Origin of the sequence: Mycobacterium sp. ACS4331 (genome assembly GCF_001667265.1) — a bacterium.
Taxonomy (GTDB): domain Bacteria; phylum Actinomycetota; class Actinomycetes; order Mycobacteriales; family Mycobacteriaceae; genus Mycobacterium.
The window spans coordinates 1-115,343 of record NZ_LZHW01000009.1; the positions used below are offsets into that span (position 1 = coordinate 1).

The 115,343-nt window shown below is 68.8% G+C and carries 94 protein-coding genes (1 of these 94 running past the window's edge); 46 read left to right on the plus strand and 48 right to left on the minus strand.

From position 1 onward, the window contains the following. The coding region (locus tag A5727_RS02005; protein WP_197507560.1) for a hypothetical protein at positions 1 to 1,080 on the minus strand (1,080 nt) is incomplete at its 3' end. A 181-nt stretch (positions 1,081 to 1,261) separates the two neighbouring features. Here A5727_RS02005 and A5727_RS02010 point away from each other — a divergent pair. Continuing rightward, positions 1,262 to 2,218 carry an L-lactate dehydrogenase gene (locus A5727_RS02010; RefSeq protein ID WP_068243632.1) on the plus strand — a complete coding sequence of 319 codons (957 nt, stop codon included), beginning with the start codon at positions 1,262 to 1,264 and terminating at the stop codon, positions 2,216 to 2,218. Between the two features lie 9 nt (positions 2,219 to 2,227). On the opposite strand, the gene A5727_RS02015 is transcribed toward A5727_RS02010, so the two are convergent. Further along, positions 2,228 to 3,205 (minus strand): sigma-70 family RNA polymerase sigma factor, encoded by a 978-nt coding sequence (locus tag A5727_RS02015; RefSeq protein ID WP_068243978.1) that lies wholly within the window; start codon positions 3,203 to 3,205, stop codon positions 2,228 to 2,230. Between the two features lie 50 nt (positions 3,206 to 3,255). Between A5727_RS02015 and A5727_RS02020 the strand changes: the two genes are divergently transcribed. The 6 genes from A5727_RS02020 to A5727_RS02045 are packed head-to-tail and all read left to right on the plus strand — an operon-like array spanning position 3,256 to position 8,030. Then, entirely contained in the window at positions 3,256 to 4,104 is an 849-nt protein-coding gene (locus tag A5727_RS02020) for an alpha/beta hydrolase (RefSeq protein WP_068243635.1), read from the plus strand. Continuing rightward, the gene (locus A5727_RS02025; protein WP_068243638.1) at positions 4,101 to 5,129 is read left to right on the plus strand and encodes an alpha/beta hydrolase family protein; all 1,029 of its coding nucleotides are present in this window, start codon (positions 4,101 to 4,103) and stop codon (positions 5,127 to 5,129) included. Before A5727_RS02020 ends, A5727_RS02025 begins: the two co-directional genes overlap by 4 nt. Before the next feature lie 54 nt (positions 5,130 to 5,183). Then, a complete protein-coding gene (locus A5727_RS02030) occupies positions 5,184 to 6,128 on the plus strand; it encodes a quinone oxidoreductase family protein (protein ID WP_068243980.1) in 945 nt (314 codons plus the stop codon). Further along, positions 6,125 to 6,874 (plus strand): DUF2786 domain-containing protein, encoded by a 750-nt coding sequence (locus tag A5727_RS02035; RefSeq protein WP_068243641.1) that lies wholly within the window; start codon positions 6,125 to 6,127, stop codon positions 6,872 to 6,874. The genes A5727_RS02030 and A5727_RS02035 overlap by 4 nt, the downstream gene beginning before the upstream one ends. Beyond that, positions 6,871 to 7,362: a TIGR04338 family metallohydrolase gene (locus A5727_RS02040; protein ID WP_068243645.1), complete on the plus strand. Its 492-nt coding sequence runs from the start codon at positions 6,871 to 6,873 to the stop codon at positions 7,360 to 7,362. Before A5727_RS02035 ends, A5727_RS02040 begins: the two co-directional genes overlap by 4 nt. A 14-nt stretch (positions 7,363 to 7,376) precedes the next feature. Then, positions 7,377 to 8,030 (plus strand): O-methyltransferase, encoded by a 654-nt coding sequence (locus A5727_RS02045; RefSeq protein WP_068243647.1) that lies wholly within the window; start codon positions 7,377 to 7,379, stop codon positions 8,028 to 8,030. Positions 8,031 to 8,124: 94 nt separating this feature from the next. Here A5727_RS02045 and A5727_RS02050 read toward each other — a convergent pair whose 3' ends face one another. The 6 genes from A5727_RS02050 to A5727_RS28320 all read right to left on the minus strand — a co-directional run bounded on the left by A5727_RS02050 (position 8,125) and on the right by A5727_RS28320 (position 16,885). Next, positions 8,125 to 8,871: a hypothetical protein gene (locus tag A5727_RS02050; RefSeq protein ID WP_068243653.1), complete on the minus strand. Its 747-nt coding sequence runs from the start codon at positions 8,869 to 8,871 to the stop codon at positions 8,125 to 8,127. Between the two features lie 33 nt (positions 8,872 to 8,904). Then, positions 8,905 to 10,131, minus strand: a complete 1,227-nt coding sequence (locus tag A5727_RS02055; RefSeq protein ID WP_068243656.1) for a DUF6777 domain-containing protein — start codon at positions 10,129 to 10,131, stop codon at positions 8,905 to 8,907. Between the two features lie 20 nt (positions 10,132 to 10,151). After that, complete coding sequence (locus tag A5727_RS02060; RefSeq protein ID WP_068243658.1) at positions 10,152 to 11,306, minus strand: WXG100 family type VII secretion target; 1,155 nt, start codon at positions 11,304 to 11,306, stop codon at positions 10,152 to 10,154. A 73-nt stretch (positions 11,307 to 11,379) separates the two neighbouring features. Then, complete coding sequence (locus A5727_RS02065; protein WP_068243661.1) at positions 11,380 to 11,649, minus strand: WXG100 family type VII secretion target; 270 nt, start codon at positions 11,647 to 11,649, stop codon at positions 11,380 to 11,382. Positions 11,650 to 11,698: 49 nt separating this feature from the next. After that, positions 11,699 to 16,141 (minus strand): type VII secretion EssC family protein, encoded by a 4,443-nt coding sequence (locus A5727_RS02070; RefSeq protein ID WP_068243663.1) that lies wholly within the window; start codon positions 16,139 to 16,141, stop codon positions 11,699 to 11,701. Next, positions 16,142 to 16,885 carry an RDD family protein gene (locus A5727_RS28320; RefSeq protein ID WP_353612239.1) on the minus strand — a complete coding sequence of 248 codons (744 nt, stop codon included), beginning with the start codon at positions 16,883 to 16,885 and terminating at the stop codon, positions 16,142 to 16,144. A gap of 225 nt (positions 16,886 to 17,110) precedes the next feature. Here A5727_RS28320 and A5727_RS02080 point away from each other — a divergent pair, with 225 nt between their 5' ends. The 6 genes from A5727_RS02080 to A5727_RS02105 all read left to right on the plus strand — a co-directional run bounded on the left by A5727_RS02080 (position 17,111) and on the right by A5727_RS02105 (position 24,598). Continuing rightward, positions 17,111 to 17,446 (plus strand): hypothetical protein, encoded by a 336-nt coding sequence (locus tag A5727_RS02080; protein WP_157521179.1) that lies wholly within the window; start codon positions 17,111 to 17,113, stop codon positions 17,444 to 17,446. Between the two features lie 190 nt (positions 17,447 to 17,636). Next, on the plus strand, positions 17,637 to 20,024 hold the full coding sequence (locus A5727_RS02085; RefSeq protein WP_068243669.1) for a DUF7159 family protein: 2,388 nt from the start codon (positions 17,637 to 17,639) through the stop codon (positions 20,022 to 20,024). Positions 20,025 to 20,070: 46 nt separating this feature from the next. Further along, entirely contained in the window at positions 20,071 to 21,624 is a 1,554-nt protein-coding gene (locus tag A5727_RS02090; protein ID WP_231991920.1) for a DUF7937 domain-containing protein, read from the plus strand. A gap of 45 nt (positions 21,625 to 21,669) precedes the next feature. Beyond that, a complete protein-coding gene (locus tag A5727_RS02095) occupies positions 21,670 to 22,371 on the plus strand; it encodes a vWA domain-containing protein (RefSeq protein ID WP_082949555.1) in 702 nt (233 codons plus the stop codon). Beyond that, complete coding sequence (locus A5727_RS02100) at positions 22,368 to 23,285, plus strand: PP2C family serine/threonine-protein phosphatase (protein ID WP_082949556.1); 918 nt, start codon at positions 22,368 to 22,370, stop codon at positions 23,283 to 23,285. The genes A5727_RS02095 and A5727_RS02100 overlap by 4 nt, the downstream gene beginning before the upstream one ends. Then, positions 23,282 to 24,598, plus strand: a complete 1,317-nt coding sequence (locus A5727_RS02105) for a hypothetical protein (RefSeq protein ID WP_068243984.1) — start codon at positions 23,282 to 23,284, stop codon at positions 24,596 to 24,598. Before A5727_RS02100 ends, A5727_RS02105 begins: the two co-directional genes overlap by 4 nt. A gap of 43 nt (positions 24,599 to 24,641) precedes the next feature. Here the strand turns inward: A5727_RS02105 and A5727_RS02110 are convergent, their stop codons facing one another. The 3 genes from A5727_RS02110 to A5727_RS02120 all read right to left on the minus strand — a co-directional run bounded on the left by A5727_RS02110 (position 24,642) and on the right by A5727_RS02120 (position 26,834). Continuing rightward, complete coding sequence (locus A5727_RS02110; protein ID WP_068243673.1) at positions 24,642 to 25,256, minus strand: hypothetical protein; 615 nt, start codon at positions 25,254 to 25,256, stop codon at positions 24,642 to 24,644. A 14-nt stretch (positions 25,257 to 25,270) separates the two neighbouring features. Continuing rightward, positions 25,271 to 26,041 carry a WXG100 family type VII secretion target gene (locus A5727_RS02115; RefSeq protein ID WP_068243676.1) on the minus strand — a complete coding sequence of 257 codons (771 nt, stop codon included), beginning with the start codon at positions 26,039 to 26,041 and terminating at the stop codon, positions 25,271 to 25,273. A gap of 124 nt (positions 26,042 to 26,165) precedes the next feature. After that, positions 26,166 to 26,834 carry a response regulator gene (locus A5727_RS02120; RefSeq protein ID WP_068243682.1) on the minus strand — a complete coding sequence of 223 codons (669 nt, stop codon included), beginning with the start codon at positions 26,832 to 26,834 and terminating at the stop codon, positions 26,166 to 26,168. Positions 26,835 to 26,992: 158 nt separating this feature from the next. Here A5727_RS02120 and A5727_RS02125 point away from each other — a divergent pair, with 158 nt between their 5' ends. Beyond that, the gene (locus A5727_RS02125) at positions 26,993 to 29,260 is read left to right on the plus strand and encodes a sensor histidine kinase (RefSeq protein WP_068243686.1); all 2,268 of its coding nucleotides are present in this window, start codon (positions 26,993 to 26,995) and stop codon (positions 29,258 to 29,260) included. A gap of 59 nt (positions 29,261 to 29,319) precedes the next feature. Here the strand turns inward: A5727_RS02125 and A5727_RS02130 are convergent, their stop codons facing one another. The 4 genes from A5727_RS02130 to ilvD all read right to left on the minus strand — a co-directional run bounded on the left by A5727_RS02130 (position 29,320) and on the right by ilvD (position 33,742). Beyond that, positions 29,320 to 29,571 (minus strand): hypothetical protein, encoded by a 252-nt coding sequence (locus tag A5727_RS02130; RefSeq protein ID WP_068243689.1) that lies wholly within the window; start codon positions 29,569 to 29,571, stop codon positions 29,320 to 29,322. A 435-nt stretch (positions 29,572 to 30,006) separates the two neighbouring features. Then, complete coding sequence (locus A5727_RS02135) at positions 30,007 to 30,567, minus strand: TIGR00645 family protein (protein ID WP_068243692.1); 561 nt, start codon at positions 30,565 to 30,567, stop codon at positions 30,007 to 30,009. Between the two features lie 61 nt (positions 30,568 to 30,628). Next, positions 30,629 to 31,930 (minus strand): NtaA/DmoA family FMN-dependent monooxygenase, encoded by a 1,302-nt coding sequence (locus tag A5727_RS02140; RefSeq protein ID WP_068243695.1) that lies wholly within the window; start codon positions 31,928 to 31,930, stop codon positions 30,629 to 30,631. A 114-nt stretch (positions 31,931 to 32,044) separates the two neighbouring features. Further along, on the minus strand, positions 32,045 to 33,742 hold the full coding sequence (gene ilvD, locus A5727_RS02145; RefSeq protein WP_068243699.1) for a dihydroxy-acid dehydratase: 1,698 nt from the start codon (positions 33,740 to 33,742) through the stop codon (positions 32,045 to 32,047). A 78-nt stretch (positions 33,743 to 33,820) separates the two neighbouring features. On the opposite strand from ilvD, the gene A5727_RS02150 reads away from it, so the two are divergent. The 4 genes from A5727_RS02150 to A5727_RS02165 all read left to right on the plus strand — a co-directional run bounded on the left by A5727_RS02150 (position 33,821) and on the right by A5727_RS02165 (position 37,194). Continuing rightward, positions 33,821 to 34,444: a DUF305 domain-containing protein gene (locus A5727_RS02150; protein WP_068243701.1), complete on the plus strand. Its 624-nt coding sequence runs from the start codon at positions 33,821 to 33,823 to the stop codon at positions 34,442 to 34,444. Further along, positions 34,441 to 34,740 (plus strand): copper-sensing transcriptional repressor RicR, encoded by a 300-nt coding sequence (ricR, locus tag A5727_RS02155; RefSeq protein WP_068243704.1) that lies wholly within the window; start codon positions 34,441 to 34,443, stop codon positions 34,738 to 34,740. Before A5727_RS02150 ends, ricR begins: the two co-directional genes overlap by 4 nt. 62 nt (positions 34,741 to 34,802) lie before the next feature. Further along, positions 34,803 to 36,023 carry an MFS transporter gene (locus tag A5727_RS02160; protein WP_068243707.1) on the plus strand — a complete coding sequence of 407 codons (1,221 nt, stop codon included), beginning with the start codon at positions 34,803 to 34,805 and terminating at the stop codon, positions 36,021 to 36,023. A 151-nt stretch (positions 36,024 to 36,174) separates the two neighbouring features. Next, complete coding sequence (locus A5727_RS02165; protein WP_082949549.1) at positions 36,175 to 37,194, plus strand: L,D-transpeptidase; 1,020 nt, start codon at positions 36,175 to 36,177, stop codon at positions 37,192 to 37,194. Between the two features lie 121 nt (positions 37,195 to 37,315). Here A5727_RS02165 and A5727_RS02170 read toward each other — a convergent pair whose 3' ends face one another. Next, positions 37,316 to 39,301, minus strand: a complete 1,986-nt coding sequence (locus A5727_RS02170; RefSeq protein ID WP_068243712.1) for a M13 family metallopeptidase — start codon at positions 39,299 to 39,301, stop codon at positions 37,316 to 37,318. A gap of 41 nt (positions 39,302 to 39,342) precedes the next feature. Between A5727_RS02170 and A5727_RS02175 the strand changes: the two genes are divergently transcribed. Next, complete coding sequence (locus A5727_RS02175; RefSeq protein WP_068243714.1) at positions 39,343 to 39,957, plus strand: Rv1363c family protein; 615 nt, start codon at positions 39,343 to 39,345, stop codon at positions 39,955 to 39,957. Then, positions 39,954 to 40,649 (plus strand): hypothetical protein, encoded by a 696-nt coding sequence (locus A5727_RS02180; protein ID WP_068243718.1) that lies wholly within the window; start codon positions 39,954 to 39,956, stop codon positions 40,647 to 40,649. The genes A5727_RS02175 and A5727_RS02180 overlap by 4 nt, the downstream gene beginning before the upstream one ends. Before the next feature lie 56 nt (positions 40,650 to 40,705). Here A5727_RS02180 and A5727_RS02185 read toward each other — a convergent pair whose 3' ends face one another. From A5727_RS02185 to A5727_RS02195, 3 genes are read right to left on the minus strand one after another with little or no spacing between them, the layout of a single operon-like run. Then, positions 40,706 to 41,110, minus strand: a complete 405-nt coding sequence (locus tag A5727_RS02185) for a CoA-binding protein (protein ID WP_068243987.1) — start codon at positions 41,108 to 41,110, stop codon at positions 40,706 to 40,708. A gap of 53 nt (positions 41,111 to 41,163) precedes the next feature. Further along, positions 41,164 to 41,652, minus strand: a complete 489-nt coding sequence (locus A5727_RS02190) for an XRE family transcriptional regulator (protein WP_231991929.1) — start codon at positions 41,650 to 41,652, stop codon at positions 41,164 to 41,166. Between the two features lie 2 nt (positions 41,653 to 41,654). Continuing rightward, positions 41,655 to 44,570, minus strand: coding sequence for an MMPL family transporter (locus A5727_RS02195; protein WP_068243725.1), 2,916 nt, complete (start codon positions 44,568 to 44,570; stop codon positions 41,655 to 41,657). Between the two features lie 353 nt (positions 44,571 to 44,923). Between A5727_RS02195 and A5727_RS02200 the strand changes: the two genes are divergently transcribed. The 4 genes from A5727_RS02200 (at position 44,924) to A5727_RS02215 (ending at position 48,014) form a co-directional block, all read left to right on the plus strand. Next, positions 44,924 to 45,415, plus strand: a complete 492-nt coding sequence (locus A5727_RS02200; RefSeq protein ID WP_068243726.1) for a hemophore — start codon at positions 44,924 to 44,926, stop codon at positions 45,413 to 45,415. Positions 45,416 to 45,574: 159 nt separating this feature from the next. Beyond that, positions 45,575 to 45,949 carry a heme-binding protein gene (locus A5727_RS02205; RefSeq protein WP_068243729.1) on the plus strand — a complete coding sequence of 125 codons (375 nt, stop codon included), beginning with the start codon at positions 45,575 to 45,577 and terminating at the stop codon, positions 45,947 to 45,949. A 53-nt stretch (positions 45,950 to 46,002) separates the two neighbouring features. Further along, positions 46,003 to 46,671 (plus strand): response regulator transcription factor, encoded by a 669-nt coding sequence (locus A5727_RS02210; RefSeq protein WP_082949557.1) that lies wholly within the window; start codon positions 46,003 to 46,005, stop codon positions 46,669 to 46,671. Beyond that, positions 46,668 to 48,014, plus strand: a complete 1,347-nt coding sequence (locus A5727_RS02215) for a HAMP domain-containing sensor histidine kinase (protein ID WP_068243738.1) — start codon at positions 46,668 to 46,670, stop codon at positions 48,012 to 48,014. Before A5727_RS02210 ends, A5727_RS02215 begins: the two co-directional genes overlap by 4 nt. Here the strand turns inward: A5727_RS02215 and A5727_RS02220 are convergent. Genes A5727_RS02220 through A5727_RS02230 form a run of 3 tightly spaced genes read right to left on the minus strand, consistent with a single transcriptional unit; the run spans position 47,973 to position 50,820 of the window. Then, the gene (locus tag A5727_RS02220) at positions 47,973 to 48,350 is read right to left on the minus strand and encodes a DUF3054 domain-containing protein (protein ID WP_068243741.1); all 378 of its coding nucleotides are present in this window, start codon (positions 48,348 to 48,350) and stop codon (positions 47,973 to 47,975) included. The genes A5727_RS02215 and A5727_RS02220 overlap by 42 nt on opposite strands. Beyond that, complete coding sequence (locus tag A5727_RS02225) at positions 48,347 to 49,573, minus strand: M23 family metallopeptidase (RefSeq protein ID WP_068243744.1); 1,227 nt, start codon at positions 49,571 to 49,573, stop codon at positions 48,347 to 48,349. The genes A5727_RS02220 and A5727_RS02225 overlap by 4 nt, the downstream gene beginning before the upstream one ends. Before the next feature lie 41 nt (positions 49,574 to 49,614). Continuing rightward, positions 49,615 to 50,820, minus strand: coding sequence for a lysylphosphatidylglycerol synthase transmembrane domain-containing protein (locus A5727_RS02230; RefSeq protein WP_068243747.1), 1,206 nt, complete (start codon positions 50,818 to 50,820; stop codon positions 49,615 to 49,617). 81 nt (positions 50,821 to 50,901) lie between these two features. On the opposite strand from A5727_RS02230, the gene A5727_RS02235 reads away from it, so the two are divergent. Next, positions 50,902 to 52,053, plus strand: a complete 1,152-nt coding sequence (locus A5727_RS02235) for an AI-2E family transporter (protein ID WP_068243751.1) — start codon at positions 50,902 to 50,904, stop codon at positions 52,051 to 52,053. Between the two features lie 61 nt (positions 52,054 to 52,114). On the opposite strand, the gene mmpL3 is transcribed toward A5727_RS02235, so the two are convergent. From mmpL3 to trmB, 3 genes are all read right to left on the minus strand, one after another. Then, the gene (mmpL3, locus tag A5727_RS02240) at positions 52,115 to 55,054 is read right to left on the minus strand and encodes a trehalose monomycolate exporter MmpL3 (RefSeq protein ID WP_068243753.1); all 2,940 of its coding nucleotides are present in this window, start codon (positions 55,052 to 55,054) and stop codon (positions 52,115 to 52,117) included. 88 nt (positions 55,055 to 55,142) lie between these two features. Continuing rightward, positions 55,143 to 55,823 (minus strand): NYN domain-containing protein, encoded by a 681-nt coding sequence (locus tag A5727_RS02245; RefSeq protein ID WP_068243759.1) that lies wholly within the window; start codon positions 55,821 to 55,823, stop codon positions 55,143 to 55,145. A 2-nt stretch (positions 55,824 to 55,825) separates the two neighbouring features. Continuing rightward, positions 55,826 to 56,617 carry a tRNA (guanosine(46)-N7)-methyltransferase TrmB gene (trmB, locus tag A5727_RS02250; protein ID WP_082949550.1) on the minus strand — a complete coding sequence of 264 codons (792 nt, stop codon included), beginning with the start codon at positions 56,615 to 56,617 and terminating at the stop codon, positions 55,826 to 55,828. 189 nt (positions 56,618 to 56,806) lie between these two features. Here trmB and A5727_RS02255 point away from each other — a divergent pair, with 189 nt between their 5' ends. The 7 genes from A5727_RS02255 (at position 56,807) to A5727_RS02285 (ending at position 66,541) form a co-directional block, all read left to right on the plus strand. After that, the gene (locus tag A5727_RS02255; RefSeq protein WP_068243765.1) at positions 56,807 to 57,751 is read left to right on the plus strand and encodes a hypothetical protein; all 945 of its coding nucleotides are present in this window, start codon (positions 56,807 to 56,809) and stop codon (positions 57,749 to 57,751) included. After that, entirely contained in the window at positions 57,748 to 59,262 is a 1,515-nt protein-coding gene (locus A5727_RS02260) for a hypothetical protein (RefSeq protein ID WP_068243768.1), read from the plus strand. Before A5727_RS02255 ends, A5727_RS02260 begins: the two co-directional genes overlap by 4 nt. A gap of 384 nt (positions 59,263 to 59,646) precedes the next feature. Then, on the plus strand, positions 59,647 to 61,470 hold the full coding sequence (locus tag A5727_RS02265) for a phosphoenolpyruvate carboxykinase (GTP) (protein WP_068243771.1): 1,824 nt from the start codon (positions 59,647 to 59,649) through the stop codon (positions 61,468 to 61,470). Between the two features lie 125 nt (positions 61,471 to 61,595). Next, on the plus strand, positions 61,596 to 63,122 hold the full coding sequence (gene fadD4, locus A5727_RS02270) for a fatty-acid--CoA ligase FadD4 (RefSeq protein ID WP_068243774.1): 1,527 nt from the start codon (positions 61,596 to 61,598) through the stop codon (positions 63,120 to 63,122). Positions 63,123 to 63,135: 13 nt separating this feature from the next. After that, positions 63,136 to 64,071, plus strand: a complete 936-nt coding sequence (locus tag A5727_RS02275; RefSeq protein ID WP_068243990.1) for an enoyl-CoA hydratase/isomerase family protein — start codon at positions 63,136 to 63,138, stop codon at positions 64,069 to 64,071. 20 nt (positions 64,072 to 64,091) lie between these two features. Further along, positions 64,092 to 65,225, plus strand: coding sequence for a CoA transferase (locus A5727_RS02280; protein ID WP_068243777.1), 1,134 nt, complete (start codon positions 64,092 to 64,094; stop codon positions 65,223 to 65,225). Next, positions 65,219 to 66,541 carry an amidohydrolase family protein gene (locus A5727_RS02285; protein ID WP_068243780.1) on the plus strand — a complete coding sequence of 441 codons (1,323 nt, stop codon included), beginning with the start codon at positions 65,219 to 65,221 and terminating at the stop codon, positions 66,539 to 66,541. Before A5727_RS02280 ends, A5727_RS02285 begins: the two co-directional genes overlap by 7 nt. Here A5727_RS02285 and A5727_RS02290 read toward each other — a convergent pair whose 3' ends face one another. The 3 genes from A5727_RS02290 to A5727_RS02300 form a co-directional block, all read right to left on the minus strand. Continuing rightward, a complete protein-coding gene (locus A5727_RS02290; RefSeq protein WP_068243783.1) occupies positions 66,542 to 67,705 on the minus strand; it encodes an acyl-CoA dehydrogenase family protein in 1,164 nt (387 codons plus the stop codon). Then, positions 67,705 to 68,817 (minus strand): acyl-CoA dehydrogenase family protein, encoded by a 1,113-nt coding sequence (locus A5727_RS02295; RefSeq protein ID WP_068243786.1) that lies wholly within the window; start codon positions 68,815 to 68,817, stop codon positions 67,705 to 67,707. The genes A5727_RS02290 and A5727_RS02295 overlap by 1 nt, the downstream gene beginning before the upstream one ends. A gap of 83 nt (positions 68,818 to 68,900) precedes the next feature. Beyond that, a complete protein-coding gene (locus A5727_RS02300; RefSeq protein ID WP_068243791.1) occupies positions 68,901 to 69,803 on the minus strand; it encodes an alpha/beta hydrolase in 903 nt (300 codons plus the stop codon). Between the two features lie 161 nt (positions 69,804 to 69,964). Between A5727_RS02300 and A5727_RS02305 the strand changes: the two genes are divergently transcribed. Together A5727_RS02305 and A5727_RS02310 are read left to right on the plus strand one after the other, a co-directional pair. After that, entirely contained in the window at positions 69,965 to 71,185 is a 1,221-nt protein-coding gene (locus A5727_RS02305; protein ID WP_068243794.1) for an alpha/beta hydrolase, read from the plus strand. Positions 71,186 to 71,239: 54 nt separating this feature from the next. Further along, a complete protein-coding gene (locus tag A5727_RS02310) occupies positions 71,240 to 72,655 on the plus strand; it encodes a WS/DGAT/MGAT family O-acyltransferase (RefSeq protein WP_068243797.1) in 1,416 nt (471 codons plus the stop codon). Here the strand turns inward: A5727_RS02310 and A5727_RS02315 are convergent. Genes A5727_RS02315 through A5727_RS02325 form a run of 3 tightly spaced genes read right to left on the minus strand, consistent with a single transcriptional unit; the run spans position 72,624 to position 76,275 of the window. Beyond that, positions 72,624 to 73,922, minus strand: a complete 1,299-nt coding sequence (locus A5727_RS02315) for an alpha/beta hydrolase (RefSeq protein ID WP_231991922.1) — start codon at positions 73,920 to 73,922, stop codon at positions 72,624 to 72,626. The two genes, A5727_RS02310 and A5727_RS02315, sit on opposite strands and share 32 nt — an antisense overlap. Continuing rightward, entirely contained in the window at positions 73,891 to 75,528 is a 1,638-nt protein-coding gene (fadD12, locus tag A5727_RS02320; RefSeq protein WP_197507562.1) for an acyl-CoA ligase FadD12, read from the minus strand. The genes A5727_RS02315 and fadD12 overlap by 32 nt, the downstream gene beginning before the upstream one ends. Before the next feature lie 6 nt (positions 75,529 to 75,534). Then, complete coding sequence (locus tag A5727_RS02325; RefSeq protein ID WP_082949558.1) at positions 75,535 to 76,275, minus strand: 1-acyl-sn-glycerol-3-phosphate acyltransferase; 741 nt, start codon at positions 76,273 to 76,275, stop codon at positions 75,535 to 75,537. 209 nt (positions 76,276 to 76,484) lie between these two features. Here A5727_RS02325 and A5727_RS02330 point away from each other — a divergent pair, with 209 nt between their 5' ends. Further along, complete coding sequence (locus tag A5727_RS02330) at positions 76,485 to 77,261, plus strand: crotonase/enoyl-CoA hydratase family protein (protein WP_068243803.1); 777 nt, start codon at positions 76,485 to 76,487, stop codon at positions 77,259 to 77,261. Between the two features lie 102 nt (positions 77,262 to 77,363). Further along, on the plus strand, positions 77,364 to 78,221 hold the full coding sequence (locus A5727_RS02335) for an arylamine N-acetyltransferase family protein (protein ID WP_068243806.1): 858 nt from the start codon (positions 77,364 to 77,366) through the stop codon (positions 78,219 to 78,221). Here the strand turns inward: A5727_RS02335 and A5727_RS02340 are convergent, their stop codons facing one another. Together A5727_RS02340 and A5727_RS02345 are read right to left on the minus strand one after the other, a co-directional pair. Then, positions 78,222 to 79,295, minus strand: a complete 1,074-nt coding sequence (locus A5727_RS02340) for an acyl-CoA dehydrogenase family protein (protein WP_068243809.1) — start codon at positions 79,293 to 79,295, stop codon at positions 78,222 to 78,224. Continuing rightward, complete coding sequence (locus tag A5727_RS02345; protein WP_197507563.1) at positions 79,292 to 80,488, minus strand: acyl-CoA dehydrogenase family protein; 1,197 nt, start codon at positions 80,486 to 80,488, stop codon at positions 79,292 to 79,294. Before A5727_RS02345 ends, A5727_RS02340 begins: the two co-directional genes overlap by 4 nt. A gap of 36 nt (positions 80,489 to 80,524) precedes the next feature. Between A5727_RS02345 and A5727_RS02350 the strand changes: the two genes are divergently transcribed. The 4 genes from A5727_RS02350 (at position 80,525) to A5727_RS02365 (ending at position 84,018) form a co-directional block, all read left to right on the plus strand. After that, entirely contained in the window at positions 80,525 to 81,469 is a 945-nt protein-coding gene (locus tag A5727_RS02350; protein WP_502687646.1) for a helix-turn-helix domain-containing protein, read from the plus strand. Then, entirely contained in the window at positions 81,469 to 81,990 is a 522-nt protein-coding gene (locus A5727_RS02355) for a dihydrofolate reductase family protein (protein ID WP_068243811.1), read from the plus strand. Before A5727_RS02350 ends, A5727_RS02355 begins: the two co-directional genes overlap by 1 nt. Before the next feature lie 220 nt (positions 81,991 to 82,210). Further along, positions 82,211 to 83,707, plus strand: a complete 1,497-nt coding sequence (locus tag A5727_RS02360; protein WP_068243813.1) for a class I adenylate-forming enzyme family protein — start codon at positions 82,211 to 82,213, stop codon at positions 83,705 to 83,707. A gap of 8 nt (positions 83,708 to 83,715) precedes the next feature. After that, on the plus strand, positions 83,716 to 84,018 hold the full coding sequence (locus A5727_RS02365) for a hypothetical protein (protein ID WP_068243818.1): 303 nt from the start codon (positions 83,716 to 83,718) through the stop codon (positions 84,016 to 84,018). A 116-nt stretch (positions 84,019 to 84,134) separates the two neighbouring features. On the opposite strand, the gene A5727_RS02370 is transcribed toward A5727_RS02365, so the two are convergent. From A5727_RS02370 to A5727_RS02380, 3 genes are all read right to left on the minus strand, one after another. Next, the gene (locus A5727_RS02370) at positions 84,135 to 85,322 is read right to left on the minus strand and encodes a thiolase family protein (protein WP_068243825.1); all 1,188 of its coding nucleotides are present in this window, start codon (positions 85,320 to 85,322) and stop codon (positions 84,135 to 84,137) included. Between the two features lie 274 nt (positions 85,323 to 85,596). Further along, on the minus strand, positions 85,597 to 87,075 hold the full coding sequence (locus tag A5727_RS02375; RefSeq protein ID WP_068243827.1) for an aldehyde dehydrogenase: 1,479 nt from the start codon (positions 87,073 to 87,075) through the stop codon (positions 85,597 to 85,599). A 42-nt stretch (positions 87,076 to 87,117) separates the two neighbouring features. Beyond that, on the minus strand, positions 87,118 to 87,897 hold the full coding sequence (locus A5727_RS02380) for a class I SAM-dependent methyltransferase (RefSeq protein WP_068243829.1): 780 nt from the start codon (positions 87,895 to 87,897) through the stop codon (positions 87,118 to 87,120). A 65-nt stretch (positions 87,898 to 87,962) separates the two neighbouring features. Between A5727_RS02380 and A5727_RS02385 the strand changes: the two genes are divergently transcribed. Beyond that, positions 87,963 to 89,123 (plus strand): glycosyltransferase family 4 protein, encoded by a 1,161-nt coding sequence (locus tag A5727_RS02385; protein ID WP_068243832.1) that lies wholly within the window; start codon positions 87,963 to 87,965, stop codon positions 89,121 to 89,123. Here A5727_RS02385 and A5727_RS02390 read toward each other — a convergent pair. Together A5727_RS02390 and pgfA are read right to left on the minus strand one after the other, a co-directional pair. Further along, the gene (locus A5727_RS02390; RefSeq protein WP_231991923.1) at positions 89,090 to 90,811 is read right to left on the minus strand and encodes an MmpA family trehalose lipid delivery protein; all 1,722 of its coding nucleotides are present in this window, start codon (positions 90,809 to 90,811) and stop codon (positions 89,090 to 89,092) included. The two genes, A5727_RS02385 and A5727_RS02390, sit on opposite strands and share 34 nt — an antisense overlap. Next, complete coding sequence (pgfA, locus tag A5727_RS02395; protein ID WP_068243835.1) at positions 90,808 to 92,034, minus strand: cell envelope lipid trafficking protein PgfA; 1,227 nt, start codon at positions 92,032 to 92,034, stop codon at positions 90,808 to 90,810. The genes A5727_RS02390 and pgfA overlap by 4 nt, the downstream gene beginning before the upstream one ends. Before the next feature lie 131 nt (positions 92,035 to 92,165). Between pgfA and A5727_RS02400 the strand changes: the two genes are divergently transcribed. Continuing rightward, positions 92,166 to 93,365, plus strand: coding sequence for an acyltransferase family protein (locus A5727_RS02400; RefSeq protein ID WP_231991924.1), 1,200 nt, complete (start codon positions 92,166 to 92,168; stop codon positions 93,363 to 93,365). 4 nt (positions 93,366 to 93,369) lie between these two features. On the opposite strand, the gene A5727_RS02405 is transcribed toward A5727_RS02400, so the two are convergent. The 5 genes from A5727_RS02405 to A5727_RS02425 form a co-directional block, all read right to left on the minus strand. Further along, a complete protein-coding gene (locus A5727_RS02405; RefSeq protein ID WP_068243838.1) occupies positions 93,370 to 94,827 on the minus strand; it encodes an AMP-binding protein in 1,458 nt (485 codons plus the stop codon). Then, on the minus strand, positions 94,827 to 95,804 hold the full coding sequence (locus tag A5727_RS02410; protein ID WP_068243841.1) for a phosphotriesterase family protein: 978 nt from the start codon (positions 95,802 to 95,804) through the stop codon (positions 94,827 to 94,829). The genes A5727_RS02405 and A5727_RS02410 overlap by 1 nt, the downstream gene beginning before the upstream one ends. A 10-nt stretch (positions 95,805 to 95,814) precedes the next feature. Continuing rightward, positions 95,815 to 100,038, minus strand: a complete 4,224-nt coding sequence (locus tag A5727_RS02415) for an alpha-(1->3)-arabinofuranosyltransferase (RefSeq protein WP_068243844.1) — start codon at positions 100,036 to 100,038, stop codon at positions 95,815 to 95,817. A 58-nt stretch (positions 100,039 to 100,096) separates the two neighbouring features. Beyond that, positions 100,097 to 100,270 carry a DUF2613 domain-containing protein gene (locus tag A5727_RS02420; RefSeq protein ID WP_068243847.1) on the minus strand — a complete coding sequence of 58 codons (174 nt, stop codon included), beginning with the start codon at positions 100,268 to 100,270 and terminating at the stop codon, positions 100,097 to 100,099. Positions 100,271 to 100,333: 63 nt separating this feature from the next. Continuing rightward, the gene (locus A5727_RS02425; RefSeq protein WP_068243850.1) at positions 100,334 to 100,798 is read right to left on the minus strand and encodes a universal stress protein; all 465 of its coding nucleotides are present in this window, start codon (positions 100,796 to 100,798) and stop codon (positions 100,334 to 100,336) included. Positions 100,799 to 100,969: 171 nt separating this feature from the next. Between A5727_RS02425 and A5727_RS02430 the strand changes: the two genes are divergently transcribed. Next, the gene (locus A5727_RS02430; RefSeq protein WP_068243852.1) at positions 100,970 to 102,151 is read left to right on the plus strand and encodes a glycoside hydrolase family 3 N-terminal domain-containing protein; all 1,182 of its coding nucleotides are present in this window, start codon (positions 100,970 to 100,972) and stop codon (positions 102,149 to 102,151) included. 51 nt (positions 102,152 to 102,202) lie between these two features. Continuing rightward, entirely contained in the window at positions 102,203 to 102,862 is a 660-nt protein-coding gene (locus A5727_RS02435) for a TetR/AcrR family transcriptional regulator (RefSeq protein ID WP_068243854.1), read from the plus strand. A 66-nt stretch (positions 102,863 to 102,928) separates the two neighbouring features. Here the strand turns inward: A5727_RS02435 and A5727_RS02440 are convergent, their stop codons facing one another. Both A5727_RS02440 and A5727_RS02445 read right to left on the minus strand, forming a co-directional pair. Further along, positions 102,929 to 103,780 (minus strand): MaoC/PaaZ C-terminal domain-containing protein, encoded by an 852-nt coding sequence (locus tag A5727_RS02440; protein WP_286149950.1) that lies wholly within the window; start codon positions 103,778 to 103,780, stop codon positions 102,929 to 102,931. A 3-nt stretch (positions 103,781 to 103,783) separates the two neighbouring features. Beyond that, the gene (locus A5727_RS02445; RefSeq protein ID WP_068244017.1) at positions 103,784 to 105,169 is read right to left on the minus strand and encodes a 3-oxoacyl-ACP reductase; all 1,386 of its coding nucleotides are present in this window, start codon (positions 105,167 to 105,169) and stop codon (positions 103,784 to 103,786) included. 122 nt (positions 105,170 to 105,291) lie between these two features. On the opposite strand from A5727_RS02445, the gene A5727_RS02450 reads away from it, so the two are divergent. Beyond that, positions 105,292 to 106,632 carry an acetyl-CoA C-acetyltransferase gene (locus A5727_RS02450; RefSeq protein WP_068243858.1) on the plus strand — a complete coding sequence of 447 codons (1,341 nt, stop codon included), beginning with the start codon at positions 105,292 to 105,294 and terminating at the stop codon, positions 106,630 to 106,632. A gap of 153 nt (positions 106,633 to 106,785) precedes the next feature. Here A5727_RS02450 and A5727_RS02455 read toward each other — a convergent pair whose 3' ends face one another. Both A5727_RS02455 and A5727_RS02460 read right to left on the minus strand, forming a co-directional pair. Further along, a complete protein-coding gene (locus tag A5727_RS02455) occupies positions 106,786 to 107,469 on the minus strand; it encodes a DUF1361 domain-containing protein (RefSeq protein ID WP_068243861.1) in 684 nt (227 codons plus the stop codon). Positions 107,470 to 107,555: 86 nt separating this feature from the next. Continuing rightward, the gene (locus tag A5727_RS02460) at positions 107,556 to 109,391 is read right to left on the minus strand and encodes an acyl-CoA dehydrogenase (protein WP_068243864.1); all 1,836 of its coding nucleotides are present in this window, start codon (positions 109,389 to 109,391) and stop codon (positions 107,556 to 107,558) included. Between the two features lie 238 nt (positions 109,392 to 109,629). Here A5727_RS02460 and A5727_RS02465 point away from each other — a divergent pair, with 238 nt between their 5' ends. Beyond that, on the plus strand, positions 109,630 to 110,709 hold the full coding sequence (locus A5727_RS02465; protein WP_068244020.1) for an NAD(P)H-dependent amine dehydrogenase family protein: 1,080 nt from the start codon (positions 109,630 to 109,632) through the stop codon (positions 110,707 to 110,709). A gap of 10 nt (positions 110,710 to 110,719) precedes the next feature. Here the strand turns inward: A5727_RS02465 and A5727_RS02470 are convergent, their stop codons facing one another. Further along, a protein-coding gene (locus A5727_RS02470) for a type I polyketide synthase (protein ID WP_068243870.1) crosses the window boundary here: on the minus strand, positions 110,720 to 115,343 show its end. Its footprint extends 6,419 nt past the window's final position; only the last 4,624 of its 11,043 coding nucleotides appear in the window; its start codon lies beyond the right edge, outside the window; its stop codon occupies positions 110,720 to 110,722.

Here is a 115,343-nt window from a genome sequence, read left to right on the forward strand (position 1 = left end):
CGACGGGGGCGGTGGTGGTATCGGCACCGCGGGCCCCGGCCCCGAAGGCGGCAGCGTCGGCGGCGCCGGCGGAGGGGGCGGAGGAGGAGGTGGCGGCGGTGACGACGGCGGCGGCGTCGTCGTCTCGTCCGGCGGTTCGGGCGGATCGGGGAAGTCCTCCGAATCGCCGGCGAGTTCGTCCTCGACGGTCGCCTGATTGCGGGCGTCGGCCGCGGAGTCCGGGAAGTCGTCGAAGGGATTGCCGTCGACGGTCGGCACGTATCGGGTGCAGAACCCGTCGGGCACCGTGGCCCCGGAGGACCGCAGGCCTTCGACCTGCTGGTCGATCCACTGCCTGGTCTCGTCGGTCGGCTTGGCACCGAACGTCATGATGTACTTCACGCCGAACTTGCCCGCCGCGGTGAACTGCTTCAGGAACTCCTGCTGCTGGCCCCAAGACATGCTCGGCCCGGGGTTGACCCCGATGCCCACCTGCCGCCCGCGCGGTACGCCGGGATCGATGTTGGACAGGGGAAACTGCGGTCCGCGGTTCCAGCCCGCGTCGGAGGGCAGATCCCAGTACTTGCCCAGGAATTCGGCGAAGGCATCGGCGGTGTCCTTGTTGGTGATCGCCTTGATGTAGGCCTTCTGCCAATCCGCCCACGTCATCGGCGTGCCGCCGGACTGCTGCTGCTTCTGGAGGTAGCGCTTCCACCGCGCCTTCATGCCCTCCGCGCTCCCGGGATCGGTGCGCACCACGTCGTCGTTGCTGGTGGGCAGGCGGCCGAGTTCGTCGGCAGTGGGCTCGGTGGCCTGGACCAGGCCGTCATTGAGCGGTTTGAGCGGGTAGGTCTGCAATTCCTCCGCCGGTGCGACCTCGCCGACGTCGTAGGACGGCAGCGTGAAGCCGGGGGTGCACTCGCCGTACGAGCTCGAGTCAGGTGCGTCCGCGTCCGCGTGGCCCAGGCCGGCACTGTGCAGCGCCAGGGTGACTGTCACTCCGGCCACCAGTGCGGCCCGCACCCAGCTGCTGCGGCGGCGCTGTCCTCCCGGCAGCCCTCCGGTCGAATGCCCTCCTGTCGAAAGCCCTGTTGCCGACACTCAACACCACCCTCACAGACGCTACGGTTTTCTTCGCGGTTGCGAAGCGATTTGATAATAACCGTAGCGATGCTGCGCTAGTGACGCAACTCTTCACTAGTTTGTGGGATGGACCGCTACGTTTTCTCGGTTTGGTTGCCGAAGCGCCGTGAGCGGGCCCGAAAGGGTCGATGATTGAGCGATGACCGCACACCGCAACGGCAAGGTGTCGATCGTCGGGATGGGCAGCGTCGGGACGGCGATCGCGTATGCGTGCCTGATCCGCGGGTCGGCGGCCTCGTTGGCCCTCTACGACATCTTCGCCAAGAAGGTCCGTGCCGAGGTGCTCGACCTCAACCACGGCAGCCAGTTCGTCCCGCACTGCCGCATCTCCGGCGGGGATGACCTGACGGTCACGGCGGACTCGCAGATCGTGATCGTCACTGCCGGTGCCAAACAGAAACCCGGCCAGACCAGACTCGACCTCGCGGCGACCAACGTCGCCATGGCGCAGGACCTGACGCCCAAGCTCCTCGAACTGTCACCGCACGCGGTGATCGTGTTCGTGACCAACCCCGTCGACGTCATCACCTACGCCGCCGCGCAGTCGGTCGACCTGCCTCACGGCCGCATCTTCGGCTCGGGAACGGTGTTGGACTCCAGCCGTTTTCGATACCTGATCGCCGAACTTGCCGACCTGGCCGTCGCCAATGTGCACGGGTTCATCGTCGGTGAGCACGGCGACTCCGAGATCTCGCTGTGGTCTTCGGTGTCCATCGGCGGCGTGCCGGCCGCACACTTCCGCAAAGACGGCGTGGCGATCTTCGACGAGGCGACCCAGATGGCGATCTCCTCGGACGTGGTCAACGCCGCCTACGAGGTGATCGAAGGAAAGGGCGCGACCAACCTCGCGATCGGGCTGTCCACTGCACGCATCATCGAAGCCATTCGCGGACATCAGCACCGCGTGCTCCCGGTCTCGACCCTGCAGACCGGGATCTACGGAATCGACGACGTGTGTCTGTCGCTGCCGACGGTGGTGACCGCCGAAGGTGCCGTGGAAGTGCTCGAAATCCCGTTGTCGGAGTCGGAGCACGACGGCCTGCACGCCAGCGCTCAGGCACTGCACGACGCGTGGGACTCGGTCCAGGCGGGTTGAGCCTGCGCGTCACAACGCGTCGGGCAGGCCGAACTTCTCGAACATCGACGTGTCCAGGAACGCCACCACGTGCGCAACCGCACCGTCGGTGACGTCGAGGACATGCAGTTGGAACGGCAGGTGCCGACCGGTCTGCGGGTCCAGCATGTACATGGCCGCCGCGGTCTGCCCGTTGGCGGTCAACGGCAGCAGGCGCATGTCCCCCGGCTTCTCGGCCGGGCAGTTGTGGTGTATCAGCGCGCCGATCGCCGCGCCGCCCTGGTACCAGCCGACGAAAGGGGGCATCTCCCAGATGGCCTCCTCAGTGAACAGCGCCACCAGTTCCTCGATGTCGTACCGCTCGAAGGCCGAGATGTAGCGGCTCAGCAGTTCCTGGGCCTCGGGGGACTCAGGGGCGGCCAGCGTGGTCTCCTCGCTGGGGCCGACAGCCTCCAGCTGTGCGCGGGCCCGCTGGAGCAGGCTGTTGACGGCGGCTGTGGAGGTGCCCACGGCCTCGGCCACCTCGGCGGCCTTCCACTGCAGAACGTCGCGCAGCAGCAGGACCGCCCGCTGCCGCGGTGAGAGATGCTGCAGCGCCGCGATGAACGCCAGGCGCACCGACTCCCGGGATCCGACGATGACCGACGGGTCCGCCGGGCTGGCACCACCGTCCGGCAGCGGTTCGAGCCAGGTGATCTCGGTGTTCTGCACGAGTTCGCCGACCGGGTCCGAACTCGGTGCACCCAGGCCCGTCGGCAGCGGGCGCCGCTGCCTGCCCTCCAGCGCGGTCAGGCACGTGTTGGTCGCGATCCGATGCAGCCACGTGCGCACCGACGACTTGCCCTCGAACCGCTCGTACGCCTTCCAGGCGCGCAGATAGGTCTCCTGGACCAGGTCCTCGGCGTCGTGCAGTGAGCCGGTCATGCGGTAGCAGTGAGCCAGCAGCTCCCTGTGGTACTGCTGCGCATCGGTGAGGAATGTGTCGGGGTCTTCTGCGAGCACGCTCACGGTCCCGAGCTTACGCAGACCCACCGACAACCGGTCGCTACGCTGACCGGGTGGCTGAGACAGAGACGACGCGCGACGAGCGCTCGTTCGACGGAGTCGGCGGCGTCCGGATCGTGTACGACACCTGGACCCCGAACATCGAACCCACGGGCGTCGTCGTCCTGGCCCACGGTTTCGGCGAGCACGCTCGCCGCTACGACCACGTTGCCGAGCGGTTCGGCCAGGCGGGTCTGGTGACCTATGCGCTGGACCACCGAGGCCACGGCCGCTCCGGCGGCAGGCGCGTCCACGTCAGGAACGTCTCGGAGTACACCGACGACTTCGCCACGCTGGTGGGCATCGCCGACCGCGAACATCCCGGGCTGACCAAGACCGTGCTCGGGCACAGCATGGGCGGCGCCGTCGTGTTCGCCTACGCCTCGGAGCACGGCGACGACTATGACCTGGTGGTGCTGTCCGGGCCGGCCATCGCCGCCCAAGACGAGGTCAAACCCTCGCTCGCGGTGATCGGGAAGGCGGTGGGCGCGGTGCTGCCCGGCGTCCCAGTTCAGCAGTTGGACGCCAACGCCGTCTCGCGCGACCGCGAGGTCGTGGCGGCCTACAACGCCGATCCCCTGGTCTGGCACGGCAAGGTGCCCGCGGGCGTCGCCCGCGCGCTGCTGACGGTCGGGCAGTCCATGCCCGCGCGTGCGCAGGCCATCACCAAGCCTCTGTTGGTGGTGCACGGCTCCGACGACCGGTTGATTCGGGCTCGGGGCAGCGAACGCCTGGTGGAATGTGTGGCCTCCGAGGACGTCCACCTCAAGATCTATCCCGGCCTGTTCCACGAGGTGTTCAACGAGCCGGAACAGGATCTGGTGCTCGACGACGTGGTGTCCTGGATCGAGGCTCGACTGTGAGAGTTCTTGCGGCCCTGCTTCTTTCGCTGGTCGTACTGATGGGGTGCTCGTCGCCGAAAACTGACGAGGCGTGGGTCGAGGACGAGGTGACCTTCGAGGCCGACGGCCTGACGATCCACGGCACCTACCGGCACCAGCGCGATGCCGCGCCCGGCCCGGCCGCGCTGCTGATCTCTGAGAGCGGCCAGACCGACCGCAACGGCGACAACGCCGTCGTCGGCCCCGTCGGCAACATGCGCCAACTCGCCGAGCACCTGTCCGGCCTCGGGGTCGCGACGCTGCGCTACGACAAGATCGGCACCGGACGCACCGGGCTGGGACCGTATGCCAAGAAACCCGCCGAGGTCGGCAGTGCGGTGTACACCGCGGGTGCCCGGGCCGCACTGCGATTCCTGGCCGACCAGCCCGGAACCGACACGGCGCATCTCTCCGCGTACGGACTCGGTGAGGGCGCCACGCACGCGATGGCGCTGGCCGTCGACACCGCATCCGACGCGCCGAAACTGCGTTCGCTGGGCCTGCTGCAACCACTGCCGGGCCGCTACCTCGACCTCATCACGGGGCGGGTGACCGCCGACGTCGCGGCGGCGGTCAAACAGGGGACGAAGACTCAGCAGCAGGCCGACGAGGTGGTGGCCGCGTGGACGGCCGCCGTCGCGCAGGTTCGCACCGACGGCACGCTGCCGCCCGGTCAACTGCCCGACGGACTCGGCGCGATCCTCAACCCGGGCAACGTGAAGGTCGTGCGCGAGACCGACGCCGTCGACCCATTGGGGGTGGCCGCCAAGATCCCGGCGGGCACCCCGGTGCTGCTGACGTGTTCGGACTCCGACGCGCAGGCCAGCTGTGAGGGTCTGCGCCCACTGGCAGCGGCGCTCGCGCACACCGACCTGACGGTCGTGGAACTCAAGGGCGTCAACCATGTCCTGCGTGACGACCCCACCGACAATCTGGCCGACTACGCCAAACCGGGGCCGCTGTCGGGGCAGCTGACGACCGCTCTGGACGGGTTCGTCCGCGAATGAGCGGGTCCGCTGCGGCCGCCCCGAATGTCGGACCACGCCGCTAAGCTCGAGGTCATGCCCAAAGTCGTTGTCGCCGAGAGCTACGGCGGTCCGGAAGTGCTTGCCCTCCATGATGTCCCGCTCCCGAAGGTCGGCAACGGCCAGGTCGTGGTCGACGTGCACGCCGCCGGGGCCAACCCGATCGACTACAAGCTCTACAGCGGACAGATGGGAAACGACCCCGCCGCGCTGCCCATGCCCGTGGGGATGGAGGCCGCGGGAATCATCGCTTCTGCGCCGCCGTACGCCGAGGGGTACACCGGGCCGTTGAAGGTGGGTGACGAGGTGATCGTCACCGGCGTCCGTGGCGCGTACGCCGAGCGGCTGGTCGCCGACGCCGAGCAGATCGGGCACAAGCCCGCGACGCTGACGGCGGAGGAGGCCTCGGGTCTGCTGCTCGCGGGCGGCACCGCGTGGCACCTGTTGACCAGAACCGACGTGCGGGCCGGGGACATCGTGCTGGTGCACGGCGCCAGCGGCGGCGTCGGACTGATGGCGGTGCAGCTGGCCGCCGCGCGGGGCGCCCGCGTGATCGGGACGGCCAGCCCTGCGCGCCACGATCAGCTTCGGCACTACGGCGCGGAACCCGTCGAGTACGGCCCCGGTCTGGCCGACCGCGTGCGCGATCTGCTGGGTCCGGGGGAGCGGGTAACCGTCGCGCTGGACCTCGTGGGCACCGATGAGGCGCTCGACACCTCGGTGGAGCTGGTGGCCGACCGGGACCGGATCGCCACCATCGCCGGCTTCGGACGCGCTCCTGAACTCGGCATCGCGGCGCTCAGCGGGGCCGACGGCGGACAGGAGATCAGGGACGCGTCGCGCCCTGAGTTGATCAAGCTGGCCGCCGCGGGTCAGTTGCGGGTGGTGGTGGACAAGGTGTTCGGCCTTGCCGAGGCCGCCGACGCCCACCGGTACCTGCAGACCGGTCACGCACGCGGGAAGGTCGTGCTGGTCCCGTGAGCGATGACAAGATGCTCGCGCGCATCGCCGCGCTGTTGAGGCAGGCCGAGGGGACCGACAACGCCCACGAGGCCGAGGCGTTCATGACGGCCGCGCAGCGCCTGGCGACCGCGACGTCGATCGACTTGGCGGTGGCCCGCTCGCACACCGCCAAGCGGGAGGCCGCTCAGACGCCGACCCAGCGCACCATCACGATCGGCGAGGCGGGAAGCAAAGGCCTGCGGACCTACGTCCAACTGTTCGCGGTGATCGCCGCGGCCAACGACGTGCGCTGCGATGTCGCCTCGAACTCGGCGTTCGTGTACGCCTACGGATTCGCCGAGGATCTCGACACCACGCACGCGCTGTACGCCAGCCTGGTGGTGCAGATGGTCAAGGCCTGCGACGCCTACCTGTCCACCGGCGCGCATCGGCCCACCCCGACGATCACCGCGCGGCTCAACTTCCAACTGGCCTTCGGTGCGCGCATCGGTCAGCGCCTGGCGGCCGCGAGGGAGGAGGCGCGAAAGGAGGCTCAGGCGACCGAGAGTCCGTCGGCCGGGACTGCGATCGCGTTGCGCAACAAGGAACTCGAGCTTGTCGACCACTATCGGAAGACGTCCAAGGCCCGCGGCACGTGGTACGCCTCGCGGGCCAGCGCGGGGTATTCGTCGGCGGCCCGGCGGGCCGGGGACCGCGCCGGCAAGCACGCCAGGCTCGGTGCCAGCCCGGAGCTGCCCGGTGCGCGGACCCCGCTGCAGCGGTGACCCGCCGGGACAGTCAGCGCTCCAAGGTCTACGCCGCCGAGGGGTTTGTCCGCACGATGTTCGACCGTGCCGCACAACATCATTCGCGGGCCATCGACTTCTTCGGTGCCTCGCTGACGCTGCCGCCCGAGGCCCGGTTCGCCTCCCTCGATGCCGTCCAGCGTTACGTCGACGAGGTGCTGACCATGCCGGCGGTGACGCAGCGCTGGCAGGCCGGTCCGCTGGCGGTGCGGGCCCGGCGCGGGGCGAGCGCGGCGCACTACGAGGTCCATGACGGCGGGGCCGTGATCGCGGTGCCCGAGCAGTCCACCCGGTGGGCGCTGCGCGAGCTCGTGCTGCTGCATGAGATCGCACATCACCTGTGCCAGGCGGAACCCGCGCATGGCCCGGAGTTCTGCGCGACGCTGTGCGAACTCGTCGAAGTGGTGATGGGTCCCGAGGTCGGCCACGTGCTGCGCGTCGTCTACGCCAAGGAGGGGGTGCGCTGACTACGGTTGGTCAGGTGAGTGATCCCACACCGTTCGACGTCGACGACCTGCTGAACCGCATCGTGCTGCGGGAGGACCCCGCGCTCGAGGCCACGCTGGCCGCCAGCACCGCGGCCGCCCTGCCGCCCATCGAGGTCACACCCCAGTCCGCGCACCTGCTGGGCCTGCTGGTGCAGATCGCCGGGGCGCGGCGCGTGCTGGAGATCGGCACGCTGGGCGGATACAGCACGATCAGCCTGGCCCGCGCCGTGGGCCCCGAGGGCAGCGTGGTCACGCTGGAATACGAACCACGGCACGCGGAGGTGGCGGCCGCCAACCTCGCCAGGGCGGGGGTCGCCGACCGCGTGGAGATCGTCGTCGGTGCGGCCCTGGACACCCTGCCCACCCTGACCGGGACCTTCGACTTCGTGTTCATCGACGCCGACAAGGAGAACAACTCGGCCTATGTGCAGTGGGCGATCGACCTGGGCCGCCCGGGCACGGTGATCGTCGTCGACAACATCGTCCGCAACGGGCGCATCCTTTCGCCTGCGGTCGACGACACCCAGGCCACCGCGGTGCGGCAGATGCTCGAGATGATGGGCCGGCACCCGGACCTGGACACCGCGGCGATCCAGACCGTCGGCGGAAAGGGTTGGGACGGCTTCGCGTTGGCCCTGGTGAAGTAGCGTCTGCGTGCTCGCCGAGAGATGACTTGTTTCGCCGGAATCCGCCCCGTCGATGGATGGAGTGCGATGACTCCACCCTGGGTGGAGGTCAACGCTAGCCGCGCCAGATGGAGGGTGGCGGTGGCGACGACTGGGCCGCCTGAGGTTGAGGTGGCACGGGTGTTGGAGCGGGAACCGTAGGCCTGCTCCAGGCTGGTGGTGCTTCGACGACTGAGGGCGCCGGTGCGAATGCCTGGCTGACTGCTGGCGCCGGTGACGGTGTGTGGACGACAGGGGGCGTTTGACGGACGGGCGTCGCGGCGTCCCGATCCAGCACAAGCTGCTGAATCAACCTGCCGGCCTGGAGCATGGCGTCGAACTCCAGGCCGTCGACATCGACTCGGATCTCGCCGCTGCCGGAATGCCCCACCGTGAGCGCCAAACCGCGGGCCAACCACGCCAGAAGCGCGGCGAATGCCAGGAGTACGAGCGCGATCAGGAACCCGATGATCCCGAATGGCCCGCCCAGCGATGCCGTCGACATCAGAACGAACAGCGCACCGAGGGCCGAGAAGAGGGCCATGCGGACCCGCCGCCGTGACAGCAGTCGACCGGTGGTCACCTCGCAGACCTGCTGGATGGGGATGCTGGATTCGGCGTACCCGACTTTGATGATGAAGAACATGTACTGGGGGTAGCGGGCGACCACGCGATCGTGGGTGATGACCAGGCCGGTCTTGATATGCCGCAGCAGTGGCGACGCGGTGAAGTCCGCGCCCATCAGGCGGGTCTCCCCGGGCAGCAGGTGGATGTTCTCGTGTTCCCGTGCGCCGGTGTACCCGCCCCGCGGATCAGTGCTCATCGAATTCCCCTTCTGTGGATGATTGTTGGTGCATCAGGGCTCTTCTGCCCGCAGTTCACCGCGCGGCCCATGACAGTTCACGACATGCGCCATCTGCTCGGCCTCGGCCGCGCCCAGGATCCCGCAGTCCCAGTCGTCCACTGTGGCGTACTTCTGCTGGATCTGATGGAACCGTGTGATCACATTCAGGGCGTCCGGGCAGCTGATCGCGTCGACGTTGTAGTTGATCAGCACCAGGTTCGGCATGGACGGTATGGCGCCGCAGTTACGGATGGGTTCATGGGGTTCGGTCGGTGGAGCCGCAAATGGCGGCGGTGGCTCGGGTGTCGGATCACCCAAAGGCGTTGGCATCGTCGAAGTCTCCGGTAGCGGCACAACTCCGTCCGTGCCGGGCGCACGGTTCGGCGGCACATTCATAACCGCGGGGTCCGGCAGCGGCATTGTCGTGCCGCCCAACTCGATGGACGGCGCGACGCTGCGCACCACGGGCTCACCGGTGACGACGTCGATGAGCGTGAATTCCGTTGCCGAGCGGCTGGAATCGACCGAGGAGTACTGCACCACCACCACGTTCTGCGGCGTGAAGTCGGCCCATTTCTCGCCGTCGAACCGGTAGTCTCCGAGATTGGCGTACGCGGGCGGGGTGAGCGGGTCGCCGGTGGCGCAGTGAGTTCGCGGGACCCCGAGCGGATCGATCAACACGGCGTTGCCAGCCTGCAGCACAGCCTGTTTCGCGGCGGTACCGTCTGCGGAGAGGGTGTGGACGGTGACCCACGTGTCGGCGGTCAGGATCGTCGGGGTCAGGGTGTTGAGATAGTACGGAACCTGTGCCGGGGTGAGTCCGAGCGTCAGGGCCCACGCCCGTCCGGTCGCGGGATCCATATCGAGGTGGTTGGCGAGCGTCACCACGTCGCATCCAGCGGTCGTACCGGTGGTCCCGTAGAGTCCGGGTTGGAGCCCGGAGACGGGGCGTGCGCCGCGATCGGTCCGGACCGGAATCTGCTCCAGCAGAGCGGCGGTCCGCTGCCGCGCCTGGTCCGAGATCGACACGGGCATCACGAGCACCGACTGAGTGAAGGCCTGTTCCGACGGTGCGTTCGCGGCCACGAGTAGCGCGTCGTCGAGGTGTGACCGGCGAGACGATGCCGACAGCACCACGGCGATGAGGACGACGACCACAACCGCGGTCAACACCAGTCCCGCGGCGGCCAGGATGGCTGTCGCCCGGGTGTTGTTAGGGCTGGGTGGATTTGGGTCCACCCAGCGGGGGTATGGGTCGGTCACCAGGTGTCGCCGCCCCCACCGCCGCCGCTGGACTTCGCTGGAGCCTTGTCACCTTCCCACGTGTAGGTGACGCTGCCCTGGAACTTGTCCATGGTGTCCCTCTGGGCCGAGAACTTGGGATCACTGGATTTGTCGAAATCCGCACCGACGTCGGTATAGACCGAGACGTCTCCGTGGTTTCCGGTCAGGCCGGCCTCCACAACGGACATCGGGTTACTCAAGTCCACCTGTTGGGAGCCGCCGTCGCTTTCATAGAGGTTCTTCGATTCGCCCGCAAGCGGACTGAGCAGCGGTGTGCGATCGCCGGGACCGTTGATCACGTCGGCCCGCAACAGTGCGAAGCTGATCGGGTCGCGCCGTGCGGCGGCCATGGCCTCGGCCGGCAGGTTGGGCGTGTTATCGCCGTGAGCCCGCAGATGGACTGTGGCGACCCCCTCGCGGTCGGCGTGCACGAGCGGAGATCCGTAGGTCACCAGGGACGTCGCGTTGTAACGACCGGACGCCACAAGGTTCTGAGCCTCCATACCGCCTTGGCTGTATCCGACGAACATCATCTCAGGCTGCTTGGATCTGTCTGACGGGTCGTAGCCGGCTTCACGCAGTGCGCGATCGATCTTCTTGACCGTCTCATCGTCGACGTTCCCCGCAGCGAGGGACAGATTACGACCAGCGTTGCGCTTGCTGTCCTCGAAGTCTGTTCCCGCGAGATAGACGATGAGCCGCTTCTGGCCGTCTGGTCCCACGACTTCCTGGATCATGACACCGTCGTAGGAGTCGTCCATTGTGCGCAGGGTCTTGTACAACTCGGAAGCGCCGTTCGGGGCAGCGCCGTTCTTCGCGTTCGTTCCGGTGCCGTCGAGAACGCCGGTCATGGCACCCCCATCAGCACGACTTGCCGCCTCCTGCTGATCCGCGTTGCGCCGCAGGGCATCCGCTCCATTCTGGAGAGCCTTGATCGCGGCGTTCAACGACGTGAGCGACTGGGCCTTCCACTCAGCTCGGAACTGATCTGCGTCCCTGCCGCGCCAGATCGACTGATTCGACGCGATGGTGTTGAGTCCCTTGACGGCACTCTGCAGTTTCTCGACGGCCTGGGTGAACTGCTTCGACGTCGCGCGAAGTTGTTCGACGTCAGCGCCAACAGCGGTCATGACCCCTCCAGTGGAAATGAGCACAGGTGCACGCGCCCCGCAGTGCGAGAGGCGCGTGCACCTGATGCGGTGATCAGTACTTGCTGCTGGTCTGCTGCTGTTCGGCGGCGTTGCGCTTGGCGGTCTGCGACGCGTTCTTCAGCGCCTCGACGACCTTCTTGAGCTGCGGCAGGTGTTGGCTCTGCCAGTCGGACTTGAAGCGCTCTGCGTCCTGGCCCTTCCACTCGACGGAGTTCACCGCCGAGGACAACTGCGAGATGACGTTCTCGATGTCTCCCGCCTTCGAATTGAGCTGCGTCGCAAGCCGCTGAACCTGCTCGACGTCCTGCCCGATGAATGCCATTTCTGCTCCCTACTGTGATCGTTGTGGTTTCAGTCGTGATTGTGCTGGTCTAGACATCCGGTTGCGCCACCTGCAACCACACCCCCTTACCCCTCTCGACGAGAACTCCTCGGCCAGGCGGGAATTCACTGCGGCGCACCGCACCGATGGATGTGCTCAGCAGACCGTCCGCGTCCATGCCGTTGGGCCACAGCAGAAGCCCGCGCCGTGACGACTTGAACGGCTGCGCCAGCAGCCACGCCTGCCCCCAGGTGGACACCTCGGACTCGCCGACGATGAACGCAGTGTCGATGAGCGACTTGACCAGTTGGGCAAGATCGTTCTCCACATCCGTCCCACCGAAGTCCGCCACCCTCTCGATGACGATCATCAGGTTCGTTGACCGCGTGCTGTCGACCGTCGCGAGTTCCTCGACGCGGCGCATCACCGACTCCTGGCCGACGGCGGTGTCGTCCCACACGTTCAGGGCCGCGATGTTGGAACCGGAGGGCGCCAGATACACGATCCTGGTGTCCGGCCGCTGCCGTCGCACCGCCTGCGCCAGCGTGACCAACGCCGTCGAACGTCCGCTGCCGGGTGGTCCGGTCACCATGAAGACACCGGACGGATCGATTCCGATCGGCGAAAGTGATTCGTCGGCAACACCGATCACGGCCGCACCCGCTGCGGCAGTGTGTGGAAGAGACGTGAGCTGGATGTGCTCGGAAAGCCGTTCGACCGCAGCGGGCGGACGGAAACCCTGTGCGCGCATCCGGGCCGCCAGCTCGTCGATGGCGCGGGCCTGCACGGCGACGTTGGCGTCGCCGCCGAAGACTGCGACCTGGATCTCCAGTCCGTCCATGATGGCGCGGCCCTGCGGCGAGGTCGCCGACAGGATGTCTCCGGGCACACCTGCGAGCAGGTAGTCGTCGTCGGAGGCCAGTCGCATGACCAGCCGCTGCTGGATCGTCGACGCCAGCGACGACGGGATCGCCGCGGGCCGGTCCGCGGTGATGACGACGTGGATGCCCAGCATCCGGCCATCGGAGGCGAGCTGGCTGAGCATGGTGAAGAACGGCGTGTGGGAGACGTGTTCGTACTGTTCACGGAACGGGCCGATGGCATCGAGAAGCAGCAGCACGCGGGGCTCGTCGGGGTCGGCGAGCCGGCGGTACTCGCCGATCGTGGATGCGTTCACGCGGCTGAACCTGCGAATGCGGTCCTCCAGCAACGAGATCAGCCGGCGCAGCACCCGCCCGAGGCGCTCATCGTCGTCGGCGCCGATCACCGCTGCGACATGCGGCAGGGCCTCCAGCATCTTCAGGCTTCCTGAGGCGAAGTCCAGGGCGTACACGTGCACCGGGCCGTCGGTGGGGTCCAGCGCCGCGGAGATCGCCAGGGTCCGAAGCGCGGTCGACTTGCCCGCGCCGCCGGTGCCGATGATGGCCATGTTCCCCTGCTCGTCGGGGGAGAAGGTGCCGATGGGCTGCGTCTGTTCGGTCGGAACATCGGTCTTTCCGATCACCAACGCGCCCGAGCCGGACTGTCGGACAAGATCTTCGAGCGCGTACGTGCTCTCGAGCGAGGGAAGCCACGGCCGCCGGGGCGGCGGGATGCGCAACTGGACGGCGGCGGCCCTGATCGTCGACACCATCCGTGCGATGTCGGTCGGTCCCGACGGTGGTGCCACCGACTCGGCTTCGTGGGGGTTGTTCCAGGGGCGGCGCCGGCCGAACACGAACTCCCAGATGTCTATCGGCGCCTTCTGGGGTTGCTCGCTGGTGCGTCCGCCGACGTAGGCGGTCTGGAACGTCGTGAGACGGCCCGGCCCAGTCTTGGCCACCGCGCGGCCGGCGATCTCGGGCGGGAAGTGGGCGGCCAGAGGGTCCTCGATCACGTCGACGGAGTCATCGACATCGTTGAGGCGCAGTGCAATGCGGAGATTGGTGTTGGCCCGGAGATTGTCTTTGATGACGCCCGCGGGACGCTGGGTCGCCAACACCAGGTGCAGCCCCAGGGACCGGCCGCGCTGAGCGACGTCGATGACGCCGTCGACGAACTCGGGAACTTCGGAGGCCAGTGCGGCGAACTCGTCGACGATGATGACCAGGCTCGGTGGCGTGTCGGGGTCATCCCGCTGTTCCAGGGTGAGCAGGTCCTTGGCCTGCTTCTGGTTCAGCAGGGTCTCCCGCCGGCGGATTTCGGCGCCCAACGAGGTCAACGCGCGCCGGACCAGGTGCGGGGACAGGTCGGTGACCAGACCGACGGTGTGCGGCAGCCCGACGCAGTCGGCGAACGCGGTGCCGCCCTTGTAGTCCACCAACAGGAAGTTCACCCGGTCCGGGCTGTGCTCGACCGCCATGGCCATGATCCACGTCTGCAGGAATTCGCTCTTGCCCGAACCCGTGGTTCCGCCGACGAGGGCGTGCGGGCCGTGTGCCCGAAGGTCGAGATGGACCTCCCGCGCGCCTGCGGAGCCCACCAGGGCGCGCAGGTTCGCCGGTTCCGCGGTGGGGCGCGGCGGACCACTGCGGTTGAGCACCGACGCGTTCGACATCCACTGCTGGGCAATCACCGTCGGCTCCGTGGCGATGCCCTGGCCGGTGAGCGCCAGATAGGAGACGGAGCGAGGCAGATCCGTGTCGTCCTCCACGGTGGCGCCGGCGTCGACGACGGGTGCCAACAGCAGCGCGATCTGTCGGGAATCGGCGACCTCGATGCTGTCGCAGGCGACGGGGAAGCTGTGCTGACCGTGACGCACGTGGCCCACCGTCGCACCGTCGGTTGCGGACTCCACCAGCAGGAAGGTGCGGCAGGCGGCGGGCAGCCCGGCGAGCTCGTCCGCCACCCAGATCACATGGATCCCGACCGCTCCGCCCTGTTCAGCGAGCCGGGTCAGCCGAGAGCGGTCGATCGGTGCGGTGTCCTCGACCAGGACGACCACCGCGGGTGTGAACGGTGCGGCGCGGCGGTCGTCGGACGAGTCGGCCCGGATGGGCCCGAAATCGAAGTCGCCCCCGGCTTCGGCGGTCAACCTGCGATGTTTGAGCAGGTCTTCCAGTCGGGCCAGGAGGGCCTGACCGCCGCCCACACTGTCGGTGAGATGGTTGCTCGACAGTGGGCTGTGCGCGGAGCCGGTGTGCGGCAGCCACTCCAGCCATTCCCACGACGTCCGAGACTGCGGCGAACTGAACGCGGTCACGGTCAGGTCGGCGGGCGAGTGCAACCCCAGCAGCTGCATGACCACGCCCCGGGCGACGCCGTCGATCACCGCCCGCGGGCCGCAGATGCCCAGCGCCCCGCATTCGCGCAGGTCCGCAACGATCGGCACGTCGGTGACCCTGCTGAACTCCTGCCGCAGATCGTCCAGCTGCTGGACGTACCTGACTTCCGCGTCTCCGGTGTCCGACACCGTGATCCGGCATCGGGACGGAGCGTCACCGAGGCCCAGCCGCACGGTCAGGAAGCCCGCATGCTCGGGGCGGTGAGTCCACAGCAGCGGCCCCAACCGATGGATCGCTTCCACCACCTGGCTCAGGGCCGGCGCCTCGGTCAACCGCACCGCACGTTCGACGCGCTGGGTTTCGGTCAGCTTCTGCGCCAGCGCCCGCAGCGAGTCGGAGAACCGTCCCACTTCGTGCCGGTACTTCTTGCGCTCCTGCATCTTGGTGTCGACGTACATACCGATCATGAGCAGCGGGCTCAGACAGATGAACACCACCGACAGCATGCTGCGCGTCGCCGCGAACAGGACGACACCCATGGCCAGCGGAGCCAGCATCGACACGATCGGAAAGTGGGTGGGCTCGGGGAGCTGCGGTGGTTTCGGAGCGGCAAGCTCCTGATCGTCGAACCGAGCGACCACCCGGGGCGACCTGTTGAATTCGATGGCCACGCTGTCGTTCTGCGTGGTGCCGGGCCGCACGGTGAGCAGCACGGCGACCGCGGTGTCGGCCAGCTGCAGCACGTCGGTGGCGCCCACGGGAGCCCGTTGCACCGGCTGGCCACCGATTCGTACGCCCATCGGGCCGGCCAGGTTGACGATCTCGATGCCGTCGCGGATGCTGACGACGGCGTGGATGTCGGCGATTCCGTGGTCACTCAGGCAGATGTCGTTGGTGGCACCACGTCCGATCGACGAATTGCCGGACGGCAGAGGGAACTCCAGGCCCGCGTCGGGCCCCTCCAGGACCCTGAGCACCGCGACCGCGCGTCCGCGCCGACGACGCGGCGGAGCGGTGGGGGTGGGCGCGATGCTCACCGAGGAACCCGATCTCAGGCCGGAGTCGATGAGACTGCGGCTCGGGTCGAGAACCCTTGCCGCACCGGCCTTGTCGAACGACGCGTGCTCCACCTTGAGGGTCAGCCCGGTGCCGCCGGGTCGTCGGGACTGAACTGGGTCGCTGGCGGCCAATGCGGCGGCCACGTCACCGACCGACGCGGTGGCGTCCGCGGTGATCGCGACCTGAGCCCGGCTGCCGTCGGCACGGCACAGGATGATCTTGGCGTGCATCTACCCCTGCCTCGGCACCGGGACCGGAATCGGTGAGTGGACTCGAGTCAGGCCCCGATCGGGCGTGCGTCGCAGGGTGGTCTGCGGACGGGTGCCGAGCGGATTGACGCCCAAGGCCACGTCGAGCACGGTCAACCCGGAGATCCTGTCGTGCAGTCCCGTTTGTGTGCCTGACGAGAGCAGTGGCGGGAGCGCGGCCAGCCCGAACGTGCCGACGAGGACGAGGCTGCGCACCAGGGTGGCGGACAGGCCCGGTGGCTGGTGATCATCCGCTCGGACGAGGCGCAGGCCCAACATGGCCTTGCCGAAGGTGTTTCCGCTGAGCCCCTGCCAGATCTGCATCCACAACCAGACCGCGACGAAGGCGACCGGGATGACGATGTAGACCACTTCGGCCACGCCGAGCACGGCGGCGGCGGTGGTCAGCGGAAGTGCGGGACTCATCATGGCGGCGAGGTCCAGCAGGAATGACGCACCGCGGACCCCTTGACCGGCCGAGCGCAGTTCGTTCGGGGCCTGCGGCGCGCTGGCCGAATGTGCCTGCGGCGCAGTGGCCGACCGGCTGGACGCAGCCGGCCCCCGCGTGCGCCCCGGATGGAGTGGCGCGGTTGTACGGACGCTCAGGGTGTGGCCGCATACGGCGCAGAACCGACTGGTCGGGGGCAGGCCGGAACCGCAGTCGGGACATGAAATCCCCGCCGCGTCTGGCTGTCCTGGCATCGACCGTCTCCGTCCGGGCCGCATCGCGTGCAGCGTTATACGGCCGGAATACGACCGTGATGTGCGGTACCTGGACGCAGCGCCCGCACAGCGCGCGGCAGGGACCGATGGGAGAGAACCCTAATTCTTTGCCACACTTGGCGGGCGACGATCTGTGTCGCCCGATCGTACGATTGTCGGCGCCCGCGGCCGGGCAGCAGAGTGGACCGTGACTGGGCCGATCTGTGCCCGGATCGAGGAGGGAAGGCGTTGGAAGAATCGGCGCTGCCGCCCAGCAGGTACGGCGCGGGCCACCTGACCGCCGCCCCTGGTTCGGCGAATGCGACCCCTGCTGTGGTGGCACAGGTCGCGCCGCTGAACCGGCTCGCCGCGGTGTCGTTCGTGGCTGCTCTGTTCCTCGGTCTGGTGGTGGCTCCGCTGACGCTTCCCCTCTCCTGCCTGGCGAAACGTCAGATCCGGCTCTCCGGGGAGGGCGGCGCCAGCTTGGCCCTGGCCGCCACCCTCATCAGCGTCGTGTACCTGGTGATCGGCCTGGTGGTCGTCGGGTTGTACGCCCACCTGTCGGCAGCAGGCTTCCTCGGGTAGAGGCGGTTCCAGTGCCCGGGCGTCCGCCGAACGTTCGATACCCGTGCGGGTGGCGCCGATGTCAGGATTAGCCCAAGATGCTGAAGGACGTTTGCTGATTCGGTGAGAACCGGAGTTCACGGTGTGAGCACACCGCGGCGAACAGCGCTGCACAATTCGGCGGCGTGATTGGAGAGGCGGGGGTTTGTCAATGGATGTCACGCTCGGAGTGGCGGTGGACAGGGCGACGGCGCAGATCGCACTGCTTGATGCGGCACCACCACATGCGGTGATCGACCAGTCACACATCGATCTGATCGACGTGACCGCCGACTCGCTGGTGTCGACGCTGGTGTCGACGGACCACCTGCTTGCCGAAGCCGGGCATCGACTCGTGGGCACCACCGTCTGCAGTTCGGACAGTGACCGGGCCGCGGCACTTGTGGCTGCCCTGACGTCAGCGGGGCTGGCGCACGTCTCGACGGTGGCGAACTCGACTGCTGTGACCGCTGCGACGCACGCGCTGGTCGGCGAGGAGATCACGGCCGCACTGGTCAGCGATGGCGAGACCGCGGCACTGTCGATCGTCGACGCCGACGCCGACGTCACAGCGCTGATCGCAGTCGAGCAGGTTGTCGGCGGCGACCGCAACGCGGCCTTCCGGACGCTGTTGGAACGGTTCAGCGAGGAGCCCGGCGGGGCGACGAGCGTGATTCTGCTGGGCGCCCCTGGCGACGGTGCGGAGACCGATGTCCTCCGCCAGGCGTCACCGGTCCCGCTGCATGTCCCCGAGGGGCACGAATATGCCGTGGCGCGCGGCGCGGCGCTGGCCGGATTCCGCGCTCAGCACTCGATTCACGTAGAGAGTGAAGGTGATTCGCTCAGCGCGGCGGAGACGGTGATGAGCCCGCAGGCGCATCAGTTGGCGTACTCGGAGGTTGACGACGAGGAGGACCCCCACCTGGCGTCGGCGGTGCCCCTGCAGACGCCGATGCGGCTGATGAGCGTGGGCGACCCCGACGAGTTCGAGGTCGAGGAGGGCGAAGCGCCGGTGCACCGGCCACGAGTGCTGCTGCTGGGCAGCACCGTGGCAGCAGTCGTGGTGGTGGGCTTCGCCGCCCTCGCGGTCAGCGTTGCGATCGGAATTCGGCCTGCAGTCGACGCGCAGGCCGTTCGACTGACCGATGATTCGCTGGCGGGCAAGTACTTTCCAGTGGCGCCCGGTCAGGGCACCATGCCGGACCCGCCGGCCTGGACCGCGATCGAGGAGTTGCCGGCGCCCGGGGAGGTGACCGACGCTCGCACGCTGCGCCCTAAGCTGGTGAGTTCGACGCGCGCCATGGGCGATGCCGGCGCACCGATCATCAAGTACTACAACGACGGAACCATCGGACTGCAGAGCGCGCCGCTGGCCGGTGGCGGCATCCCCGGACCTGGCGTCGCGGCGCAGGCCCCGGAATACCTCACCCGGCTGATCCCGGACTTCAGTCGCTGGAGCCCCTGCCAGGTTCTGGCATTCGTCAGCAATGTTCGGATGATGGGTGAGACTGCGGCGGAAATGATGTCGCCGGGCAATCGAGCGGCGGCCAACAGCATCAGCAGAGCCGCGGACACCGCGTTCGGCGGCATCTCCGATCTGTCGGATCTGGGTGCCGTCGCGGTGGTTCAGAAGGACACAGGGCCGCTCTTCAGCGCCACGAAGAACGTCGCCGACGGTGTTCCGGACACCGACGCGATCCCGGTGCAACTGTTCGAGAAGGGCACCACGGAGCTGCCCACTGCGACGGTGGCCGACATGCTGCCCGTGGGCTCCAAGATCGTCGACACCAAGGTGCTCGAATCGTTGCCGACCACCGCAGGAGCCGAAAAGTCCAGCCCGGCATCGATTCTCACCGAGACTCTGTCGCCTGAGGTTGCGCAGTCACTGCCCGGTACCGAGGGATCAGCACCGATCGCCACACCCGATCTGAAACTGCCCCAGACCACTCCAGGCACCGACCTGACGACTGACGTTCCGGGAGGGAAGCTGCCCGGCACCGAACTGGGTGACGCGCCGCGGCCCCTCGAGATTCCCGGTGTGAACAAGCCGATTCTCGAGCCGCCGGTGCAGGCGCCGGTGGAGCCGCCGGCGAAGTTTGAGCTTCCGGGTGTGAACAAGCCGATTCTCGAGCCGCCGGTGCAGGCGCCGGTGGAGCCGCCGGCGAAGATTGAGCTTCCGGGTGTGAACAAGCCGATCCTCGAGCCACCGGTGCAGGCGCCGGTCAGCCCACCCAAGGTCATCGATCCGCCGAAGCCGGTCATCGATGTCCCGAAGCCGGTGATCGACCTGCCGAAGCCGGTGATCAACCTGCCGAAGCCGGTGATCGAGGCGCCGAAGCCGGTGATCGAAGCGCCGGTTCAGGCTCCGGCCGACATTCCGGTCCCGGCGCCGGCTCCGAAGTTCGAACTGCCGATCCCGAAGCTGCCGATTCCCGCGCCAGTCGCACCGCCCCCGCCGGTGGACGTGCCGTCGGCACCGGAAGTTCCCTCGATCCCCATTCCGACGCTGCCCGAACTGCCGAAACTGCCATTCGGTGGCAGCCTGTTCGGCAACGGGTGACAGAGGCGCGGGGACTGTGTTGACGAACCAAGCTCATCGGCCGAACGTGATCCGTGACGGCGTTGCGGCCGCGCTGCTCGTCCTGGCGGCGCTGCTGCCCTGGAACATTCGATTCGGCATCGGCATCTCGGAATCGTCCGGGTGGATGTTCGGCCTGCTGGTCGTGGTGACCCTGGTGGCGCTGACCGCGCTGGTGCGAAGCCATGCCGGACCCGCGCGCGCCGACGGCGACGCGAGCGCGCTGAACCGGTTGCGACTGATCCTGAGCGTTCCGTATATCGCACTGGTGCTGGGGTTTCTGGTCTGGGCCGTGGTGGAGTCCTTCAGCACAGGGGGCACCGCCGAGGTGCCGCCCGGCGTCGGCCCAGGGGCGTGGATCGGGCTGGCGGGTGCTCTGCTGGCTGCCCAGCCCGTGCTGTCGGTGACATCCGCGGCGAACTGCGCTGAGACCGCCACCCGGTTGTGCCGGATCATCGGTCACTCGGCACTGGCGCTGGCGGTGGTGGCGGTGCTGGCGAACATCTACTGGCGCACGCGTTTTGTGGTGCCCGACATCGGCGACGCCGACACGGGCGTACAGAATCTGGTCGTCGCGGTGACCGCGGTGCTCTACGGGGTGGTGAACCTGTTGCCGATGATCCTGACGGCTCGATGGATCACCGCGTCGAATGCCGCGGCCCGTTTGGCGACGACCCTGCTGGCCGTGGCAGCATGCGCGGCAGGCGTGTTCGTCTGGGTCCTGCCGGTGGGGCGGGAACTGGACGCGTTCCACGGTATCGCGCAGAACACGTCGACGGTGGGCGTCGGGTTCGAGGGCTACCTGGCCTGGGCCGCCACGGCCGCCATCGTCGGCGGGGGCGTCGTGTTGGCCGCCGCGTCCGCCGGGGGAGCCGATCTCTGGCGCGCCGCAGCGCGAAAATGCCTGCTGCTCATCGCCGTGTGGTGTGGCGGCACAGCCCTGCAGCGGATCGCCGACCTCATGCTGTCCGCAGTGCTGGATCTTCCCGACCCGCCCTACATCGGTGCCACCCTGATGTCGTTCGACCTCGCCGCCGCCCTGCTGGCGATGTGGCTGTACGTCAACACCTCTCGCAGAGTCGCCGCCCCGCGGCTGTTGCTGACGCTGCTCTATGGAGTCCTCTTTGCGCTCACGGTGTGCCGTGTGATTCTCGGCGTCGCGTTGGTGCCCCGGGTACCTCCGCTGAATCCCGCCGTGATCACCGATGTCTACGGCAACACCCTGAATCAACAGATCACCAGTACGTTCGACGTGGCGTTGTGTGCAGTGGGATTGGCGCTGCTGGTGATCGCCTTCGTCACCGGTGCCGTGGTCAGCGCAAAACCGGTTCGGCGGCAGCGTGCCGTGGTGCAGGCCGCGAAGGAGGATTCGGCGGACTCGGTGGCGTCCACCACGGCGATCGCGGCTCCCGCCGAGCCCGAAGGCTCCGCCACGGCGCGGATCTTCCCGTCGGAGTCGGAATCGACTCCGGGCACCCCGGACCGGGTGGCCGACGTGTTGGCCCAATCCACGCAGCGGTTCGCCGCGGGAACCACCTACGGCACCACCAACCCATCCGGCCCACGCAACACCGACCAGTGAGAAGATCTCCCCGGAATCCGACGGAGTCGGGAAGGGGCTGCGGTGGTGTCTGATTGGGAATGGTCGGTCGAACTCAATGACGCCAACCCGGATCCCCGGGTGGCCTGCGTCGTCCTGGCTGATGTGTCGGGCTCGATGCAGGGTGAGCCCATCCAAGCGCTCGAGCGCGGATTCGCGGCCTTCACCAGTTACCTGCACAACGAGACGCTGGCCAGCAAGCGCGTCGAGGTGGCCGTCGTGACGTTCGGAACCGTGGCCACCGTTCTGGTTCCCATGCAGGAGGCGCGCAGCCTGCACCCCGTGCCGTTCACGGCGTCGGGCACCACGAACATGGCCGCGGGCATCGACCTGGCCCTGGACATCATCGAAGACCGCAAGCACGCTTACAAGGTCGCCGGGCTGCAGTACTACCGGCCTTGGATCCTGGTGTTGACGGACGGAAAGCCGAATCTCGATGGTTTCGATCAGGCCGTGGCACGCCTCAACGCCGCCGAAAGCGCTCGTGGCGTCACAGTTTTCGCTGTCGGCGCCGGCCCGCGGGTGGACTATCAGCAGCTGTCGCGACTGTCGGTGCAGCGCAGTCCGGCCCCGCTGGACGGCCTGAAGTACGCCGAGTTGTTCGAGTGGCTTTCGGCATCGCTGAGCAGTGTGTCGAACTCCTCGGAGTTCGCCCGGGATGACCAGGCCCTCGGGTCGATGAATGACCGGATCGCGCTGCCATCGGTCAGCGGGTGGACGAGCGCATGACCACGGTCTGCCGGGACGGCCGGCAGGACGGCTTCGGCTGGGCGGTGTGCGGGGCTTCGGTGACCGGACAGGAGCATGAGCGCCGGGGTCTGGGCTGTGACGATGCCTACAGTTACGGCGTTGCAGGCGATTTCATCGTTGCCGCGGTGGCCGACGGAGCAGGATCGGTGACCGGGACGTCGGCGTGGGGTGCGCACGCCGCCTGCCGCAGTGTGCTCGACCGTGCCCTGCAGCCTCGATTCATCGAGGATTACCGCATCGCCACCCCCGATCGGGCGAAGCAGATGCTGCGGTGGCTGTTCGACGGCGCGCTGGAGCGCGTCACGGCCCAGGCCGGGGCGCTCGGCCTCGACGTCGTGCTGCTGTCGACCACCCTGAGCGTGGCCGTGGTTGACCGCAGGCTGGCCAGCTTCGGGCAGATCGGCGACGGGGTGATCGCAGCCGACCTCGACGGCGGGGTGGAGACGCTGTTGGTGGAGCCGAAGGACGAGTACGCCAACACCACGTCGTTCCTTCAGTCCGAACGAGCCCTCGAGAATGCGTTTCGCACCACCGTGCGCACCGGCGTCACGGCGTTCGCCCTCAGCACCGACGGCATGAGCTACAAGATCACCAACATCGCCACGGGCGAGCCCTACGAGCCGTTCTTCCGCGGCTCGTGGCAGCACGTTCGCGCCGGGACCGGCGCCGATCAGCTTGCGGCGCTGCTGCGAGGCATCACCGACGACCAGACCGGAGACGACAAGACGTTGGTGTTGGCGGCGACCGAGCCGGAATCGGCCGTCGTCTCACCCGGCCCGTTCCGCACGCAGTGGTCCGACCCGCCGTCACCGGAGGACATTATGACGAATCCTGCACCGCAGCCGGTTTCGCAGTCGTCACGGGCGAAGCGTCGCCCCCGGTGGTGGCGATGACGACCGGCCCCATCGAATCCGCAGCGCAGCGCGCGCTGCTGTCCACCGGTGTCCCGATCACGTTGTATCCGGTCCTCGCCAAGGCGGGCGAGGGCACGGTGCACGGCGTGCTGGAGCGGCCGGACCTGGCCGCCAAGGTGTTTCACCCCGAACTGAAGGAGCTGCCGGCCAAGCTCGACAAGGTCGCCGCCATGATCGCCTCACCGCCACGGGGCGCCGTGCAGCCCAACGGCTTTGTCGTGCTGACCTGGCCCTCCGACCTGATCTTCGACGGCGACCGGCCGATCGGTTTCGTCATGCCCCGCATCTCCACCGAGACCTCGGTCGAGATCCACATCATGAGCAACCCGTCCAACCGGGAGGACCCCCTGCCCGGCGCGCCGCAGTGGACGCGGCACGCCACCTGGGGACACCTGGTCAACACGGCCGCCAACCTGTGCCTCGCCGTCGAGGTCGTGCATCGAGTGGACGCGGTGATCGGGGATTTCCAGGAACGCAACATCCTGGTCTCCGACGCCACCCAGGTGACGCTGGTGGACTGCGACTCGATGCAGTTCACCGACACCGCGGGCCGACGATTCCTCTGCGGTGTCGGGCGACCCGAGTTCACCGCCCCGGAGCTGGCCGGCGCGAACCTGCGAACCCAGCCGCGCCACCAGACCTCCGACCTGTTCGCGCTCGCCGTGCACATCCACCAACTGCTCATGGCCGGTAACCACCCCTTCATGCGGGGCACCTGGGTCGGCGGTGGCGAACAGCCCGACGCGCTGACGTTGGCACGGTCGGGCAATTGGGCGGGCGGGCCGGACTCGCTGCTGCACACCCATCCGCTGGCACCACCCCTGAGCTTCCTGCCAGTGGAGGTCCAACAGCTGTTCGTGCGCGCCTTCACCGATGGGGTGCGGGATCCCGCGGCCCGGCCGACCGCGCGGGAGTGGCGGGAGCACCTGCTGGGAATCTCGTTGACCGGGTGCCCATCCGGTCGACATCGGGTGCCCAGCGCCGCGCGGCACTGTCCCTGGTGCGCGATCGACCATGAGCGCCGTACCCGTCGGCACGCACAGGGATCGCCGCGCACCACGGGTCCTCGCCCGGTCCTGGCGGCACACTCCCACACCGGGCCGCAACGGGTTCCCGGCGGCGCTGCGCGCAGACCGGTGGCCGCGCAACGTAAACCTGCCGAGGGGGGCCTGGGTGTCAGCCCGAAGGTCATCATCGCGGGACTGGTCACCGTGGTGGTGATCGTGGTCGGCCTTGCCGCGTTCATCATCTGGGCGGTGCTCAGCGGCGCATCCACTTTCGGCACCGGATAGTCCGGCGTGGAGCCGCCCGCGAAGCCTCAGCGCGGTGCGACCTTCACGCGGTCGACAGCTCGAACGCCGTGCGGATCAACTGCGCATCCCACTCGATGACGGCCGCGCCGCAGACCGTGCCGCTGATCCTCTCCCGGCCCAGCACGAGGCGGTCGTCGGCGTGCGTGCCCAGTCGGACCACGCACGCCCACTTCGCCCCCGCGGCAGTGTCTGCGAAGAAGTCTCCGCGGTAGGTCTTCTCGGCGAGCTCGATCACCGCCTCCGCGGCCTCGTCGCCGGTCGCCGCCCGCAGGGCGTGAACGCCTGCGGCGGTGGTGGAGTCGACGACCCAGCCGTCCTGCGTGCGCGCCGCGGTCACCGATGCGCCACCGAGCGCCGTATGGTTCGCCGCGGGGGCGAGATAGGCGCCGATCCGCACTGTCGCGTCGAGGAAGGCCGCCACGTCCTGGGCGATCAACTCGTGCGGACGTACACCGGGTTGGGCGGCGTCGCCGCCCGCGAGCCGGCGCACCATCAGCGAGCGCATCCCCCGCACCCCGGCCCGGGTCAGTTCATCAGAGGTGGCCGTGACGGTGGGCAGCCCGAGCGGCCACGGCCGGCCGTCGGCGACACAGAGGGCGACGATCTCGTCATCGGTGAGCAGTGCGGTCTCTTCCATGGGGGTTGACTCCTTCACCAGGGCAACAGATTTGAGAACAGCTTCGGCACGTATCCGACAACGGCGCGGCGCGCGGCCTCGAAGGCATCCCCCGGATGCTCGGCGAGATAGTCCACTGTGGTCCGTAGACCGGACTCGCTGAAGTCGGTCCGCGCAGCCGCGGTGAGCACATCGCCCCACTGCGACAACGCGACACCGGAGAGATAGCCCACCGGGGTGCCCTGAGACTTCAGCAGGCCGCCCGCAACGTCGGTCGCCGAGCCTGCCGCGTCGAGCATCTTCTCGCCATCGCTGATCCGGTCGTCCGCGACCAGGCCGAGAGCATCCAGGAGCGGCACCGCCGCCACGTCGTCGAACCGGCCGAGAAGCGCGTCCCACGTGATGGGCCACAACGCGTTTGACCTGAGGAAGTCGCGAATGTCAACCAGCGGATTGTCGTTCGAGGTGTCGATCATCGGGTAGGGCAGGATGTGGGTCAACGACGGAGGAAGCCCGGAGGCCGTGACTGCGGCGCCGCCATCGGCGCGGCTCGCCTGGACCTGATCGGTGGCGTTTCGTTCGACGGCGCTTGCGGTTTCACGCAGGGTGGCGACCGCCGAGCGCATCAGGCCCTGTGATTCGCCGTGCCACTGCGACCGATACCGGTCGGCGTCGGGGCCTGACCAACCCACCCCGGACAGCTGACTGGTGACCGAACCGGACGCGGACTCGAGTCTGTCGGCGGCCTGCCGCAGGGTGTGCGCGAGCGTCCGAAGCTGGTCGACGTCGGCGCCAACCACGCCCATCGGACCCCCTGGTGCTGTGTGTGCCGTATCCGCCTCATCACACCAACATCCGGTGCGGTTGCGCTATCGACCCTTCGGACGACAGTCATGATGACCGGTGCGGGCATTCGGCGTGTCCGGGTGCTCAGAGGTCGTTGAGGCTCAGGATCCCGTCCTCGATGGCGCGGGCGAGCAGCGCCGACTTGGTGGGTGCGGGCCGTCCGATGGACGCGTACTTCGCGCGCGCCCGCTGGAGGTGTGTCCGCACCGTGGTCGGCGCGATGTACAGACGCTGTCCCACCAAATCCTTGCTCTCGGTCTGGAACCAGGCGATCAGCACCTCCTTTTCACGCTCGGAGAGCCGAATGCGTCCCAGGGTGTTGTCATTCAACAATGCTTTTCCCATTCGCGGCCCGACGTACGGCGTGGTGGAATGTGCGGCATGGATGGCGTCGATGAGATGGCGCTTTCCCTCCGACTTGGTCAGGTACGTCACGGCCCCGAGATCGAGACAGGTCAATATGACCTCGTCGGCAGTGAGATGCGAATAGACGATGACGCGGTGTCCCGATCTGCACAATTCAGCCAATGTGTCGAAGTCCGGCCTGTTGCCTTCGATCTGCAGGTCGAGAAGCACCACATCGACCGCAGAGGCGTGCTCGTCGTGCCAGGTCAGGAATCCGCTGGGCGTGGTGAAACTGGCCAGCAGATTGATCTCCGGCTCTGCATCGGCGCACCAAGCTTCGATACCGGCGTGCACCACGTCATGATCGTCAATCACGGCAATCGTAACTGGTTGCACATTCAACGACATCACCCCTTTGGTCCACGCCCCAATTCGTCCGTCTGCTCATTCGGACGGCTTTCGAAGGACAGATCGTAATCGACAAATGGCTTCCGCGACGCGGGTGCGTTGACGGGGATGACAAAAACGGAACTCCGGCCAATGATCCACCGCCGTATGGTCTGCGCATGGGCGAACTGAACGGTGCCGGCGAGCGGGCGGGATTCGATGCCGCGCGCCGGCAGTTGGGTCGGCGTGCTGCGATGGTCGGCCTGCTGATGCGCGGGGTCGTCAACGCGGTGGTCGCCATCGTGGCACTGGCTGACCCCGATTCCGCCGCACGTGCGCCCGGCAGATGGCTGCTCGGCGTCGTCGCGGTGTGGTCGTTGTACCGCATCGCAAGCCGATCGGTGCGTGTTGGGCCCGCAGTGGTCGACTATGGCCTGGTGATCGGAGTCTGCCTTGCCATTCCGTTTCTCGTGCCGGACAACGACTTCCACCTTTCCAACAACGCGCCGCTGGCCATCGCCGGCACCGCGGTCATCGGGTTCTCGGTGGCGGTGCGGCCGCGCGTGAGCCTGCCACTGGCGCTGGGAATTGCCATCAGCTACGCCTGTGGAAGCGCGGCGGTCCTCGGCTGGGGGCAGGTGAGTTCCGTTGCCGCACTGTACTATTTCGCGCTCCAGTGGTGCACAGCCGCGCTCATTCGATACATGGTCCTGCGCATCGCCGCTGCGGTCGACCAGGCCCGAGCGGCACGCCAGTCGGCCGAGACGGATCGAGAGGTCGGTGCGGCCGTCCGGTCCTTCGAACGAGAGCAGCTGGCGCTGCTCCATGACACCGCCGCATCCACGCTGATGATGGCGGGACAGGGGGCGGCGATCCCGCCGGAGCGGTTGGCCGATCAGGCCCGTCGGGATCTCGGTCTGCTCTCGGATGGGGGATGGAACGCCCCGCCCCCGCGTGCCGAGATCGTGCGGGCTCTGCGGGAGTGTGCCACCCATCTGCAGACCCCGGTGGAGTTCGACGGAGTCGACGAGCTGTGGGTGGAGGGCCTGTCCGCAGAACCGGTGATCGCGGCGGCGCGCGAGGTGATGAACAACGTCGACCGGCACTCACGGGCGTCTCTGCTGCGGATCACCGTCACCTCCACCGCGGTCCGGCTGTCCGACGACGGGGTGGGGTTCGACCCCGATGCGCCCCGGCTCGGCCATGGCGTCACCGACTCGATCCTCGGAAGAATGCAGCGGGCCGGCGGCCGAGCCACCGTGCGGTCGGCGCCCGGCGCCGGCACCGACGTCGAGCTGTCCTGGGCGGCATGGCCCACGCAGTCCTCGGCGGGCCATGCGTCGGACCCGGACAGCCTCATCGAACGTGTCCGTGTCCGCTACGGTCTGGCGCTGATGGCGTACGCGTTGCTCAATCTGGCCTTCGCGGTGCCCTACGCCGGCGTCGATGGGACTTCCGGCTGGTTCGGCATCCTGTTGGTGATCGTCGCCGCCGTCGCGACGTTGGCGGCAGTCCCCAGGATTGTGTGCCGCAGCCGGACCCTGGGCGCGAGGTGGGCGGCGGCGGCCGCCCTGCTCGCAGTCGCGGTCCTGCAGCCCATGGTGATCGCGCCCAATCTGGTCGGTGGGCACGCACATTGGGCGCAGAATGCGATCGGGTGGTGCTTGATTCCGATGCTGCTCGACCTTCCGGTGCGACGCGGCGTGGCGATCGTCACGGGGTACTGGGTGGTGGGCGCCGTGGTCGTGCTGATCTGTCAGCCGTCGGCTGCGGCGCTGGTCAACATCGGCCTGGGCACGGCCAGCATCCTGAGCGTCCAGATTTTCGCGCTGGTGTTCAACGGACTCGTGCAGCAGGCCGCTCGGGAGGTGCAGAGCGAAACGCAGGCCAGCCGGCGGGTCATCGCGCGTCTGCGGATCCAGCAGGCGGTCCGCGCCGAGTACCAGCGGCGGTATGCCGACCTGGTCGACAACGTGCTGCCGCTGCTGCGCGAGTTGAGCACCGGGGCGCCGGTCACCAGGGACCTGCAGCGCCGGGCGCGGGCCGAGTCGCGCCGCCTGCGTGTACTTTTCGACCAGGCGACCGCCTTTGGCCATCCGCTGATGCAGCATCTCCGCACCCTCGTCGACGAGGCGGAGGCGCGGGGCGTGGAGGTCCAGGTGGACCTCGCCGGTGACCTTCCCGACCTCGCCGATGAGCAGATCGAGGAGTTCGCGGTTCCATTGCAGCGTGCGGCGGAGGCCGCGCAAACCTTCCTGCGGCTGGTCGTCAGCGGGGCGCCAGAGGCGGTGAGCGTCAGCATCGTGTGCGACCCGGGGCCGGACAGGCATGCGCTTGTGCGCCAGTTGAGTGAGTCGCCGACCGGGCCGGAGGTTGTCCAAGCGGGGCACACGCTGTGGATAGAAGTCCGCTGCGCGACTGGAACTCTGGCCGATGACCGCTGTTGAACCCCTCCTCCGAGGGTGTTGCGGCCCCCACGTTGGCGCTGCGTTGACTGTTTCCATGGTCAGGGGATGCGCGGCGCCTGGGCCGGGTCACTGACGTTGACGACATAGCAGTTCGATCCGCCGAAGCCCATGCCGTGGCCGCTGTCGCAGCGGGTGAAGTTCCCGAGTTGATCGATGGGCCCGTCACAGCGTTGTCCTCCGCCGAAGATGCTGATGAAGGCGCTCTGGCATCCTGCTGTGGCCGGACCGGCCATTGCGATGCCGCCGCTGGCGAGCACGCCCGCAATGCCGGCGATGATCACTGTCCGCATGGGTTTCTCCTTTTCGGCGGCCGAAAAAAATTGCATGAACGAATTCTTTTCGGAATGGATTGGTGGCCGAAAAGTTACGCCGTGAGCCGGTGTCGAAAAAGGTTCGGAGAGGTCTTTGATACGTTGGGATTACAGCGTGAATGTCGATTAGTACGTACGTATTACACGGCGTTGGGCCGAATGGGAACCGATATGATCCCACCATTGACTTTGGCCCCAGCTGTCCCATCAATGGTGAAGAACCTGCTGCTCAGCGCGATTCGTACGTTCGGTGGACGCGCGGCGGCACCAAGATTTCCTAGCCTGATGACGTCGACGCCGAGGGCCTGTGTGTGGGGGGTGGGCCCTCGGCGAATCGGCGCTCAGGAATGGCACGGTGGGACGCATTCACACATTCCATGAAAATGGAGGAAGTGTGCCGCAGTGCTGGGCGAGTCAGTGATTCAGAGACGCGACCCGCGCAGAGATCCAGTCAACGAAAGCCAATCCGATGGCCGAGGCGATGAAGGCCATGTGGATGATGGTCTGCCACTTCAACGTCTCGGGGGAGAGGTTCTCGGCGTTGATGAACGACTTCAGCAGATGGATCGACGAGATGCCGATGATCGACATCGCCAGCTTGACCTTGAGCACGTTGGGGTTGACGTGGCTGAGCCATTCGGGCTTGTCGGGATGGGTGTCCATCCGGATCCGGGAGACGAACGTCTCGTAACCGCCGATGATCACCATGATCAGCAGGTTGGCGATCATCACGACGTCGACCAGACCCAGGACGATCAGCATCACCGACGCCTCGTCGAGATGGTTGAAGTCCTTGGCCAGGTGGATCAGTTCCTTCCAGAACACCACCACGTAGACGGCCTGAGCGATGATCAGCCCGAGGTACAGCGGTGCCTGCAGCCAGCGGCTGACGAAGATCGCTGAGCCGATGACGCTTGTGAACGAGCGGAACGGCGGCTGGGCGGGGGCTGGGGTGCGCTGGTCGATCTCAGTCATAGCGCAGCGATCTTAACCGGCAGGTCAGACCGACAGGTCTGGCCGGAGGGTGCCCGGCGGGTCAGAATTCGCGCAGGTGGTCGCGCAGCATCGTGGTGGTGTACTCGGTGCGGGTCAGCCCGCGGCGCTGCAGCTGGGGCACCAGTCCCTCGGTGATCTCGGCGACATAGCGGCGGTTCAGGCGCATCACCGGCGTGGTGAGCAGGAAGCCGTCGCCGCCGACCGCTGCCATCACCTCACCCATCTCCTCGGCCACCTCGGCTGGGGTGCCGACGAACGGGGTGTGGCTGAAAAGCCCGCTGCCGGTGACGAGTTCCCGCAGTGTCTTGTCCTCGCCGCCGGCCATGAACGCCGCAAGGGTGCCGCGTTCGCCGTTGGTGGTCAGGTCCTCCGGCAGCGGCTGGTCGAGATCGAAGGCCGCGAAATCGATCTCGGTGATCGAGGACAGCTCGGCCAGCATGTACTCGATGTTCTCCGGGTCGTTGAACCAGCGCTCCCGCTTGGCGACCGCCTCGTCGTGGGTGTCGGCGACGACGGGGGAGGCCAGATAGAGCACCTTGCATTCAGACGGGTCGCGGCCGATCGCCCGCATCCGGGCGTGGATGTCGTCGCGGTACTCCTTCATCGCCTCCACGGTGTTGGCGGGGGAGACGATCGTGTCGGCGTACCGTGCGGCAAGCGCGCGTCCCGGCGGCGATGCCCCGGCCTGAGCGATGGTGGGCCGGTACTGCGGCGACGGCGCGGTGTTCAGCGGACCGCGGCATCGGTAGTACTTGCCCTCGAAGTCGACCGTGTGGACCTTCTTGTGGTTGGCGTACGTCCCGGTCAGATGGTCGCGTTCGACGGCGTCCGGATCCCAGGACTCCCAGAGCCGGCTGACCAGGTCGAGATACTCCGATGCCCGGGCGTACCTCTCGTCGTGCTCATACAGACGGTCCAGGCCGAAGTTCTGGGCGGACCGGTCCTCGGCCGAGGTGACCACGTTCCAGCCGAACCGGCCTCGGGCGATGTGGTCGACGGTGCTGCACAGGCGGGCCAACAGAAACGGAGGGTAGAAGCTGGTCGACATGGTGGGCACCACGCCGATCCTCGTGGTGGCAGCCGCCATCAGCACAGCCAGTGGCACCGGATCGTGTTTAGGGTTCACCCCGTGCTTGAGGTCGTACTCCATGGTGCCGCCGTAAGCCGTTGACACCATCAGCTTGTCCTCGATCAGGATGTAATCGAACTTTGCGCGCTCCAGGGACTTCGCCACCTCGACGTAGAAGTCGCCGGTGAAATCCTTCCCGCCGTCGCCCCAGGTTCCCTTCCACTCGTCGGCGACGAAGTTCAGAAACCAGCCCAGATGGAATTTGTCGGTCACGGGTCACAGGTAAGCCGGATCGGATTACCGGTCCGTGTCGTCGCGGAGACGAGCCAGTTACGGGCCCTGTGATGTGGTCCGATTCGGAATCCGCTCTGCTGGAGCGGGTCTGGGCTAAGTGCAGACCGCGCCGACGGCGGCCGAGCCGACCAGCTTGGTGTACTTCGACAGCACCCCGGTGGTGTAGCGGGGCGGCAGTGGCTCGAAACCCGCTTTGCGGGACTCGAATTCGTCCGCGTCGACGAGGATGTCGAGAAGTCCCCTCCCGACGTCCAGGCGGATCCTGTCTCCGTCGCGCACGAACGCGATGGGTCCGCCGTCGACGGCTTCGGGGGCGACGTGCCCGACGCACAGGCCCGTGGTGCCCCCAGAGAACCGCCCATCGGTCATCAGCAGCACGTCCTTGCCGAGGCCCGCGCCCTTGATGGCGCCCGTGATCGCCAGCATCTCGCGCATGCCCGGCCCGCCCTTGGGCCCCTCGTAACGGATGACCACCACGTCGCCGCCGGTGATGGTGCCGTCCTCCAGTGCGTCCAGTGCGGCCCGCTCGCGCTCGAAAACCCTTGCGGTGCCTTCGAAGACATCGGAATCGAAGCCCGCCGACTTCACCACCGCGCCGTCCGGGGCCAGCGACCCGTGCAGGATCGTGATGCCGCCGGTGGGATGGATCGGCGCCGACAACGCCCGCAACACCTTGCCGTCGGGGTCCGGCGGCGCGATGTGGGCGAGGTTCTCGGCCATGGTCTGACCCGTCACGGTCAGGCAGTCGCCGTGCAGCAGACCGGCGTCCAGCAGGGCCTTCATCACCACGGGGACGCCACCGATGCGATCGACGTCGTTCATGACATAGGCGCCGAAGGGTTTGACGTCTGCCAGGTGCGGCACCCTGTTGCCGACCCGGGTGAAGTCCTCCAGCGTGAGCTTGACGCCGGCCTCGTAGGCGATGGCCAACAGGTGCAGCACCGCGTTGGTGGACCCACCGAAGGCCATCACCACGGCGATGGCGTTCTCGAAGGCCTCCTTGGTCAGGATGTCGCGCGCGGTGATCCCGCGGCGCAGCAGTTCGACCACGGCGATGCCGCTCCTGCGGGCGAAGCCGTCGCGGCGGCGGTCCGTGGCCGGCGGGGCCGCCGACCCCGGAAGCGACATCCCCAGGGCCTCGGCGGCGCTGGCCATGGTGTTGGCGGTGTACATGCCGCCGCATGCCCCCTCGCCGGGGCAGATGGCCCGTTCGATCGCGTCGACGTCCTCACGCGACATCAGGCCGCGGGCACACGCCCCGACCGCCTCGAAGGCGTCGATGATGGTGACGTCCTTCTCGGTGCCGTCGGACAGCTTGGCCCGACCGGGCAGGATGGACCCGGCGTAGAGGAACACGCTGGCCAGGTCCAGTCGAGCCGCGGCCATCAACATCCCGGGCAGCGACTTGTCGCAGCCCGCGAGCAGCACGGAACCGTCGAGGCGCTCGGCCTGCATCACGGTTTCGACCGAATCGGCGATGATCTCTCGGCTGACCAGTGAGAAGTGCATTCCCTCGTGGCCCATCGAGATGCCGTCGGACACCGAGATGGTGCCGAACTCCATCGGGAATCCGCCCGCCTCGAACACGCCCTCCTTGACGGCCTTGGCGAGGCGGTCCAGCGACAGGTTGCACGGCGTGATCTCGTTCCAGGACGACCCGACGCCGATCTGGGATTTCGCGAAGTCCTCGTCGCCCATGCCGACGGCGCGCAGCATGCCGCGCGCGGCGGCCTTCTCGAGGCCGTCGGTGACGTCGCGACTGCGGGGTTTGATGTCCGGGGCTGGGGCCATGCGGACCAGTATGGCCCGCTGAGCAGCCGTTCCGATCAGTTTTGGATACCCTCCAGGGGTACCGGGTACGGTGGGTTCATGACTCGTAACCGTCTGCTCGCGCTCCTGGCGGCCTCTGCCGCCGTTCTCTTCGTGTCGGCATGCAACAACGCGGCGCCGGGGGAGGCCGGCGACGGGCACACCGACCACAGCCACGACGTGCCGACCGTCGAGATCACCGGCGAGCCCGCGGGCTTCGACGCCGACGACGTCGCCTTTGCCACCAACATGATCCCGCACCACGAGCAGGCCGTGGAGTTGTCCGCCCTGGTGCCGGATCGCAGCACCAACGCCGAATTGCTCGCACTCGCCAAGCAGATCTCGGCGGCGCAGGAACCCGAGATCACCACCATGAAGGCGTTCCTGGTGCAGTGGAGCGGCGGTGAGGACCATCCGTCCTCCGGCCACGACGGTCACGGGGGACACGGCGATATGGCCGGGATGGTCGACGAGGCCACGATGGCCAGGCTCAAGACGCTGCAGGGCCCCGAATTCGACACACTGTGGCTCGAGTCGATGATCGCCCACCATCAGGGTGCGGTCGAGATGGCCAAGGCCGAGCTGGCCAACGGCGTCAACACCGACGCGAAGACGTTGGCGCAGAAGATCATCGATGCGCAGCAGGCCGAGATCGCCCAGATGCAGAAGATGCTCGGATCATGACGGACGAGGTCGGCGCGCACGGCTATTCGCCCAACAAGGAGAACTACGCCAAACGCCTGCGGCGCATCGAGGGGCAGGTGCGCGGCATCGCCAAGATGATCGACGAGGACAAGTACTGCATCGACGTCCTCACTCAGATCAGCGCCGTGACCAGCGCGCTGCAGTCGGTGGCGCTCGGTCTGCTCGACGAACATCTCGGGCACTGCGTCAGCCACGCCGTGGCCGAGGGCGGGGACGAGGCGGACCGGAAGCTCGCCGAGGCGTCCGCCGCCATCGCGCGTCTCGTGCGGTCCTGAGTGGGACGCCGCGCGGCGGCGTCCCACACCGGCGTCGCCGAAGTCGATACCGTGGCCCCACGATGACTGTCGCCGTGCGACCCGACCCGACCCGCCCGTGGACGCCTCGCGTCGCGGTGCAGTTGGCGGTGCTGGCGACCGCGGCCTTCATCTACGTCACCGCCGAGTTGGCGCCCGTGGGCGCACTCCCCGCGATCGCGGCGGATCTCGATGTCAGCGAGGCCCTGGTGGGCACGCTGGTGGCCGGATACGCCCTGGTCGCCGCGGTGATGACCGTCCCGTTGGTGCGCTGGACCGCGCGGTGGTCGCGACGACGGGTCCTGCTGGTCACGTTGTGCACCCTGACCGTCGCGCAGGCCTGCTCGGCGCTTGCGCCGGACTTCGCGGTGCTCGCGTCGGCCCGGGTGGTCAGCGCGATGACGCACGGCCTGATGTGGTCGGTGATCGCGCCCATCGGCGCCCGGCTGGTCCCGCCGTCCCACACCGGGCGCGCGACGACCGCGGTGTACGTCGGTTCGGCGCTGGCGCTGGTCGTGGGCAGCCCGCTGACCGCGGCCATGAGCCAACTGTGGGGATGGCGTCCCGCGTTCGCGGTCATCGCGCTGGCGGCCGGCGTCGTCACCGTCGCGGCCCGGCTCGTGCTGCCCGAACTGAAGGTTGACGCGCAGGCCGGTTCGGGCCGTCGTGCGCGCCGTTTCGTGGGGTCGCGGCTGAACCTGCTCTGCGGGCTGACGGCCGTCGGGGTGGGCGCCCACTTCATCGCCTACACGTTCGTCGTGGTGATCATCCGCGACGTCGTGGGTGTGGACGGGCCCCGGGTGGCCTGGCTGCTCGCCGGGTACGGCGTCGCGGGCCTGACCGCCATGGCCGCGCTCGCGGGTCCCCTCGACCGACGGCCCAAGGCCTCGGTCCTGGCGGGGCTGGCCAGTCTCTCGGTGGCGCTCGCGGCGTTGGCCGCGATGGCGTTCGGCCCGGCCCACGGCATCGCCACGGTGGTGGCCGGCAGCCTGGCGATCATGCTCTGGGGTGCGATGGCGACCGCACTGCCCCCGATGCTGCAGGCAGCCGCGATGCGCGCGGCCCCCGCCGACCCGGATGCCGCATCGGGGCGGTACGTCGCGGCGTTCCAGATCGGCATCATGGCAGGTTCGCTGGCTGGCGGAATCCTCTACGAGACCTCCGGAATTGCGGTCACGATCGCGATCTCGGCGTTGCTGATGATCGGTGCCTGCGCTGCTGTTGCCGCCAGCCGCGGACTGTTCGACACCACGGCCGGGAATTGACGCTGTAACAAAGCTCGTGGTCACGACGATGAAACGCTCAAGTCGCGACCATGTGAGTCGGGTCTGGATGGGTCGTGGGCGGCCCGTGCAACCAGTAGCTGGTCTGCTGGCTGTGCGACACTGGACCGAGCCGATGACTGGAGGTTGGTACATGGCGAGCTTTATCGGAAGCCGCGCCGCGAAGTCGGTTGCCGCACTTTTGGGCACCGCCGCACTGTTGTCCTTCGCGGTGACACCCGCGGTTGCAGACCCTGAGGTGACCCCGGGCGACCCGCCACCGCCGCCGGCCGTCGACGCGCCCGTCGACCCCTTCGCGCCCCCGCCGCCGCCGGCTGATCCGCTGGCTCCCGTGGCCGCCGAAGACCCGGCCGCCCCGGCACCGCTGAACAACTACGGCGCGCCGGCCGTGATCCCGGAGGGCACACCGGCGGGCCAGAACCCGCTGCCGTTCGAGGGCACCCCGCCGTTCCGGCCGCCCACCTTCAACCCGGTGAACGGGTCGATGGTCGGTGTGGCCAAGCCGATCTACATCAACTTCGCCGTGCCGATCGCCAACCGGCAGATGGCGCAGGACGCCGTGCACATCTCGTCGGTGCCGCCGGTGCCGGGCCGGTTCTACTGGGTCAGCGACACACAGCTGCGCTGGCGCCCGCAGGACTTCTGGCCCGCCAACACCGTCGTGACCATCGACGCCGCGGGCACCAAGTCGACCTTCCGCACCGGTGACTACCTGGTCGCGACGATCGACGACAAGACCAAGCAGATGGAGGTCATGCGCAACGGGAAGCTCGAGAAGACCTTCCCGGTGTCGATGGGCAAGCCCGACGGCAAGCATGAGACCAAGAACGGCACCTACTACGTGCTGGAGAAGTTCGCCGACATCGTGATGGACTCCTCGACGTACGGCGTGCCGGTGGACTCGGCCGAGGGGTACAAGCTCAAGGTGCAGGACGCGGTCCGCATCGACAACAGCGGCATCTTCGTGCACAGTGCGCCGTGGTCGGTGGGCGACCAGGGCAAGCGCAATGTCAGCCACGGCTGCATCAACCTGAGCCCGGCCAACGCCCAGTGGTTCTTCGACAACTTCGGCAGCGGCGATCCCATCGTCATCAAGAACAGCAAGGGTCTGTACAACCAGCCCGACGGTGCGTCGGACTGGCAGATGTTCTAGCCCCCTGCTGAACGCAGAAATCGCCCGGAATCACATGGATTCCGGGCGATTTCTGTGTCCAGACGATCTGTGTTCGGCGTGTGGGCGGACCCCGGTGGGCACGCTCGCTGCCGAGGCGCCGTCAGTTCCAGATGCGCACCCGCTGCTCGGGTTCGAGGAACAGCTCGTCGTCGGGGCCGACGCCGAACGCCTCGTAGAAGGCGTCCATATTGCGGACCACGCCGTTGCAGCGGAACTCCGGCGGTGAGTGCGGGTCCACCGCGAGGCGCCGGATCGACTCGGCGTCGCGGGACTTCGTCCGCCACACCTGCGCCCAGCCGAAGAACACCCGCTGAACGCCGGTGAGGCCGTCGATCACCGGGGCCTCCGCACCGCCCAGCGACAGCTTGTAGGCCAGTAGCGCGATCGACAGACCACCGAGATCGCCGATGTTCTCGCCCACCGTGAACGCCCCGTTGACGTGGTGCTCGCCGGACAGTCCGCGGGGGACGAACTCGTCGTACTGCTCGATGAGAGCCTTTGTGCGCAGCCCGAATTCGGCGCGGTCGGCGTCGGTCCACCAATCCACCAGGTTGCCGTCGCCGTCGTACTTGGCGCCCTGATCGTCGAAGCCGTGCCCGATCTCATGGCCGATCACCGCGCCGATGCCGCCGTAGTTGGCCGCATCGTCGGCGTCTGCGTCGAAGAACGGTGGCTGCAGGATCGCCGCGGGGAACACGATCTCGTTCATGCCCGGGTTGTAGTAGGCGTTCACGGTCTGCGGGGTCATGAACCACTCGTCGCGGTCGACCGGCCCGCCGAGCTTGGCGAGTTCGCGATCGGACTCGAGCTCGTGGCCGCGCCGGCAGTTGCCGTACAGGTCGTCGCGGTCGATCACTAGCTGCGAGTAATCCCGCCACTTGGCCGGGTAGCCGATCTTGGCCGTGAACTTGTCCAGCTTGGCCAGCGCGCGCTGCCGGGTCTCCGGCGTCATCCACTCGAGGTCGTTGATGCTGACGCGGTAGGCCTCCCGCAGGTTGGCCACCAGAACATCCATGCGCGCCTTGTGCTCAGGCGGGAAATGGCGTTCGACGTAGAGTTTGCCCAGCGCGTCGCCCATCAGGCCCTCCACCAGGCTCACCCCGCGCTTCCAGCGGTCGCGGATGGCCTCGGTGCCACTGAGGGTCCGACCGTAGAACTCGAAGTCCTCGGCGACGATGGCGTCGGTCAGCATGCCGGCGCGCGACCGGATCAGGCGCCACCGCGCCCAGTCCTTCCACTCGTCGAGCGAGGCGCCCGACCAGAGCGCGGCGAACGCCGTCAGGTAGTCGGGCTGGCGGACGACGAGTTCGGCCGCCTTCTCGGGGCTGCTGCCCAGCGCGGTGACCCAGCCCGTCCAGTCGAACCCGGGGGCCTCGTCGGCGAGGTCGGTGAAGGCGCGCAGGTTGTAGGTCAGGTCGGCGTCACGGCGCTTCACGACATCCCAGTGCGCGGACGCGAGCTTCTTCTCCAGCGCGACGATGCGCTCGGCGGTCTCCGCGTGATCCTGCTCGGTGCCGCCGAAGACCAGCGCGAACATCCGCGCGATATGGCCCGGGTACGCCGACAGGATGTCGGCGTGCTGTGGGTCGCGGTAATAGGACTCGTCGGGCAGGCCCAGCCCGGACTGGCTGACGTGCAGCAGATACCGCGTCGAGTTCTTGGAGTCGGTGTCCACGTAGACCCCGGCGCCACCCCCCACCCCGGCGCGCTGCAGCGCACCGATGACGACGGCCAGTGCATCGGCGTCGGTGGCCCCGTCGATCTGGGCCATCTCGTCGAGAAGCGGGGCGACGCCGCGTCTCTCGACGGCCGCCTCGTCGAGGAAGCTGGCATACAGATCGCCGATGCGCTGCTGGTCGGTGCCCGCCGGGGCACCGCTCGCGGCGGCCTCGGTGATCAGGTCGCGGACCTGTTCCTCGGCGCGGTCGAACAGCGACCGGAACGCGCCGTCGGTGGCGCGGTCGGCGGGAATCTCGTAGTCGGCCAGCCAGCGGCCGTTGACGTGACCGAACAGGTCGTCCTGTGGGCGGGCGTGGTCGTCGACGTGGCTCAGATCCAGGCCGCAGCGTTTGGCTTCTACCGTCACGGTTTCATCCTTACCAGAAGTCGCCGGGTACCCTCACGGCCATGCCTGACGCCGAGGTCACCGAGCCCGCCAGCAGCGCTGACGCCGCCGAGGTGCCGCCCCCCGGGCCGGTCTTCTCGCCCTACGGGATCGCCTCGGCGGTGCTCGCGGTCGTCGCGGTCGCCGGGCTGGTGCTGGCCGGGCTGATCTACTCGGGGCATCGCGACCAGGTCGACGAACTCGACCACCGCACCCGGGTCATGCAGGCCGCGGCTGACTGGACCGGTGTCCTGATCAACATGACCGCCGCGACCGTCGAGGCCAGCCTGCAGAAACTGCACGACGGCACGGTCGGCCAACTCAACGCCGACTTCGAGGCCGCCGTCACCCCTTACACCGACGTGGTCAAGACCCTGCAGTCGCAGACCCGCGGGCAGATCGAGGCGATCGCCTACGAGTCGGTGCACCGCGACCTCGACACCGAGCCGGGGGCGCCGCCGCCACCGCCCGCACTGCCGCAGGATGTCGCGTCCCGCACCGACACCGTGCTGATCATCGCGTCGTCGGTGAGTCAGAACGTCGGCGGCAAGCCCCAGACCGTGCGCTGGAATCTGCGTCTCGGGGTCTCCGAGGTCGATGGGCGACTGCTGATCTCGAGTCTGGAGTCCATGCGATGAGGAACACCTGGCGCGTGCTGGCCTTCGACATCGCCGCACCACTGCTGGCGGTCATCGCGCTCCTGGCGATCGGATCCTTCCTCGCCTGGCCGCTCTGGTGGGTGTCGGTCGCCTCGATCCTGTGCCTGCTGATCGTTGAGGCGATGGTCGTCAACGCGGTGCTGTGGCGTCGGGATCGGGTGACCGCCGGCACCGACGATGACGGCCCCGGTCTGCGGCTGGCGGTCGTCGCCGTCACGACCGCGCTGGTGGCGGCCTCGGTGGTGGTCGGCTACACGCGGCTGACGCTGCCGGACCGTCAGATGAACGCCGACGCGCAGGAGGTGGTGCGCCTGGCGACCGCGGTGTCGGAGGCGACGGCGACGTTCTCGCCGCAGGACCCGATGGCCTCCATCGAGCGGGCCGCGGCCCTGATGGCGCCCGCGCAGGCCGAGGCGTTCAAGGCCAACTTCGGCAAGTCGACCGAAGACCTCGCCCGCAAGAGGATCTCGGCGCAGGCGCAGACCATCTCAGCGGGGGTGGAGGCGCTGGGCACCGATGGCGCCAACGTGGTGGTCGTCATGCGAGGTACGCAGAGCGCACCCGGTGCGGCTCCGACGCGCGCGGTGCTCGCGCTGCGGGTCACGCTCGGCAAACCCGAGGGGCGGTGGGCGGTGCTCGACGTGGCGCCCATCAACACGCCCAATCCCTGAGGTCAGCACAGGAGCGGTTGTTCCGCCGTTCAGCGCAGGTGCGCGTGTTCCGCCGTTCAGCGCAGGCGCGCGTGTTCCACCTTGGTGCAGCGGTCCATCACGACCTCAATGCCCGCGGCCTCGGCGGCTCGGGCGACCTCCGCATCGATCAGACCCAACTGCAGCCAGAGGGTCTTCGGCCGCTGAGGGAGCGCCAGGATCTCGGCGAGCACCCCGGGCAGCTCCTCGGCGCGCCGGAACACGTCGACCATGTCGGGTACCACGGGCAGGTCGGCGAGGCTCGCGAATGCCGGGTCGCCGTCGAGGTCGGTGATGGTCGGATTCACCGGATAGACCGTGTACTGGCCTGTGGCGCGCAGGTAGTGGTACACGTCGTTGCTCGGCCGCGCGGGGTTGGCCGACGCGCCCACCACGGCGATGGTGCGGGTGGTCCGCAGGATTCGTTCGAGATCGTCAGACACGACGTCGAGCATGTCAGGTGTGGTGTGCCGGTGGTCGAGCAGATCCGAGGGGACTAGCCCCGACCGCGGCGCTGTTCCTGAATCTTGGCGAAGCGATCAGAGAGTCGCCGCATGCGGATCATGAGTGAGGCCGGGGGACTGACCTTGCCGCTCAGATAGACCGCGAGGTCCTGCGGAGGAATCCCGCTGCGCGAGGCGAACTCGGGATCGGACAGGCCCGAGCGGTCCATCAGGACGCGGATGTGCCGGGCGGCCTCAGCGCGTTCATTGGCCTCAAGGTGCTGGCGGCTGCGGGCGATCACCTCTTGCATCGCCTTGGAGACGCCGACGAGGTCGGCGTTGGCCAGAACCTCCTCCACCTGTCGGGCCGTGCGGCCGAAGGGGTCACGCTTGATCGCCAGGACGATGCGCTGCCACACACTGATGTCGCCGTCCTGCAGCGCAGAACGGATCGCCGAGGTGGGCCAGACTTCGACCGGACGCTCCGCGCCGCGTCCCGGAACTGCGTTGCCGTGGCTGCGGTCGGCATCCCTTGCTGCCAAGGTCACCTCGCCTCCTCAAGCATCGCCACGGCCACGGCCAGGCAGCGCTGTCTGACCCGATCCCATTCTGCCCGCCTGCCCGGTTCGGCCCACGCGCCCTCGACGTCGTCGGGGTCGGGCTCGGCGAGTCGGCGGACCAGGCTGGTCGCGACCCACAGACCTGCGGGTGTTCGCCCACAGTAATACCTGTCCATCCCCGACAGCACCAGCGCAGCGGTCTGCGGTTCCAGGACATCGACCAGATCAGCAAACTCCGCGTAGTCGGCGCCCTCATTGCGCGACATCAGCAGATAGGCCTTGAGACGCAGCGTCTCGGCGCCCGTCGGGATCTGCAGCCGGTCGCCCGTCGGCAACTGGACGGTCGTGGTCTCCAGGGGAGCGACGCGTTCCAGCACAGCGTCCTGGTGACCCAACTCGGTCTCGGTCGCCAACGCGTCGAGCGCGACGTCGAGACGGTCCCGCCACCGCGTCACCGGATGGACCGGCCGGGCGATGCGGTCGGTGCGTTCCTTGACGGTGCCGGAGCGGGTTGATTTCGGTGGAAGGGCGTCGTCGCTGCCGCGGACCCGGCCCGCCAGGCTCTGCAGCCCGGCGCAGCCTGAGAAGGCCAGCGGGTCGGCGACGGTGATGGCGTCGGGAGCCAGGTCGCGCAGCCGGGCCGACGACTTGACCACGACCCGCAGGTCGGCACTCGGCGCCACCAGCGCCGAGATGTCCTCGGGGATGATCACCAGGTCGCCGAGGTCGAGTTTGGGCAGCGGCTTCTCGAAGTCCACCGAGGGCAGAATGCGCGCCAGCCAGCGGGGCACCCACCAGTTCCACTGGTCGAACATCGCCATCAGGGCGGGCACCAGCACCAGTCGGACGACGGTCGCGTCCACCGCGATCGCGACGGCGCAGGCCACGCCCAACTGGGCGACCAGCGGCATGCCTGCGAAGGCGAACCCGACGAACACCGCGATCATGATCAGCGCGGCGCTGGTGATGGTCCGTGCACTCGTGCTGACGCCGTAGGCCACTGCGTCGCGGGTGTCACCGGTCTGCAGGAAGCGCTCGCGGATCCGGGTGAGCAGGAAGATCTCGTAGTCCATCGACAGGCCGAACGTCAGGGCCAGGACCAACGGCGGGATCGTGCTGTCGATCGAGGAGATGCGCTCGAATCCGAGCGCCTCCAGCCACCCCCACTGGAAGATCATCACGAGGCTGCCGTAGGCCGCTGCGACCGAAAGCACCGTCATCAGGACGCCCTTGAGTGCCAGCACGACCGACTGGATCGAGATCAGCAGCATCACAAAGGCGATCAGCGCGACGAACAGGAAGACGAAGGGTTCGGCTTTGGCGACCCGGTCGTCGAAGTCCTTGATCAGCGCGGTGGGGCCGCCGACGTCGACGGAGACGTTCTCCGCACCGGCTGCGCGGGGCAGTTCGCTGCGCAGCCAGTCGATCGTGCTGCGGGCCGCCATATCCTCCGGATCCACGCTCAGCACGCCGGACAGCAGCGCGCTGTGCTTGTCGTCGGAGATCGCCGGCGCAGAGACCGACACGATGTGGATGGCCTCGTCCATCTTCCGCGCGACGTTGTCGACCACGGCGGAGTTCGCGGGCGCGGACGCGTCACCGTCTGGGAAGGTCACCAGGACTCGGACCGGACCCAGCGCGCCGGGACCCAGAGCCTCGGCCGCCGCGCCCACCCCGCCCCGGATCTCGTGCGCCGACGGGAACTGCCGGAGCATGCTGTTGCCCAGGACGAGGGAGAACACGGGAGCGGCGAGCGCCAACAGGAACACCGTCGCCGACAACGCCGACACCCACGGCCGCTTCATCACCCAGCCGACCCAACGGGTCCAGAACCGGGACTGGGTGGACTCGAGACCGCGTCCCCAGTGCAGCAGGCGGGATCGCTTGGCCACCCGGCGGCCGAATATGGCCAGCACCGCAGGCGTCAGGGTCGTCGACGTCAGCACCGCGACGGCCACCGCCAGGATCGCGCCGGTGGCCATCGAGTTCAGCACGGGCGTGTTGATCAGATAGATGCCGGTCACCGAGGCGATCACGGTGGCGCCCGAGAGCACCACGGCCAGGCCAGATGTCGCCATCGACGCGTCGGTGGCCTGGCTGACGTCACGGCCCGCCCGCAGTTCCTCCCGGAACCGCATCAGGATGAAAAGCGAGTAGTCGATCGCCAGTGCGATGCCGAACATCGACACCGTTGACGTCACGAACACCGACATCGTGATGAACGACGACAGCCAGAACACCACGCCCATCGTGACGACCACGGTGCACACACCCAGCAGCAGCGGGACGGCCGCGGCCGCCAGCGAGCCGAACACCGCGAGCAGCACGATCAGCACGATCGGCAGGTTCCACTTCTCGGCTTCGGCGACGTCGTGCTTGGTGGTCTCCGACGCCGCCGCACCCAGGGCGCCCTGGCCGATGACGTAGAGGCGGACCCGGCCGTCGTTGATCTCGCCGGGCCGATCGCCGTTGATGCCGACTTTGGCGCGCAACTGCTTGGCGACGTCGACGGCACCGGAGTTCTCGAAATCCAGCTTCAGCGACACCACGTGGGGGCGGTCCGGGCTCGGCGCCGGCTGGGCGGGGTTGGGCACGATCTCGACGCTCGGGACTTCGCGCGCGACCCGCTGCAGGAACGCGACGGCATCGGTCATGTCGGCGTACGTCGCGTCGGCGCGCGGTGCGGCGACCAGGGCCAGCGGCGAGGCGCCCTGGTCGGGGAAGTGGTCTTCGATGGCGTACTGCACGCGCAGCGACTGCGAGTCGGCGACCTCGAAGCCGCCGCCGGTGAGATTGCCGGAATTGGTCAGCGCCAGATAGATCGAGGGCACCAGGGCGAGCAGCCACGTCGCGAAGACCAGCCAGCGGAATCTGCGCAGGTTGCTGCTCAGGCGCATCATGAACTGCTGGATGGTGGACTCCCGCGTCCTCTGCCGGAATGGGTGTGGCAGAGCCTACCGCAGCAGCCTGTGTCAGCACCTGACGAGGAAACCGTGCGCAGGACCGGTCTGTAATGTTCGCCACATCGTGACCTGCGCGCGATCTCTGGCCACCCGCGGTGTCGCATCCCGCGTCGTCGGCGTATCGGCTGGTCGGCCGCCTCAGGGCGCAGCCGAAGGATCGTCGCCCGGGACGGGGGATGGCACCATGGCAGGTGGCCAGCATCGAGTCGGGGACCTCGGATGGCCTGTGCGCTGAAACATCGGGGCCGGGCGGCCCGATAGATGTTCGCGAACCGTAAGGAGTGATCCCCATGGGCAGGACCGAACAAACGACGCGCCGCAGGGTGGGCGCTGTGCTGATGGCGACCGCATTCGGCGGCGCGGGCACGCTGCTGTTGCTGGGCCCGACGGCCAGCGCGGCCCCCGACCCGTGTGCGGCCAGTCAGGTGGCCAGGACCATCGGCACGGTCGCCAACAACACGGGCCTGTATCTCGAGACGCACCCCGACACGAACCAGGTGCTGACGCGGATCTCCCAGCAGGCCGCGGGCCCCCAGTCACTTGTCGCACTCAAGACCTACTTCGACGCCAATCCCGACGCGGCCAAGGACCTGCAGACCATCCAGCAGCCGCTGTCCTCGCTGTCCACGAAGTGCAAGCTGCCGATCTCGCTGCCCCAGGTTCTGAGCCTCATCCAGACCGCGCAGCAGGGCGGGGCCGCGCAGGTGACCGGCACGGGGCCGGCGCCGGGTCCGGTCGCCGCGGTGCCCGCCGCGACCGGCACCACCAGCACTCCCGGCTGACCGGCCCGGACGGGTCGATCCACCTGCAGATCCGCGACTTTCTCCGAATCACCTGACGACTAGGCAGGAAAGTGTCAAGCGAATCTGCTTGGATGAGCGAAGTCGCCTGCACGTCGCAGGTTCGACAAGGCCTTCACACCCCGTCTAAGGAGCTCGAACATGATGTTTTCCGCTCGTCGCGCGGTGATCGGCGTTATGGGTGCCGGTGCGCTCACCACAGCGGTTCTCATGGCTGCTGCACCGTCCGCGCTCGCCGATCCGCCGCCGCCGCCGAACTGCACCGCCGCAGACCTGGCGGGAGTCGCGTCGGGCGTGTCTGCATCGACCTCCGCGTACCTGTTCACCCATCCCGACGTCAACGCGTTCTTCACCAGCCTCGAGGGTGCCGACCACGACACCATCCGGGCCGAGGTGAAGAAATACCTGGACGCCAACCCCCAGACCCGGGCCGAGCTGGAGGGCATCCGGCAGCCGCTGGTCGACATCCGGGAGCGCTGCGGGACGGCTGGCGATCCCGCGCTGTCTGACGACTAGTGCCCCCTGTGGCCCATGAGCCCGCACGCGAAGGTGTGGGCCACACGGTCTTGATGGTCGACGACGATCCCGACGTTCGGACCTCGGTGGCGCGCGGGCTGCGCCATTCGGGGTTCGACGTCCGGGTCGCGGCCAACGGCAAAGAAGCCCTGCGGCTGCTGTCCAGTGAATCGCACGACGCGCTCGTCCTCGACGTGCAGATGCCCGAACTGGACGGTGTCGCGGTCGTGACCGCACTGCGGGCCCTGGGCAACGACATCCCGATCTGTGTGCTGTCGGCCCGGGACACCGTCAACGATCGCATCGCCGGTCTCGAGGCCGGCGCGGACGACTACCTGACCAAGCCGTTCGACCTCGGAGAACTCGTTGCGCGGCTGCGGGCTCTCCTGCGGCGGGCCAGCCATGCCGAGGAGCATTCCGACGCCATGACCGTCGGGCCGTTGACCGTCGACACCGCACGGCGACTGGTGTTCGTCGGGGGTGAGCGGGCCGACCTCACCAAGCGGGAGTTCGACCTGCTCGCGGTGCTGGTGGACAACGCAGGCGTGGTGCTGTCGCGGCAGCGACTCCTCGAGTTGGTGTGGGGCTATGACTTCGACGTCGACACCAATGTGGCCGACGTCTTCGTCAGCTACCTGCGACGCAAACTCGAACGCGAAGGTGTGCCGCGCGTGATCCACACCGTCCGCGGGATCGGATACGTGCTTCGGGCCGATCCGTGACCGATCCGGCACCGCCGAAGCGATGGCTGCGTTACCGCGCGTCGCTGCGCACCCGGGTCGCGAGCGCGGCCGCGATCGCCGCCGCGGCGGTGGTCGCAGCGCTCGTGGTGCTGACCTCGTTCGCGTTGGCCAGCAATGACGCGGCGCAACTCGACCGCCGCCTGGATGCCATCGTCGACGCCAGCACCGGCGGCAGCCGATCCAACGACGCGGCGCACGCGGTGTTCTTCACGGGTCGGTCGGTGCCGACGGGCGAGGTGGTGTTCCAGCGCGGACTGCAGCTGCCTGCGCGTCCGCCGGGCACCGACACCGTCACCGTCAACGGGGTCGAGTACCGCGTCCGCACGGTGATGTTGGACCGGCAGGGCGTCCTCATGTCGATCGGTATCCGGACCGACAGCATCCTGCTCAACCGTGCCCGCATCCCGCTCTACGTCGGCATCGCGGTGGTGGCCCTGCTGATCGCGGGCGGACTGGGCTGGCTGCTCGGCGGCGTGGCCACGCGTCCGCTGCGCAGGCTCACCGAACAGACGCAGCGCCTCGGTCAGGGCGGGGTCGACCAGATCGAACCCGTGCGCGGTGTCAAAGAGGCCGAGGATCTGTCGGAGGCCCTGATCGGCATGCTGCTGCGGTTGGCTGCCGCTCAGGCGTCGACGACTCAGTCGCTGCAGGCCGCACAGGATTTCGCGGCGAACGCGGCCCATGAACTGCGCACCCCGCTGACCGCGATGCGGGCCGACCTCGACACCCTGCGCATCCACGATCTGCCGCCCCATGAGCGCGACGAGGTGGTCGCCGACCTGGCGCGCGCCCAGCGCCGCATCGAGGCGACCATCACCGCGCTGGGGCAGTTGGCGTCCGGTCAGCTGGCACAGGACGAAGACCGGGAACTGGTCGACATCGAGGAACTGCTGGACCGGGTGGCGCGGGAGAACACCCGCCCCGGCGGCACCGTCGAGATCGTCGTCGACACGCATTTCGCCGAACCGACCGACGGCGTCATCCTGGGCTGGCCGGGCGGTCTGCGCCTGGCCGTGGACAACCTGGTCCGCAATGCCATCACACATGGCAGGGCGTCGCGCATTGTGCTGACCGCACGACGCGACGCCGACGAGATGGCGATCATCGTCGACGACAATGGTTGCGGGTTGCCGGCCGACGAGCACCAGATCGTGCTCGGACGGTTCTCCCGGGGAAGCACGGCCGCGGCGGGCGGATCCGGCCTCGGCCTGGCACTGGTCGCGCAGCAGGCCGCGCTGCACGGCGGGCACATCGAACTGTCCGACGGCCCACTGGGCGGGTTACGTGCGACGCTGACGGTCGCGGCGCCGGCTCAGGGTTAGCGCGCCGCGCCAGCCCAGCAGCAGCGCCGCCGTCACCAGCGAGGCGACGATGATGAACGAGACGGCCACACCCGCCGACGTCGCCTTGCGCAGCAGCATTCCGACGACGATCGTCGACACCCAGACCACCACGCCCGTCGGGGCGACCGCGGTGGGGGCGCGCCATCCGCGGGACGCGAGCCAGCCGACAGCCGCGCCGGTGAGGAAGGGCCAGGCCGTCTCGGCGATGCCCGCCAGCGTCATGCCTTCGGCATGGCTGCGCCGTCCGAGCGCACAGAACACCACGACGGACACGATGTCCGCCAGGACCGCGAGGAGAACTCTGCGTTGACTCATTGCGCGACAGAGTAGGTCATGACGTCCCGGTCCAGGGGAAGCACCTCGACCTCGTCGCGGGCGGCGAACCCGGGTTGCCGCGGTGCCGACTGCCCGGTGAACAGCTTGTCCACACTCTCGGCCGACGCCAGTCGCTCGTCCAGTCGGAAGGACTTGATGACGAACGGGAGGCCGTCGGCGGCCAAGGGGTCCGGGTTGTCCATCACGTGGAAGTGCAGGTGCGGGGCAGTGGTGTTCCCGGAGTTCCCCAGCTCGGCGATCTGCTGTCCCGGCTTGAGATCGTCACCCGGCTTGACGGTGATGCTGCCCGGTTTGAGGTGCGCGTAGAAGGCGTAGTTGCCGTCGCCGAGATCCTGCACGACGTGGTTGCCGCCGTACTGGTCGAGCGGCAGGCCCGACGGCGACTTGGACGGCACCTGCTCGGGCAGGTTGTCGACGACGGCCACCACCTTGCCCGCACCGACCGCGTGGATCGGCGCGGCGAAGAACGCGTAGCTCTCCAGTTTGGTGGGATCGCCACTGAACAGGCGGAAGTCGTCGGTCGTCTGCACGTAGTCGATCGCGAACCGCTCCGCGGCCCACAGCGCTCCGTTGATCGGGTTGAGCGCCATCCGGTGGGAGGAGGTGTCGCAGCACCCGTTGGCGTCGACCCAGTTGGCGCCCTGCAGCGGCGGGTCGATGGCCACGGGCTTGCGCGTCGAGACCGTCACCGGGGCCACGGGTTGCGTCAGCTTGGCTGGCACCAGTCCCGGGATCGGCTTGCTGACCGTCAGATCGACGGTGTGAGTGATGTCGGACGGCGGTTCGGTCCCGTTGTCGACGACCACGTCGAGCCACACGATGGCGGTGCCGCCGGCCGGGATCACGGTCGTCGGCGTCGCGGTGTCGCCCAGCGCCCGGGTCCAGTACTTCAGGTTGTCGCCGGACAGCGTCAACAGACTGCGGTCACCGCTCTTGGCGGTCAGTGAGTTGAGCGTGGCGTTGCCCGGCAGAGAGTTCGTCAGGACCAGCTCGTAGACCAGGTGCGTGCGTCCGTCGGTGGCCGGAACCGGGACCGGGGGAGCCAGCACCGATCCGATCAGCGGGGTCGCCATGGGCGGGGCCGCGCTCGTGGTGGTGGTGGTCTCGGTGGGGGCCGGGTTCGACGAGCATGCAACCATGCCGGTCGCGGCCAGCACGGTCGCGGCACACAGGAGCAGGCGGCGGGGCAGGGGACGCGTCATGGGGCAGATCAAATCACGGTCGGCGCATTGACGGGTCCACGTCAGGAATCCTCGTCGGCGCGTCCGGCCCGCTCGGGCCCCCGATCCTCCGGCCCTGGCGGCAACGGACCCTGCAGTGCGGAGTCGCCTGCGTCCGCGGCGGGTTCGGCCTCGGCGGCCGGCGCCGGCGCGCTCCCCGGGGTCTCCGGCGGTTCCGACGAGACGTCGGGATCGACCTGACTCTCGGTGCGGAACATGAAGAAGAACACCACCCAGCCGATCGCGGCGATGAAGATCCAGCTCACCAGCCGGTAGATCAGCATGGCTGAGATCGCGGCGGGCAGCGTCATCCCGCTGGACACCAGGCCGGGCACCAGCACGGCCTCGACCACGAGCAGGCCGCCGGGCATCAGCGGAATGGACCCGACGGCACGGGCCGCGGCGTAGGCGACCGTCAGCCCGGCCAGCGAGGGATGGCCGCCGGCGGCGTATGCCGCGAACGCCAGGCAGGCCACATCGCAGACCCAGTTGAAGAACGACCATCCGAACGCCGTGCCGAGCTGGCGACGGGTCAGGCTCACCGACTCGAGCTGGCGCAGGATCTCGCGCCACTTGTCCAGCCAGGTGTCGGCAGGCTTGCCGCGGAGCTGGTTGATCCAGGCCAGCACCCGCACGCCGATGCCCTCGAGCAGTTCCGGGCGGGACGCCACCGCCTGGGCCAGCAGCAGCAGGACGATGAACCCGCCGAGGGTGAACAGCAGTGAGAACGGATTGTTCTTGGCGCCCAACAGAAACGCGCCGCCGAGCCCGAGCAGCGCCAGACCCACCACCTGCAGGGCACCGGACATCACCAGCTGCCACGACGCCACCACCGGCGAAGCGCCCCACAGGCGCTGCTGCCGGTAGATGAAGGTCGCGCTGAGCACCGGGCCGCCCGGCAGCGTGGTGCTCAGTGCGTTGCCCGCGTAGAAGGCCGCCTCCGACCGCAGCTGCCGCACCCGCACCCCGGCGGCCCGCAGCAGTTCGCGCTGGATCTGCGCGAAGCTGTGCATCGAGAGCATCGCCGCGGCCAGGCAGGCCAGCACCCACCACCAGTTGGCGCTGAGCAGGCTGCGCCAGGCCTTGGCGAGCTGATCCCAGACCAGAGTGGCCTCAATCGTCAGCACGATGGCGACGACACCGAGGATCACCCAGCGCAGCCACCAGTACCTGCCGCGGCCAGAACCCGCCTCGTCGGTGGCGTCCCTGGCCGGCGCGTCGTGGGACACGCCGTTCAGGGTAACGGCGCGGGGCGCTCCCGAGCGTTCCGGAAGCCCGGCGCGCCCGGTATCCGCGGCTACGCTGACCAGATGTCATCGCCTCTGCCGGAAGATGCATCAGTCACACCACTGGTCCGCAAGATGTCCGCATGGGCATGGCGACTCCTCGTGCTGTTCGCAGCGCTGATCGCCGTGCTGTGGGTGGTCAAGAACCTGCTGGTGCTCGTCGTTCCGGTCGCGCTCGCGACGATGCTCACGGCGCTGCTGCTGCCCGCGGTGGACTGGCTGGACCGGCGTGGTGCGCCGCGCGGGGGCGCCGTGGCACTGGTGCTGCTCAGCGGTTTCGCGATCCTGGGCGGCATCATGACGTTCGTCGTCAGCCAGTTCGTCAAGGGTCTGCCGAGCCTGACCGAGGAGGTCACCCGCAGCATCGATTCGGCCCGGACGTGGCTGATCGAAGGTCCACTGGGGCTCAGCCGCGACCAGATCGACCACGCCGGCGACGCCGCTATCGAGGCCATCCGCAACAACCAGGAGCAGCTCACCAGCGGCGCCCTCTCGACCGCGGCCACCGTCACCGAGATCGTCACCGGCGCGCTGCTGGTGCTGTTCACGCTGATCTTCTTCCTGCACGGTGGCCGCAACATCTGGGCCTTCGTGCAGAAGATCTTCCCGGTCAGTGTCCGCGAACGAGTCGGCGACGCCGGGCGCGCGGGCTTCCACTCTCTGATCGGATACATCCGCGCGACGTTCCTGGTGGCCCTCGTCGACGCCATCGGCATCGGAACGGGCCTGGCGATCATGGGCATCCCGCTGGCCCTGCCGCTGGCGTCGCTGGTGTTCCTGGGTGCGTTCATCCCCCTGGTGGGTGCGGTGATCACCGGGTTCCTGGCCGTGGTTGTGGCGCTGCTGGCGAAGGGCTTCCTGTACGCCCTGATCACGTTGGGCCTGATCATCGCTGTACAGCAGTTGGAGGCCCACATCCTGCAGCCGCTGGTGATGGGGCGCGCGGTGTCGATCCATCCACTTGCCGTCGTGCTGGGCATCGCCGGCGGCGGTGTCCTGGCGGGCATCGTCGGCGCGCTGTTGGCGGTGCCGCTCATCGCGTTCCTCAACAGTGCGGTGCGGGTCCTGGTCGCCGAGGACCCCGAAGCCGAGGAGGAGCGCCAGGAGGCGCTGCTCGACGAGGGCCGAGGCCCGGTGATCGACGCCCCGGCCGACGAGGTGCCGGAGAAGTCCTAGCTGCCGAAACACCGCGAGCGTGCCGGGGAGACCCCGACACGCTCGCGGTGAAGAGAACCGGTTAGATCCGGCGGCCTTCGCGGCGCAGAAGATCCTGCGCGCTGACGCCCCCACCCCGGCGCGAGGTCTTCTCATCGTCCCCACGGGCGTTGAGCTTCTCGGTCGCGGCGTCGGTGTCGCTCTGGCGCGGCTTGCTGACCGGGATGGCCCGAGTCGCGGGCTCCTCGTCGGCAGGGTTCTGCGCCGGAATCGCGGTGGTGGCGTCCGACGGATCGCCGGGCCCCATCGACCGGGTCGGGTCAGACGACGGCCCGGACTGCGTATAGGGCTGCGGCGCAGAGCTTCCCGGCTTACCGCGGAGTTCGCCCAACCATGATTCGATCTCGCGCTCCCCGGACGCCGGCGGGCGCGGCGGCTGATTCCGCTGCGTCACCGACCCCGCCGCCTGTGCCGCGTTGCTGACAGCGTTGCGCATGGCGTTGCGGGCGGAGCTGAAACGTGTTGTCGGGACGTCGCTTTCGGCAGGATCGGGTTCGGGGCTGGGGAGGCGACGGGTGCCTGCGCCGGACGGGGCCTCGGGCAGCGCACGGGTCGGGGCCTCGCTGCGCGGCCGCGGCGGCAGGCCCGGTGCGGGATGGGTCGGGTCGTGCGGCGGACGACGGTCCGCGACGCCGGCGCCCACACCCACACTCACGGGTGCGTCCTCATCGGGCTCGCCGGTGGGATGCTTGCGCTCGTCGGGCAGATGGATCTCGCCGAGGCCCAACCTGTTCTGCCACACCTTCATCCATCGCGGCGCCCACCAGCAGTCGTCGCCGAGCATCTTCATGATCGCGGGCACCAGGAACATGCGGACCACGGTGGCGTCGAGCAGCAGCGCGAACAGCAGGCCGAACGCGAGGTACTTCATCATCACCAGGTCGGAGAACACGAACGCGCCGGCCACCACCGCGAGAACCAGCGCGGCCGCGGTGATCAGCCGACCCGTGGTGGCCGTACCGATGCGGATCGCCTCGGTGGTCGACATCCCGCGTTCGCGGGCCTCGACCATGCGGGACACCAGGAACACCTCGTAGTCCGTGGACAGGCCGTAGATGACCGCGATGATCAGGCCGATCACGGGCGCGGTCAGCGGGGTGGGGGTGTAGTTCAACACCCCGGCGCCGTGCCCGTCGACGAACATCCAGGTCAGGATGCCCAGCGTCGACCCCAGCGTCAGCACGCTCATCACCGCGGCCTTGATGGGCAGCACCACCGAACCGAAGGCCAGGAACATCAGCAGGGTCGTCGTGGTCAACAGGATGAGCGCCATCAGGGGCAGCTTGTGGAACATCGTCGCGATGCTGTCCTGCTCAAGCGCAGGCGTACCGCCCACCCACATCGTCACGCCCTTGGGCAGGGGGATGGCGCGCAACTCCTCCATCTTCTTGGCGGCGTCGTTGCGCACCTCGAGGCCGTTCTGGATGACCGTGACGTTGTCGGCGGTCTTCTCGGCCTTGGCGCTGGGGTCGTCCGGGTTGGGGGCGACGGCGCGTTCGGTCCACTCGGGGTTGGTGAACCCGGGGATGCTGGACGCGCGGGTCGCGATCTGCTCGACCTGCTCCGGCGTGGCGTCCTGGATGACGAGCGTCAACTGCTCGGTGCGGTAACCGGGGAAGGTGCGGTCGAAGTCCTCCTGCGCCATGCGGACCGAGTTGTCCGGCGGCAGGTACTTCTCGCTGATGCCGCCGAGCGCGAGCTTCCCGAGCGGGACGATCAGCAGGATCATGAGGATGATGATCGGCACGGCGAACACCACGGGCCGCTTCATCACACGGTTGACCAGCACACCCCAGAAACCCTGCTCGACCTCTTCGCGGGTCTTGGTCTTCTGCGTCTTGTCCGCGAGCCATTCGATGATGGCCCGGGAGAAGCCCCAGTTGCGCAGGAACGGCACCCGCAGCAGGGTGCGGACGCCGAACGCGTCCACGTTGGGGCCCAGGATCGCCAGGATCGCCGGCAGCACGGTGACCGACAGGATCGCGGCCAGCATCACCGAGGACATGCCCGCGTACGTCAGTGACTTGAGGAAGCCCTGCGGGAACAGCAGGAGGCCGGCCAGCGAGGCCACGATCAGGACGGCCGAGAAGACCACCGTGCGACCGGCGGTCATGACCGTGCGGCGCACCGCCGTTTCGGTGTCGTACCCCTCGGCCAGCTCCTCTCGGAATCGGCTCACGACGAACAGTCCGTAGTCGATCGCGATACCCAGGCCGATCAGCGTCACGACGGGCTGGGCGAAATAGTGCACCTGCTGGAAGTGCGTGATGATCATCAGGATGCCCATCGAGCCGGCGATGGCCAGACCACCGACCATGGCGGGCAGGAAGGCCGCGATGACGCCGCCGAAGACGAAGAACAGCACCACCGCGACCAGCGGCAGCGCGAGCACCTCGGCGCGCAGCTGGTCCTCGGCGATGGTGCCGGTCAACTCGTTGGCCAGCGGTTGCAGGCCCGCGAGTTCGATCTTGCCGTCGTCGACCTTCTCGAGGTCCTCCTTGACGTGCAGTTTGTAGTTGTTGAGGATCTCGTCGTCGTTGTCGCCCTTGAGCGGCATGATGATGAAGGTCCGCTTGCCGTCTTTGGTGTTGAAGCCCGATCCGCTCGGGTCGGCCGACGGGTCCTTCAGGTAGCCGACCCACTGCAGGATCTGGTCCGGATGGTCCTTCTGGACCTGGTCCAGTTCGGCGGCGACCTTCTTGGCCCAGACCGGGTCGTTGACCTTCTTGCCCTCGGGGGCGTCCAGGATCGCGACGATGTGACTGAGCCGGTCACGTCCGTACACTTCGTCGGCCAGCACCGAAGCCTTGACCGACTCGCTGCCCTCGTCGTAGAAGCCGCTCTGGGTGACGTGCTTGCCGAGGCTCATTCCGTAGATGCCGCCGCCGAGACACAGTGCAACCATCACCGCGATGACGATGAATCGGTATCGATGTACCGTTCGACCCCACCAGGCGAACACGTAAGCTCCTCAAAAGTCTTGATCAGCACGCGGTGCGTGCTGTAATCACGTCAAAAGTCTGTAGTTGTCTCTCACCAGGCGAATCGCGTCAAGCCCGGGAGGCGAGCAGCGACGACAGCGGTCGGAACGGCTGAAGCCACGCCCCCTCGTCTGGAAGCGAATCTAGGCCGATTCGCGGCAGCGGCTCCCGGAAAACGCCAGGAATGTCCTCCAGGTCGACGAACTCCAAGGTATCCGACGCTAGCGCCCAACTCGCATGTTCGCGAAATCCGAGCACCTGCACGGCCACGCCGTCCTCGCGGGCGATCTGCTCGAGCGGATGCCGGAACGCCTGCCCGTCCGCCGAGGCCACGAGCAGCGCGGCCAGCCCCTCCTGGCGTCGCAGGGCGATGTGGTTGAGCATATCGGCGTCGACGTCGCTGTCCTCGTCGATCTTGGGTTTGGCGAACACCGCGAAACCCACGTTACGCAACGCCTCCACCCAGGGCCGCACATTGTCCGCGCTGCCTGGGGCGATGTTCGTGAAGACGGTGGCCTCGGGTTCGACGCTCACCCCGGGCTCGTCGATGGCTTCGATGACCTCAGCGGTCCTGGCCAGCAGCCAGCGGCCCAGGGCGTCGAAGCGCGGGCGGTGCGCGGCGGTCGGTCTGCCCCCGAGGATCGCGCCCAGCCCCATGTCGAGGTTGGGTGCGTCCCAGACCAGCAGCACGCGCCGGACCGTCTCGACGTCCGACTCGCCCTGGGGGGCCTCGGTGCCCGAATCCACCATGGTCATCGGCGCTCCCAGACGAGCTCGCTGATCGCGCTGCCGACGTGGTGCGCCTTCGACTCGTACTTGGTGGTCGGGCGCTGCACCGAGATGGGCAGTCCGGGCTGCTCTTCGACGGGGACTCGGCGCAGCAGTGGTTCGGCGTCGCCCACCTCGGCGATCTGCGCGGCGTAGCCGGCGTGGTCGGTCGCCGCATGCAGCACGCCGCCGGGCCGCAGGCGATCGGCGATCAGCGCGACCGTCGCCGGCTGCAGCAGGCGACGTTTGTGGTGCCGGGACTTGGGCCAGGGGTCCGGGAAGAACACCCGCACCCCGGTCAGCGACCCCGGCCCGAACATGTTCTCGAGGACCTCGACGCCGTCGCCGCGGACCATCCTGATGTTGGTGACGCCCTCCCGGTCGATCGCGCACAGCAGCTGGGCCAGCCCGCGCTTGTAGACCTCGGCGGCAACGACGTCGATGTCGGGTTCGGCCTGCGCCATCGCCAACGTCGAGGTCCCGGTCCCGCAGCCGATCTCCAGGACCACCGGCGCGGTGCGGCCGAACCAGGCCGTCGTGTCCAGCCGGCCGGCGGGCCCGGCCTCGGAACGGGCCTGGGTGCCCAGCTGTGGCCAGACACGGTCCCAGGTGCGCTGCTGCTTGTCGGTCAGGGTCGAGCGCCGGGTCCGGAAACTGGTCACTCGGCGGTGTTCGAGGGGTGCGGAGCTGTCGGTACGGGCGGGCTCGGAGGGTTCAGCGACAGGTTTCGCTGACTCGGCCCCACGGTGCGCACGCATCCCCCCATCGTGACCCATGAGCGTCCGGGGACCTGCATCGTGGGACAGATTGATACCCAACAGTTGCCTATCGATGGTGGCGGGGGCCACTGCGAGCAGCGTCGATGGTGGCGGGGGCCACTGCGGGCCCGTCCACGACCGGCTCTGTCCACAACGACAGGGGGAGCGGGTCGCGGACCCGGGGCAGCAGTGCCACCATGGCACGAGATGAGTGAGGCGATCACGCGCAACTTCGGCGAAGCGCTGCGCGCACCCCTGCGGATCGGGATATCCGGTCGCCGAGGCGTCGGCCGTCGCGCCGTGACCGCGGTCATCGCCGCGTCTGGGCATCCGCTGGCCGGCGAGGGGCAGCGCCCCGATGTGCGCGTCCACGTTCTGGCCGAGGTGTGCAAACCGGAGGACCGTCGGATTCTCGATCGTGGCGATGTCGATCTCGTGGTGGTCAACAAGGCCGATCTGGCGGGCCTCGGCGGCGACGGGCCGATGGCCCGGTCACACCGACTGGCCGCGCACCTGACGGCGACGACGGGGGTGTCGGCCGTGCCCCTCGCGGCACTGCCGGCGCGCGCCGCCGTGGATGAGACCGTCGTCGGCGAGCGGGTGCTGGCGGCGGTGCGCACACTGGTGGCCCACCCGGCCGACATGAGCTCCGCGGATGCGTTCGTGGATGGCGTGCACCCGATGTCTGCGGGACGCCGGGCCCGCCTGGTGTCCGAACTGGGGCTGTTCGGAGTCGCGCACGCGGTGCTGACGGTGCGCGGTGACCCGGATGCGGACGCAACCCGGCTTCGCGAAGTGTTCCGGGCCGTCAGTGGTCTCGACGGTCTCCTCGACGGTCTCGGGAAGGCCGGTGCCCCAGCGCGCTACCGCAGACTCGTCGCCGCGCACCAGGCCCTCGAAGCCCGTGCGGTGACCGACACCGACGCGGCCGAGTTCCTGCATGCCGACGACACCGTTCTCGCGCTGATGGACGCCGCGGCCGACGTGCTGCGGGCCGCCGGAGCGGCTGCCACGGCGCGACGGGCGCCACGGGCCCAGGCGATCCGCTGGCGCCGGTACGCGGCCGGGCCCGTCTCCACCCTGCATCGGCAGTGCGGGCTCGACCTCGCCCGCGGCTCGCTGCGCCTGCTGGAGTCCGAGGGCCGGGCATGACCGGCGCTGCGACTGACCCGGTCGACGAACTCGTCGCCGCGCTCGCCCCCGAGGTGCCGCCGCCGGCGATCCGCCGGCGCGCCGCGGTGCTCGTGACGGGGCCGTGGCTGGCCGGGGCCACCAGCGCGGTGGTGCAGCTGCGGGCGCGTCGTCCGGATGTCGAGTTCATCGAAGCCGACGATCTGCGGCCCGGGCAGGCGCCCACCGCCGTGGTGTTCGTGGCGTCTGCCGTCGCCCCGCTGACGGAGTCCGACTGTGCGGTACTCGACGCCGCGGCGGCACACACCGACGTCGTGGTGGCGGCCGTGACCAAGATCGACGCCCACGCGAACTGGCGAGACGTTCTCGATGAGGATCGGCACATCCTCGACGCCCACGACGAGCGCTACCGCGGCGTGCCATGGGTCGGCGTCGCGGCCGCGCCCGATCTGGGCGATCCACGCGTCGACGACCTGCTCGGCGCGCTGGACGCGGCCCTGTCAGACCCCGCGCTGCAGCGACGGAACCGGCTGCGCGCCTGGGAGTTTCGCCTCAGTGACGCCGTGCGGCGACACCGTGTGGCGGTGGAGAGTCCTGGTCGTGAGGCCCGGATCGCCGCCCTGCAGGCCGAGCGCACCGAGGCCGCACGCGCGGTGCGGGTGGGCAAATCCGAACGCGCGGTGGCACTTCGCAGTCAGATCCAGCAGGCCCGGCTGCAGTTGTCGTACTTCGCCCGCAATCGCTGTGCCTCGGTGCGCACCGAACTTCAGGAGGACGCGGCCGAGGTCACCCGGCGGGGTGTGCCGCAGTTCCTCGGCTACGTCGAACAGCGCATGTCCGCCGTGGTGGGAGAGGTGGATGCCGGGATCGTCGAGCACCTCACCGATGTCGCGGTCGAGCTTGGGGTGGCGCCGGACCGGGTCGCGCCCGCGCGGGTTTCGGTGCCGGCCGTGGCTCGTCCGCCGTTGAAGTCCCGAGGGCTCGAGACCCGGCTGATGGTTCTCGTGGGCGGTGGCTTCGGACTGGGGGTGGCCCTGTCGCTGAGTCGGCTGTTCGCCGACCTGGCGCCGGGGTGGACGGTCGCGGGCGCGGTGGGGTGCACCCTCGTCGGGATCGCCGTCGCGGCCTGGATGGTCGGCACCCGCGCGCTGTTGCACGACCGCGCGGTGCTCGATCGCTGGATCGGGGAGCGGGCCGCGTCGCTGCGGGCCTCCTTGGACGAGGCGGTGGCCACCCGGGTGCTGGCCACCGAGATGGCGATGACGTCGGTGCTCGCCCACCAGGTTGAGGTCGACAACGCCCGGTTGGCGGCAGACCTGCGCCGCATCGACGCCGAACTGCGGGAGCACGCCGCCGCGCGCTCCCAGGCGGTCGCGGCCCGCGATGCGGCGTTGCCGCCCGTGCTCGCCGCGCTGACGCGGGTGCGCCAGGAGTTGAACGCCGGGGGCCACGACGGTGCGGGCGAAGACGTTGCTGGCCGCGAGAAGGACGAGATGTCTGTGATTGCCGCGCAGCCGGACCTCAGCGGCTGACGGGCACGCCCGGCCCGCGCGACATGCGCAGCCGGCACACAGATTCATGGCGAGACGCGGCACCGTGGAACGGATCCGCCGCGGCATTCGGCGCACCCTGCGGGTGGTGTGTTGCCGCGGCGTGCCCGCATGTGGACCATTCGTTCTTTTCCCGGCATTCTGGGAGGGTGGGCAACAGTTGAAGGGTGCCGAGCCAGACCGAATACCGCACTTGACGTTTTCTGAATCGTTCCTGTGAGTATTTGGACAGGGTCTCGATTGTCCCCTCATGTGTCGCCCGCGTTAACCTCTAACCAGGGACGACCGTCGATCGCGATCCGCCCAAAGCGAGGGGGTCTGCGTCCTCGAGGGTGAAACACGAATAAACCTGAGCAGGAGAACTTCATGACGTCAGCGACCATCCCAGGCCTTGATTCGGCCCCAACGACGCACAAGGGACTGCTCGCCTGGGTTGCCGAAGTTGCCGAACTCACTCAGCCGGATCGGGTGGTGTTTGCTGACGGCTCCGAGGAGGAGTACGCGCGGCTGGCCGATCACCTCGTCGAGGCGGGCACGTTTCAGCGCCTGAACGACGAGAAGCAGCCCAACTCCTTCCTCGCGTTGTCCGACCCCTCCGACGTCGCGCGCGTCGAGTCCCGGACGTTCATCTGCTCGGAACGGGAGATCGACGCCGGGCCGACCAACAACTGGATGGACCCCGCCGAGATGCGGCCGCTGATGACCGATCTCTACCGCGGCAGCATGCGCGGCCGGACGATGTACGTCGTCCCCTTCTGCATGGGCCCGCTGGACGCCGAAGACCCCAAGCTCGGCGTCGAGATCACCGACTCGGAGTACGTCGTCGTCTCGATGCGCACCATGACCCGGATGGGTCAGGCCGCGCTGGACAAGATCGGCACCGACGGATTCTTCGTCAAGGCGCTGCACTCGCTGGGGGCCCCGCTCGAGGCCGGCCAGAAGGACGTGCCGTGGCCGTGCAACGACACCAAATACATCACCCACTTCCCGGAGACCCGCGAGATCTGGAGCTTCGGCTCGGGCTACGGCGGCAACGCGCTGCTGGGCAAGAAGTGCTACTCGCTGCGCATCGCCTCGGCAATGGCGCACGACGAGGGCTGGCTCGCCGAGCACATGCTGATCCTCAAGCTGATCTCCCCGGAGAACAAGGCGTACTTCGTCGCGGCGGCCTTCCCGTCGGCGTGCGGTAAGACCAACCTCGCGATGCTGCAGCCCACGATCGAGGGCTGGCGGGCCGAGACCGTCGGCGACGACATCGCCTGGATGCGGTTCGGCAAGGACGGTCGCCTGTACGCGACCAACCCCGAGTTCGGTTTCTTCGGTGTCGCGCCCGGCACCAACTGGTCATCGAACCCGAACGCCATGAAGACCATCGCGGCGGGCAACACCGTGTTCACCAACGTCGCCAAGACCGACGACGGCGACGTCTGGTGGGAGGGCCTCGAGGGCGACCCGCAGCACCTCATCGACTGGAAGGGCCGCGACTGGACGCCGGAGTCCGGCGAGAAGGCCGCGCACCCGAACTCGCGGTACTGCACCCCGATGTCGCAGTGCCCGACCCTGGCTCCGGAATGGAATGATCCGCAGGGCGTGCCGATCTCAGCCATCCTGTTCGGCGGCCGCCGCAAGACGACGGTGCCGTTGGTGACGCAGGCGCGCGACTGGCAGCACGGAGTCTTCATCGGCGCCACGCTGGGCAGCGAGCAGACCGCCGCGGCCGAGGGCAAGGTCGGCACGGTGCGCCGCGACCCGATGGCGATGCTGCCGTTCATGGGTTACAACGTCGGCGATTACTTCCAGCACTGGATCGACATCGGCAAGAACGCCGACGAGTCCCAGCTGCCGAAGATCTTCTTCGTCAACTGGTTCCGCCGCGGCGACGACGGCCGCTTCCTGTGGCCGGGATTCGGCGAGAACAGCCGCGTGATGAAGTGGATCATCGAGCGCATCGAGCAGAAGGCCGGCGGACAGTCCACGGCCATCGGCACCGTGCCCACCGCGGGCGACCTGGACCTGTCGGGTCTGGACGTCGACGCGGCCGACGTCGATGAGGCGTTGGCGGTCAACGTCGACGAGTGGCGGGCCGAACTGCCGCTGATCGAGGAGTGGTTCGAATTCGTCGGCGAGAAGCTGCCGACCGGCATCAAGGATGAGTTCGACGCGCTCAAGACGCGTCTGTCCGAAAGCTAGAAACCTTTTCCGCGAGCGCTCACCCACGTACGGGTTCTGGAGATCGGAACCGTACCCCGGGTGGGCGCTCGCGGCGTTCTCACACCTCTTGACACCTGTCAAAGATGTCAAAGTAGAGTGCTGTCATGCAGATCCGTGAGCACATCGGGGCAGACAAGCCGGCCATCATCATGTACCCCTCGGGCACCGTCGTGACCTTCGACGATCTCGAGGCCCGCGCCAACCGGCTGGCCCATCACTTCCGCAGGCAGGGCCTGACAGAGGGCGACTCGGTGGCGATCCTCATGGAGAACAACGAGCACATTCACGCGGTGATGTGGGCCGCGCGCCGGGCCGGCCTGTACTACGTGCCGATCAGCACGCATCTGACCGCCGCCGAGGCCGCCTACATCATCGACAACAGCGGCGCCTCGGCGATCGTGGGCTCGGCGGCCACCCGCAAGATCCTGGAGAACCTGGGCCCGGAGCTGCCCGCGGGCCTTCCCGCCACGCTGCTCATCGCCGACGACGACCTCGACGGGTGGGCCCGCTACCCCGAGGCGGTCGCCGACCTGCCCGCCACCCCGATCGACGACGAGATCGAGGGCGATCTGCTGCAGTACTCGTCGGGCACCACCGGCCGGCCCAAGGGCATCAAACGAGAGCTGCCGCATCTGCCGCCGGCCGAGGTGCCCGGAATGATGGCGCTTCTGGTCAGCTTCTGGATGTCGCCCGACTCGGTGTACATCAGCCCCGCACCGCTGTACCACACCGCACCCTCGGTGTGGTCGATGCAGGTGCAGGCCGCCGGCCACACCACGGTCGTGATGGAGAAGTTCGACGCCGAGGGCTGCCTGGACGCCATCGCGAAGCACAAGGTGACCCACGGCCAGTTCGTGCCGGTGATGTTCACCCGCATGCTCAAACTGCCGCAGGACGTCCGCGCCTCGTACGACGTGTCCAGCCTCAAGCGGGTCATGCACGCCGCCGCGCCGTGCCCGGTCGAGGTCAAGAAGCAGATGATCGACTGGTGGGGGCCGATCGTCGACGAGTACTACGCCTCCTCTGAGGCCATCGGCGCGACGCTGATCACCGCCGAGGAGTGGCTGACGCATCCCGGTTCGGTGGGCAAGGCGATGACCGGTGTGGTGCACATCCTCGACGAGGACGGCAACGAACTGCCCGCCGGGCAGGCCGGCGAGGTGTACTTCGAGGGCGGCAACGACTTCGAATACCTCAACGACACCGAGAAGACCGCCAAGTCGCGCAACACGCACGGGTGGAAGACGGTGGGCGACATCGGCTACGTCGACGAGGAGGGCTACCTCTACCTCACCGACCGCCGCCACCACATGATCATCTCCGGCGGAGTGAACATCTATCCGCAGGAGGCCGAGAACCTGCTCGTCACGCACCCCAAGGTGATGGACGCCGCGGTGTTCGGCATCCCGGACGAGGAGATGGGGCAGAGCGTCAAGGGGGTCGTGCAGACCGTCGATGCGGCCGACGCCACCGACGAGTTCGCCGACGAGCTGCTGGGCTGGCTGCGGGACCGCCTGGCACACTACAAGTGCCCGCGCAGCATCTCGTTCGAGGCCGAACTGCCGCGCACCGACACCGGAAAGCTCTACAAGCAGACCCTGATCGCCAAGTACGGCGGCGGCGCGTCATAGTGAACCGGTGATCATCGTCGACCTGTCGGAGCCCGCGCCCCTGTCTGAGGGGGCCTGTCCGGCAGGCGTCGTGATCGCGACCGGCGACCCCGCGCACCCCAACGCCGAGTTCTGGCTGCAGCGCGCGACTTTCACCCTCGTCGAGGGGCAGGCTCAGGATCCCCGCACGGTGGCCGTGCCGTCCGTCGATGAGGCGCTGGCGGACCTGACCGACCGGCTGACGCGGTGGCCGCAGGCCGCGGCGGTCTGCGACGACGTGCTCCGCGCCGTCGATGTGCACGCGCCCGCGATGCCTGGCGTGATCACCGAATCATTGGCGTATTCGACGCTGCAGTCGGGCTCGGAGTTCGCGCGCTGGCTCACCGAGCGCGGGCCGGCCCAGGTCCCGAGGAACCCCGATCCCGTCCTGGCCCACCGTGACGGCGACACGCTGCACGTGCTGTTCAACCGACCCCAGCGGCACAACGCGTTCAGCACCGACGCGCGGGCCGCGCTGCTCGAGGCGCTCGACGTCGCGCTGCTGGACCCCGGCATCGACGAGGTGGTGCTGTCGGGGGCCGGTCCGTCGTTCTGCAGCGGCGGTGATCTCGCCGAGTTCGGCACGTTCGACGATCCGGCCAGCGCGCACCTGGCCCGCACGCGCTACAGCCCCGCACTGGCACTCGATGCGCTGACCGCGCGCCTCGGCCCCGCCTGCCGGGCCCAGCTGCACGGCCGCACGCTGGGCAGCGGCCTGGAGATGGCGGCGTTCTGCGGCACCGTGCGCTGCACCCCCGGCACGGTCTTCGGTCTGCCCGAGTTGTCGCTGGGGCTGATCCCGGGCGCCGGTGGCACCGTGAGCATCACGCGACGAATCGGCCGGTGGCGCACCGCCCACCTGGTGTTGTCTGGTCAGACGATCGACGCCGACACCGCGCTGGCCTGGGGGCTGATCGACGCGATCGACTGAGGGGCAGGGACAATTCCGCCATGGGCAGCCTCGGCATCACCGATTCGGTGCTCTCGCGCGCACAGGCCGTCGCCGACGACCTGTCTGCCCACGCCGACGGCTTGAGCCGCCGTGTCGACGCCTGGGAACTGCTCTCCGGCCGGGCCGCGCTGCTCGACCTGGCCCCGCGGGGCCGGGTCTCCGCCGGAGGAGCCACCCGACTGCTGCGCACCGTCGACGGCTGGACCGCGTTGACGCTGTCGCGCGACGACGACCTCGCCGCGGTCCCCGCGCTGCTCGAGTCCGATGCGGCCGCGGACGATCCGTGGCCGGCCATCGAACTCTGGGCCGCCGCCCGGCCGACCGGTGAGGTCGTGGAACGCGGAGTGCTGCTGGGCCTTCCGGTGGCAGCCCTCGGTGAGGTCGAGGCCGCGTCCCCGCGGGTGATCGGCTGTGGCACCGCGGGTCCGACGCGGCCGCCCGCGGATCTGCTGGTGGTGGACCTGTCCTCGATGTGGGCCGGACCGCTGTGCGGGCAACTGCTGGCCCAGGCGGGTGCGGTCGTGGTCAAGGTCGAGAGCCCCGGCCGGCCCGATGGCACCCGGCTGGGACCGCGCCGGTTCTTCGACTGGATGAACGGTGGAAAGCTGTGCTATGCAGTGGATTTCGACCGAGACCGGGAAGCGCTGAGCAGGCTGCTTCAGGCCGCCGACGTGGTGCTGGAGGGGTCACGCCCCGATGCGTTGGCGCGTCGCGGCCTCGGGCCGCACGACCTTCCGCCCCTGCCGGGCCGGGTGTGGCTGCGCGTCACCGGGTACGGCACGGATGTGGCCGGCCGCGATCGCGTGGCCTTCGGTGACGACGCCGCCGTGGCCGGCGGACTCGTGGGCCGCGGCGCCGACAGTCCGGTGTTCATCGGTGACGCCATCGCCGACCCGTTGACCGGACTCACCGCCGCCCACGCGGTGCTCGACGCGGTGCGGCGCGGCGGGGGACTGCTGGTCGAGGTGGCGATGTCCGCGGTCGCGGCCACCTACGCAGCGGATCCGCGCGGTGCTGTCGTCGGTGCCCCAGCGGCCGCACCGGCCACGATCCCTTCGGCTGCAGCCGAATTGGGGGCTCAGCAGGCCGAGGTCGAATCTCTGGTGGCCCAGCGGATCGGTCCCTCGTGCTGATCCGGCGGGCGGCGCTGCTCGACGGCGCCGTGGTCGATGTGCGGGTCGCCGACACCGTCACCGAGGTCGGCCCGAACCTTACGGCGGGCAGCGGGGAGGAGGTGCTCGACGCCCGTGGCGGTCTGGTGTTGCCGGGCCTGCATGACCACCACGTGCATCTTCTGGCCACCGCCGCGGCGCTCGACTCGGTGCGGGTGGGGCCGCCGCGGTCTCGCGCCGAGTTCGCCGCGGCACTGCGGTCCGCTCCGGCCGACACCGATGGCTGGGTGCGCGCGGTCGGTTATCACGACTCGGTGGCCGGTCCGCTGGATCGCGCGGTGCTCGACGACCTGGTGCCGGACCGGCCCGTGCGTGTGCAGCACCGCAGTGGCGCGATGTGGGTGCTGAACTCGGCTGCGCTGGCCCGTGTGGGGCTGCGCGAGCACGCCGACGGCCGACTGTTCCGTACGGACGCGCTGGCGAACTGGCCGCGGCGGGTGCCCGCGCTGGGCCCGCTGAGTGCGGTGCTGACGTCCTACGGCGTGACCGGGCTGACGGAGGCCACCCCGGGGCAGAGCCGCGCCGACATCGAAAACCTCGCTGCCGCAAGGCGTTCCGGCGAACTGCGGCAGCGCCTGCACTGCATGGCGCCACCGGAGGTCGAGGGGGTCGGCGGGGTCACGTTCGGTGCCACCAAAGTCATCCTGGACGACCCGACGCTGGATCTGGACGCACTGACCGAATGGGTTCGGCGCTGCCATGACGGCGGGCGTGCGGTCGCGGTGCACTGCGTGACCGACAGCCAACTGGTGGTGGCACTTGCCGCGATGCGCGCCGCGGGCCCCCGCAGAGGGGATCGGATCGAGCACGCCGCGGTGGTACCGCCCGACCTGCTCGGGGATCTGGCCGAACTCGGCGTCACGGTCGTGACGCAGCCCAACCTCGTCGCCGAGCGGGGCGACGAGTATCTGAACGACGTTCCGGTGACGCAGCAGTCCGATCTGTGGCGCGTGGGGACTCTGCTGGAGGCCGGCGTCGCGGTGGCGCTGTCCACCGACACCCCGTTCGGCGCCGCCGACCCATGGGCCGCGATGCGTGCCGCGGTGCGCCGACAGACCCCATCGGGTGCGATTCTGGGTGGGGCCGAACGTGTTTCACCACGCACGGCGGTGACGATGTTCCTCGGCCACGCGTCGGACCCGGCCCGTCCCCGCGCCGTGGCCGCCGGACAGCCCGGTGACCTCGTGGTGCTGTCGGCCGGGCCGCGGGAGGTCCTGAACACGCTGGTCGCCGAGATGGTCTCGGCGACCATCATCGGCGGTGAGCTTGTCCGGTGATCAGTGCGGCAGATCGCGGAACGCGGTCTCGCGGTAGGGCTCCGGTTCCTTCGGCAGGCCCAGGACCCGCTCGCCGACGATGTTGCGCTGGATCTGGTCGGTGCCGCCGCCGATCGAGGTGAAGTAGGCGTTCAGCGTCCGGAACGTCACGCCGTCACCGACCGGGTTGTCCGGGCCCGTCAGCATCGACTCGGCTTCGACGATCTCGGTCTGCACTCGCGCGGTGTCGTGCAGGATCCGTGACATGGCGATCTTGCCCAGCGCCATCAAGGTCATACCCTCGATACCGCCGGAGGCCTTGGCGCGCGCGGTGTTCCATTTGTTCACCGCGACCAGCGAGTCGATCCTGGCGATCTGTTGACGGGTGTGGCTGTCCTCGAGCTTGCCGAACGTGCGGGCCAGGTCGATCAGGCTGTCCTTGGGCTTCGCGTTCTGCACGGGCGACTTGCCGCCTTCGCGGGAGGTGCGGGCCAGATCACCCATCAGGCGGCGCTCATAACCCAGCGCGGTCTGCAGCACCCCCCAGCCGCCGTTGAGCTCACCGATCAGGTTCGCGGCCGGCACCAACGCGTCGGTGATGAACACCTCGTTGAACTCCGACTCACCGGTGATCTGGTGGATCGGACGCACTTCGACGCCGTCCTGGCGCATCGGGAACATGAAGAAGCTGATGCCGCGGTGCTTGGGCACATCCCAGTCGGTGCGGGCGATCAGCAGGCCGTAGTCGGCCGTCGCCGCGAACGACGTCCACACCTTCTGGCCGTTGATGACGAAGTTCTCGCCGTCCCGGTCGGCGCGCGTGCGCAGGCCCGCGAGGTCGGACCCGGCGCCGGGTTCGCTGTAGAGCAGGCACCACCTGCTCTCACCGCGGATGGCCGGCGGGATCAGGCGGCGCTTCTGCTCCTCGGTGCCGTGGTCGTGCAGCGTGCAGGCGAACAGGTTGGATCGGTCATGACCGGTGCCTTTGGCGCCCACGGCAGCGAATTCGGCTGCCACGATCCGTGATTCGGCGTCACTGAGGCCGCGGCCATACCACTCGGGCTCCCAGCTGGGCACCGCCCAGCCGTTCTCGAAGACCAGGTCGGCCCATTCGGCACGGTCCATGCCGGGCTTGAAGTTGGCGGCCAGCCACTCTCGGACCTCGGTGCGGATGTCGGTGCTCATCAGGCCCCCTTCAAGGTCAGGTAGCGCTCGCGGTGCGAGGCGGGGCTGCCGAACAGCTGCGCGTCGCCGCGGGCTCGGCGCAGGTACAGATGTGCGGGATGCTCCCAGGTGAATCCGATACCGCCGTGCGCCTGGATCGCCGTCGCGGCGACGAACACGAAGGCATCCGAGCAGTAGGACTGGGCCAGCGCGAGGTCCGCGGCGGCGTCTTCGGCACCTGCGTCGATCGCCGCGGCGACATGGCGCGCGGCCGAAATCGCCGACTCCGCTTCGAGCAGCATGTCGGCGCACATGTGCTTGACGGCCTGGAAGCTGCCGATCGCGCGGCCGAACTGGAAGCGCGTCTTGGCGTAGTCGACGGCGATGCGCATGGCCCGGTGGGCCCCGCCGGCCTGTTCGCTGACGAGCGCGACGCCGCCGGTCTGCAGCGCCGCGGCGAACGCATCAGCGCCCGCGCCGGCCGCACCGACCAGACGCGCCGGGGTGTCGGTAAAGCGCAGGCAGCTCAGTTTGCGGGTCAGGTCGACGGTGGTCAGCGGAACGGGCTCGAAACCGGCCGCCGCGCGCTCGACGGCGAACACCGATGGTCCCTCGCTGGTCTGGGCGAGCACGTAGACGACACCGGCAGGAGCCGCGTCGAGCACGAAGTTCTTCTCACCGGTCAGCTGCCACTGCCCCCCGGACTCGGTGGCCGTGGTGCTCAGGTCCACCGGCACGGAGGCCGACCGCCCCTCGGCGAAGGCCACGGTCGCGATCAGTTCACCGGCGGCGATGCGGGGAAGCACGGCCTTCTGCTCGGCTTCGTCGCCGACGGCGCGCAGCAGTGCGGGCGTCAGCACTGCGGTCGCCAGGAACGGTCCGCACGACAGCGCGGCGCCCAACTCCTCGACCACGATGCCGAGGTCGGACAGGCTCGCACCCGCGCCGCCGAGATCCTCCGGGATCAGGAGTCCGACGAGACCCATGTCCGCGAGTTCCTGCCAGACCAGCTCGTCGAAAGCGGTGTCGGTCGCCATCAGCTCGCGCACCCGAGCCTCGGTGAAATGCCTGGTGGTCAAGGCCGCAACGGCCTCGCGCAACGCCTTCTGCTCGGCGGTCACACTCACTTTCATGCCAACAGTGTCACAGACGCCGCAAGCATGCGCGACGCCGGGTTGACACGTGTCGAGTTTTTCTGCCGACGTCCCCGCGGTGCTCAGGCCAGCGCGGCCGCCAGGCTCTCGCACTGGGCGCGGAAGAACTTCTTCGAGACATGCTTCTGCGGGGCGATCTGATCGAAGCCGTGGAACGCGCCCTCGACGATGTCGACCGTGCAGGGCACGCCGGCCGCGCGCAGTCTTTCGGCGTAGGCGAGATCCTCGTCGTGGAACAGGTCGAGGGTTCCCACACCGACCCAGGCCGGGGGCAGACCGGCCAGGTCCGTGCGGCGCGCGGGCACGACGGCATCGGGATCGGCGTCGCCCAGATAGGACTGCCAGCCGAACTGGTTGCTGCGGGCATCCCAGAGGCGGAAGCCGGGATTGTCGCCCCGGTTGTCCCTGCCGGTGCGGTCGTCGAGCATCGGATAGACCAGGTGCTGAGCCACCGGCGTGACTTCGCCTCGGTCACGGGCCAGGAACGCCAACTGTGCCGCCAGGCCGCCGCCGGCGCTGCCGCCGGCGATCACGATCCGGTCCGGATCCACCGACGGCAGCCGCGCCAGCCAGGTCAGCGCGGAGTGGCACTGCTCCAGCGCGGTGGGATGGCGGTGCTCCGGCGACAGCCCGTATTCCACGGCGGCAGTGGTGATCCCGAGTTCCTCGGTGAACCTGCGGCAGAGATGGTCGTCCTGGGCGGCCGTGCCGATGACATAGCCGCCGCCGTGCAGCCAGAGCATCGCGGGTCCCGGTGAACGCTGACCGGCCGGGCGATGCAGGCGGATCTCGACACCGTCGCTGGTGGTCAGCACCAGAAGGTTCTTGGCGGGCAGGCGCTTCTGCAGTCGCGACCCCATCCGGAACAGCGGGAGCGTGGTGGCGCGGATCGGTGAACGCGGGACGACGCGGGCCGCCTGCCGAAGGTCGGGATGCACCCAGTGCCGCGAGGTCTCGACCGCCATACCGTCGACCCTACTGTGGAGCTCGGGCCAGTCCTGCTGAAGTGCTCGCCTTCACGATCAGCGCGGCGTGTCGCGCCCCGACACGCGCCGGGTGTGACGTCGAGTAGACAGTTTGGCGAAGTTGTCGTTACCGGTGGGTAGTGCGGGGGTACTCTCGCGAAATGACGGTCAGACCCGAGACCCGGTTTCCGGGTCCGACGTTGTGGTCCCGCGCCAACTGGCTGCTGCGCGCACGCCCTTCCGACTACGTGCTGGCGGCCAGCCTCGCCTCGACGCAGCTGCCGGTCGTCGGCAGGCACTTGGAACCCCTCGGCGGGTACGCCGCGATGAGCGTGTGGGGCATGCGGCACGCCCCGGACATCGTCGCCGCATCGGCGAAGTCATGGTTCGCCCCCGGCGCGGGTGAACTCCGCAGGAGTCAGCGGGATCAGACCCACGCGGTCTCCCATGCGGCGCTGCGCGGGGTCGTCCCACCCGCTGACCTCGAGATCGAGTGGCCGGCGCCAGAGCGCACCCCGCCGGTGCTCAAGGCGCTCGAACACCGCCGGCATCTGCACCGCGGATCGGTGCGCTACGGCGACAGCCCAACCCAGCTGCTGGACGTCTGGCGTCGCAAAGACCTGCCGGCAGGCGCACCCGTGATGATCTTCGTCCCGGGTGGGGCATGGGTGCACGGAAGCCGAATCCTGCAGGGGTACGCGCTGATGTCGCACCTCGCGGAGAACGGGTGGGTGTGTCTTTCGGTCGACTACCGCGTGTCGCCCAACCACCGCTGGCCTCAGCACGTGCACGACGTCAAGGCCGCGATCGCGTGGGCGCGCGCCAACGTCGACAGGTTCGGCGGTGATCGCAACTTCGTGGCGATCGCCGGCTGTTCGGCGGGCGGGCATCTGGCGGCGCTGGCCGGTCTGACCGCCAATGACCCGGCGTTCCAAGAACATCTGGCGGACGGGTCGGACACGTCGGTCGACGCGGTCGTCGGGATCTACGGGCGCTACGACTGGGAGGACAGGTCCACCACGGAACGGGTGCGGTTCGTCGACTTCCTCGAGCGCGTCGTCGTCAAGCAGCGCATCGACGCCAACCCCGGGGTCTTCCGCGATGCGTCGCCGATCGCCAGGGTGCATCGCGATGCGCCGCCGTTCTTCGTGGTGCACGGCAGCGGGGACACCATCATCCCGGTCGAGCAGGCCCGCGCCTTCGTGCACCGGCTGCGGGACGTGTCGACATCGCCGGTCGGATACGTCGAACTCCCAGGCGCCGGGCACGCGTTCGACATGACCGACGGTGCGCGCACGGGTTCTGCCGCGACGGCAATTAAGCTGTTCCTCAATGAGATTCATCGCACTCGTCACACAATCGGGGCCAAACAGATCATCTGAACCACCCTCCGCTGTAATGTCCCGTGCTAGGGCGGGGCGAAACGGAGGGGTGCGATGAAGAGACTCACCGGGTGGGATTCGTTCCTGCTCTACAGCGAAGCGCCCAACGTGCACATGCACACCCTCAAGATCGCGATCGTCGAGATGGTGGATCTGGGGGGCCGCAGCTTCGGCATCGACGAGTTCCGCGAAGTCATCCGAAGTCGGCTGCACCTGCTGGAACCGCTGTGCTGGGAGCTGGTGGACATCCCGTTCAAATTCCACCACCCGATGTGGCGGCAGAACTGCAACGTCGACTTGGAGTACCACGTTCGGCCGTTGACGCTGCCCGCTCCCGGTGGGCGCCGCGAACTCGACGTCGCCATCGGCGAGATCGCCTCCGTGCAGCTGGACCGCAGTCGACCGCTGTGGGAGATGTACTACATCGACGGTCTCGCCGACGGCCGCATCGCTGTGGTCAACAAGATCCATCACGCGCTCGCAGACGGAGTGGCCTCGGCCAACCTGCTGGCCCGGGGCATGGACCCGGAGGCCGACCAGGACGTCGGTCCGGATTACGCACCCGACCCGCCGCCCACCCGCTCGCAGCTGGTGCGGTCTGCGTTCCGCGATCACTTCCGTCAGATCGGCAAGGCGCCCTCGACGCTGAAGTACACCGCAGAAGGCGTGCAGCGCGTGCGGCGCAGTTCCCGTAAGTTCTCCCCGGAACTGACCCGGCCGTTCACCCCGCCTCCGACCTTCATGAACCACAAGATCAGCCCGGAGCGGCGGTTCGCCACCGCCTCGTTGTCGCTGGCCGACATCAAGGACACCAAGAGTGCGCTGGGGGTGTCCATCAACGACCTGGTGCTGGGCATCTCGGCCGGCGCGCTGCGGGAACTGCTGCTGCGCTACGACGGTCACGCCGACCAACCGCTCTTGGCGTCGGTGCCGGTCAGCTTCGACTTCTCTCCGGAACGCATCTCGGGCAATCGCTTCACGGGCGTGCTGATGCCGGTGCCCGTGCACCTCGACGACCCGCTGAGCCGGGTGCAGCACACGCATGAGGCGGCCGCCACAGCCAAGGAGAGCAACTTCCTGATCGGCCCGGAGCTGGTGAGTCGCTGGTCGGACTACGTGCCGCCGGCCGGGATGGAGGCGCTGTTCCGGTGGCTGTCGGGCAAGGACGTCGCCAACAAGGTGTTCAACCTCAACATCTCCAACGTGCCCGGCCCACGTGAGTACGGGCGGGTCGGCGGTGCCCTGGTCACCGAGATCTACAGCGTCGGCCCGGTCACGGCGGCCAGCGGCCTGAACATCACGGTGTGGAGTTATGTCGACCAGCTCAACATCTCGGTGCTGGCCGACAGGGACACGCTTGACGACGCGCACGAACTGACCGCCGCGATGGTCGCGGAGTTCGTCGAAATCCGCCGTGCGGCAGGGCTTTCCGAGCCGCTCAGGGTAGTCGAGAAGGCGATGGCGCAGTAGCCTCCGACGTCACGTGCTTGCGTGCCTGGACGTAGGACAGGAACCGCTCGATGGCTTCGGCCGTGTAATGCCCACGTGGCGAGCCGAAGATGTCGAACGCGTGCTGAGCGTGCGGGATCTCCGAGTAGGCCACGGCCGAGTTCGACACCGCCCGCAGTGCTTCGACGAACTCGCGGGCCTCGGGCACCGGGATCAGTGAGTCGTCGGTGCCGTGCAGGACGAAGAACGGTGGCGCATCGGCGCGCAGGCGCTTGATGGGGGAGGCGTCGAGGTACAGCTGCCGGTTCTTGGTCAGCCCGACCTTGGTGACCACCCAGCTCAGAAGCTGCATGAACTCGCGGCGGCCCCGGCCCTCGGTGCTGAACCAGTCGTAGCGGCCGTACACCGGCACCGCGGCCACCACCGAGGTGTCGGCGTCTTCGAACCCGGGCTGGAAGTCGGGGTCGTTGGGGGTCAGGGCGGTCAGCGCGGTCAAGTGTCCGCCCGCCGATCCGCCGGTGATCGCCACGAAGTCCGGGTCGCCGCCGTAGTCGGCGATGTTCTCCTTGATCCAGGCCAGCGCGCGTTTGACGTCGACGATGTGGTCCGGCCAGGTGTTGCGCGGGCTGACCCGGTAAGCGATCGACACGCACACCCACCCGCGTTCGGCCAGATGACTCAGCAGGGGATAGGCCTGGGGGCGCCGCATGCCGATGGTCCAGGCGCCGCCGGGGACCTGCAGCAGCACGGGCGCCTTCCCGTCCTTGGGCAGATCGGCGCGCCGCCAGATGTCGGCCAGGTTGGCCCCGCCGTAGGGGCCGTAGGAGATGGTCCCGGCCTTCTCGACGTAGCGGCGACGGGAGAAGCCGGTGCCGACCACGCCCGCGTGCTTGCGGGCCTGCTGGGCCGGCTGCGATGTGGCCGCGACGTCGCGGTAGTCATCCCCGAGCGCCTCCCGCAGGCCCGCGTCGAAGAACGGTTCGGACTTGACGTTGCGTCGCGTCAACAGCGCCAGCAGGCCCCACGAGACGGCGTGCAGCAGCAGCGCCAGGCGCCCACGACCGTTGGAGAAGTCGCCGCGGATGCCGCGGCGCAGCGCGTCGGCCGCGGACGCGGCCAGGTAGAACGGCGCCAGTTCCGTGGTGGGCCAGCCGAATGCGAAGACGGGGATGGACAGGTACCCGTTGCGCGCCAGGGGTCGAACGCCGTTGGCGGAGTTGGCCAACTCAAGGGCGGCACGGGTCAGCGTCCACGTGTCATTCGGTTTTCGCCTGAGCCTCAAGTTCACGGCGCAGCACCTTTCCGGTGTTGTTGCGGGGCAGTTCGTCCAGCACGGTGATGGTTCGGGGCACCTTGTAGTTGGCCAGGTTCTCCCGGACATGTGCTTTCAGGTCGTCGGGGGACGCTGCGGCGCCGTCGGTGAGGACGACGAAGGCCACCAACCTCTGACCGTACTCCTGGTCGTCGACTCCGATCACGCTCGCTTCCGCGACGTCCGGGTGTGCGGTCAGGGTCTTCTCGACTTCGATGGGGTAGACGTTCTCGCCCCCGGAGACGATCATCTCGTCGTCGCGGCCGACCACGAAAAGCCTTCCGGCATCATCGAATCGGCCCAGATCGCCGGAGGCCATGAACCCCTCGTGGAAGCTCTTGGTGGCCCCGTTGGTGTACCCGTCGAACTGTGAGCCGTTTCGCACGAAGATCTGGCCGATCTCACCGACCGGGACCTCGCGGTGCTCGGCGTCGAGGATGCGCACCTCGGTGCCCACCGCGGGTCTGCCCGCGGTGTCGGGTGCGGCCCGCAGGTCGGCTGGCGTGGCGGTGGCGATCATGCCGGCCTCGGTGGCGTTGTAGTTGTTGTAGATGACGTCGCCGAACTCATCCATGAACCTGGTCACCACATCGGGGCGCATGCGGGATCCCGACGCCGTGGCGAACCTCAGCGAACGCCCGCTGTAGCGGGCCCGCACGTCGTCGGGCAGGTCCATGATGCGGTCGAACATCACCGGCACCACGCACAGTCCGTAGGCGCGGTGTCGGTCGACCAGCTCCAGGGTGGCCTCGGCGTCGAACTTGCGCCGGGTGACCACGGTGCACGCCATCGACGCCGCGAACACCAGTTGGGAGAATCCCCAGGCGTGGAACATCGGGGCGACCACGACGACGGTCTTGTCGGTGCGCCACGGCACCCGGTCCAGGATCGCCTTGAGTTCACCCAGTCCGCCGCCGGCGTGCTTGGCGCCCTTGGGGGTTCCCGTGGTGCCCGAGGTGAGCAGGATCAGCCGCCCCCGGGACTCGGGCGGTTCGGGCCGGCTCCCGAGGTGGTCCTCGATGAGCTTCTCGACGGTGTCGTGGCCCGGTGGCGAGTCGGTCCAGGCGACGACCCGGGTGGCCTCGGGGCGGTCGGCCAGTGCGCGATCCACGGTGGTCGTGAACTCTTCGTCGTAGATCAGGACGTCGACGTTCTCCCGGTTGACCACCTCGGCGAGTGCCGGACCGGCGAACGAGGTGTTCAGCAGCAGCACGTCGGCACCGATCCGGGTGGCCGCGATCAGGGATTCGACGAACCCGCGGTGGTTGCGGCACATGATGCCGACGCAGCGCGCACCCTGGTCCTGCAGTGCGACGGCCAGCGCGTCCGCACGCCGGTCGATCTGGGCGAAGGTCAGCTCACCGATCTCGTCGACGAGCGCCACGGAGTCGGGGCTGCGCTGCGCCGACATCGCGAAACCGCTTGCCACTGAGCGTGCTTCGCGCTGCGCCGCGGCCATCACGCGCAGGTATTTGTCGGGACGCATGGGGGCGATCACGCCCGCGCGCGCCATCGTGGTGATGAGACCGGCAGCCGAGAGCACCGGGGAGGCCAACTGGCCCAGAACCGGGATGTTGAGCATCCGGGGTCAGCCGATCACCGGGAAACGGCGCTCCCGCGCCAACTCGTCCAGGGCGCGCTGCATGACGCGGCGCACGTGCGCGTCGACCTCGTCGATGTCGGGGTCCTCCCCGAACTGCGCGACGATGTCGATCGGTTCGAGCACCTGCTGGACGATCTTGGTGGGCAGCGGCAGATTCACCGGCACCACCGCTGACAGACCGAACGGGAAACCGAACGACAGCGGAAGGATCTTGGCCCGCACCAGTTTGTCGAGGCGCAGCAGCTTGGCCAGCTCGGTGCCACGGGACAGGAAGAGCTGGCTCTCCTGGCCGCCGATACCCACCACCGGCACGATGGGCACACCGGCATTGAGTGCGGCCGTGATGTAGCCCGTACGCCCGCCGAAGTCGATCTTGTTGCGCGCCGTGGTGGGACGGTAGACGTCGTAGTCGCCACCGGGGAAGACCACGACGACGCCACCCGAGCGCAGGGCCTCGTCGGCGTTGCGGTGGTTGGCGGGGATGAACCCGGTCCTGCGGAAGAAGTCGGCCGTCGGACCTGTGAACATCAGATCGAAGCTCAGCGTGTACACCGGCCGGTCATAGCCGAAGTGGTCGTAGAAACCCGTCGCGAACACCGGGACGTCCATGGCGAAGATGCCGCCGGAGTGGTTGCCGACCGCCAGGGCGCCGCCAGCCGGGAAGTGCTCGAGGCCGCGGACCTCCGAGCGGTGCCACAGCTTGGTCAGCGGCCGGATCAGGCCCATCACGGTCTCGGTCAGACCGGGATCCCATTTGGTGATCTCGCCGGAACTGATCTCGACTTCGTCGACGTTGGTCGGGCTCACAGCGTCCCCCTGGGGCCGAATTGAAACGTGTTCTAGTTTTGATGGTACCGATCCGACGGGTGTTGTCGACAATTCCGTTGGTCGGGGGAACCCCTGAATGGGCTTACCGTACCGTTTACGATGGCGATGTGAGCGAAGAGAGCACCGAACCCGCAGTTCTTGTCGAACAGCGCGACCGCATCCTGATCGTCACCATCAACAGGCCCAAGGCCAAGAACGCCGTGAACCTGGCCGTCAGCCAGGGACTCGCCGACGCGATGGACCGCCTCGATTCAGACCCGGGTCTGTCCGTCGGCATCGTCACGGGCGCCGGGGGGTCCTTCTGTGCCGGTATGGATCTCAAGGCGTTCGCCCGCGGCGAGCGCTGCGACATCGACGGGCGGGGCCTGGGCTTCACCCAGCGCCCGCCGGACAAGCCGCTGATCGCCGCGGTCGAGGGCTACGCCCTGGCCGGCGGCACCGAGGTGGCACTGTCCACCGACCTGATCGTCGCCGCCAACGATTCGGCCTTCGGCATCCCCGAGGTCAAGCGCGGTCTGGTCGCCGGCGGCGGCGGCCTGCTGCGCCTGCCGCAGCGCATCCCGTACGCGATCGCGATGGAGCTCGCCCTGACCGGCGACAACCTGTCGGCGCAGAGGGCGCATGAACTCGGCCTGGTCAGCGTGCTGGCCGAACCGGGCAAGGCGCTGGACGCCGCGATCACGCTCGCCGAGAAGATCACGGCCAACGGGCCGCTGGCCGTGGCCGCGACCAAGAAGATCATCGTGAAGTCCCGGTACTGGGGCGACGAGGAGCAGTGGACCGAGCAGATGAAGATCCTCGCTCCGGTGTTCATGTCCAAGGACGCCCAGGAGGGGGCCGTCGCCTTCGCCGAGAAGCGCGCCCCCAACTGGACCGGCACCTGATCTGACACCCGGTTGCCGAGGGACCTGACTCCTCGGCAACCGGGAGATCGGTGTCGAAAACTCGCTTGACCTCAACCGGGGTTGAGGCGGCAGCATGGCCGCATGGTCACAGAGGCACTGCGGGTTGAGTCGACGGTCGACGTCGGCGACTACCTGGCGCGCATCGGCTGGGCCGGGCCGGTCGCGCCCACACTGGACGTGCTGCGCGCCCTGGTCAGCGCACACCTGCGCCACATCCCATTCGAGAACCTCGACCCGCTGATGGGCATTCCGGTCGGCGATCTGAGTGTCGAAGCGCTCTTCGCGAAGATGGTGCACCGGCGCCGCGGCGGCTACTGCTTCGAGCACAACGGCCTGTTCCGCCACGTGCTCGAGAGCGTGGGCTTCGCCGCCGACGCCCTGACGGCCCGCGTGGTGTGGCGCAATCCCGACGGTGTCGATGCGACACCGGGCCCGCTGACGCACCAACTCCTCGCCGTGCGCGTACCGGGTGTGACCCAACGGTATGTGGTCGACGTCGGCTTCGGCGGCCAGACGCTCACGGGGCCCATTGAATTCAGGCCGGGCGCGGTGCAGCAGACTCCGAACGAGCCGTACCGGATCGGCACGCACGCGGGCGACTTCGTGCTTGAGACGCAGATCGGCCACACCTGGCGACCGCTGTACCTCTTCGCCGACGAACCCCGACCGCTGATCGACCTTGAGGTCGGAAGCTGGTACGTCTCAACGCATCCCGAGTCGACGTTCGTCTCCGGCCTGAGCGCGTCGATGATCGTCGACGGCGCGCGGTGGAATCTGCGGGGCCGAAACCTCGCGGTGCACAGCGTCGGCGCCCCCACCGAGCACATCCGGCTGGCCAACGCGTCTGAGGTGCTCGGGGTGCTGATGAACACCTTCGGCCTCGATGTGGGTGGGATCGGCGACGTGCACGCCAGAATCACCGAGGTTCTGGACGCCTGATCAGTGCGCCCAGGTCAACGCGTCCCACAGGGTCCCGTCCGAACCCGCGGCCGCGTCGAATGCGCGCCGGCCCAGCCGGCGCGCATAGTGACCCGTGCTTCCGAACTCGGTGATCCAGCTGTGCGCGCGGTGGGTCGCGGACCACAGCTGATGCTCCATCGTCACGCCGATCGCGCCGTGCAGCTGGTGCGCCGTGGTGCTCACGGCCGGAACCACGCGGCCCAGGGTGACCTTGGCCAGCGTCACCGCGTAGTCGGCCTGCGCGCTGTCGAAGCCGTGATCGGCCACCGCCGCCACCGCGAGTGTGGCTGTGGCGCGAGCCCTTTCGATCTCCCCGGCCATGCCGGCGAGGGAGTGCTGGACGGCCTGGAAGCGGCTGAGTGGACGGCCGAACTGCACCCGCTCACGGGTGTGTGCCACGGTCATCTCGGCTGCCGCGTCGAGCACACCCATGATCTGTACGCAGCGCGCCCACGCGCCGCGCCGGATGAGTTCGTCGGCTACGGCGGGGCCGCAGGCTGCGGCATCCGCGGGCACCGTGACGCGCACCAGGTCACGGGGTTCGCCGGCCAGGTTGTGCCCGTCGGTGATGTCCAGTTCGTCGGGACGCGCGACCGCCACCCGCAGTCCGTCGTCGGTGCGGGCCGCGAGCACCACCGCGGCGCTGGCCCGGGTCCAGGGCACACCGCGCGCGGTGCCGTCGGCGTCGACGATGGCCAGGGTCAGCGGCCCGGCCTCCGGTACCGGCACCTCCGCGGTCTGCGCGAGCCAGGCGGCGAGCAGATCGGTTTCGGCAACGGGTGCGGCGACGCAGTGCCTGGCCAGGCCGCGCAGCACGATGGCGGCCTCGGTCGCGCCCGCGCCGAGATCCGCGGTCGTGGTCAGCCGACTCAGGCCGGTGTCCTCGAGTGTGGCCCAGGCCTCGGAGTCGAAGGACTCCGGCAGGCCGCGCTGCCCGATCCGGGCGTCGAACGACCTGCGGCCGATGTCGTCGACGAGGGCGCGCAGATCGCTGTGCTCGTCGGAGGATTCGTCGCCTGCGGCGAAGACCCCGCCGGCCAATGCGTCACTCATCGCAACCCCATCCCGCGTGCCACCACACCGCGCAGCACTTCGTTGGTGCCACCGCGCAGCGTGACCATCGGCGAGTGCACCCGCGCGATGTCGAGCATCGCCCGTAACCGGTCCCGATGCGGTGACTCCTCGTCGAGGTGGTCCAGCAGATCGGTGACCAGGTTGACGGAGTCCTGCTCGAACCGGGTGCCCAGATCCTTGACCAGGGCGGCCTGGTTGGCGGCCGACTCGCCGGCGGCGAGCGCGCGGGCCACCGACACCGACAACTGCCGCAGCGACACCAGCCGGGCGACCAGATCGCCGACCGCGGCCGCGCCGGCATCGGACGACTGCGGCGCCAACGCGCGGATCGCCGCCAGAATCACTGTGACCGTGGACAACACCCGTTCGGGCCCGCTGCGCTCGAAGGACAGCTCGGCCGTCACCTGATGCCAGCCGTCACCGATCTCACCGAGCACATCGGCGTCCGGGATGAACACGTCCTCGAAGATGGTCTCGTTGAAGTGGTGCTGACCGTCCATCGACACGATCGGGTCGATGGTGACCCCACGTGCATCGGTGGGCACCAGGAACTGGCTGAAGCCGGCATGGCGATGATCGGGGTCGGGCGGACTGGTGCGGGCCAGCACCACCACCTGATGGGCCAGATGTGCGCCACTGGTCCACACCTTGCGCCCGTTGAGCACCCACCCGCCGTCGGCGCGTGTCGCGCGGGTGGCCGCCGCGGCCAGGTCGGAACCCGACTGGGGTTCGCTCATGCCGATCGCCGAGTAGAACCGGCCCGCAGCGATGCGCGGCAGGATGCGGTGTCGCTGCTCCTCGTTGCCGTAGGCCAGCAGGCCGGGGGCAACCTGGCGGTCAGCGATCCAGTGCGCGGCCACCGGGGCACCTGCGACCAGCAGTTCCTCGGTCACCACATAGCGGTGCAGGTGACTGCGCCCGCGGCCGCCGTACTCGGTGGGAATCGTCAGGCCCAGGAATCCTGCGTCCCCGAGTCGCGCACTGAAACCCTCGTCCCAGGCGGACAGCCAGGTGTCCACGCCCGGTTCCCAGCCGTACTCGGCGCGGTCGGCGGACAGGAAGTCGCGGATGGAGGCACGCAGTGCCGCCAGTTCGGGTTCGTCGGCGCACAACGCGTCGAAACTGCTCACGGAGATCAATCCTTGCACGCGTGGCGCAGCATGAATCGTCATGTTCACCGCGGGCCGCGCGCGGAATACTCGGTCAACGTGAGCGCAGAACCGTTGGTGGGAGCCGGACGAGACCGACTGCGGGAACTGCTCGACGCGGTCGTACCGGGCGACGAGGGCGTCGCCGCAGTGCCGGACATGGCGCGCCGCAGCTGTTCGTCGGAGTTCCACTTCTCTCGCGAGGTGCGGCGATTGACCGGGGAACCGCCCGCGGCGCTGCGGCGCAGGATCATGCTCGAGAGGGCCGCATGGCGGCTGGGACGCGGTGAGGGTGTTGCGGCGGTCGCCGAGGCCGAGGGCTGGTCATCGCCCGAGGTGTTCTCCCGGGCATTCCGGCGCAGTTTCGGCATCCCGCCGTCACAGGTCGCGGAGTCGGGGCGCGGCTTCCGACTGCCCGCGCCCAACGGCCTGCACTTCCACCCGCCCCAGTCGCTGTGGATCGACGCCGAACCGGGCAGCCATCCCGACGCGGCGGTGTCGCGGCTGATGATCGATCACGACATCGCCGACACCGCACACCTGATCCAGCGGGCTGCACTTCTGTCGAAAGAGCAGTGGACACAAGAGATCTCACCGGGTCAGGTGGTGCTGGACTGGGACGGCACCGAACCCAGCGTCGGCGCGGTGCTGGGCGCGATCGTGTGGACCAAACAGGTGTGGTTGGCCAGCATCGAGGGCCGCGACCAACCCGCACGGGAGCACACCGATCCAGCGGCGACGACGCCGCAGGCACTGGCCGCCCACCACGACGACGTCAGCCGTCGATGGCTGGCCATGGTCACCGAGGTGACGGCGCGGGGACGGTTGTCCGACACCGTGATCGACGCACTGTGCGATCCACCCGAGTCGTTTCAGCTGTTCGGCATCGTCGCGCACGTGCTGACCTACTCGGCGCACCGCCGTGAACTCGCGCGGACCATGCTGGCGCGTCTGGGCGTGCCCGCGGGTCTGGGCGATCCCCTGGACTGGATGAGGAGCCGTTGATGTCGACCGTGTACTTCACCGCCGCGAGCCTGGACGGATTCATCGTCGACACCGATGACAGCCTCGACTGGTTGACGTCCCGGGCCGTCGACGCCGATGGCCCGTTCGGGTACCAGGCGTTCATCTCGACGGTCGGCGCCCTGGTCATGGGCTCGAAGACCTACGAATGGATTCTGGGCAACCAGCCCGGCGAGTGGATGTACACCCAGCCCTCGTGGGTCATGACGCATCGGCCCGAGATCATCGCCCCCGGCCATCCCGTCCGAACCTTCGCCGGGTCAGCGCAGGAACTGCATCCACGTCTGGTCGACGCCGCGAGCGGTCAGGACGTCTGGGTCGTCGGCGGGGGAGAGGTGGCCGCACAGTTTGCGGCCGCCGGCCTGATTGACGAGATGATCGTGACGTATGCGCCGTGCACACTGGGCGCGGGAGCGCCCCTGCTGCCCGCCAGGTCGGAGTGGGTGCTGGCCGATGCGGGGGTCAACGCCGACTTCGTGTGCGCGCGCTGGCGGCGGGTGTAGGTCTCGCGCCCTGCGCAGGCTCACCGAGATTGCCGTCAGGGCTGTTGTTTGCGGCGCCGAACGACCCTCACTGCACTCTCGAGGGAACCACGGCTGCTCGGCGATCTCGCCGGGGCGGCGGCGGAGGCTGTTTTTGACCCTTCTGGCAGGCCGAGACCCTGTGGTTTAATCGGAGAATCATGTTCTTCGAATTCGAAAACGCCACTCCCCGGCGGTGGCGATGAGCATCTCACTGCTGTTGGAGATGGCCCTGTCCGGTGATCCCGATCGGGTCGCCGTCGTTTCGGACGATACCCGGTTGACCACTCAGGAGCTCTCCGATCTCGCTGACGGGGGCGCGGGCGTGATCGCGGAGGCCGGCGCCGAGCACGTGGTCTATGTCGGCATGGGGGGCGCGCTGCTGCCGCTGCTGCTGTTCTCGTCGGCCCGCGCGGCGCGGGCGTTCACCCCGATCAACTACCGCCTGTCGGCCGAGGGGATCCAGGCGCTGATCGAGCGGCTGCCCAAGCCGTTGGTGATCGTGGATGAGCGCTACCGCGACATGGTCGGGGACGCCGGTGTGGCGGTCATGGAGTCATCGGAGTTCCTGGCCGCGGCCTCATCGGCCGATCCGGTCGCGGAGTTCGCCGATCCCGACGACGTCGGTGTTGTGCTGTTCACCTCGGGCACCACGTCGGCACCCAAGGCCGTCGAACTGAGCCACAACAACCTGACGTCCTACATCACCGGCACGGTCGAGTTCGGTGCGGCCGAACCGACCGATGCCGCCCTGATCTGTGTGCCGCCCTACCACATCGCCGGTGTCTCGGCCGCGCTGTCGAATCTCTATGCGGGCCGAAAGATGGTGTACCTGCCCAACTTCGACGCCGCCGAGTGGGTGCGTCTGGTGGAGGCCGAGGGCGTCACATCGGCGACTGTGGTGCCGACGATGCTGGACCGGATCGTCACGGTGCTCGAAGCCGGCGGTCATGATCTGCCCACCCTGCGCAATCTGGCCTACGGCGGATCCAAGGTCGGTCTGCCGCTGGTGCGCAAGGCCCTCGGACTGCTGCCGCACGTCGGTTTCGTCAACGCCTACGGGCTGACCGAGACCTCGTCGACCATCGCGGTGCTCACGCCCGACGATCACCGCGCTGCGCACGGCAACGCCGACGAGGAGGTGGCCCGCCGCCTGGGATCGGTGGGGCAGCCCGTCCCCGGAATCGAAGTGCAGATTCGCGACGAGGCCGGCAACGTCCTGGGCCCCGGCGAACCCGGCGAACTGTTCGTCCGCGGTGAGCAGGTCTCCGGTAAGTACACCGGCATCGGTTCGGTCCTCGACGAGGACGGCTGGTTCCCCACGAAGGACATCGCCGCGCTCGACGCCGACGGGTACCTGTTCATCACGGGCCGCTCCGACGACACCATCATCCGGGGCGGGGAGAACATCGCGCCCGCCGAGCTCGAGGATGTGCTGATCGAGCATCCGCACGTGCATGAGGTCGCCGTCGTCGGTGTCGAGGATGCCCAGTGGGGTCAGGCGATCGTCGCGGTCGTCGTGCCCGTCGCGGGCATCGACCCCGATCCGGAGGAACTGCGTGAGCATGTGCGCGGTCAGTTGCGTGGGTCGCGCACCCCCGACCGGGTGGTGTTCGCCACCGAACTGCCCACCAATGCCACCGGCAAGCTGTTGCGGCGGGAGATCGTCGCGAGTCTGCAGGACACACAAGACAAGTAGGAGGCCCCATGGGTGTTAAGAACGGCACGCGTCTGCAGAGTCAGGTCGACGACACGCAGGTGATCGTGGTCAAGACCTCCGACGCGCTCGACGACCTGCGGTGCGGCGGAACGCCCATGGTCGCCCTGGACGCCGAGAAGTCCGGTGGCGAGATCGATCCCGCGTTCGCCGACGGCACCGCGATGGGCAAGCGCTACGTCGACGACTCCGGCGCGGAGGTGCTGGTCACCAAGGCCGGCAAGGGCACGCTGTCCATCGGCGCCACCGCGTTGACCCTCAAGGAGGCCAAGCCGCTGCCCGCCAGCGACTGACCGGCGAGAAGAGCCTGCAAGACACAAAACCCCAGGTCGGCTGTTCACCAGCCTCTTCTCGAAGCAACGGAAACGCCGCCCCGGGGAACCGGGGCGGCGTTCTTCGTATGTCGGGGTCAGACGACCTCGATCACCATCGCGGCGCCCATGCCGCCGCCCGCGCACATCGACAGCACGCCGATGCCGCCCCCGCGACGACGCAGTTCGTGGATGGCCGAGGTGACCATGCGCGCGCCGGTGGCCGCGATCGGGTGGCCCAGGCTGATGCCGGATCCGTAGACGTTGACCAGATCCTCGTCGAGGCCGAGCTGCCGGGTGCAGGCGACGGCCTGAGCGGCGAAGGCCTCGTTGATCTCGAACAGCGCGACGTCGGAGATCTTGCGACCGGCCAGCTCGAGGGCCTTCGGGATCGCGTAGATCGGGCCGCTGCCGGTGCGCTTGGGTGCCACCCCGACCTGCGACCAGGACAGCACGTGGGCCAGCACGTTCTGCTGCGTCGTCGGCGCGGCGAGTGCCACGACCGCCGCGGCGTCATTGGTGCCCGACGAGTTGCCCGCCGTCACCGAGAAGCCCTCGATCTCCGGGTGCAGGACCTTCAGGCCGGCCAGCGTCTCCATCGACGAGTCGCGGCGGGGGTGCTCGTCCTGGGCGAAGGTGATGGTCGAACCGTCCTGCTGGGGCACCTCGATCGGCACGATCTCGTCGACGAATGAACCCGCGTCGATGGCTTTGACGGCGCGCTGATGGCTGCGCAGTGCCCAGGCGTCCTGATCCTCGCGGGTGATGCCGTATTCCACCGCGCAGTTGTGCGCGACGGTGATCGACATGTCGTACGGCGGGGCGTCCGGCGAATTCAGTGGGTTGGCCATCGGGGCCCACCGCTCGAAGTCATCGGCCTCCTTGCCGGAGGTGAACGCCTTGCGCTTGAGGAACTGCGGCATGTTCGACAGCGACTCCATGCCGCCGGCCAGGATGGCGTTGCTCATGCCCGAGGCGATCTGCCCGGCGCCGAAGGCGATCGCAGCCAGGCTCGAGGCGCACTGCCGGTTGACCGCGGCGCCCGGAATGCTCTCGAAGCCCAGGTCGACCGCGATGTAACGGGCGCTGTCGCCACCACCCTGCAGGCTCTCGGCCAGGATCAGGTCGTCGAAGGCCGACACCTCAAGGCCCGAGCGTTCGACCGCGGCCGCCACGATGGGCTTCGCCACCTCGGTGGGCTGCATGTTGGCGAGGGTGCCCTTGCGTGCCGTGCCGATCGCACTGCGGGCGGCGGCGATGATCGCGGCCTTGCTCTGTCTGGTCATTGGCTCTCCGGGTTTCGACGGCCTGAGAATGGCATATCAGTTTACAGAGAACGATATTACCGTAACGCTGACGGGAGTGAAATGGTCCGCGTCCCGAGGGTGGGCGCACCGCCCCCAACAGCGCGAGCAGACGCAGAATCGCACGTTCGGTGGCCGAAACCGGCGATTATGCGTCTGCTCGCGGGTCCTTCGCGGCTCCTTCGTCGCCGCTCGGACTCAGTCCTCGGCTGAAGTGGACTGAGCTCCTTCGCGGCTCCTTCGTCGCCGCTCGGACTCAGTCCTCGGGGGTGTAGCCGAACGGCAGCAGCACGCTCTTGGACTCGCAGTACCCCGCGATGCCCTCGGGCCCGCACTCGCGGCCGACGCCGGAGTTCTTGTACCCGCCGAACGGCGCGCCCGGATCGAAGGCGTACATGTTCACGCCGTAGGTGCCGGTGCGGATCTGCGACGCGATCTCGAGGGCCTTCTTGTTGTCGGTGGTGTACACCGAACCCGCCAGGCCGTAGACCGAGTCGTTGGCGATGCGCACGGCATCGGCCTCGTCCTCGTAGGGGATCACCACGAGCACGGGTCCGAAGATCTCCTCCTGTGCGATGGTCATCGCATTGTCGACGTCGGCGAACACCGTGGGCTGCACAAACCAGCCACTGTCCAGGCCCTCGGGCCGGCCGCCGCCGGTGACCAGACGAGCACCCTCCTCGAGACCCTTGCGGATGTAGCCCTCGACGCGCTCACGCTGCTTCTCGCTGATCAGCGGGCCGACGGCGGCACCCGGATCGTCGGGCAGGCCGACCGGCATGGCGCCGACGGCGTTGCCCACCTTCTCGACGACCTCGTCGTAGCGGGACCGCGGCGCCAGGATGCGGGTCTGGCCGACACAGGCCTGGCCGGTGTTCATCAGGCCCGAGAAGATGAGCATCGGCAGCGTGGAGTCCAGGTCTGCGTCCTCGAGGATGATGGCCGCGGACTTGCCGCCCAACTCCAGCGTGCACGGCTTGAGCCGCTCGGCCGCGATCTTGCCGATCTCCTTGCCGACCGCGCTGGACCCGGTGAAGGTGAACTTGTCGATCTCGGGGTTGTCGGTCAGCGCGCGCCCCGTCTCGGGGCCGCCGGGCACCACCGACAGCACGCCCTCGGGCAGGCCGGCCTCGGCGAACACCTCGGCCATCAGGTTCGTGGTCAGCGGGGTCTCAGCCGCGGGCTTGAGCACGATGGTGCATCCGGCCAGCAGGGCTGGGCCCAGCTTGTTGGCGGCCAGGAAGAACGGGACGTTCCAGGCGACGACGGCGCCGACCACGCCGATGGGCTCCTTGAGGACCAGGGTCTGGCCGTAGGCGCCGTCGCGGATGTCCTTCCACGCGAACTTGTCCGCCGCCGAGGCGTAGAACTGCAGGGTCGACATCGCCGCGCCGTACTGCATCATGTCGACGATGGTCTGCGGCTGACCGGTCTCGAGCTTGAGCAGAGTCTTGAACTCGTCGGCGCGCGCCTCGATCAGTTCGAGGGCCTTGGCCAGCACGGCCTGCCGCTCATGCGGAGTCTTCCGCGGCCACGGTCCCTCGTCGAAGGCCTTGCGGGCCGCGGCGAAGGCCGCGTCGACGTCGGCCTTGGCGGCCAGCGGCACCTGGCCGACCTTTTCTCCGGTGGCGGGCGAGAAGACCTCGATGACCTCGGAGGTGCTCGGCGAGACCCACTGTCCACCGATGAAGAGTTTGTCGTACTCGGTCTTGATGGCCGACGTCGTCTGTGTCATAGCGCAAACACTACCCACCCCGTCAAGAAACGAGAACCTGTTTCAGTCCGACGCCGCCGGGGCGCGAAGGACGAGCACCAGATTGCTCACCAGGAACTCCCGCAGCACCGGCACCGCGGTCATCCACCAGGCCCATCGCGGGTGGTAGCGGGGGAATGCGGCCAGAACCGCGCCCGTGCTGTGCGCCCATTCCAGGCCATCGGCGGCCGACACCGCGAACAGTGACGATCCGTAGTTGTTCTTCGGTGGGTGGCCGTGCCTGCGGGTGTAGCGCTCGGCCGCGCGGGCACCGCCCAGATAGTGCGTCAAACCCATCTCGTGCCCGCCGAACGGGCCCAGCCAGACGGTGTAGGACAGGATCACCAGCCCGCCGGGCCGGGTCACCCTCAGCATCTCCGCACCCATCCGCCACGGCTCGCGCACGTGCTCGGCGACATTCGACGACAGGCAGATGTCCACGCTGGCGTCGGCGAACGGCAGCGCCATCCCCGAGGCGCGGACGAAGCTGCCGGCGCTGCGCTCGAGCGTGGGCGCGGCGTGCATCTCGCTCTCGTCGGGTTCGACGCCGACATAGTGCAGACCCCGCGCGGTGAACGCGTCAGCGAAGTATCCGGGCCCGCCGCCCACGTCGAGCACCGTGCGCCCGACCGGGGCGCGGCCGTGATGGGCACCGGCCCACAGGTCGACGACCATGGCCGCGGTGTCCTCGGCCAGGGCGGTGTAGAAGCGGGCGGGGTCGCTCTGCTCATAGCGGAACTCGCTCAGCAGCCGCACCGATCTGGCCAGCGTCGCACGCCTGGAGAAGATGCCGGTGATGCCCACTGGGTCACCCTACGCAGCGCTCGCGGCTGGGGATACGGGTCCCGGTCCAGCTACTCTGGGGTGCGATGTCTGCCCCCGCCGTGCGATCCGTGCTCATGCTGTGCTGGCGTGACACCGGGCACCCCCAGGGCGGTGGCAGCGAAGCCTACGTGCAGCGCATCGGTGCGCACCTGGCCGCGTCGGGGGTCCGCGTGACGCTGCGGACCGCTCGGTACCCCGGGGCGCCGCGGCGCGGTGTCATCGACGGTGTCCGGATCTCCCGCGGAGGCGGGCCCTACTCGGTGTACATCTGGGCCGGCCTGGCCATGGTGGCGGCGCGGTTCGGACTGGGGCCCCTGCGGCATGCCCGCCCGGACGTCGTGATCGACACCCAGAACGGCATCCCCTTCCTGGCCCGGCTGGCCTACGGACGCCGCTCGGTGGTGCTGGTGCACCACTGCCACCGCGAACAGTGGCCGGTGGCCGGACGGCGTACCGGAAGGTTCGGGTGGTTCGTCGAGTCGTGGCTCTCACCCCGACTCCACCGCCGCAATCAGTACGTCACGGTCTCGCTGCCCTCGATGCGCGATCTGTCCGAACTCGGTGTCGATCCCCGGCACATCGCCGTGGTGCGCAACGGCCTCGACCCGGCTCCCGAGGCCACGCTGACGGCGCCGAGGTCGGCCGCACCCCGGCTGTCGGTGCTGTCCCGACTGGTGCCGCACAAGCAGATCGAGGACGCCCTGGAGGCCGTCGCGGTGCTGCGGGAGCGGATCCCGGGCCTGCACCTCGATGTCGTGGGCGGTGGCTGGTGGCAGCAGAACCTGGTCGACCACGCCGCGGCGCTGGGCATCTCCGACGCCGTCACCTTCCACGGTCACGTCGACGACGTCACCAAACATCATGTCGTGCAACGCTCGTGGGTGCACGTGCTGCCCTCTCGGAAAGAGGGGTGGGGGTTGGCCGTCGTCGAGGCCGCACAGCACGCCGTGCCGACCATCGGCTACCGGTCCTCGGGCGGCCTGACCGATTCGATCGTCGACGGTGTCACCGGACTCCTCGTCGACGACCGGGCTGAACTCGTGGCCCGGCTCGAGGATGTGCTGTCCGACCCGGTGCTGCGTGACGAGTTGGGCCGCAAGGCCGCCGCCCGCTGCGCGGAGTTCTCCTGGGCGCAGAGCGCAGAGTCGATGCTGGAGGTGCTGGGCGCGGTTCAGGACGGTCGCCGCGTCAGCGGTCTGGTCTGAGCCCCCCGGATCAGGCCCAGAGCCCCGGCGATCAGCACCGCCAACCAGACGGCGTGCGCCGCGATCAGCAGGCCGCGCCGGGGATTCGGCACTGGCGCGGGTGCGCCGTCGACACGGTACAGCCGCATCTGTCCGTCGGCGTACTCCAGCGACAGCCGCTCCAGAGTGTCTGCCGCCGAACCCATTTCGCCCTCGGAGTCGGCTTCGACGACGACCCAGCCGACACCGAGCTCCGCGAGGCGGGCGGGGTCGCCGCCGCTGAGCAGCAGATCCTGCACCGCGCGGGCGTCGCCACCCTCGCCGCGCACCGTCTGACCGGAGATCGCCAGGTCCCCGGTGGTCAGCACCTCGGCGTCGAGCCACCGCGGCAGCGGGTCCAGTACCGGAGCGGATCCAGCCCAGTCGAACCGCCGCATCGAGTCGGCGGGCAGTACCGCGACGACGTGCGGATCGGCGCCGATCCTCTCGGCCACCGCGGCCCATCCCGGCGGGTAGTGCACGGGCCGAACCGAACCCCACACCCCCCACATCAGATCGGGCAGGACCGCGATCACTGCGGCGCACAGCGCCGCGGCCGTCAGCGCCGGACGTGCGCCGAGTCGCCAGCGCGACAGCGTCACCACCGCGCCCGCGGCGGCCACCGCGTAGCCCGGCATGGCCAGCGCCACCCATTTCTGCCCGTCGCGCAGGACACCCAGGCCCGGGAACGCCGAGGAGGCCGCCTCGACCGCGGCCACCCCGGAACCCGTCGCCAGCAGCGCGGGCATCAGCACCGCGGCCGCGGCCAACGCCACCAGGCCGAGTGCCGAGCGTCGCCGCAGCACGGCCGGGAGTCCCAGCGCGACGACGGCCACCAGCACCGCGGTCGCGGCCAGGGCGAACAGCGTGGTGCGGGATCCAGGCACGGCCTGGGCGTTCCAGATGCCCGCCAGTCCGGCCAGGCTGCCGAGGGTGCCTAACCCGGGCTCGGCGCGGGCCGCGAACGCGGCGGTGCCCGCACCGGAGGAGTCATAGGTGGCCAGCGAGTCCGAGACCGCGGCCGCGACCAGCCACGGCAGCGCACACAACACCGCGATCACGCCCGCACCGGCCGCGCACCGGAGCCGGCCCGTACCGGGCCCCGGCGAACTCACGCAGACGAGCGCGACGACGAGGGCCAGCAGCAGACCCGTCGGGGTGAGGCCGGCCAGCGCGATCCAGAACGCCAAGGCCGCCCACCCGGCCAGTCCGCCCTGACCGGCGCGCAGGCGCAGCATCGCGACGGCCACCCACGGCAGGCAGCCGTAGCCGACCAGCAGGCTCCAGTGCCCCTGCAGAAGGCGTTCGGCGACGTACGGATTCCAGATCGCCACGGTGGCCGCCACGAACTGTCCCGGCAGGCCCACGGCGGGCAGCACGGTCTCGGCAAGCCGGGCCGCGCCCCAGCCGGCGAACCACAGGCCGGCGATCAGCAGCGCCTTGACCAGAATCCCGCCGTCGAGGACCGCCGAGACCAGCGCCACCAGAAAGTCCTGCGGCAGCGCGCGCGGGGCGGCCTGGGACAGCCCGAGCGCGGCGTCGGTCAGGTGCGAGCGCGGCGTGGACACCGCGTCGCGCAGCAGCAGATATCCGGGCCCCAGAAGCGGGGCGGTCACGGCGAGCGCGAGCACCAGCGCGTACGCGGGCACCGCCGCGCGTCGCCAGGTCACGGTTGGTTGGGCGGGCCCTGCTCGCGATGCAGATCCGGCCGCTGCGCCGGGAGTTTCTCGGTTTCGGCCTCCGCCGCGGGCATGGGACCGGTGTCCTCGCCGCGTCGGCTCGCGAAACCGCCGAAGAACCCACCCTCGTCGCGGTCGAGGCCCGGATCGATCAGTTCGGCCTCGGCGCGCAGCCCGAACGAGCCGAGCAGCGCCCCTGCCACCAGCGCGATCAGGCCGGCCGCGGTGAACGTAATCGGCAGGATGCGTGACCACAGCGCGATCTTGTCCCGCTCGTCACGGGCGGCGGCCACCTGGTCCTCGACGGTCTCCTGGGTGGAGGTCACCTTGTAGTCGACCAGCGCCACCTCGGGCCGCAGTTCGTCGCGCGCGTAGTAGTGGTTCGCGTGCTCCTCGGCCCGGACGATGGTGCCCGAGACGGGATCGACCCAGAACGTGCGCTGCGCGGCGTAGAAGCGCTGCATCGTGATGCGCTCGTCGGGCTCGCCCGGCACACCCCACTGCGAGGCCAGCGCCGTCACCTCGCTGTCCACCTCGTCGTCGTACAGCGACGCGTACCTGATCGGCTTGACCAGCTTGCCGTCGGCGTCGTAGCCGACGTTCTGGGTGAACCGGTAGGTGGTCAACCCGTTGACGTCCTCTTCGCCCTCGTAGTTGGCGTCGAAGGCCTTCTGGGCGATCGGATCGAAGAACGGATAGGTCTTCTTCTCGGTGTTGAACGGGAACCGGTACGACAGGCCCTCATGGGGCAGCGCGATGTTGGTGGGCGCCTTGGTGTCGTCGATCGAGCGCGGCTTCTGCACCGAACCGCCGGGATGCGTCTCGTCGGAGACGGCCTCGGCGGTGGACCGGTCCAGTGTCACGGTGTCGACCATGGCCAGCAGCAGGCCGTTGTCCTTCTGCTTGTCCGAGCGTCGCACCGAGGTGCCCACCTGCAGGGTCACCACATCGGCGTTGGCCGGGGACTCGACGCTGATCTGCTGCTGGGACACCAGCGGCACGTTCTTGTCGATGACGAAGTTCTCGCGGCTCAGCGATTCGGGGTCCAGGGCGCTTCCGGTGCCGTTGCTCACCAGCGTCGCGTCGAGATCCAGCGGAATCTTCTGGATCCTGCTCGCTGTGTAGGTCGACAACAGCAGGGCGGCGATGAGAAGGGCGGCTCCGAGCCCCAGCAGGCCGCACGCGGCCACACGCAACGTCACTGCACGGTTCAAGGCGCGCGTACCTTCCTTCCGGTCCGGGCAGTCGAGGCAAACCCGTTCGAACCCTAACAGCAGACCCTAAGGCCCAGGCTTATCGTCGGGTCTTGGTGGCCCGTCAGCCGGGTGCGGGCACACTGGGTGCGGTGAGCAGCAGTGTCGACGGAGTGGCGCCCGTCCCCGGACGGGTGGGCGGAACCCGCAGCTTCCTGCCGCCGGTGGAGGGTCTGCGGGCGTGCGCGGCGATCGGCGTCGTGATTACGCACGTCGCCTTCCAGACCGCGCAGACCAGCGGCGTCACCGGGCGGCTGTTGTCCCGGTTCGACCTGGCCGTGGCGGTGTTCTTCGCACTGTCGGGTTTCCTGCTGTGGCGCGGTCACGCGGCCGCGGCGCGCGGGCTGCGGCACCGTCCGCCGACCGGGCACTACCTGCGCTCACGAATCGTGCGGATCATGCCCGGCTACCTCGTGGCCGTCGTCGTCATCCTGCTGCTGCTCCCCGACGCCATCGGCGCCAATTCCACAGTGTGGCTGGCGAATTTAACGCTGACGCAGATCTACGTGCCCCTGACGCTGACCCCGGGCCTGACGCAGATGTGGAGCCTGTCGGTCGAGGTGACCTTCTATCTGGCGCTGCCGTTCCTGGCACTTCTGGCCCGCCGCCTGCCCGTGCGGGCCCGGATTCCGGTGATCGCCGCGGTCGCGGTCATCAGCCTGGGGTGGGGGCTGCTGCCGATCGAGACCGCCGAGGGCATCAACTTCCTCAACTGGCCGCCGGCCTACGCGTCGTGGTTCGGCGCGGGGATGCTGCTCGCGGAGTGGACCGTCAGCCCGGTCGGGTGGATGCACCGACTGGCCCGCCGGCGCTGGGTGATGGCGCTGATCGTCGCCGTGGCCTATGTGATCTCGGCCTCGCCGCTGGCCGGACCGGAGGGGCTGACCCCGGCCACGCTCGGGCAGTTCGTGGTGCGCACCGCGATGGGCGCCATCATCGCCTGGGGTCTGTTGGCGCCGCTGGTGCTCGACCGGCCCGACACCGACCACCGCATCCTCGGCAGCCCCATCATGGTCACCCTGGGGCGGTGGTCCTACGGCCTGTTCGTGTGGCATCTGGCCGCGCTGGCGATGGCCTTCCCCGTGGTCGGCAAGTTCGTCTTCAACGGTGCCATGCCGGTGATTCTGACGCTCACCCTGGTGTTCGGGTTCGCGATGGCCGCCGTCAGCTATGCGCTGATCGAGAACCCGTGCAGGCAGGCGCTGCGGAACTGGGAGCGCCGCCGCGCGGATCGCATCGCCCCGCTGGACAGTTCGGCCGACGACACACCGGAGCCCGCGATCGCCCGGTGAGGCGTCAGTCCGTCCGCGCCGCGATGACCTGATCGCGTACGGCCGAGCGGCGGGCCTTGCCCGCGTCGTCGCGCAGGGGCCGGTCGACGAACTCGACACTGCGTGGCACCTTATGCGCCTCCAGGCGCTGCCTCAGGTGGTCCACGACCGCATCGACATCCAGACCGGACCCCGGCGCGGCCTGCACCAGGGCGTGCGGCACCTGACCCAGGTCCTCGTGCGGAATGCCGACCACCAGGGCCGACAGCACGCCGGGATGCTCGTTGAGGACGTTCTCGATCTCGGCCGGGTAGGTGTTCTTGCCGCCGACGGTGAACATGTCGACGCGCCGGTCGGACAAGTAGAGGAAACCGTCCTGGTCGAACCAGCCGAGGTCGCCGATGGATTCCCAACCGTCCCGCGACTTCGCGGTCGCACCGATGTAGCGGTAGGTGGGCGGGCTTCCCGGTGCGGCTCGCATGTAGATCTCACCCACCTCGCCCGGTGCGCACTCGTGGCCGTCATCGTCGAGCACCTTCATCTCACCGGCCACCACGATTCCGACCGAGCCGCGGTGGGTGAGCCACTGGTCACCGGAGATGAACGTCAGCGCCTGAAGTTCGGTGCCGCCGTAGAGCTCCCACACCGCCTCCGGCCCGACGAGCTCGATCCAGGCCTCCTTCACCGCGGGCGGGCACGGTGCGGCCAGATGCCAGAGTCGGCGGATCGAGCTCAGGTCGTACGCGTGTGGATCGGCGCGATACACCGGAAGCAGTCGCTGCATGATGGTCGGCACGGTCGCCAGGAAGCTCACCCGGTGTTCGGTCACGAGCCGGAGGAACTCGTGCGCGTCGAAGCGGGGCATCACGATCAGGTGGTGGCCGAGCAGCAGCCCCGCCACAGCCACCGTGAATCCGGTGTTGTGGCTCATCGGCACCGAGATCAGCTGTACATCGTTGTCCTGCGCGCCGAGCGGGAAACCGAGCAGAGCAGAGACCCGACTGTCTCCGCCGGTCTCGATGAGCTTGGGCCTTCCGGTGCTTCCACCCGAGGCCATGGCCTTCCAGACCGGTGAAACCGCTTCGGGCAGTGCGGCATCCGAATGCTGTGGACCGGGCGTGAACCCGGGTGGCACGTGAGGTGTCCGGCCGCGGGGATCGCTGCGGCCGACGAGCAGCGCGCGCTCCCTCAGGTCCAGGATCGCCGCCAACTCGTCGTCGGGCATGGCCGGAGCCAGCGGCTGGGGCACCGCGCCGAGCTTCCAGCACGCGATCGCCGCCTCGATCCACTCGATCGAGTTGGGCAGTGAAATCGTGACGTAATCGTCTTGTCCCACACCGAGTTCGGCGAATGCCCTGGCCAGCCGATTGGTCGTCGCGTCCAGTTCGGCCCGGGTCACGGTTCGGCCCTGGCAGGTGATGGCGGGTGCGTCGGGGGCGGCGGTCGCCAGCGCCGTCAGCTGCGTGGGGATCGGGTCGGTCATCAGTATCCGCCCTGCGCGCTGAAGATCCGCCGCGGATTGTCCACCAGCATCGTGGTGATCTGCTCCTCGGTGACGCCGCGCTGCCGAAGCGCGGGCAGCACGTCGTTGTGGATGTGCAGGTAATGCCAGTTGGGCAGGACCACCGGCACGGCCTCCTCGGGCAGCCAGTCGATGAAGCACGACGCGTCGTGCGAGAGCACCATCTTGTCGGCATGCCCGCGCTCACACATCTTGGCCACGGTGTCGACCCGTTCGGGTGTCGGCAGGTACACGTCCGCGCCGAACCGGTCCATGCCGAGGTAGGACCCGCCCGCGATGATCTCCTCGAGGTAGTCGAGGTCGGTGGAGTCGCCGGAATGCCCGATCACGACGCGGGACAGGTCGACGCCCTCCTCGGCGAAGATGCGCTGCTGGTCCAGGCCGCGCCGGGACGCGGCGTGCGTGTGGGTCGAGATGGGCACCCCCGTCTGGCGGTGGGCTGCCGCGACGGCCCGCAGCACACGGTCGACTCCCGGCGTGACGCCCGGTTGATCGGTCGCGCACTTGAGCATCGCCGCGCGGACGCCGGTGCCTGCGATGCCCTCGGTGATGTCGCGGATGAACAGGTCGATCATCGGGTCGGGGCCGGGCAGTGCCGTGCCGGGGCCCTGGAAGTGGAAATACATCGGGACGTCGTTGTAGGTGTAGACGCCGGTGGCGACGACGATGTTGAGGTCGGTGGCCTCGGCGATGCGCGCGATGCGGGGGATGTAGCGGCCCAGGCCGATCACTGTGAGGTCGACGATGGTGTCGACGCCGCGTGCCTTGAGGGCGTTGAGCCGCGCGATGGCGTCGCGTTGGCGCGCCTGCTCGTCGCCCCAGATCCCGGGGTCGTTCTGCATCATCTCGGGGGAGAGCACGAAGACGTGCTCGTGCATCAGCGTGACCCCGAGGTCACCGGTGTCGATCGGGCCGCGGACGGTGTGGACCTGTGTCACCTCAGTGATGCTAAGTGGGTCGCGGCTCCCGCACGGGGGGTTCGGCGACCTCGCGCGGCCAGTCGATCACCGACGCCGTCACGATGGCCAGGCTGATCAGGGCCAGCAGTTGCACCCACGGCGAATGCCCCAGGTACCCGTCGACCGAGCGCCAGGGGTGGCGCGCGACTGCGGCACCGGCCAGGATCAACCCCGTCGCGGCCCCGCCCAGCGTCATGACTTTCCACGCCCGCGCTCTGCCGTCGAGCAGGCGCAGCAGCGCCACCGCGGAACCGACCACCACAGCCCCCGCGACACCCGAGATCAGCAGGCCCGCGAGCAGCGCGCCGCCGACCGCCAACCACGCCTTGGGTTTCCAGACCGAGACCGGCCCATCCTCCTCGCGGCGTCGACTCGGCACCCATGCCAGCGCCGCCAGAATGGGCAACAGCGCCAGCCCACCGACGAGTCCCGCGCGGTAAAGGGCGTTCAGGCCGAACTCGAGCGTCACCGGCCCTTCGGTTCCAGGCGGCACCACCCAACCCTGCTGCCAGCCGTTGACGCTGATCGGGGTCAGCACGACACCGTCGGACGTGCGGGCCGTCCAGCCCGGATTGATGCTCTCGGGCACCACGAGCACGCGGGCGCCCTCGCCCGCGGGCACGATCACCTCTCGCCGGTCCGGGCCCCAGCGCTCAGTCTGCACCCCGGACGTGGGCGCGGGCGCAATCTCCTTGGCCGCGGGCCCGGCCAACTGCACGCCGTCGATGATGAACGCCGCACCCGGGCTCACCAGGAACTCCTGGGTGCCGCTGGGCAGGTCGATCGGCGCGGCCTCGCAGGGGTGGGCCCGCAGAGGCGTGCCATCGAGGAGTTCACCGACGGTCGTGCTGACCGACGTGTTCACAAAGCGCCCCGCAACCGCGATCACCGGGCCCTTGTCGCAGCCGATCTCGATGGGGCGAGCGCGGTTTCGGGCCGCGTCGGCCGGCGCGATGGGCGTGCCGTCGGGCCGCAGGGCCTGCGCCTCGGCGAGGCCGGGCGGCTTGACCTGATCGAAGCCCAGCGCGGTGCGGTCGATCACGTCGTCCCAGTCCAGCAGGCTGATCTTGATGCTCTTGGTCTTGCGGGGGTACAGCGAAAGCGTCTGCGCACCTTCGGGTTCCATCTCGCGCACCTGCGGTCCGTCGCCCAGGTCGACCGCCACCAGGGTCGGATGGGTGGGCAGCTCCGAGGTGCTGGGAGTGAGCCGAACCGCGGCCACCTCGGTGGCCTCGGGAAGCGTCAGGATCAACGTCGGCGCGGTGCGGTGCTGGACGACACCCTGCGGCGCGGTCCATGACGTGCGCGGGTCGCCGTCGGAGGCGGCGAACGCCGTGCCGAGCACGTCGAACGAATCGGAGTCGCCGTCGGCGCGCGTGGCTCCGGGCTGACGGACCAGTTCACCCAGGCCGGGCCCCTGCCGGGGCCGCACCCACACCGTCGGCGTCACGGCGACCGGCTCCGGCACCGTCAGGGTCCGGCTGAGGTTGACCAGTTCCTCGGGAGCCAGCGAGAGCGGCGAAGCGCAGTGCACGCCGTCCGCCGCGGAGACACACCCGGGCCGGCCCATCAGGTCCGCGCCCAGATCCCACATCCCGACGGTCGCACCCTCGGGCGGGCCGGGCACGTTGACGGTGTGCCGGATGGCCACGGGATGGGCGAATCCGGCGGCGTCGTACTGCGTGACGGCCAGATCGGTCACGCCGAACTGCACTCCGCTGGAACCGTCGTCGGTGCCCGCGGCGGTGATCCGCACCCACGGGGTCTCCCCGTAGGGCAGCGCCACCACGACCGGCTGCCCGGGCCGGTCCACCCGCAGCGTCGTGGTGCCGGTGGCCGTGGAGATCTCCATCCGGGTGATCTGCGCGCCGATGGTCGAGGTGCTCGGCGTGAGCGTCAGCGTCGCGTTCGTGACGGGATGGTCGAAGTCGACCTGAAGCCACTGCCCGACGGCGGCCTGCAGCGAGTTGGACACCCAACTTGTCGCGCCGTCGCCGTCGACGGCGGCCGCGGGTGCCGCGGCGGGCGCCACATTGGGCAGGGCCGTCGCGTCGGCCGCCGAACTCGATGCGGTCAGGCGTCCGCCGGTCCATCCCCCGTACACCAGGTCGGCGCCGGTCGCCGGGTAGTCCGGCACCCGGTTGTGGGTGTGCCTCTCGTCGTCGGGGGTCCGCACCGCCGAGGAGTGGTCGTCGACGCGGCCGTAGTCGGTCTCGCGTGCCATCGGGGTGTCGGTGACGGTGACGACGTCGGACGGCAGGCCGGCGGCCTGCGCGTCCTGCGTCAACAGCACGGGCCCCAGCGGTGATTCGCCCAGGAGACGACGCCGCTCGTCGAGGCGCAGGAGGGCTTCCGGGGCGCCGTCGATGCGCGCCATGGCGGCGGCGTCGGCCAGGTACGGCGCACCGGGGTTGGGGACCCCCGTGTGGTCGGGATCGACCCGGAAGATCTCCACGGCCGGGTACAGCGGCCGCAGGCCGCTGTCGGTGATGAAGCCCTCGAGGGTGCCCGGCCCCACCGGATCGCCGAACTGTGCCACCTTGGTCAGGCCGGGGGAGCCTTCGATCGCCTGGTGCACCAGGATCGGCCGCGCTGAACGGGAGTTGTCCGGGTCCAGGTCATTTCGCAGCACGAGGTAGGAGATGCCTTGGCGGGCAAGGGTGTCCGCGAGGCCAGCGGACGGCCGGCCCGCCGCGAAGAGGCGCTGCACCGAATCCAGGGCCCGGATGGTCTCGGGTGGGTTCAACGGGATGGAGTCGCGCACGCCCCACGGGCTTTCGCCGAGCACCTGCAGCGGCTCGTCGCGGGTGTTGCCCCAGATCTGGGTGGCGAACGGCGCGCCCGGCACCACCAGGACGCGACCCGGCGCCGGCGTGCCGGTGTTGTTGTGGGTCAGCCATTCCGCGGCCTGGTGCCAGTGGTCCGGGATCGCCTCGAAGGTCCCCGGCGGGGTGAGTCGCCCCGTCCAGGCCAGGGATGTGCTCGCGGCGAGGGCTGCCAGCACCACAATCCCGACCGCGACCCGCTTGTCCTCCTCGGGATGGGCGAACGCGCGTCGCCACACCGCCCGCGGGGCGCTGCCAGGCAGCGGAATCCGGCTCATGAGGTGGGCCACACCCAGCACGATCGGCAGACGCACCAGCGGTTCGAGCTTGTGCACGTTGCGCAGCGGCGCACCCCCGGAGTCCAGGAGCAGCTGCACCTGGTGGGCCAGCGGCGAGCCCAGCCCGCCCGCGTAGCCCAGCCCCAGCAGCGTCACGCCGATCAGCAGCATCAGCACGAGCCGGCCCCGCGCGGGCATGGTCCGCAGTGCGAGACCGGCCAGGCCCGCCGCCGCCACCAACGTCGTCGCCAGAATCGCGACGGGGTCGGTCACCAGGGAGCTGCCGGCGGTGGCGTTGGGCGCCACGAACGGGGTCCAGCTGTCGGTTCCGCGCAGCACCTCGATCAGCGAGGTCCACTGCGTGGTGACGCCGGAGGATTCGATGTAGTCCAGGAACGGGGGGCTGACGCGGCCCAGCAGGACCAGGGCGACGACCCACCAGGTGACCGCGAGCACCGTGCTCAGCAGCCACCACGCGGAGAACCTCAGCCATCGGCGGTCCGGCCGGTGGCACGCCCACCAGATCAGTGCGGGAAGGCACGCGGTCAGCGTGGCCACAGCGTTCACGGCGCCCATCAGGGCCACCGCGACGCCGGCGCGGGCGGCGAGCACCCGCAGCGACTGTTGGTGCCCGCCCCGCATCGCGAGGATCACCGGCAGCAGCACCCACGGGGCCAGCATCATCGGCAGGGTCTCCGACGAGATCGAGCCCAACGTGGTGAGCACCCGTGGTGACAGCGCGTAGGCGAGTGCGGCGATCACGCGCGAGGGCGTCGTCCCGATGCCGAGCGCCTCGGCGACCCTCAGCAGGCCCCAGAAGCCCGCGGCCAGCAGCAGGGCCCACCACAGGCGTTGGATAACCCAGTCAGGCAGCCCCAGCAGGTCCCCGACCACGAAGAACGCGCCGTGAGGGAACAGGTAGCCGTACGCCTGGTTCTGGGTCTGGCCGAACGGAAGCTCGCTGTTCCACAGGTGCGCGGCGCGCGTGAGGAAACGCACCGGGTTGGCGGTGAGGTCGAGCTTGGTGTCGGGGGAGATCTGGCCTGGGGACTGCGCGAACGCCAGGATCAGGCTCAGCGTGCCGACCAGCCACAGCCATCGGCGGGACAGTCCCTGCGGGCCGGGTGTCGACCCTCCCGGACGGGCCGCCTCGGACTGCGCGCTCAGATCAGCTGCGGTCGCCGTATTCGACCCGGTTCAGGACCGACGACGCCGGATCGCCTGCCGTGATCGGCGGCTTGGTGTCCTGCTGCACCATCAGGGAGACGCCGAAGACAGCCGCGGCGCCGAGCAGCAGACCGACCACGATGCTGGCGGCGGCAGGCACCACGAACCGGGTCATGTGGGGCTCCTCAGCGCTGTCGATCTTGTCGGTGGGCTGCCAGCCAACCTAGCACGCGGCGTTTCAGGCACCGGGCGGCACGATGAGCACCGGGCGTTTGCCGTGCCGCAGCACATGGTCGGAGACCGAGGACTGCAGCAGCGACCGCAGCCCGGTCGTGCCCCGGGTTCCCGTGACGATGAGGTCGGCCTCGATGCGGTCCGCGGCCTCGATGATGGTTCGCCACACCGTGCCGGTCACCGCGACGCACAGCGGTTCGGCGGACAGGCCGGCCGACTTGGCCAGCCGCAGGCCCTCGTCGTTGGTGCGCTGGGCGTCGGCGTAGGCGATGTCGAGGTCATCGAGATCGTCGAGGTCTGGGGGATCAGGTGGACCGTCGAGGTCGACGCTGACCGGATCCGGTCCCGGCCGAATCGGCGTCCACACCGTCAGCACCACGACACGCTGCGCCGACACAAACTGGCCCACGTGGGTGACCGCGCGCTGCGCATTGTCGGTCCCGTCGTAGGCGATCAACACGACGGACATGCCCAATCATCTCCCATTCTGGACAGGTCCCGTCGTCGGGACGCGAAATTCATTGCCCGCGTGTATGTTCCGGAGTGTGTGATTCGCGGTTGCGCGCGTTCCTGCAGAGTAGTCGACGCGCCGCGCGCGCCCAGACACTGACTGCGGTCTGCGTGCATGACAGCATGAGGTATGGCATTCACCATCGCGTTCACCCGAGCCGTCGTGTCCGTCGCGACGCTGCCCGCACTGCTGATGGCCTGCTCGTCGGCCGCCGAATCGCCGTCCGCCTCGCCGTCGCGGGACACGGCCACCGGATCCTCACCGGCCTCGGTGCCGTTGAGCAATCCCGTCCCGCTGGCGCCCGCCGGATGTGGTGACGTCGCGGCGCTGTCGACGCGCGACAAGCTGGCTCAGCTGGTGATGGTCGGAGTGACCGATGCCGCCGACGCCCGCGCCGTGGTGGCCGATCACCACGTGGGCGGAATCTTCGTCGGAAGCTGGACCGACAAATCGATGCTCACCGACGGCTCCCTGGCCGGTATCGCGGCCACCGCCGGTCCGCTGCCCCTGGCGGTCAGCGTCGACGAGGAGGGCGGCCGTGTCTCGCGGTTGGCGTCGCTGATCGGCAGCCAACCGTCGGCGCGCGTGCTCGCGGCCACCAAGACCCCCGACGAGGTGTACCAGATCGCGCTCGACCGGGGCCGCAAGATGCGGGGCCTGGGGATCACCGTCGACTTCGCGCCCGTCGTGGACGTCACGGCGGCCGCCGACGACACCGTGATCGGCGATCGCTCGTTCGGGTCCGACCCGGCGGTGGTGACCGAGTACGCCGGTGCCTATGCCCGCGGCCTGCGCGACGCCGGGGTGCTGCCGGTCCTCAAGCATTTTCCCGGTCACGGGAACGCCTCGGGTGACTCGCACGCCAACGGCGTGGTGACCCCGCCGCTCGCGGAGCTTGAGGCCACCGACCTGGTGCCGTACCGCACGCTGACCACGCAGGGACCCGTGGCGGTGATGATCGGCCACATGCAGGTGCCCGGGCTGACCGGCAACGACCCGGCCAGCCTGAGTCCCGCCGCGGTCGGGCTGCTGCGCTCGGGCGGCTACGGCGGACCGGGGTTCGGCGGCCTGGTGTTCAGTGACGATCTGTCGTCGATGGGCGCGATCAACCAGCGGTACGGGGTGGCCGAGGCGGTGCTGCGCAGCCTGCAGGCGGGCGTCGACGTCGCGCTTTGGGTCAGCACGGGCGAAGTGCCCGCGGTGCTGGACCGGCTCGAGGCGGCAGTCGCCGCGGGTGAACTGCCGATGGCCGCGGTCGACGGCGCGCTGCAGCGCGTCACGGTGGCCAAGGGCGGCGCCCGCGCCTGCTGAGGCCAATGTTTAGTCTTGAGTAAACGTCTGTTCAGCGAAGGGTGAGGCGGCATGGCCGGTGGTACCAAGCGGTTGCCTCGTGCCGTACGTGAACAGCAGATGCTCGACGCCGCTGTGGAGGTCTTCTCCATCAACGGCTATCACGAGACGTCGATGGACGCGATCGCGGCCAAGGCTGAGATCTCCAAGCCCATGCTCTACCTGTATTACGGGTCCAAGGAGGAGCTCTTCGGGGCCTGCCTGAGCCGTGAGCTGAGCCGCTTCATCGAGGCGGTGCGCGCGGATGTGGATTTCACGCTGCCGCCCCGCGACATGCTGCGCAACACGATCCTGTCGTTCTTGACCTACATCGACGCCAACCGGGCCTCGTGGATCGTGCTGTACACCCAGGCCACCAGTTCGCAGGCGTTCGCGCACACCGTGCGGGAGGGCCGCGAGCGCATCATCGACCTGGTGGCGCGGCTGTTGAGCACGGGCACGCGAAACCCCGAGCCGGACACCGACTTCAACATGATGGCGATCGCGCTGGTGGGTGCGGGCGAGGCCGTGGCCACGCGCGTCAGTGCCGGCGACGTCGATGTGAACGACGCCGTGGAGCTGTTGATCAACCTGTTCTGGCGCGGCCTGAAGGGCAGGCCCGGCGGAGCCGAGCCGGCCGGCGGCGCCGAGTCGGCGGGCGGCACCGAGACTGCTGAGGCTGCGGAGATCTGACCGGAGAATCGCAGTCCCCGCAGTCTCGGGAAACGCCCGCACTCTCGGAGAACCGAGGCAATGCCTCTACAGCGCGCGCACCTCGGCCGTCAGGTGCGGATAGCCCTTCTTGAGGTTGCGCAGCGACAGGTCCCAGCCGTCGGCGACCCGGTCGACGTACAACCCCGCGCTGGCGGGCAGCAGAATCGGCTTGCCGAACTTCACCGAGTACCGCAGCGCGTCGGGCAGCTGGCCTTCGATATTCGCCAGAACGGCTGCAGCGCTGAACATTCCATGTGCGATCGCGGTGGGAAAGCCGAACAGCTTGGCGCCCACCGAGCTCGTGTGGATGGGGTTGTGGTCACCGCTGACCGAGGCGTACCTGCGGATCTGGCCGCCCGTGATGCGCAGGACGCTCTGCGGCGGGGGCAGTTTGGGCTGTTTCTGCGGCGGCGGCTTCGGTTCGTCGGACAGGCTGGTGCGCTGCTGATGCAGGAAGGTCGTCACCTGCTCCCACGCGACGTCGTTTCCGACGCTGATCTCGGTGAGGACGTCGACCAGCAGCCCCTTCCGGTGCTCGCGCATGTTCTCGGCGTGCGCTTTCACCGACACCACATCGGTCACGGCAATCGGCCGGTGCGCCGTGATGTGGTTCTCGACGTGCACCGAACCCATTGCGGCGAAGGGAAAGTCGAAGTTGGTGATCAACGCCATCACGGTCGGGAAGGCCAGCACGAACGGATAGGTGACCGGGACGGTGTCTTTGTAGCGCAGGCCCGTCACGGCAGCATAGGCCGCGACGTTGGCCCGGTCGATCGGCAGATCCGAGACCGTCAGCGTGCGGTCGGGCAGCGTGTCCCCGCGTGAGATGAACGGCAACGCGCCCGCGGCCGCGCGCAGCATGTTGGTCAGCCCGCTGGGCTGCTGCACGGAGGTCATCTCTCACGCCCCCAGCATGGCTTGGCCGCAGACCCGGATCGTATTGCCGGTGACCGCGTTGCTGGCGGGGCTGGCGAAGTAGGCGATCGCCTCGGCGACATCCACGGGTTGGCCACCCTGGAACAGGGAGTTCATCCGCCGGGCCACTTCACGGGTGGCGAACGGGATGGCCTCGGTCATCTTGGTCTCGATGAAGCCCGGCGCCACGGCGTTGATCGTGATGTCCTTCGCGGCGAGTTCGGGTGCCAGGGCCTCGGTCAGGCCGATCATGCCGGCCTTGGTGGCCGCATAGTTGGTCTGCCCGCGGTTGCCTGCGATGCCCGCCATCGACGACAACCCGATCACTCGGCCGCCAGCGCCGATCGTCCCGTTGGCCACGAGTCCCTCGGTGAGTCGCTGCGGCGCAAGGAGATTCACGGCGATGACGGCGTTCCACCGGGCGTCATCCATGTTCGCCAGGAGCTTGTCGCGCGTGATGCCTGCGTTGTTGACCAGGATGTCGGCATGGCCGCCGTTGTGGTCGGAGTAGTGCTCGGCCAGGTGTGCGGCGATGCGGTCGACCGCGTCGTCGGCGGTGACGTCGAGTGCCAGTGCGGTGCCGCCGACCTTCGCCGCCGTCTCGGACAGCGCGTCCGGGGCGCCTTCGGCCGGCGGCATGTCGATGGCGACGACCTTCGCGCCGTCGCGTGCCAACACCTCGGCGATCGTGGCGCCGATGCCACGCGCCGCGCCGGTGACGACTGCGACCTTGCCGTCCAGCGGCCGATCCCAGTCAGCGGGTGGGGTGGCGTCGTCGGCGCCGATGTGGAACACCTGACCGTCGACGTAGGCCGACTTGGCCGACAGCAGGAATCGAAGCGTCGACTCGAGGCCCGTGGCCGCGGGTTTGGCCTGAGGGGACAGGTACACCAGCGATACGGTCGCGCCGTGCTGCATCTCCTTGGCCAGTGAGCGTGTGAAGCCTTCGAGGGCGCGCTGCGCGATGCGCTCGTCGGTGCTGGCGGCCTCCTCCGGGCTGGTGCCGACCACGACGACTCGCCCCGAGGGGCCGACGTTGCGCAACAGCGGGGTGAAGAAATCGTGCAGGGCCTTGAGGCCGGCGGGTGCGGTGATGCCGGTGGCGTCGAACAGCAGCCCCCCGAAGCGGTCGGCCCAACGGCCGCCGAGATTGTCGCCGACGAGGTCGTAATCCGCGGCCAGCGCGGCCCGCATCGGTTCGGCGATGCGGCCCTCCCCGCCGATGAGCAGCGGGCCCGCGAGTGCCGGCTCGCCGGCGCGGTACCGGCGCAGGGTCTCGGGTGAGGGGATGCCCAACTGCTTGGCCAGGAAGGAGCCCGGCGCGGAATGGACCAGCTGGGAGTACAGATCGTTCGGAAGCTTGGGGGCCACGAAAGTCACCTCTCGTCGTTCAGGCACGTGCTGTCGGCTACGAACTTACTGGAGAGTAAGAACAGTGGGTAGTATGGCCTTCACAGGTCCTCAACCTCAAACCGACCAGTACGGAGATACCCGTGGCCACCAGTGCACAATCCAGGTCCCAGGACGACAGTCCCAAGAACCCGGCTGCCCGGCGCCCCGTCGCGGTGCTCGGCGGCAACCGCATCCCATTCGCGCGCTCCGACGGTGCGTACGCCCAAGCCTCCAACCAGGACATGTTCACCGCGGCCCTCGACGGCCTCGTCGAACGTTTCAATCTCACCGGCCAGCGCCTCGACATGGTCATCGGCGGCGCGGTGCTCAAGCACAGCCGCGATTTCAACCTGATGCGCGAGTGTGTGCTCGGCAGCTCGTTGTCGCCGTACACGCCGGCCTTCGACCTTCAGCAGGCCTGCGGCACCGGTCTGCAGGCGACGATCGCGGCGGCCGACGGCATCGCGCTGGGCCGGTACGAGGTCGCCGCGGCCGGCGGCGTCGACACCACCTCGGATGCTCCCATCGCATTCGGCGACGATCTGCGTCGCACCCTGCTCGGGCTCCGGCGCGCCAAGTCCAACCTTGACCGGCTCAAGCTGGTCGGCAGGCTGCCCGCATCCATCGGGGTCCAGATCCCCACCAACGGTGAACCCCGGACCGGGCTCTCGATGGGGGAGCACGCGGCGGTCACCGCCAAGAAGATGGGCATCAAGCGTGTCGATCAGGACGCTCTGGCCGCCGCGAGCCACCGCAATATGGCCGCGGCTTACGACCGGGGCTTCTTCGACGACCTGGTCTCGCCGTTCCTCGGGCTCTACCGCGACGACAACCTGCGGCCCAACTCCTCGCCGGAGAAACTGGCCACACTCAAGCCGGTGTTCGGTGTCCGCAACGGTGACGCGACCATGACCGCGGGCAACTCCACCCCGCTGACCGACGGCGCCTCGGTGGCGCTGCTGGCCAGCCAGGAGTGGGCCGACGCGCACGGCCTGCCGGTGTTGGCGTACTTCGTCGACTCCGAGACCGCCGCGGTGGACTACGTCAGCGGTGCCGACGGCCTGCTGATGGCGCCCACGTACGCGGTTCCCCGGCTGCTGGCCCGGAACGGCCTGACCCTGCAGGACTTCGACTTCTACGAGATCCACGAGGCGTTCGCGTCCGTGGTTCTGGCCACGTTGCAGGCATGGGAGTCGGAGGAGTACTGCAAGGAACGGCTGGGTCTCGACGCCGCGCTCGGGTCGATCGACCGTTCGAAGCTCAACGTCAACGGTTCCTCGCTGGCCGCCGGTCACCCGTTCGCCGCGACCGGAGGCCGGATCGTGGCCCAGATGGCCAAGCAGCTCGCCGAGAAGAGGGCGGACACGGGCGCGCCCGTGCGGGGGCTGATCTCGATCTGCGCCGCAGGTGGGCAGGGCGTGACCGCGATTCTCCAGGCCTGACCACACAGCAGGAAATTCTCCGCGGAGGTTTGTAACGCTTCCGACGGGGTATTCGAAGTACTGGATAGCTCCGTGTTGCCGTCTGACCCCCCGACCCGACGGCAACACGGAGCATCCTCATTGAACGGCGGGAATTGACGCCCGCGTTGAGGTTCACAGGCCGCCGTCGCTGGAGACGTGGGGACTCCAGCGACGGCCCCAAACTTGTTGCGCGCCATCGAGCGCCCAGATGGTCAGATAGGCCAGGCCGAAGAAGGCCGCGACCGCGACCGCGACACCGGTGGACTGCACGTACGCCAGCGGTGAACGCACCCACTCCAGCGTCGCCGCGATGACGGCGTCCGGCCGCGTCACCAGGTCCCACGAGTTCCAGCGCTGGAATCGGCCGATGACCACGCCGACAGCGCACAACCCCACCGACAGGATGGCGGCAAGCCATCCCCAGGGCGTGCCGAAGTCACGTTCGATGCGCTGGTGGACCAGTCGCAGGGACACCACGCCCAGCAGGATCCCGGTCCACGCCGCGAAGCCGTACTGCAGCACGTGGCGCCACAGTTCGACTCCGTTGCCCAGGTGGACGAGGTCGGTGACCAGGTAGGGGGCGTTGGGCAGAAACGCCAGCCAGCCCGCGCCGAGCAGCACCAGCCAGAACCGGTGCCGCACAAGTGCGAATCCGACCGCGCAGGCCATGGGAATCCAGGCCAGGAACAGGTTCCACACCAGGAACCGAGTGGGATAGGTCAGCGGGGCGGCAGGATCGGTGATGCCCAGCAGACAGGTCAACGCCGTGGTGGCGAGCAGGGACAACAGCAGCGCCGCGCGCTGAAGGGTGGCCATGCAGGCGAGTCTGCCAGCGACGCCGGGGCGCCAAGCGCACAAAAAACCGGGCCCCACCATGTGGGACCCGGTTCTTCGTCAGCGGATCAGAACGCGGCTTCGTCGAGTTCCATCACATCGTTGTCGATGTTCTCGATGATGGCGCGGGTGCTGGTGAGCTGCGGCAGGACGTTCTTGGCGAAGAACGCGGCGGCCGCGACCTTGCCGTCGTAGAACGACTTCTCGGCACCGCTGGCGCCGGCGTCGAGCTTCTCGATGGCCACCGCGGCATGACGGGCCAGCAGCCAGCCGACGACCAGGTCGCCGACCGCGAGCAGGAAGCGCACCGAGCCCAGACCGACCTTGTAGATGCTGGCGGCGTCCTCCTGGGCGGCCATCAGGTAGCCGGTGAGCGACGCGGCCATCGCCTGGACGTCCTCGAGAGCGGTCGCCAGCAGCGCGCGCTCAGTCTTGAGACGGCCGTTGCCGGACTCGTTCTTGATGAACTCCGAGATCTCGCCCGCCACGAAGCCCAGCGCCCTGCCCTGGTCCCGGACGATCTTGCGGAAGAAGAAGTCCTGGGCCTGGATCGCGGTGGTGCCCTCGTAGAGGCTGTCGATCTTGGAGTCCCGGATGTACTGCTCGATGGGGTAGTCCTGCAGGAAGCCGGAGCCGCCGAAGGTCTGCAGCGACTCGGTCAGCTTGGCGTAGGCCTGCTCGGAGCCGTAGCCCTTGACGATGGGCAGCAGCAGGTCGTTGACCTTGTGGGCCAGTTCGGCGTCGACACCGTGGACCGCCTCGGCCACCTCGGCGTCCTGGAACGATGCGGTGTAGAGGTACAGCGCGCGCATGCCCTCGGCGTAGGCCTTCTGAGTCATGAGGCTGCGACGCACGTCCGGATGGTGCGTGATGGTGACGCGCGGGGCGGTCTTGTCCGTCATCTGGGTCAGGTCTGCACCCTGGATGCGGCTCTTGGCGTACTCGAGCGCATTGAGGTAGCCGGTCGACAGTGTCGCGATCGCCTTGGTGCCCACCATCATTCGCGCCTGCTCGATGACGTCGAACATCTGCGCGATGCCGTCGTGCACCTCGCCGACGAGCCAGCCCTTGGCGGGGGTGCCGTGCTGGCCGAAGGTCAGCTCACAGGTGGTCGAGACCTTGAGGCCCATCTTGTGCTCGACACCGGTGACGAAGACGCCGTTGCGCTCGCCGAGCTCGCCGGTCTCGAAGTCGAAGTGGAACTTCGGCACGAAGAACAGCGACAGGCCCTTGGTGCCGGGGCCGGCGCCCTCGGGGCGGGCCAGGACCAGATGCATGATGTTCTCGAACAGATCGTCCGAGTCGGCCGAGGTGATGAAGCGCTTGACACCGTCGATGTGCCACGAGCCGTCGGGCTGCTGGACGGCCTTGGTGCGGCCGGCGCCGACGTCGGAACCCGCGTCGGGCTCGGTCAGCACCATCGTGGCGCCCCAGCCGCGCTCGGCGGCCAGCACGGCCCACTTCTTCTGCTCATCGGTGCCGTTGTTGTAGAAGATCTCGGACATGCCCGCACCCATGGCGTACATGTAGGCCGCGGGGTTGGCGCCGAGAATGTGCTCGATCAGGGCCCACTGCGCGGCGCGGGGCACCGGGACGCCGCCGAGCTCCTCGGAGAGGCCGACCTTCTCCCAGCCACCGTCGAACAGTGCACGCATCGACTTCTTGAAGGGCTCCGGCAACGTCACCGAGTGGGTGGCGGGATCGAAGACGGGGGGATTGCGGTCGCCGTCGGCGAACGACTCGGCGATGGGTCCCTCAGCAAGCCGGGCGATCTCATGCAGCATCTCGCGAACGGTGTCTGCGTCGATGTCGCTGAACTTGCCCTGACCGAGAACCCTGTCGACGCCCAGAACCTCGAAGAGGTTGAACTCCTGGTCGCGGACGTTGGACTTGTAGTGGCTCACGTGATTCCTCCTCGATGAGAACTGCCACTTGATCGAGTGCGATCTGCAGGTCTTCGGGTTGGGTACTCCGGTTAAGTTACCCACCAGTAACTCCACCTACTATACCGGCGGGTAACTTAAAATCAAGTCGCCGCCGGCAACGTCCGCCGGGCGACCAACCCACCGGTGGGTTTAACCAGGTCAGGACGTGCGCGATTCCACGTCGCCCCAGGCCAGAGCCGGTTACGGTGATCACATGATCCAGCGCGTTGCGGTGTGGGGCACGGGAAACATGGGTGCTGCGGCGATCAGATCCCTGACCGGTTTTCCAGGGCTGCAACTGGCGGCGGTGATCACCTCATCGGAGGCCAAAGCGGGGCGGGATGCCGCGGAACTAGCGGGCCTGCCCGGGTCCACCGGCGTACTGGCCACCAAGGATCCCGACGAGGCCCTGGCGTCGTGTGACGCGGTCGCCTACATGGCCTCGGGAGACATCCGTCCCGACGATGCCGCCGCCGACGTCGAACGCTGCCTGCGGGCCGGCGCCCACGTCGTCACTCCCGCCCTGTACTCGCTCTACGACCCGGCGTCGGCGCCGGATGAACTGCGCGAGCGCCTCACGGCGGCCTGCCGGGCCGGCGGTGCGTCACTGCTGGTCAGCGGAGTGGATCCGGGATGGGCCAACGATGCGCTCGCGGTCCTGGCCGCAGGCCTGTGCACGCGCATCGACACCATCTGCTGCCAGGAGATCTTCGACTACTCGACGTATGACCAACCGCACGCGGTGCGGGTGCTGTGCGGTTTCGGTGAGCCCATGGACCAGACCCCGATGATGCTGCTGCCGTCGATCCCGACGATGGTGTGGGGCGGCAACGTACGCCTGATCGGCCGGGGCCTGGGGCTGGAGATCGACGACGTCACCGAGGAACTCGAGCGCCTGCCCCTGGAGAGGTCGGTGGACAACGCCATGGGGCACTTCGAGGCCGGCACGCAGGGCGCGTTCTGGGTCAAGGTGATCGGCACTGTCCAGGGCCGACCGCGGGTGATCGTCGAGCACATCACGCGCATCGACCCGGCCTGTGCCCCGGATTGGCCCCATCCCGACGAGGGTGCGGGTGACCACCGCGTCATCGTGCACGGCGATCCTGAGCTGACCATCTCGGTGCGCGCCGACGTGGAGGGCGGCTCCCGTGCCGACGGCGGCAACACCACGGCCACCAACCGCCTGCTCGGCGCGCTCGGATGGCTGGCCCGTCAGCCACCGCGCATCTACGACGGGCTTGAGGTTCCGCTGCGCCACGACCTGCCGCCGCAGGTGCAGGCCACCCGCTGGGCCTGAGCAGCGCCGTTCAGTCGCCCCCGCGGGACACCGAAGCGCCCGGCGACACCGTCTCCTCGGTGGGTGCGTCCTCGACGGTCGGGTCCGGCGGGGCGGGGTCCTCTGGTTTCGCGGCTTCCGCGTCCGGCAGTTGGGCCACGAGGTACTCGGCGAGGCCGCCGATGGTCGGGTAGTCGAACACCGCCGTCGCGTTGATCGTGAACCTGCCGCCGAACTGACTGTGCAGACGGTTGCGGAGTTCGATCGCCATCAGCGAATCGGTTCCCAGGTCCAGGAAACGGCTGGTCGCCGCAGGGGGTTGCGCGAGTCGCAGGAAATTCTGCACCTCGCGTTGCAGGAACTCGGTGACGAACCCCGCGCGCTGCGGCACGGGGATCTCCATGAGCTGTTTGAGAAGCTCACTGTCACCGGTCACCTCGCCTTCGGCGCGCGGCAACACCAGATCGAGAATCGGCGGCCGTGAACTGCCCAGCACCTTTGCGGCACGCTGCCAATTGGCCTTGATGACGGTCGCCTGGCCGGTCCCGTTCGCGACCACCTCGGCGAGCGCGTTGAGCGCCGCAGCCGGATCCAGCGGAATCAGGCCCTGCGCACTGATGTTGGCGGTGGCGGCCTCCGAGGACGCCATGCCGCCCTGGCCCCACGGGCCGAAGTTGATGCCCGTGGCGGGCAGCCCGTTCGCACGCCTGTGGGCCACAAGACCGTCCAGCAGGGCGTTGGCGGTGGCGTAGTTGGCCTGGCCGGGGGAACCGAACAGGCTCGACACCGAGGACGACACGATGAAGTAGTCCAGATCGTCCTCTCTGGTCAACCTGTCGAGGTGAAGCGCGCCGAAAGCTTTGGGAGCCAGCGTCGTTCGGAATCGGTCGAGATCCTGCTGGGACAGCAGAGCGTCATCGAGGACGCCGGCCAGGTGCACCACGCCAGCCAATGGCGGCAACTCCGCGCGGATCCGGTCCAGCAGTGCGGCGACCTCGGTCTCGTCACCGACATCGGCCGACCACACGTGGATGCGGCAGCGGCACCGTTCGGCGATCTCATCGATCACGCTCTGGGCCTGCGCGTCGGGATCGCGCCGGCTGGTCAGCACGATGTCGCCGGCCCCGAGTTGGGCCAGGTGCGACGCCGTGTGCAGTCCGATCGCCCCGAGCCCGCCGGTGATCAGGTGAGTGCGATCAGCCCTGGGCTGCAACGGTTCTGGAATCTGTACGACGATCTTGCCGATATGCCGGGCCTGTTGCATCCGCCGGAACGCGGCCCGCGCCTCGGTCAGCGGGTAGATCTCGGCGGGCAACGGAGTCCACGCCCCCTCGGCCAGGCCCTGGGACACCTCGGTCAACAGCGCGCGAATCCGTTCGGGCTCGCAGATGGTCACGGTGTCCAGGGCGACGATCTCGTAACTGATGTCGGGACGGACTTCGGCCATCTGTTCGGGGGTCCAGATGTCGCGCTTGGCGATCTCCGCGAAACGGCCGTTCTTCGCGGTGGCGCGCACGGTCGCGTCCAGGAAGCCCTCGTTGGTCAGGCTGTTGAGGACGACGTCCACACCCTCCCCATCGGTGTCGGCGAGGATCTGGTCGGCGAAATCCGTGGTGCGCGAGTCGTAGACGTGCTCGACGCCCATGCGGCGCAGCGTCGCACGCTTGAAGGTGCTGGCAGTGGCGAACACCGTGGCACCGCACCGCTGCGCCATCTGGATCGCCGCAAGGCCGACCCCGCCACTGGCGGCATGGATCAGGACTCGGTCACCGGGTCGCACCGCAGCCCAGTCGAAGGCGAGTCGGACCGTCAGTGCCGCGGCCGGGATCGTCGCGGCCTCCACCGCGCTGATGCCGTCCGGGATGGGCGCCAACAGCTGGGCCGGGACGTTGAACCGGCTGGCGAACGCGCCCTGCATGAAGCCGTAGACGCGTTGCCCCACCTCGAGTCCCGTGACGCCGTCGCCCAGCTGCGTGACGACGCCGGCGAAGTCGCCTCCGATCGGACCGGGATCACCTGGGTAGAGGCCGAGCACGTTGAGCACGTCACGGAAGTTCAGGCCCGCGGCCTCCACGCGCACCTGCACGTACCCCTCATCGGGCTGCGGCACATCGGTTTCGGTGAGCCGCAGATTGTCGATCGCGCCCCGTTCGGTGGGTGCCAGCGCGAAGTCGCCCCCACGGGGCACGGAGAGATGTCCGCTGCGCGCCCACGGCAACAGTCGCGACGCCAGCAGTTTCCCCTGCCGCACAGCGAGTTCGGGTTCCTCCGGGGAGGGGCCGGGTGTGGTCAGCAGGGTGGCCAGCGCGTGGACCGCCTCGGGCGTTCCATCGGAGTCGAGGAGCCTGCAGCGCAGCGCCGGTTCCTCATTGATGGTGGTGCGTCCGAAGCCCCACAGCGCGGCCTGCACAGGATCGACGGGCTCGCCCGACTCGCAGGCCACGCCGTGTTCGGTGACGATCCACAGTCCGCCCGGCAGTTTCACCTCGCCGCGCTGCGCGGTGTGCACCGCACTCAGCAGATCGGCGATCTCGGCTTCGAGTCGGGCCGCGGTGTCGGTGCCCGACTCGTCGCCGCGGGCCGGGGTCGCACGCCAGACGACGCCAGAGAACGGCACACCACGCTCGTGAGCCTGCGCCAGGATCTCTCCGAGCGGTTCCGCATCCGGGGTGCGGTCGATCGGGACGCAGCCCGGCACCTCGTCCGCCAGAGCGCCGAACCCGGAGATCAGCCACGTTCCGCCCACCGGCGCGGTCTCGTCGTCTTGCGTCGGCGGCGCAACCTCGTGCCAGCCCAGGGTGTAGAGCAGTCGCGTCGCGTCCCCACCGAGGCCGCGCAGAAGCGCCTCGCGGGGGGCGCGTTTGACGGTGAACTCGCGGATGCCGCCCAGTGGGCGGCCACCCCGGTCGAGGAAGTCGAGATCGAACACCTGTGTCTCACTGTCGAGAGCGCTGGCGTGCCAGCGCGCGCGGCAGTAGAACCGCCGCGGCATCTTCTCCCGCAGCGTGACCTGTCCGTAGCGCAACGGCAGGAACAGATCGTTGACGCCCTGCTCAGCGGCCAGAACCGCCGGGAACGCGGGGAAGGCGACGCCCGTGCACAGGTCCATGAGCACCGGGTGCATGGGCTCGGTGCCCAGTTGTTCGGCAAGTTCGGCGCCGACCAGGATGTCACCGATCGCCTCGCCCTCGCCGAGCCACAGCGATTTCAGTGATCCAGACCAGGTGGGGCCCCAAGCCAATTCGAGGTCGGCGAAGGTCTCGAACAGATCCTGTGGCCGCATGCGCTCGAGACGTTCGATCGCCTCGTCCACCGGATCGTCCTGATCGGATGCCGGTCCGTCGTCGGCTCCGGTGAGCACTGTGCCCTCGGCGTTCAGCGACCAGTCGGCGCCCTGTTCGCCGAACGGGCGGCTGTGCACCTGAAACTTCAGCTCGCCGTCGGTCTGCTGCGGTTGCAGGGTCAGCTGGACCTCACGAGAAGCCTTCTCGGGCAGGATGATCGGCTCATAGAAGAAGACGTCCTTGACTCGGGCCGGGGTGCCGACGGCGGCCAGCGCCATCGCCGCGTAGGTCGCTCCGGGCACGACCACAGTGCCGTAGATGACGTGGTCACTCAGCCAGGGCTGCGACTTGACGGACAACCGGCTGGTGTAGACGGTGTCGCCGGAGGAGAGCTCGATGGCGCTGCCCAGGAGTCCGGACGACGCCGCACCAGCGCCACTGGCGGTGAACCCGGATGTCTTGGGCCAGAAGCTGCGCCGCTGGAACGGGTAGGTGGGCAGGTCCACGGTGCGCCGTGCGTGACGATGCAGAGCGGTGAAGTCGGGCCGGTGGCCGCCGACGTAGGCGGCGGCGAGTGCGTCGGCGATCTGGCGACGGTCGCCGACCCCCTTGCGAAGCGACACCACGGCCCGCGGCGGCGCCAGGTGTTCCGGCCACACCTGTACCGCGGCGCCGGTCAGCACCGGTTGCGGGCCGATCTCCATCAGGATTGAGCATCCCAGCGCGGCCGCGGTGCGCACGCTCTCGGCGAACTGCACGGGCTGGCGGGAATGCCGTCGCCAGTAGTTCGCATCCAGTGGCGTCTGGGCCGTCAACACGGCGCCGGTGCGGTTGCAGACCAAGGGCAGCGTTGGGGCCGAGTACTCCAACTGTGCTGCGTACGCCTCGAACTCGTCGAGGACGGGTTCCAGCAGTTCCGAATGGAAGGCGTGGCTGGTGTCAAGCCAGGTGCAGCGGACGGCCTGTTCCCCGAACCGTTCGAAGATCTGCTCCAGGTCGGCACCGGGACCCGACAGCACCGTGTTGGGACCGTTGTAGGCCGCGACCGACACGCGCGGGAAATCGCCGGCGACCTGCTCGACGTGCTTGGGGTCGGCGAACACCGCCACCATCCGGCCACCGTCGGGCAGGCTGCCGAACATCCTGCCGCGCTCGGCCATCAGGCGGGCACCGTCTTCGAGGCTGAAGACCCCGGCCACGCAGGCGGCGGCGTACTGGCCGACGCTGTGCCCCAGCACCACGTCGGGTTCGATGCCCCAGGACTGCCACAGCCGGGCCAGGCCCATCTCCACGGCGAAGAGCGCGGGCTGGGCAAATGACGTGTGCCGCAGCATCTCCCCGACGTCGCGGTCGTCGCTGAACAGAACGTCG

What these genes read in the sequence shown, in the direction of transcription:
- A5727_RS02110 (WP_068243673.1), bottom strand. Translation starts at nt 25,256, where the DNA reads ATGGAAGAGACCGCACTGCTCACCGATGACGAGATCGTCGCCCTCTGT.
- A5727_RS02345 (WP_197507563.1), bottom strand. Translation starts at nt 80,488, where the DNA reads ATGACGATTCATGCTGCGCCACGCGTGCAAGGATTGATCTCCGTGAGC.
- A5727_RS02290 (WP_068243783.1), bottom strand. Translation starts at nt 67,705, where the DNA reads ATGAGCACCGACATCCGCACCGAGGTCCGAGAGTGGCTGGCCGCCAAC.
- A5727_RS02065 (WP_068243661.1), bottom strand. Translation starts at nt 11,649, where the DNA reads ATGGCATTCATCGGGCAGGACGTCGAGCAGGTTCAGCGGCTTGCGACG.
- fadD4 (WP_068243774.1), top strand. Translation starts at nt 61,596, where the DNA reads ATGCAGATCCGTGAGCACATCGGGGCAGACAAGCCGGCCATCATCATG.
- A5727_RS02150 (WP_068243701.1), top strand. Translation starts at nt 33,821, where the DNA reads ATGACTCGTAACCGTCTGCTCGCGCTCCTGGCGGCCTCTGCCGCCGTT.
- A5727_RS02135 (WP_068243692.1), bottom strand. Translation starts at nt 30,567, where the DNA reads ATGACTGAGATCGACCAGCGCACCCCAGCCCCCGCCCAGCCGCCGTTC.
- A5727_RS02205 (WP_068243729.1), top strand. Translation starts at nt 45,575, where the DNA reads ATGATGTTTTCCGCTCGTCGCGCGGTGATCGGCGTTATGGGTGCCGGT.
- A5727_RS02175 (WP_068243714.1), top strand. Translation starts at nt 39,343, where the DNA reads ATGCCTGACGCCGAGGTCACCGAGCCCGCCAGCAGCGCTGACGCCGCC.
- A5727_RS02160 (WP_068243707.1), top strand. Translation starts at nt 34,803, where the DNA reads ATGACTGTCGCCGTGCGACCCGACCCGACCCGCCCGTGGACGCCTCGC.
- A5727_RS02195 (WP_068243725.1), bottom strand. Translation starts at nt 44,570, where the DNA reads ATGATGCGCCTGAGCAGCAACCTGCGCAGATTCCGCTGGCTGGTCTTC.
- A5727_RS02375 (WP_068243827.1), bottom strand. Translation starts at nt 87,075, where the DNA reads ATGACACAGACGACGTCGGCCATCAAGACCGAGTACGACAAACTCTTC.
- A5727_RS02455 (WP_068243861.1), bottom strand. Translation starts at nt 107,469, where the DNA reads ATGGCCACCCTTCAGCGCGCGGCGCTGCTGTTGTCCCTGCTCGCCACC.
- A5727_RS02300 (WP_068243791.1), bottom strand. Translation starts at nt 69,803, where the DNA reads ATGGCGGTCGAGACCTCGCGGCACTGGGTGCATCCCGACCTTCGGCAG.
- A5727_RS02420 (WP_068243847.1), bottom strand. Translation starts at nt 100,270, where the DNA reads ATGACCCGGTTCGTGGTGCCTGCCGCCGCCAGCATCGTGGTCGGTCTG.
- A5727_RS02050 (WP_068243653.1), bottom strand. Translation starts at nt 8,871, where the DNA reads ATGAGCACTGATCCGCGGGGCGGGTACACCGGCGCACGGGAACACGAG.
- A5727_RS02200 (WP_068243726.1), top strand. Translation starts at nt 44,924, where the DNA reads ATGGGCAGGACCGAACAAACGACGCGCCGCAGGGTGGGCGCTGTGCTG.
- A5727_RS02225 (WP_068243744.1), bottom strand. Translation starts at nt 49,573, where the DNA reads ATGACGCGTCCCCTGCCCCGCCGCCTGCTCCTGTGTGCCGCGACCGTG.
- A5727_RS02100 (WP_082949556.1), top strand. Translation starts at nt 22,368, where the DNA reads ATGACCACGGTCTGCCGGGACGGCCGGCAGGACGGCTTCGGCTGGGCG.
- trmB (WP_082949550.1), bottom strand. Translation starts at nt 56,617, where the DNA reads ATGGGTCACGATGGGGGGATGCGTGCGCACCGTGGGGCCGAGTCAGCG.
- A5727_RS02405 (WP_068243838.1), bottom strand. Translation starts at nt 94,827, where the DNA reads ATGACCGACCCGATCCCCACGCAGCTGACGGCGCTGGCGACCGCCGCC.
- A5727_RS02265 (WP_068243771.1), top strand. Translation starts at nt 59,647, where the DNA reads ATGACGTCAGCGACCATCCCAGGCCTTGATTCGGCCCCAACGACGCAC.
- A5727_RS02310 (WP_068243797.1), top strand. Translation starts at nt 71,240, where the DNA reads ATGAAGAGACTCACCGGGTGGGATTCGTTCCTGCTCTACAGCGAAGCG.
- A5727_RS02260 (WP_068243768.1), top strand. Translation starts at nt 57,748, where the DNA reads ATGACCGGCGCTGCGACTGACCCGGTCGACGAACTCGTCGCCGCGCTC.
- A5727_RS02385 (WP_068243832.1), top strand. Translation starts at nt 87,963, where the DNA reads ATGTCTGCCCCCGCCGTGCGATCCGTGCTCATGCTGTGCTGGCGTGAC.
- A5727_RS02235 (WP_068243751.1), top strand. Translation starts at nt 50,902, where the DNA reads ATGTCATCGCCTCTGCCGGAAGATGCATCAGTCACACCACTGGTCCGC.
- A5727_RS02115 (WP_068243676.1), bottom strand. Translation starts at nt 26,041, where the DNA reads ATGGGCGTGGTTGGCGCCGACGTCGACCAGCTTCGGACGCTCGCGCAC.
- A5727_RS02335 (WP_068243806.1), top strand. Translation starts at nt 77,364, where the DNA reads ATGGTCACAGAGGCACTGCGGGTTGAGTCGACGGTCGACGTCGGCGAC.
- A5727_RS02180 (WP_068243718.1), top strand. Translation starts at nt 39,954, where the DNA reads ATGAGGAACACCTGGCGCGTGCTGGCCTTCGACATCGCCGCACCACTG.
- A5727_RS02355 (WP_068243811.1), top strand. Translation starts at nt 81,469, where the DNA reads ATGTCGACCGTGTACTTCACCGCCGCGAGCCTGGACGGATTCATCGTC.
- A5727_RS02010 (WP_068243632.1), top strand. Translation starts at nt 1,262, where the DNA reads ATGACCGCACACCGCAACGGCAAGGTGTCGATCGTCGGGATGGGCAGC.
- A5727_RS02130 (WP_068243689.1), bottom strand. Translation starts at nt 29,571, where the DNA reads ATGCGGACAGTGATCATCGCCGGCATTGCGGGCGTGCTCGCCAGCGGC.
- A5727_RS02295 (WP_068243786.1), bottom strand. Translation starts at nt 68,817, where the DNA reads ATGAAAGTGAGTGTGACCGCCGAGCAGAAGGCGTTGCGCGAGGCCGTT.
- A5727_RS02085 (WP_068243669.1), top strand. Translation starts at nt 17,637, where the DNA reads ATGGATGTCACGCTCGGAGTGGCGGTGGACAGGGCGACGGCGCAGATC.
- A5727_RS02440 (WP_286149950.1), bottom strand. Translation starts at nt 103,780, where the DNA reads ATGACCTCCGTGCAGCAGCCCAGCGGGCTGACCAACATGCTGCGCGCG.
- A5727_RS02210 (WP_082949557.1), top strand. Translation starts at nt 46,003, where the DNA reads ATGGTCGACGACGATCCCGACGTTCGGACCTCGGTGGCGCGCGGGCTG.
- A5727_RS02105 (WP_068243984.1), top strand. Translation starts at nt 23,282, where the DNA reads ATGACGACCGGCCCCATCGAATCCGCAGCGCAGCGCGCGCTGCTGTCC.
- A5727_RS02430 (WP_068243852.1), top strand. Translation starts at nt 100,970, where the DNA reads ATGGCATTCACCATCGCGTTCACCCGAGCCGTCGTGTCCGTCGCGACG.
- A5727_RS02165 (WP_082949549.1), top strand. Translation starts at nt 36,175, where the DNA reads ATGGCGAGCTTTATCGGAAGCCGCGCCGCGAAGTCGGTTGCCGCACTT.
- A5727_RS02365 (WP_068243818.1), top strand. Translation starts at nt 83,716, where the DNA reads ATGGGTGTTAAGAACGGCACGCGTCTGCAGAGTCAGGTCGACGACACG.
- A5727_RS02125 (WP_068243686.1), top strand. Translation starts at nt 26,993, where the DNA reads ATGGGCGAACTGAACGGTGCCGGCGAGCGGGCGGGATTCGATGCCGCG.
- A5727_RS02370 (WP_068243825.1), bottom strand. Translation starts at nt 85,322, where the DNA reads ATGACCAGACAGAGCAAGGCCGCGATCATCGCCGCCGCCCGCAGTGCG.
- A5727_RS02120 (WP_068243682.1), bottom strand. Translation starts at nt 26,834, where the DNA reads ATGTCGTTGAATGTGCAACCAGTTACGATTGCCGTGATTGACGATCAT.
- ilvD (WP_068243699.1), bottom strand. Translation starts at nt 33,742, where the DNA reads ATGGCCCCAGCCCCGGACATCAAACCCCGCAGTCGCGACGTCACCGAC.
- A5727_RS02325 (WP_082949558.1), bottom strand. Translation starts at nt 76,275, where the DNA reads ATGGGCCTGATCCGGCCGCTGACCAAGCTGTGGCACCGCTCGGAGGTC.
- A5727_RS02220 (WP_068243741.1), bottom strand. Translation starts at nt 48,350, where the DNA reads ATGAGTCAACGCAGAGTTCTCCTCGCGGTCCTGGCGGACATCGTGTCC.
- A5727_RS02245 (WP_068243759.1), bottom strand. Translation starts at nt 55,823, where the DNA reads ATGGTGGATTCGGGCACCGAGGCCCCCCAGGGCGAGTCGGACGTCGAG.
- A5727_RS02060 (WP_068243658.1), bottom strand. Translation starts at nt 11,306, where the DNA reads ATGACCGCTGTTGGCGCTGACGTCGAACAACTTCGCGCGACGTCGAAG.
- A5727_RS28320 (WP_353612239.1), bottom strand. Translation starts at nt 16,885, where the DNA reads ATGCGGCCCGGACGGAGACGGTCGATGCCAGGACAGCCAGACGCGGCG.
- A5727_RS02340 (WP_068243809.1), bottom strand. Translation starts at nt 79,295, where the DNA reads ATGAGTGACGCATTGGCCGGCGGGGTCTTCGCCGCAGGCGACGAATCC.
- A5727_RS02255 (WP_068243765.1), top strand. Translation starts at nt 56,807, where the DNA reads ATGAGTGAGGCGATCACGCGCAACTTCGGCGAAGCGCTGCGCGCACCC.
- A5727_RS02030 (WP_068243980.1), top strand. Translation starts at nt 5,184, where the DNA reads ATGCCCAAAGTCGTTGTCGCCGAGAGCTACGGCGGTCCGGAAGTGCTT.
- A5727_RS02425 (WP_068243850.1), bottom strand. Translation starts at nt 100,798, where the DNA reads ATGTCCGTCGTGTTGATCGCCTACGACGGGACCGACAATGCGCAGCGC.
- fadD12 (WP_197507562.1), bottom strand. Translation starts at nt 75,528, where the DNA reads ATGCTCAACATCCCGGTTCTGGGCCAGTTGGCCTCCCCGGTGCTCTCG.
- A5727_RS02280 (WP_068243777.1), top strand. Translation starts at nt 64,092, where the DNA reads ATGGGCAGCCTCGGCATCACCGATTCGGTGCTCTCGCGCGCACAGGCC.
- A5727_RS02360 (WP_068243813.1), top strand. Translation starts at nt 82,211, where the DNA reads ATGAGCATCTCACTGCTGTTGGAGATGGCCCTGTCCGGTGATCCCGAT.
- ricR (WP_068243704.1), top strand. Translation starts at nt 34,441, where the DNA reads ATGACGGACGAGGTCGGCGCGCACGGCTATTCGCCCAACAAGGAGAAC.
- A5727_RS02305 (WP_068243794.1), top strand. Translation starts at nt 69,965, where the DNA reads ATGACGGTCAGACCCGAGACCCGGTTTCCGGGTCCGACGTTGTGGTCC.
- A5727_RS02070 (WP_068243663.1), bottom strand. Translation starts at nt 16,141, where the DNA reads ATGCACGCCAAGATCATCCTGTGCCGTGCCGACGGCAGCCGGGCTCAG.
- A5727_RS02435 (WP_068243854.1), top strand. Translation starts at nt 102,203, where the DNA reads ATGGCCGGTGGTACCAAGCGGTTGCCTCGTGCCGTACGTGAACAGCAG.